The sequence below is a fragment of the Indibacter alkaliphilus LW1 genome (genome assembly GCF_000295935.2).
Taxonomy (GTDB): Bacteria; Bacteroidota; Bacteroidia; order Cytophagales; family Cyclobacteriaceae; genus Indibacter; species Indibacter alkaliphilus.
This window is the reverse complement of the sequence record NZ_ALWO02000045.1, coordinates 1-115,343: the sequence shown is the minus strand read 5'-3', so window position 1 is coordinate 115,343 and position 115,343 is coordinate 1. Positions and strand designations below refer to the sequence as shown.

The following is a 115,343-nucleotide window of genomic DNA, read 5'->3' as shown; positions in this document are numbered from 1 at the left end:
CTGTTTTAATCAGGTCGGCTTTCAGGACTCCTGCCTGTTTGCTATGCAAGGATTCAATTTCCTTTTTCAAGTCGTTCCTTTCTACCAAAAGGCTTTCCAGAGACTTCTTAAGGTCTCTTGGATTTTTGAGCATTTCCTGAATTTCACGGATCAAATTCAATTGACCCTGAATATAATTTTCAGCTCCTTTTCCAGTGATGGCTTCAATCCTACGGACTCCGGCTGATATCGACCCCTCTGAAACTATCTTAAACAAGCCTATCATCCCAGTAGCCTGCACGTGTGTACCACCACATAGTTCTACCGAAAACCCTTTATCAAATGTAATCACACGGACAAAATCCCCATATTTTTCGCCAAAAAGTGCGGTAGCTCCCTGCTTTTTGGCCTCGTCTATAGGAATATTTCTTTGCTCATCCAATGCTATGTTCTCCCTGATTTTAGCATTAACGATTGCTTCCACTTCAGCTATTTCTTCCTCAGTCATTTTGGCAAAATGAGAAAAATCAAACCTTAAAAGTTCCTCATTGACCAAAGACCCTTTCTGCTGTACGTGCTCACCCAAAACTTGTTTGAGGGCGGCATGCAATAGATGTGTTGCAGTATGGTTGTTCATGGAAGCTTTTCTTTTCCCAGCATCTACTTCCGAATAAAAAGTCGCTGAAGCATCCTTTGGAAGTTTGTCTACAAAATGAACAATCAGGTCGTTTTCTTTCTTGGTATCCAAAACCCTGATGCTTTCTTGATCCGACTTTAACCATCCCTGATCTCCTACCTGTCCACCGCTTTCTGCATAAAAAGGTGTTTTATCCAGAACGATCTGGAAGCGGTCTCCTTTTTTATCCTTGATTTTACGATACTTTGTGATATTGCTTTGGGAGGTAAGAAAATCATACCCGATAAACTCTACACCTTCTTCAGCTCTAACAGCCACCCAATCTCCTGTTTCCTGTTCTGCTGCAGCTCTTGATCTGGTTTTCTGTTTTTCCATTTCCACAGCAAACCCTTTCTCATCCACAGAAAGGCCGTTTTCGCGGGCGATCAATGAGGTAAGGTCAAGGGGAAAACCATAGGTATCGTATAGCTCAAATGCAACTTTTCCAGAAATGATCCTATCATGTTTTTGGGAAAGCTCCTCTTTGATCTGCTCAAGTTTTTTCAGTCCATTATCCAAGGTCCTGAGGAAGGAAGCTTCTTCTTCCATAATCACTTTGGTAATAAAATCCTCCTGAGATGCTACCTCAGGAAATATCTCACCAAAATTCTCAGCCAATAAAGGCATCAATTCAAATATAAATGGCTTTTGAAAACCCAAAAATGTATACCCATAGCGTACCGCTCTCCTGAGTATTCTCCGAATGACATAGCCGGCCTTGTTATTGGAAGGTAACTGCCCGTCCGCTATGGTAAATGCGATTGCCCGAATATGGTCTACAATCACACGCATGGCAATATCTATTTTTTCATTTTCCCCATAAGTTTTACCGGATTTACTCTCAAGTTGAGCGATAAAAGGGGTGAAAATATCAGTGTCGTAATTAGATGGCTTTTGCTGAATGGCTCGAACAAGACGCTCAAAGCCCATCCCTGTATCAACGTGCTTTGCCGGAAGTTCTTTGAGAGAACCATCAGATAGCCTATTGAATTGCATGAATACCAAGTTCCATATTTCAATTACCTGTGGATGATCATTGTTGACCAAGTCATAGCCTGATTGGGCCTTCCTCTCTTCATTAGATCTCAGGTCGATATGGATTTCAGAACAAGGACCGCATGGACCGGTATCGCCCATTTCCCAGAAATTGTCCTTTTTGCTCCCGAATAAGATTCTATCTTCAGAAACTATTCCCTTCCAAAGGTCAAAAGCTTCTTTGTCCTGTTCCAAACCATCTTCCACATCTCCACCAAATACTGAGACATATAATCTATCTTGGGGAAGTTTAAAAACGTCTGTCAACAACTCCCAAGCCCATTCGATGGCCTCTTTTTTGAAATAATCGCCAAAAGACCAGTTCCCCAGCATTTCAAACATGGTATGATGGTAGGTGTCTACACCCACTTCCTCCAGGTCATTGTGCTTGCCTGAAACTCTTAGACACTTTTGGCTGTTAGCTACCCTCGTGACCTTCGCCTGTTCATTGCCAAGAAAGAAATCCTTAAATTGATTCATGCCGGCATTGGTAAACATCAGCGTAGGATCATTCTTGACAACTATGGGAGATGATTTGACAAATTGGTGTTGCTTGGATTTGAAAAACTCAATAAAAGTACTTCTGATTTGTTTGGCTTCCATGTAAGCTTTTGAGTATGTTCGGATTGTACGGATAATTATCTATCTTTGCGGACTTTGGAGCTTTACCACCTCAGCCCATAGGGGCTACAAAATTAGAATAATTAGCCTGCAAATTGTAATGAGTAGAATAAAATATTACTACGACGCTAAAACCTGTAAATACGAAAGATACAAAAGAAGCAAATGGGACATCCTTCTCAATGGACTGGGATTCCTTTCTTTGGCTTCCATTCTCGCTACTGTATTTATCATAGGTTTCAACCTGTATTTTGACAGTCCCAAAGAGCTTATGCTCAAAAGAGAAAACAAGGAGATGAAGCTTTATCTTGAGCTTTTGGAAGAAGAAGTAGGGAAAATGAATGAAATGCTTGCTGACCTTCAACAGCGGGATGACAATCTCTACAGAATAATCTTTGAATCTGAACCTATTGCTCCTGAAATCAGAAAAGCAGGTATTGGGGGAACAGATAGGTATAAAGATATCAAAGAAAAAGGACTGAACCAGGAAAAATTGATCGTTTCGATTCATTCCAAAATTGATGCTGTGAAAAGGAAAATGTATGTTCAATCCAAAAGTTATGATGAAGTGACAGAACTCGCTCTTAGAAAAGAAGAGTATTGGGCATCTGTACCGGCTATTCAGCCTATCCTTAATGAAAATTTAAACTTACTGGCCTCAGGATTCGGAATGCGTGTGCACCCCATTCTAAAAGTGAGAAAACTACATACTGGAGTGGACTTCGCTGCTCCGAAAGGAACCCCGATTTATGCCACAGGTGATGGAATTGTAAAAACTGCCAAAACTGTTTTCGGAGGGTATGGTAAATACATCGAAATTGATCATGGTTTTGGATTTGTAACCAGATATGCCCACATGAATGATTTCAAAGTACGTCGCGGACAGAGAGTAAAAAGAGGAGATCAAATAGGTACAGTTGGAAATACTGGTTCTTCAACCGCTCCTCATGTGCATTATGAAGTCATCAAGGATGACAAATTCGTCAACCCTGTTCAGTATTTTTTCAAAGGTTTAACGCCAGAAGAGTATGACAAAATATTGGAATTAGCCTCTAGAGAAAATCAATCCCTATCCTAGGGATTATTTTTAGTGAATAGATTTACTAAAGTCTTCTTTCAAGGATTGCCCTAGTGCAAAAATATAAAAGTTTAAAAGCCCTGATTCAGGGCTTTTTCATTTTTGGTTGAATGCTACGCAATATTGTGAAGCTTAATTTTATTGAATAGTGTTTTTCTATCTATACCGAGCTGTTTGGCTGCTTTGGTTTTGTTATACTGATTTTCCAGTAGGGCTTTCTTGATTGCCTCTGCTTCAGCATTGGCTGCAATCACTTTCAAATCCGCCGGTTCTTCCTGTAAATGCTCTGCAACATGACTATTTTCAGGGATTCCTGGATCCTCTTCTTTAAAAGCAAACTTTTGAGCATGGACCACTTCATGCGGAATAGCAGTCAGTCCCACTTCTTCCCCATCGGTCAGCAACAATGATCTTCGGATAATATTTCTCATCTCCCTAAGGTTTCCCGGCCACTCATACTGGTTAAAAAGATCTGAAACTTCCTTTGAAAAACCTTTAACTTCTTTATTCAACTCTTGATTGGCTTTTTCCAGAAAATGAGATGCAAACAACATGATGTCCTTTCCTCTTTTGCGAAGCGGGGGAACATTGATGGTGAATTCATTGAACCTGTAAAAAAGATCTTCTCTGAATTTGCCTTTCGCTACAGCTTCTTTGAGGTTTTCGTTTGAAGCCACGATTATTCTGACATCTATATTTTTGTCTTTGACCCCTCCTATTCTTCTTAGTTTTTTCTCCTGAACCAATCGAAGTAATCCAACCTGGATGTCGTATGAAAGATTGGCTATCTCATCCAGAAAAATTGTCCCACCATCTGCTAATTCAAATTGACCCGCCTTTGAAGCCAGAGCACCTGTAAAGGCCCCCTTCTCATGCCCCCAAAGTTCACTCCCCGCGAGGTCTCTTGTCAGTGCACCACAATCAATCGCAATAAAAGGCATATCCTTTCTTTCACTCAAGTCATGAATTGTCCTGGCAATATTTTCCTTTCCGGCTCCGCTTTCTCCGTAAATTATGACCGAGAAATTTGTAGGGGCTACCAGAGAAACTTCCTTAAAGAGATTTTTTGAAGCGCTGTCTTTACCCCAAATGTACTCTGTATCTCCTTTTGGTGTTTTGGTGATTTTACTTTCAGAATGCTTTGTATCCTTACTGACAACAGCAGGTTTCTCCGTCGGTGTATTTATAGCCCGATCAATCAAGCTGAGGATTTCATCAGGTATCAAAGGTTTGACTACATAATCAAAAGCTCCCTTCTTCATAACTTCCACAGCTACCCTTACATCTGAATATCCAGTAATGATAGCCAGTTTGGTATCGGGTGAGATTTCTTTGACAGCCTGAAGAATGTCCGGTCCTTCAATATCCCGAAGTTTAAAATCACAGAGGATCAGATCAAACTTTTCCTTTTTGACCATTTCCAAGCCCGTTTCCCCACTCAGGGTTGTTTCGACATCATGACCTTTTTTGGTCAGAAATCTTTTGAGCAAATTACAAATATCAAGGTTATCGTCTATTACTAATATTTTAGCCATAAATAGGGGAATTGTTATGTCAATTTACTAATTGGTTTATTTCATCCAAAGAAAAAGGTTTACTCAAAAAAGCTTCAGCACCCAGTGATTGAGCTTGGGTTCTTATATTCTCATGATCAAAAGCACTCATCATAATGACTGATAAGGTGGGTTGAGTGTTTTTAAATTCCGGTAATGTTTGCAAACCGTTCCCGTCAGGCAGATTCACATCCAGAAATAAAAACTCAGGTTTAATGTCTTTAAGTTGGTCAATTCCTTCAGTAAGGCTGCCAGCAGTATGCACTTCAAACCCCTTTCTTTTTAGGAATCTGGACAACAAATTCAAAATACCTACCTCATCATCTATAATCAAAACTACCCTTTTTCCCATCTAGCTATTCAAACTTGTTTTTCCGAATTAATTCGTTTCGACAATTAACACATCTCTTTGCCTACAAGCAAAGATTTCTTTAGATAAAATGGAGCCAAAAGTCAAGACCAAGACTTTTGGCCTCATATTTATATATACCTCAACCGGTTAAAAGCACCGATTGTATTATTGGCACTACAATTCCTACACTCTTCTCCCTGAGATGACCCTAAAGAGAATTGAAATGATAGCCAAAACCAATAGAATGTGGATTAAGCCACCCACACTGTAAACAAAAGCTCCGAACAACCATCCGATAACTAAAATAACTGCGATTAAATACAATAAATTTCCCATCGTTTTTATATTTAAAGTTTAAATAATATTTGAATAATTATTTCCAATATTGGTGCCCAAAGTAAAAAATCAGCAATTAGGCTACTTAAAGGCTTTTCCTGACTTTTTACATTATTCCACAAGTTGTTTGTGGGGAAAGCAAACCCCACAATGCGGACAAAACCGAGTTTTAATAAAAATTCCTTTGTAAAAAAATACCAAGGTTATTTATAAGCTAAGTTGTTTTGAAGTCCAAGACTGATAAAGATACCTCTGGCCATGAATTCTAAATTATTTATAAATGGATAAAATTAAATCCTTCACCATCCTTACGCTCCTCCTGATTATACTTTGTGGAAGTATTTCCATTTATGTATTGTATAGAATTAAGAGTATTCATAAAATAAGTGCTCAAACTGAACAATTGGTAATCCAGACGAATGACATCCATACCAAAGTCCTGGAAAACGAAATTGCCATATTGAGTTTTGCAACCACCTATGATTCTTCATTCTTGGACAGTATTCATGTCAGAAAATCAGCAATTCTCAAAAAAATAGATACACTAAGGTCTATAACCCAATCAATGGATCAAAACCAGGTTTTGATAGATAGCCTGCAAGCAAGTATCAGTGAACGTCATCAGGTCTTTGAAAGCGCTTTGTCTCAAAATCCTGGACCAGAGCAGTTTTTGAATTATGTACAAAAACATAGAAAAGAGAATTTTTTGAAATTCGGACAAAAAATTAAAGCACAGAATAATTCTATTCTACTAAAGCAACAGGAATCTTTACAACAAAGAGAACAAGGTCTGATAAACAACCTCAATGTACTTTCCATCATCATCTTTGCAGTGGCATTGATTGCAGTGGCAGCAGTATTTTTAAGTTTCAATGCATTTTCGGGATACAAGCGACAACAAGAAAAGGCAAATGCACAGCTAGCAGAGTACAAAGAATTACTTGAGGAACAAGTCAATCAACTGAACCTTTCCAATAAAGAGCTGGAACAGTTTGCCTACGTGGCTTCACATGATCTACAAGAGCCCTTACGGAAAATCACTTCTTTTAATGATTTACTACAGGAGCAGTACAAAGACCAATTGGAAGGTGAAGGCAAACTTTATTTGGAACGCATAGCATTTGCTGCGAACAGGATGCGAAAGCTCATCACCGACCTCTTGGAGTATAGCCGTGCAGGAAGACATAAAGAGAAAGAAGAAATTTTGGATCTTAAAACTGTAGCAGAAGAAGTGATGGATGACTTATACATTCTGATCTTGGAAAAAAATGCCAAAATAAATATCGAAAGCTTGCCGAATATTCTGGGTACTTACTCAGATTGGAGAACTATTTTCCAAAATCTGCTAAGCAATGCAATCAAATTTGCAAAGTCTGGTATTGATCCGGTTATTAATATTCAAACAGAAATTGCATCGGAGAAACTGATCCATGAACATGTCATTGAGCCTGACCCAGAAGTCAAGTATTATCATATTCAGATAAGCGACAATGGTATAGGTTTTAACCCGGAATACGCAGAAAGGATATTTATCATTTTCCAAAGACTCTATGGGAAGGATGTCTATGAAGGTACCGGTATAGGCTTGGCTGTTTGTAAAAAAATTCTGGACAAACTTGGAGGGAGCATCTTCGCTGTATCCCAAGAAGGAGAAGGTGCTACCTTTCACTTATTGGTGCCGGATTACAAAAAATGAGCTTGATTGGGTAAAAAACTTCTTTTAAAAGAAGCCCATTCAAACATAAGCAACCAACTACCTAAAACCTGAAATAATAAGGAATTACAAGTAAAAGAAAGGATATATTACTTTAAGTTTACTTTAATTTTCTTCGAAAAGGATAACTTAAAAAGAATAAAATTAAATCTAAACACATAATCAATTGTAATTTTAAATTTCAAATATAGTTTGACATAGTATTCTTTCATATTATTGTTAACTTTGAATCTTTCCCAAACCCAACTACTGACATGAGAGCAGAAAAAATTATGAATATCCTGGTTGCAGAAGACGACATTGACGATAGACTTCTGATTACAAAAGCTTTCAAAGAATCCTTTGACAAAGCAAATTTGATCTGTGTAGAAAATGGAGAGATTCTTTTACAATATCTCAAAAGGCAAGGCAAATTTCAAGACATAGAAAAGTATCCTTTGCCTCAATTGATATTATTGGATTTGAACATGCCCAAAAAGGACGGAAGAGAAGCCTTGGTAGAAATAAAGTCCGATACGGAACTGAAGAAAATACCTGTGATTGTTTTTACTACTTCCAAACTGGAAGATGATATCAAAGCCACATACAGCAGTGGTACCAATAGCTATATCACCAAGCCAGGAACTTTTGATGGGTTACTTTCAATAGGCAAGGAATTGGAAACTTATTGGGCAAAAACCGTATTATTACCGGACTGATAACCAACCTTGTCAACGTCTATGGAGGAAAACAGGAAGAAAGTCTTATACGTGGATGATGATCCGGATGACTTTTTACTCATCGAAAAGATGCTCAAAGGTTACAAAACCATCACTTTTGAGTTGACTCATGCCAAAAGCTTCAATGAAACCCAAAATCTGTTGAATGAAAGATTTGATGCTTATTTGGTTGACTACAGGCTAGGTGCAGAATCCGGAATAGATGTTTTAGGTCTGATCAAGAAGAATCAAAAACACGCACCTGTTATCATTCTCACAGGTATGGAAAATGGCCAAGTTGACAACCAGGCCATGGAATCAGGCGCTTCTGATTATTTGGTAAAGGGGGCATTTGACTCTCAGATGCTTGGCAGGACAATAAGATATGCCATAAGGGATGCTGAATTGCATGAAAGTCTTGAAATAGCCGGTAGAAAGTTTAAAAACATCTTTGAAAAGGCAGCTGATCCAATTATCCTGGTCAACAAGGATTCATTGATCATAGACTTCAACCCTTCTTTTTCCCAGAAGTTTGATTACAATCCTAAAAACAAGGATTTTTTCCCTTTCTATTTTATTGATCTTTTGGTTGAAAATCAGGATAAGGAAAAGCTCAAAGATATTCTTAGCACTGATCTTGACATTCTGGATTTTGAAGCAAAAATCAAAATAGGAACAGATAAGGTAATCCTTGCCATCATTTCTATAGTCACCAATGAAGGAAATGACGGCCTTTTCCAGCTGATGATCAAAGACCTCACAGGGTTAAAAATCCGGGATGAAGAACTTTACAACCTGAGGAGGTTTTCATCAACAGGAAGGATTGCCAGACTGCTGGCACATGAAGTCAAAAACCCTTTGACAACAATTCTTCTATCCGCCGAACAGCTTGGCTACGAATTGCCTGATCAAGTCAAGGAAGAAAGCGGGGACTTGTTGGACACCATCAAGAAAAACTGCGGAAGAATCAATCAATTGATTACTGAATTGCTGGATTCAACTAGGTTTACGGAATTGGAAGCCCAAAGATATCCTTTGAATGACATTCTGGAAGAGGCCATAGAAACAGTTGAGGATAGAATTGAGCTAAAGAAAATAAAATTGATCAAGCAGCTCTCTCCGGAAATTGGCGATGTAAATGTAGATGTAGGGAAAGTAAAGATTGCTTTTGTCAACATTATGGTCAACGCTATTGAGGCTTTGGATTGTGAGTTTGGTATATTGAAAATCAAATCAAGTAATAAAGCTGACAAATGTGTAGTGGAAATTTCAGACAATGGGGTGGGGATTCCTCAAGAAAACCTAGACCGATTATTTGAGCCTTTCTACACCAGCAAACCTACCGGTTCCGGACTTGGATTGACCAATACCCAAAATATCATTTATAGCCATGGAGGTACAATTCGGGTTCAAAGTAAAGAAGGTATGGGCACAACATTCTTTATTTCCTTGGATTGTATCTGATCTCGATTGAAAGCCTAATGTAAATGCGAAAGCCTAGAGCAAATGATTTTTGAAGTAGGAAATCTTTTATTCAAAAAGATTTTCAATGGAATGGAAAGATCGCTATAATTTCCTTTCCCTTTTCTACATGCATAAAAAAGCCTCTGAAGTCAATAGACTCCAAAGGCTTGTAAAAAAGGCTGCCAATAAATCGGCAAGCCATTCCCCTTATGAAAAATTTCTTTTTTAATCTTCCTGCATATTGGTCTCTCCAAGCGCCATGTTCTCCAGCCTGATATTTTCCCCAACGGTAATCAATGGAGCACCGCCCCAAGTCCCATAAGCATAACCTAATCCATCTGCAAACAGAATATTATCAATGGACAAGGTTCCGCTTCTTACAAAAACAGCAGCTCTAGATGCACCTGTGGTAAGTGGGGAAGAACCGGTATCCCTGATTACAGCATGGCTGATGGAATTACCTCCCGAGGAAGTGACGTAAATACCTTGCCAAGCTCCTGCACCACTTTCCATTCCTTCAAAAATTACGGGATCGTCTTCAGTTCCCTCCACCTTCAAAGTACCATTGACAACTCTGATGAGGTCGTTACCACCTTCTACCTTGATAATTGCACCTGCCTCAATGACTAAGTCTGCATCTACTCCAAATCCTCCGCTGACATAAGGCACATTGAGTTTTTGCCAAACCAAATCACCTGAAGGAGTGGAAGTAAAACTTGATCTTGAATCGATTATATCCTGTTCGTTGCCGGTGTAATCTGATTCGCTATCGAAAAAATGATAATAATCAGCTTTGGCTAGTACAGGCCTTACATTTTCTTTATAGTCATTGGCAATATGAGTTAGATTCAAATTGGATCTGCTTGTCACAATACCCAACTCCAAGCCGGCATTGGCTGCATTGCTCAACTTACAGTTTTCCATATGCAGTCTCCCATTATTCCCAAAAGTAATCATACCCCGGTCATTGTTTCTGTTTCTTCCACCATCGCTCACATGTACATGGATCATCCGGTTTTCCGAACTTCCAGATACCCACCTGATACTTCCCCAATAACCCTTGGTATTTTCTCTTCCCTGAATGATGATAGGCTCTTCTTCAGTTCCCTCAAGATTGAAAAAGCTATTGGCCTCAACATTGATGCCTACTCCTTCGGTCATTTCGATTTCAACTCCTGGCAATACTGTAATCTGGCTTTCACGCATAGATACCACGCTTGTAATCCTATAGTCCGGCATTCCCTCTGGAGTTGTTCTTCCCCAAGTTTCAGTAACACCACTCAATACGCCACCAACCTCTACTATTTCCGCATCCACGCGAACCATCAGGTTGGCAGATTGGGATTCAAACTCAGTGGATGCTGTTAGCCTAAAAACAAATTCCCCCACTTGTAATGGAGTAAATTTTGCGATAGGCGAATTGGCATCCTCCAGAGAAGCCGGAGCAAAGTGATCACCTGGAAAGCTCACAGCTTCCCAGCTATAGGTAATCGGAGCTCCTGATGCATCTGAGGTTCTGGAACCATCAAGTTCAACGGTCACCCCAAACATAGTGTCAAAGTCATTAGCCACTGCTACATTTAAACTGTCCGGACGGACTTCATCCTCATCCTCACAGGAGAAAAACAGCATGGAAATCAATAAAATAGTCAAAAATTTAGAGTAATGAATAAAAGGTTTCATCATAGTAAGAATTTGTTGTACGATATAAATAACATACTAAGCTGTTAATTTTTATTTTGAAAGAAAAGGCTTAGTTAGGTATCCATACTGCTCAGTGAGGATTAGACCCATTCGGATGAGAGATCTGTCAGCAGATCGAGCTGCTGAAACATGGGAATTCGCAAAAACAAAGACTTCAACCTACTAAAGGAAATCCAAAACCTACTTTTAAAACCTTTTTATAAGCTGTTTCTTGAGCTAGCAAGAAGCTCAAGAAACAGCAGGTGCAACAGGAAGAAGATCCATTGTAAGTCGTGAATAGTCTAAAGGGTTGAGCTCCTCTTCCACCATAGCCATCAAGGTGTCGAAAAATATTTTAGGAGCATTTGCTTTCACTCCTGCAAGAGCATGAAACCTTTCAGTTGGATTCAGAGCTGGAATGATAAACCTAAACCAACGCAAAATTTTCTCAGGAGTAAAAGAAGAAATAATCTCATGATGTTGAAATGCTAACTCTTCATCTGAATAATTGGACCAAATCACATGCAAAACTTTGTTTTCCTCCATCAACATATGTTCCAAATACTTGGCATGAAAACTTGAGAAATCCATAAAGTACTGAATAAACTTTTTCGGATTATCTCCTACCTGAAGGTCATCCAATTGAACTTTTAGCACCTCCACTAGAGCCTCTAGCATTTCATGTTCTTCCTCATTCTCCACAGTACTGCCAGGTACTCTCTTTTCAAGGTCCGGAAGAACAATGGTATCCTCCACTTTAGCATGCTGTTCAAGAAGATAAAAGAGCTCATTGGAATACCATTTCAATTTTTTCAAATCATGCAAACTATTGCTGTCCACATTTCCCGTCAATAAAGACACCTTTCCCAACAAATTTCTCAATCCTTTATGCGGTAATAAATAGGGGTTAGTTCTCATATTCTTATAATTTTTTTCCCTAGAGATGGAATAAAAAGCAAGCGGGTTGCAGGTACCGGCGAAAACCACATATAGATGTGATTTTAGGGTGTCCTGTGAAGGCAACATACAACCTGAAGTCCACAAACCCCATCTATAAAAAAATCCAAAAATTCAGGATTTTGTCAAGCATATGGAATGGAGGAAAAGTATCATCCTTCTTTAATAACTATTTGAAGAAAAATATTGAACAGATGAAGATAAGGGCAAAACTGATCATATTCTTAAGTACCCTTTTGGCAATGATAGCATTGCTTCATATAGGAAGTCAGATCCGAAATGAAGAGGCGATTGTTTTTATGGAAGGCAGGGCCCTTGGTGTAGCCTATTCCTTACAGTACAAAGGTGATGCTGCCCTAGAAAAACCCTTAGATTCAATCATTTATAGTATTGACAAGATATTCAATATACAGAGACCTGACTCTGAGCTCTCAAGATTCAACCGCAATGGAATAGTAGAAAATATATCCGATCACCTGAAAAGGGTTTTAAAAATATCAGATCATTACCATCAAATTTCAGAAGGAATGGTCAATCACTGCATGCTTCCTTTGATAGAAGCTTGGGGAAGGGATTTTTCCCAAAAAAGCCTGATAAGCGATACCCTTGTCGATTCATTATTACAACTGACTTCCCAAAGCAATATTTTATTGGAAAAAGGGGATTTAATAGCTCTTCAAAAGGGCAGCAGAATTGACCTGAATTACATTGATAAAGGCTATTTGATCAATGAACTCAGTGAATTTCTAAGAACAAAGGGAGTCAAAGATTTTCAAATGGAATTCGGCTTGGACGGTTGTGTATTCGGCAGTATGAAAAGCTCACAAATATCCAATTTTCTGATCAATATACCTCAGAAAATTGGAAATGAAATTAAAATCAACCAGACCTATCAAATCAAAAACAGAGCATATTCTACCTCCGGAAATTTTGAAAAATTTTACCTGGATGAATTAGGAAACAAGCATTCACATTTGATTGATCCCAAAAGTGGCTATCCTATTAAGAATGGAATTCTTTCTACTCACATTCTGGCTCATTCAGCTATAGAAGCTGATGCCATCGCTACTTTGACCATGATTCAGAACCTGGAAAGTTCAAAAAACCTGATTACAACAATGCCAGGTCTGGAAGGGCTGATCATTTACCATGAAGCCGGTGAACTCAAAAGCTGGATATCCTCTGGCTTTGAATAATAAAGGAAAATTTAAACTACACACATATGAAAACAACAAAAATTATCGATTCCATGGCAAAAGGGTACGTGATATTTTCCGTACTCTCACTGACTTATGTCAGCATTCTGGGAATAATTTCACCCCAGCAAGTAATGGATATGGTCCAGGTCAAACTCACCAATACCGATGCGATAAGTTCTATCCGCGGTGTATATGGAGGTGTCGGCCTCACAATCTCCATGTTTTTAGTATTTCTGTTATTCAACAGACCTGATTGGGCCTTGTCTTTCTTGGTGATATTCTGGGGAAGTTATGCCATCAGCAGGATTATGACCATTTTTTTAGATGGAGGATTGGGGGATTTCGGATCCAATTGGCTCATCATTGAAAGCTCCCTCTTTTTGGTCGGTTCCATCATTCTTATTGTCAGGAACCTTGTCGGAAAAACAACCGAACTGCTTTACTCAGTAATGGACTAAGCAGAAATACGAGTCTGAATTTAATTCAATTTTAATAATCTAAACCAACTAATTTATGTATCGATTACCAAATTACAGTTTTGCATCCCTTTTAGGCTTAATATTAGCCTTGTTCTTTAGTTCTTGTGAACTTGTAGAAAAAGAAAACCCGCTTGTGGTCAAAGAGCCAATCTCAGGATTTACCACCTACTATGGCCCAGCTACTAAGATGGGTAATGGAAAAATCCAATCATTCGTCACTTATAACAAAGCCAGGAAACCCATAGCTTTTGGTATAAAGATGAATGAAAAATCATTGGAAAACTTACCAACTGGATCCCATGCCCATGGCTCTTTGGAATATAAACTCAAGCTGCCAAATCAGGCAGCTACACTCCCCTACAAACATATTGTAGTAGACTGGGCACCGGAAGGGCATCAACCAGAAGGAATTTATGATCTTCCGCATTTTGATATACACTTCTATACAATTTCAGAAGCTGAACGAGAGCAAATTACCGGACTTACTCCTGATCAAATGGACACAGAAATCCCTTTGGCGAAGTATCTTCCAGAAAACTATATACAGTTACCGGGAAGAGTTCCTAAAATGGGCGTTCATTGGATGAATCCTTTAGGACCTGAATTTCAAGGGGAGACTTTTACTAAAACCCTTATTTACGGGACTTCAAAAAGCAAAGTAGCATTTTTAGAACCTATGATTACTTTGGATTATATCAAAAGCAAACCCAATGCTTATACCGAAATCCCTCAACCAGAGGCAGTTGAGGAATCTGGATATTATCCTAAAAAATACTATGTAGGCTATGATACTGAAAGAAAGGAATATGTGATTTATCTATCTGATTTTGAATATTTAAGAGAAGATGAAGTAAATTGATTGTTTCGGTTTTTTGTTTCCAAAATCCCCGTGGTCGTGCTGCGGGGTTTTTTGGATTTTAGATCCTAAGTCGCTAAAAATCTCGTGAATATAAGAAAACCATTTTTTGAAAATTTATTTAAAATCCGGTCATAGTTCGGAGAAAATCAGGGATAAAGCTGGTATTAATCCAATAGACAAAATTAGAATACATTTTTTTTAGTGATGCAACCTGGGAGACAAAAGGCTCATCTTTTAGAAAAACTAAACCAAGATTATGAAAAAAGCAGTATTAATCATTGAAGGGATTTTATTTCTTATGTTCTTATTTTCCTGTTGTGAACCAAAGGAGGTACTTCCAATTGAAAAAAATTCCTCAGTCAGTTTCAGTTTACCTTTTGGGATATTGGAGGAAAATAATGCAGAAGGGATTTGGGTACGGCTCCACCTGAGTCAGGCCGCTTATGAAGTAGGGGAAGTGAAAATCAAACAAATCTCAAGAGATGATTTCAACCCTTTTACAACAATTCCGGAAATGAGACCAGAAGGAATCATAAGCCTTGATGTACCCAAAGGAAGCACTGAAATAATGTTTAAAGTGATTCCCATTGATGATGCTATTTTGACTGGCCATAAAGATTTTACATTTCAGATCCACAGTGTCAAAGGAAAATTGCTTGTAGGAAGTCTGGATTTTTTTGAATTGAAATTCAAAGATGATGAATTGGAAGGAAAGCTAAAATCTTATGAAACGCAAGGTGCAGAAACGCTCTACCAACAGCAATATGAATATGACAACAGGGGTAATATTCGCAGAGTTACTTGGAAATCGGGCATTAATCAGCCACAATTGGGGCAATATATTTATCAATACAACGAAGCAGGACAACTCAAACAAATATTCTCAGAACCGGAAAGGCTTACTCAGATTTTTACCTATTCAGATGGTTTCTTGAGTATGAATGAAAGACCCTCCTTTTCAGATGACTTGGATTTTGAAACTTATGCATTTGACGAGCATGGAAGGCCAACTGCTATTTCTTATAAAAGTAGAAAGCCTTCCGGGTATGAAGAATTATTGGGATACAGGTTATTTTCCTATTACCCTAATGGAAATCTGGAAACCATGTCCTATTTTGTTTTTATATCAGCTCATGAAGTAGAGTTGAGACAAAAAGTAACTTATTCAGAGTATAAAGTGAATGACAATCCCCTACCATTTTTCGATGGGGTGCCGGGATTGTTGATCCAACCAAAACTTCCAGGGGAAATTATATGGGAAGAAATGGAATCAAGTACTACCTATTTCCTAGACTATGAATTCCAGAGTAATGGCATGGTAAGTCATAGAACACTAAGGGGGCCAATGGGAGATGAGATTACAAAATACTATTATTATTGAAAAAAAGAGTACGGAGCAAGTAATCTGAATATTTCCTAAAGGAGCAGGGCATTTGGAGTTCTTGGACCTATGGCTTCGGGATTGGTAAGACAGGGGTCCGAGACTACTCAGAAAGTGTTACTCTTTATTCTGAATAGCTTAGCTTTTGGTGCTGGGGAGAACTTATAACCACATATTCGTGTGATTTATGGCTTTGTTGAAATACAATTTTCCTGGCTTTGTTTATATTGCTAGGACTTCATGAAGCACATTTTCACCATATTCCTTTTTTTATGGTTAGGTCAAGAAATCCTGGCCAATAAGAATCCCTTTTTCAACCGGCTTACAGTCAAAGATGGTTTGGCATCCAATCAGGTTTTATCCTTATGGCAGGATAAAAAGGGCTTTATCTGGATCGGAACCTCCAATGGACTTCAGCGCTATGACGGAAACAACTTTCTTTATTTTGGCATTCAACGCCCTGAGAAATTCCCCTCTATGCCTGCCAAACATATTTTTGAAGATCATGAAGGGAGGATGTGGATTAACTATGGCCGGCACATTGGAATTTACGATCCTGAGTCTCAAGCCTTCAAGGAAATACCTCTGGAAAATAGCGAAAACCGGTCTATGGGCGAATATATTTACCAAGATAGTAAAGGGAATATATTCTTGGTACTCGTACGAAGAAAAGCTCTACGGTATGATAAAAGTCGGGGTATTTTTACCGATAAAAACCTGCCCTTTAAAATCCCTGAAGGTTACAGAGTCAACAGGGTTTTCGAAGACAGCAAAACAGGCTTTTATTGGGTTTCCAGTGAGGAAGGAGTCTCAGTCTATGACCCTAAGTCAGACCAGGTTTATTTCAGAGCAAACAATCCGCTTTCCCTTCCCTTTTTGGAAGAAGAAAGAGTGAAAATCGTAACTGAATATTACATAGATAAGAACAGGACGCATTGGATCAGCTACTGGACACCAAAAGAACAGATTTTTGAATCATTTGATGAACACCTACAGCAATACATTACCGATGCCTCATCACTTTTGAATACCAGTAATGAGTACCGTGAAGTACAGCATACCTTGGAAAGTAAAAGAGATGAACTCTGGAAATATGGTGTTCGGAGTTTTTATAAGTTTGACAGGGTTAAGAAGAAGTTTGATCTCTACAAATTTGATTTTTTGGAGTATAAAAAAGTCTCACAAATCTATGAGGACAGAGAGGGCGCATTATGGATAGCAACTGATAGCGGCCTCTATCATTATACCCACAACTCCCCTCAAGTTGATTACTACTTCGCCGCAGAAAGCAAGTCGAATTCATTTATGAGTGTGAAGGAAATAAAGCTTACTCATTCAAAACAAAGACAATTTTGGATAGCAGATTGGGGTAAAGGCATTCAGATTCTTGACCAAAACCTGAAGCCCCAACCTTCAGAAAAGATTTACAGAGGCTCTGCCCGACATAAGGAATTATACCAAAGTTGGTGCTTACTTCAGGACAGGCTAACAAATCAAGTTTGGGTAGGAAATCAGGCAGGGTGGCTTCAATGGATAAACCCTGAAACTCTGGAAACGCAGGAATTCAATTTTCCGGTTTTTGAACGGGCTACCATTAGAAGCATTGAGCAAGACCAAAGCGGTGATGTATGGTTTTCTACTCAAAAGGGGGATTTGATCAAATACAAAGCTGGTTCTCCTTTGATAAACGACTCATTTGAAAAAATAAAAGCGTTCAAAGGATTTACTTTTGTGAATATGGTAGACAGTCAAAACAGAATCTGGGTTGGCTCAGCCCATGACGGCGTTTATTGCATGGATACCCAAACAGGAGAAAATATCATACACCTGGACAAGAGTAACTTTCGGGACAGCCCCGTCGAAAAAATGGTTCAGCTCAACGACAGCATCTATGTTTTTGGCTATGAGCTATTGTATACTTTTAATGAGAAGAGCGGGGAAATCAGAACACTTTCGTATGCTGAAGGACTAAGCGGAAATGATATCATCACCATTGTTCCTGATAGAGATGGCTTCCTGTGGATATATACCCCAAATGGTATCTGCAGGTACAATTATTTTCAAAATTCATTTACACAATATGGGGCCAGGGACGGATTTGGCTTGATAGAAACCGATGGTGATTTTGGGCTCAAAACAAATACCGGAGAGATTATTTTTCTCGGTAAAAACTCCCTCGTCCGATTTAATCCAATTCAATACAACAGCAGCTTAAAACCTGACCGGCCTTCCCTTACTTCAATCAGACTTTTTGATAAGGCTATTTTTGTGGATTCTCTTACTACTGAAAAAAGAAGGTCTTTTAGCCATGATCAAAATGCCTTCACTTTTTACTTTAGTACTTTGAGTTATATTCATCAGGACAAACTCAGGTATTACTATAAATTATCCGGAATTGATGATGACTGGAGAAGCAGTGGCGTAAACAACATGGCTGTATATTCATTACTCCCTCCAGGAAAATATATTCTTGAATTTAAAAGTGAAAATGAGGAGCGTCTCTCCTCTCCGATCGGTACTTTTTACTTTAAAATATTACCGCCTTTTTATGAAACCTGGTGGTTTAGGCTTTTGATCTTACTCATATCCATTGGTATCATTTATGTGATTTTCAAACTCAATATCAATAGAATTCTTGCCGTGGTCAAAGTCAGAAACAGAGTAGCCAGGGATCTTCATGATGATATGGGGTCAACATTGAGCACTATCAACATTCTTAGTAGCATGGCCAAAACCAAATTGCATACTGAGCCTATAAAAACCAGTGAGTACATTTCAAAAATATCTGAAAACAGTCAGAGAATGATGGAAGCGATGGATGACATTGTGTGGAGCATCAAGCCCAGCAATGACAGCATGGATAAAGTTATCGCCAGAATGAGAGAATTTACCAATTCTGTCCTGGAAGCAAAGGAAATTGATTTCAGATTTGAAGTGGAAGAAAAGGTATATCAGACCAAAATCCCAATGGATACCAGAAGAGATCTGTTTCTGATTTTCAAAGAATCTGTAAATAATCTGGCCAAATATTCGAAATGTAGCCGAGCATTCATTCATTTTTCATTAAAGAAAAAAATGCTCCATATGCGAATCAGGGATTATGGACAAGGATTTGTTATCCAAGAAGCCGATGAAGGCAATGGACTGAATAATATGCAAAAGAGAGCAGATAAAATGGGCGGAGCACTTAAAGTATTTTCAGAACCAGGAGAAGGCACCGAGGTAATTTTGGATGTTCCGATCTGAAATAATGACTTAAAGTCTATTATGTAAAATTAACCTCTTTATGCGATTGAGTCAGGCTGCCATTTATTATAGATTTGTAAAAAAAAGTTAGGTATGATCAAAGTTCTGATTTATGAGGACAATCCCCAATTGAGGGAGGGGCTTAGCATGTTAATTGATGGCAGTGAAGGCTTCAGGGTATTGGGTGCTTTCAAAAACTGTTCAAACATTGTCTATGAAGTGGGCTCTTACAAGCCTGATGTAATTCTCATGGACATAGACATGCCCGGTGTCAATGGTTTGGAAGGTCTGAAAATCGTCAGACAAAAAAATACAGAAGTCAGTATTCTGATGCTGACTGTTTTTGATGACAACAAGAATATTTTTGAGGCATTGCAAAGTGGTGCCAATGGTTATATCCTTAAAAAGACACCTCCTGCAAAGCTTTTAGAATACATCATGGAGGCAGCTACGGGAGGTGCCCCAATGACGGCTTCTGTTGCTGCCCAAGTGCTTAAGATGTTTTCTCTGATCAATATTCCGGCAGACAATAATTACAATCTTTCCGAAAGGGAAAAGCAGGTATTACAACTCTTGGTAAAGGGATATTCCTATAAAATGATTGCCGGAGAAATGTTTATAGCCATGGATACAGTCCGGAGCCATATCAAAAAAATCTACGAAAAGCTTCATGTGAACAGTAAGTCTGAAGCTGTTGCAAAGGCCTTTAGGGACAGGATTGTATAAATTTAACAATCACATAATCCATAGGGGCAAGTCCAGAATCGGGTTCTGATGAACAAAACAAGCATTTTTGATTAGGCCGATTTTCGAAATCAGAAATAATCTGATGAATGGTTGGCTTTAAAAGGAATGCTGTATTTTCTTTGAGAAAAATAAGGCCCAAATGATCAAAGCCAGCAACAAACCCGAGGAATACCCCGCACTCCTGGATATCTGGGAGGCTTCCGTGAGGGCCACTCATGATTTTTTAACTGAGGAAAAAATACTTGAGATCAAACAAATCATTAAAGAGGGCAAGGCATTTTCTCATGTAGACCTCTATTCTTTCATGGATATGGAAGGGACCAGACTTGGCTTTTTAGGACTTTCAAAAGACAAAATCGAAATGCTGTTTATCCATCCTGACTTCAGAGGGATGGGAGTTGGACAGCGGCTGACTGAGTTTGCGATTTATGAAAAGCAGATTCGCAAAGTGGACGTCAATGAGCAAAATGAACAGGCTGTGGGTTTTTACAAAAAGATGGGATTTTCAGTATTGAAAAAAAAACCCTTAGATGCCCAGGGAAATCCGTTCCCTATTTTGGAAATGGGTTTAGAGAAGGATTCTTAGAAGAATATTTAGATTTTAGACCTTGAATTTTAAATCTATTTAAAGAAGTCAAATTCTTTCATCAGTTTAAGAGCGGATCCTGAGTGCTTTATTTTTTCAAAAAAACAAGCTTACCTTTTGCTAGGCAAAACGCAATAGAAGGTCTCCCCAATTGATCAAGGCCAATATTTAAGTCCATAATATCTAATTGATTTTTCACCCAAAGATGTGATTTCAGCTGTCATCCTGCTGCGGTAAGTTTGTGTATTAATTAAAACAACAATGCACACTACAAGCAAGATTTTTGGCTTTATCTTATTTTTCTGGGCCTGCACTTTTACACAGCAGGCCTCCTATCCCAATTCAGGTCTGTTCTATTCAGATTCATCTGGTTTGGGGATTGATAAGAATATAAGCCCCTTTTTGGGGTCAAGCCAAAATCAATTCCCAATAGGTCAGAACCCTGAAAACCATAAGGATAAAAATATTTTTCACATTAATATGTGATTTTATCAGGATACAGAAACTCAGAATTTTGACCAAAGAATTAGCCATTTTTAAATCAAACAAGAACCATGACAAGTCTCAAAAAATATTCCGAAACAGAACTGTACATTGGCTGTCAAAAACAGATTCCAGCTTTTCAAAAAGAAGTTTATGAACGCTTTTCGCCAAAAATGTTTGCTCTCTGCTTGAGGTATGTCAAAGAGACTGCTGCTGCAGAAGATGTACTTATTATAGGATTTATGAAAATTTTTGACCGCATCCATCAGTTTCAGGGCAAAGGAAGTTTTGCTGGCTGGATCAGAAGAATTATGATCAATGAATGCCTGATGTACCTTGAGAAAGAAAAAACCTGTACAATGAAATCGGATTGGATGGCATTCTGCCTGCTCCTGTTTTGACTTTTCCTTCAGATAATCTGGCAGTAGATGACCTAATGAAGCTGATTAACAGTCTTCCTTTAGGATATAAGACTGTTTTCAATCTATATGCAGTGGAGGGATACTCTCATCAGGAAATAGCCCAAAAACTTCAGATCAGTGAAAACACTTCAAAATCCCAGCTCAGCAGGGCAAGAATGCATTTGCAAAAAATGATCAAATACAGACCTTTGGGGAATGAAAAAACCTTATTAAGCGCATAATTATGATTGGATTAGAACACATCGCCATCTGGGCAATGGACCTGGAATTACTCAAAAAGTACTATACCCAATACTTTGAGGCCAAAAGCAATTCTTTGTATCAAAATCCTAAGACAGGATTCAAAAGCTATTTTCTGAGTTTTAACTCCGGTGCACGGCTCGAAATCATGCAGATGAAAGGGATCCCCCAAACAAAAGATGACAGCAAAATTTCACAACACACAGGACTGATTCATTTGGCTTTCGGGGTTGAAAGCAAATCTGCCGTTGACCAAAAAGCTGAAGATCTCAAGGGCGCAGGGTTTGAAATCCTAAGGGGACCAAGAACCACCGGTGATGGATATTATGAATTCGAAACACTGGACCCAGAAGGAAACAGACTAGAGGTAACATTCAAACTATAAGAGCATAAAAAAAGATTTCAGATACCCTCAATCAATAGATAAAAAAATCACACCATTGTGTGAAAGGAGGCCTATCCTGAATGCAATTACATTTGGGATATACACTTCCTCTAAAGTGGTGAAATAAATAAAAAGCCGGATTCAGTTCCGGTTTTTTTGATTTAACTTTGGAACAAAGCGAATTTGGGCTCTTGTATTGATGATTAAGGAATCTGAAAACTTTTATAACAGGTGTAATCCTAGCCTTGTTGATCCCCTTCATTCCCTTTAAACCAGTGCATGGTCTTGGTATTTTCTGCGTTGATATCAGATCTTTTGAAAACCTTTAAAACAGTCAGAAAAATAATTTTTAGATCCAGCCAAAAGCTCTGATTTTCTACATACCACACATCCAATTCAAATTTTCTCTTCCAGGAAATGGCATTACGACCATTGACCTGAGCCCAGCCGGTTATACCCGGCTTGACCTCCATGCGCCTTTTTTGGAAGTCATTATAAAGTGGAAGATATTCCATTAACAAAGGTCTCGGCCCAACTAAAGACATATCTCCTTTGATCACATTGATTAAGCCTGGAAGTTCATCTAAACTTGTAGCCCTAAGCCTGCTCCCAAAATCCGTAAGCCTGATATCGTCTTCCAACAAATTCCCTTCTGAATCTCTGGCATCCGTCATTGATCTGAATTTCAACATTTTGAATGGTATTCCATTTTCACCTGGCCTTATTTGGGTAAAAATCACAGGTCTTCCTAGCTTGTAAGCAATCAGTGCTGCAGTAAATAAGATAATTGGAGCTAATACCGTCAAGGCAAGTAAGGCAATAGTAAAATCGAAAATCCTTTTAATCATGGGTACAGATTAGATTTTCAAAAATAGAGGCAAGATTTAGCAATACAAAATTAAGGTCTTCTAAAGTAAGTTAAGCCTATTCATCCAAATCAGCATGTGCAAGAATTTTCTCCCAAATTAATTTATCTACCGGAACCCCCATTTCCATATTCTGCTTTCTGGTTTTGAGGAGATTTTCTCCTGGAAAGCGTACCTTTTGCCCCTCTAAGACTTGAGAAGAATGGAAATCTTCAAGAATCCCTTCCAATTGGGTATCTGACATTTCCGTAATTCCTAATTTCTCCATATTCAAAGAAATAAAAACTTGAGAAACAGCAAACTCACCTCCTGCCTTTCCGATTTGATGCACTGCATTACCACCCGAAAGCAGGCTGGCCACTATATCCAAAACAAGTGAGAATGCAGCTCCTTTCCATAACCCTATTGGCAATGCCAATTCATTTTCGATTATTTCACTTGGGTCTTTGGTTAAGTTTCCCTGCTTATCGAAACCTGCTTCAAAAGGCATCTTCTTTCCACTATTTTTAAAAATATTCAATTTCCCATAAGAAAATTGGGACATGGCCATATCCAACAAAATCGGACCCTCCTTTCTGGGTATAGCAACTACCAAAGGATTATTTCCCAACTTTGGTTCTGAGCCTCCCCAAGCGGGAAGATTAGGTTTGGTGTTGGTAAAACAAATGCCTATACATCCAGCTTCGGTTGCCAACAAACCATAATTGCCAGCCCTCATCCAATGATTTGTATTTTTCAATCCGACTAGACCCATCCCAAACTCTTTTGACATTTGTATAGCCCTGTACATGGCAAACTGCGCATTCAATGGACCGGGACCAAGCTGACCATCCCACTGCTCATACATCAGGGATTTTTGAATCAGTTCAGGATCGGATTCAGGCTTGACTACCCCCTCTTTTATCATTTCCAAAAATATTGGGAACCTGTTGAGTCCATGGGAAGGAACTCCATCTAAACTGGCCTGGGCAAAAAGCATAGCACAGTTTTCAGCTTTTTCTATGGAAAAGCCTTTCTCTATCAAAATTGAGCTCAATGTTTTGAAAATTTCAGGAAAAGGAATCAGCTTTTGGTCAGTCATGGATCATCTGGATGAAGGGTAAATTTGGATGTGTCAAAATGTTTCTTTGACGGTCAATTTACCGAATAATGTTACCCGTAATAAATGGTTTAAAAAAAATTTAAATATTGCATCAAATAATTTTGGTTCTTAGACCTTAAGTGATACTTTTGCCATCCGTAATACTGGAATCGGGGTGTAGCGTAGCCCGGTATCGCGCCTCGTTTGGGACGAGGAGGTCGTAGGTTCGAATCCTGCCACCCCGACTTTAAAAGCTTCTTCTATTTGGAGAAGCTTTTTTTATTTATCCATACTTCAATCAACAAAATTCGAGGAAAGCTCCTTCTTAACTGAAGAGGCCTCTTTTATTTAAAATCGATCTTCACGGAACCACCAGAACTGGCCATATAAACGGGAACCCCTCCTCCATTCATCTTGCCTTTGATGGTATTGGAGCTGATTTCTCCCTGAAAATTCTCCAATCTCATTTTAGAGGATGTCCCCCTGAGATCGAGGTCCAACCCTTCATTTTTCGGAAGTGTGGCTGTTATCCCTCCTCCGCTGGTTTTGAGGCTGACTTCCCCTTCCAAGCTGAGGAGATTCGCCCTAATGCTTCCTCCTGAAGTATTGGCTACCATGCTTCCGGAAATATCTTCAACAGTAAGGCTGCCGCCGGAAGAATTCACCTTAAGTCCTCCTACAAGGTCAAAAACTTTAACAGATCCTCCACTGGAACTGATGTCCATATTTCCTACAAAACTTTCTACTGAAAAACTTCCTCCTGAGCTTTTGGCTTGAAAGTCACCTGCACAATCCATCAGACGGATAGTACCTCCGCTGCTGACCAAATTATGCCTGCCGTCCAAACCACTTATGGCTATACTGCCTCCTGCCGACCTCAAATCAGCGGATGTCCTTTCAGGAGCGTGGATTTCAAAAGCAAAGTTCAATTGGTTTCTACCCATGTTCCAAGTAACCTTAGATTTGGACTGCATGATTACATTGATTTTTTGTCCTTCTTGAACAACTTCAAATTCGAAAGCTTCCAGTTTTTCAGCGATTTCTGGATCAGTGGGATCCATGAGCTTTCCATTTCTTTTTACAAAGACTTCAACCAACACTTGATCATTGTCCCATGCTTCGATTTGAATACTGGCTCCTGCAGTTTTGATTTCTAAAGCTGCATCTCCCGTAATATCAAAAGCTTTTGAAATGTAGGGACTTCCTTCTTGAACAGTCTTGGACATGACCGACATGGGTAAAACAAGAAGGTAGAAAAACAAAATGAAAGCAAAATTTTTCATGGTTGTAGGATTTGGTTTCACTTCACAATACGATGATTGTGCCAAGACTAAAAAAGGCTAAAATCAGCTCCTAATGGCTTTTCTTTGAATAAGTAAGCGTACAATCTGACTAATTTTGTCCGTCAACGGACGATATCAGACAAAAAACAATCCACCTTCTTCCAACACTTCTGTATATCTTTTTTTATCAAACTTATACAGGTAAGGTGACTTGTGGGCTACCCCCTTTTTCACTTCAGGCAACCGGATAACAATACCAGTCTTAAGAATCTTCTTCTGGAAATTCCTAGGGTCGATTTTTTTATCCAAAATAGCCTCATACATGCGCAACATATCAGGCATAGTGAATTTATCAGGAAGAAGGTTCAAACCTATGGGCTGGAAACTCAATTCCAGTCGAAGTGCTTTGAGGGCTTTGGTCAGGATTTCGTTATGGTCAAAAAGCAATTCCGGCACATCATCCAAATCTACCCAATCGCAACTTTCTGTAAATCTATCTGGTGTAGGAAAGACTTTTTCATAATCCACCAAGGCATAATAACCTACCGAAACCACCCTGTCGAGCCAAATATGATCACTTACCAAATGCGCCAGTTTCTTTTTAATCAGTTCATTGTCATAGCGCTTGACTTTTCCAAAAGTATAAAATTGCCTCAGAAATATTTTATCCAATGCTGTTCTTTCTTTTAAAACACGAATTGCAGCATCATCGACTGACTCTGTTTGCTTGATATAACCTCCTGGCAAGCTCCATTCCCCGATGTCTTTCCACTTCAACAATAGTACTTTGAGGGAGCTGTCATGAAATCCAAAAATCACACAGTCCAGGCTCAGCTGTGGAATGCCTCCAATTGATTGCTCTGGACCGGTTTTTATATTTTCTGTCGACATTATATTTCTTTGAGTCCCTAAATAAAAGCGGATTATTTAAAATTACTAATCAAAACAAATATATACCATTCAAAAATTAAGCAGTAAGTCCCTTTGCTGTTTGGATATATTTGTAATATAACACCAACCAATCAGATTCTATGATCAAACATGTATTTTCAGCCCTAACCCTTAGCGCCTTGCTTGGACTACAAGTTCAGGCACAGAGCATAGACGGTTTTTTGAAAGGCAAAGAAGAAAAACAGAAATCCATCGAAAGTCAATTTAAGGAAACTGTAGATTTCAGCAGATTTAAAACCCACTTGGAAGCCATTACTTCTGATCCCCATCCAGCTGGCAGTGCTGCCAATGAAAAGGTAAAAGATTACATGGCTGAATCAATGAAAAAAGCAGGTTGGGATGTGAAGATCTATCCCTATGATGTCTACCTCACCATTGGGCAAGGCGAATCAGCTGTAGAGTTGGTTACGCCAATCAGAAAGCCTCTCAATCAACAAGAGTATGTGTTGCCAGACAATCCTTATTCTCTTCATCCTGATCTGAAAAAAGGCTGGAATGCATTTTCAGGAAGTGGCGATGTAACTGCAGAGGTGGTTTATGCCAATTATGGCACCAAGGCTGATTTTGAAAAACTGAAAAAAGAAGGCATTGATGTCAAAGGCAAAATTGTCATTGCTAGATATGGGGCTAATTTCAGAGGTTATAAGGCAAAGTTTGCTGAGGAATATGGGGCAGCTGGCCTAATTATCTATACTGATCCAGGAGATGCTGGATATATGAAAGGCTTGGTGTATCCTGAGGGTCTTTATTACAACGAAAGCTCAATACAAAGAGGATCATTGCTGACAGCTCCTTGGACTGGTGATGCCTTAACACCTTTTGAACCGGCCTTGCCATTGGATAGCAAAACCAAAGTAAAAAGAATTACAGACGAAGAGGCAGGACTACACACCATACCAGTGACCCCGATACCTTATGGATCTGCTCAGGAGATTTTTGAAAGGATGAAAGGAAAGCCTGTTTCGGCTGATTGGCAGGGAGGCTTGCCCTTTACTTATAGATATGATGGAGGAGAAGAGCTTTTGGTTAGGTTAATGGTAGAGCAAGAAAGAGGTTTTGTTAGAGCCAATAATGTAGTCGGGACCTTAAAAGGAGAAACCAATCCAGATGAATGGGTAATATTAGGCTGCCATTTTGATGCATGGTCTTTTGGTTCTACAGACCCCAACTCAGGAACAGCAATGCTATTGAGTATGGCGGAAACTATGGGAAAAATGGCAGAAAACGGCATCAAGCCTGGAAGATCAATTATGATTGCCCATTGGGACGCTGAAGAGCATGGTGTAATCGGATCTACAGAGTGGGTTGAGCAGTTAAGAGATGAGCTTGGAGCAAAAGCAGTGGCATATATCAATCTTGACGCAGCTGTAGCTGGAAGAAATTTCGGTGGTTCAGCATCTCCTTCCATGAAAAAAATCATGATGGATGCGGCGAAAGAAGTGGCTTACCCTGATTCTTCCAAAACTGTGTTCGAAGTTTGGGCCAGAGGCAGTGAGGAGCCGAACATTGGCAACCTTGGAGGAGGATCTGACCACATAGCATTTTACATGCACGTGGGTATTCCTTCTATCAATGCCGGAGCAGGTGGCCCTACGCTATACCACACCAATTATGATGACTTGTATTTTTATGAAAACTTTGCAGACCCAACCTGGAAAATGGGAGGTACTGTTGAGCAGGTAATCGGGATTATGGCGATGAGGCTGGCCAATGCTGACCTGATCCCCTATCACCTTAGCAGATATGCCACCGATTTGGAAAAACACTTTGAAAATGCAGAAAAGCAAGTCAAGAGTTTTAATGCTGGCTTCTCGGGATTTAGCAAAGCCAATGAGGCAATCAAATCTTTGAGCAGCAGTGCTGAGAACCTTGAGTCCAAAATCCAGACTGCTTTGGCTTCAGGAAGCATGGATTCCAAAAAGGCACAATCAGTAAATAAAGAATTGATGGCTTTGGAAAAAAGCTTTATTGATCCCAAAGGTATGTATTTTGGAAATTGGTACAGATCTCTGTATGCCTCCACAGACCCTTTCAGCGGGTATGCTTCTTGGGTTTTGCCAGGTATACAATATGAAATTGAACTAAAATCAAGCGAAAAACTTGAAGAATGGGATGAGCGCTACGCAGCAGCGATTCAGGATCTCACAAAGAAAATGGAGGTCCTGACTTCAAAAATATAGCAAAAAACGCCGGCTGAAAGGCCGGCGTTTTTTATTTACCTTTTCCTTTAAACAACTCATACTTCAATAGCCTACAGTCTATCGTACCGTTGTAGAACTCTGTTCTTTTGGAAGTCCTTAGCCCTATTTTCTTGGCCAAAGGAAGATTGCCTGTAAAGACATATCCGGTATAACCTGCACATTTTTGTTTCATAAAATCCCCTATTCGCTTGTAAGTTTCCGGTAGATCACCGTCCTCTCCTAGCCTCTCCCCATATTCAGGGTTGAAAAATAACACACCCTCTTTTCCTTCCGGGACTTCTGTATCAGCAAAGTCACATTGCTCAAAGGTAATCAGCTCATCAACTCCGGCTGTTTGAGCGTTTTCTTTTGAAAACATAATCGCTTGGAGACTGATATCTGTTGCAATAATTTTCAAAGAGGGGTTCACGAAGACTTTTCGTTCCATTTTGGCCCTGATCTTTTGATAAATTTCCTCATCATAGCCCAAAATATGCATGAAGGCATAATGATCTCTGTAAAGGCCAGGAAACCTATCTGTAGCCATCAAAGCTGCTTCAATGGCCAAGGTCCCCGATCCGCACATGGGATTGATAAAGGGACTTTGTCTATCCCAATCACTGGCATAGATTGTAGCCGAAGCTAATGCTTCCAACATAGGAGCCTCTCCCGGTATTTTTCTATAACCGTGCTTAGCTAATGTTTCTCCGGAAGTGTTGATATATAGTGTAGCTTGGGTGTCTTTCCAATACATCTGAAAAACTGCCCCTTCAAGTTCCGATCCAGTATCAGGTCGGACTCCATTAGCCTCCCTGAATTTATCTACGATTGCATCTTTGATCCTGACATTGACGAAAAGGGGATTGTCCACAGTAGGATTGTCTACATGTGAAATGACCGAAAAATAAGTGGTATCACTGATATATTCTTCCCATGGTAAAGCTTTGACTCTTCTATAGATGTCATCCGCTTTGTGCAGATAAAAAGACTTTATTTCATAAAGCACATGGCTTGCAGTTCTCAAGTGAAGATTCAATGAAATACAATCATTCAAAGAAGCTTCCAATTCAATATGCGTTCTGTGAACTGCGACCGGTATAAATCCCAAATCCAAAAGTTCTCGCTCTAAATAGGGTGCAAACCTGTCCTTACAGGTAATTACAACCTTTCCCTTATTGTCAAAATCAATCATGGAGCAAAACTAAACAAATGCAGGCATACCAATACCATATTTACCAAAAATCAATCCGGCTCAATCAGTACGGTGGCCGACAGGAAAGGGCTAACCATAAAATAACCTAATGCTTGCCTATTGCCTTTTATCAATTGAATATTTGATTCCGGGTTTTGGGGAGGTGGACTGAATAGTCCTCCGTCATTGAACAGCAGCCCGACCAACTGATTGAGATAATTATATGCATCCCTATTAAGTCTGAACAGCTCTAACCTCACCCTGTCATTTTCTTTGAATGGAAAGCCACCAAGTTCGAAGCCTCTATTTAGAATTGAAGTCCCAAAAGTGTCATCAAAAAGCAAATAATCATTTCTATTGTTCAATAACGTATCATTCCTTATTAGCCTGATCCTGTAATAGTTATCATCCTCAAAAGGAATATCACCATAAAGTGTAATGTAGTAGCCTTCCTCCCTGAAAACTCTGGCCTCTTTGAATTCATAAGTAATACTGTCAAGGGATGGGGGCTCTAAAAGCGTTCCTCGGGATTGATATTCATTTTCACCGATTTTGATATTCAGCTCATAATCCTCCCCGTAAATTCCTCCAAAGTTATTCAGTGGAAGATAACGTTGACTTTGAGGGGAAAAGAGGAAGCCTACAGTTTGTCCTGTATTGGTATTGGTTACCGACACTTCTGCGTCACTGATGATTTGGTTTGGTTCAGTATCATAATAATCTTTGGATTCAGATATTTTTACAAAATTTATAGCTCCATTATCTGTCCAAAATGCCTCGATCACCGGAATAGGTTCGGTATTCCTCAAATCGAGAAATACCTCTTCCTGACAGGAAAAAAGGCCTAAAATGATCAAAAGAGGGATATAAAATCGTTTTTTCATGATCAAAACTCAAAATTATAAGTAAGTGCGGGAAGAAAGGTAAATAGATAAGTCATAACAACTCCCGGTCTTCTGGTGACGATTTCCTGCCCACCACTCGGGTCAAAATTGATTTCATCATTGATAATGTCAGAAAACTGATAGGCAAATGGATTTTTCCTACCGTATAAATTGTAAATACTCAAGTTCCAGCTACCTCTCCATTTCCTACCTTTATCCGTTCCCTTCCAGGTCACAGATGCATCCATTCTGTGGTAGTCAGGAAATCTGTCTGCATTCCGTTGATTACCATAGAGTGGCAATCTTTGATTGTCAATTTCATAGGATCCAATGGGAAATGTGACCGCTTGACCAGTGGTATAAATAAAAGTCATCCCTGCTGACCAGCTTTTGTTGAATTCATGGTTGAGCACTAAGGTCAAGTCGTGTGGTCTATCAAACCTAGGATTGTACCACCGATCATCACTTATCCCCTCTATTCTCCTCCATGTGCGTGAATATGTATAACTTAGCCATCCTGTTGTTTTGCCCACATTTCTTCTCAATAGAAATTCTGCTCCATAAGCATAGCCATTTCCTGTCAGAAGTTCTGTTTCAATATTATCAGTAAAAATCACACTCGCCCCCTGCCTCAGGTCCACGAGGTTTTTGAAATCTTTGTAGTAAAGCTCCGTAGAAATCTCCCATTTATCTCTGTCGAGATTTTTGAACAAACCAATAGAAACCTGATCGGCTCTGATCGGTGGAATAAATGCATCTGCTGGCACCCACCGATCTAAAGGAAGCCCTGCGGAATTATTTGTGGCCACCTGAATATATTGGAATGTCCTGTTATAAGCAGCCTTGATTGACAAGTCATCCTTTAACAGGTAACGCATTGAAAAACGAGGTTCTAAGCCTTGATAAAACTTCATATTTTCAAATGCATTGAAATTTAAGGTATCCAAAATTGGAGCTTGTGGCTCAGGGATATCCCCTTCATAAACATAGCTCACTCCTTTTCCTACCCTATTGTAAATACCCCATCTCAGGCCAGCTTCTATTCTCAACCTGGCTGTAAAATCATGCGCAGCTGAAACAAACAAATTGTTTTGCCAGCCATTTCTTGGGTTGGTATTGATCGGTTCAATGGCCGATCCCTCAGATGGCTCTAAGCTTATTGGAGCAAAGTGAAAATACTGCGTGTGTACTCCCCAATTGAACTGGGTTTTGTCATTTGGGAGAAAAGACCACTCAGCCCGAAGTCCTGTTTCTGAAAGGACATTATCCCAAAGAAAGCCGTTATCTTCATCATTGAAGCTAAGGTTGTACCTGTAATAACTATGGTAAGCATTCAGGTCAAAGAAAGTACGCTCATTGATATTTCTGTTCCAAGTGATAGAGCTTACCCAGTTATCCCAGCCAAACCCAAACTGTTCGGATAGTCCTAGAAAATCAGATCCATAATAAGAGGAAAGTGAAAGTTTATCCTTTTCTCCCAATTTGAAAGTAAATTTCCCGCTCAGATCATAAAAATAAAGACTGTTGTTATTGATGTTTTCATCTTGGGAAAGTCTAAGAAAAACATCTGCATAAGTCCTTCTTCCGGAAATGACAAAGGAAGAATTTTCATTCAACAAGGGCCCATCTACAGTTAATCTAGAACTGATGGTACCAATACCTCCTTCACCTCTGACCTTCTGGTAATTCCCTTCTTTCAAGGAAACATCAATCACCGAAGATAATCTCCCTCCCAAAGTCGCAGGGATATTTCCTTTGTAAAACTCCACCCCTTCAAGCGCATCCGGATTGAATACTGAGAAAAACCCAAAAAAATGGGATGGATTGTAAATTGGTGCACCGTCCAATTGGATCAGGTTTTGATCTGCTGACCCACCTCTTACAAAAAGGCCGGTGGTGCCCTCCCCCGCGGTCTGAACCCCTGGAAGTAACTGCAGACTTCTTAACAAATCCACTTCCCCAAACAACGCTGGGATATTTTTGATGGTCTGAATGGGTACAACAGACTTGCCCATGTCCAGGCTTTTCACATTTTGGTCTGGTCTTCTTTCCTGAATGATTATCTCCTCCAGTGAGAGATCTTCTGCCTTTAAATAAAATTTAACATCTTTTTCGATATCCTTTTCATTGAACTGGCGTATGGACTCAGTGAAACCGATAAAACTTACTACAAGCTTGGCTGGAAGATCAGGTACAGTAATTGTAAAAGCACCATCCAAATCAGTCACCACGCCCTTTTGCGGAGCTGACTGCCAATATACATTGGCACCGGGAAGAGGCTCATTGCTATCAAAATCATAAACAATACCGGTTAATCTTATTTCCTGTTGTGCAAATGAGGACGAACTCACAATCAAACACCAGACTATTAGAGGGAAGCATAAAAATCTCATTCCAAATACTACATTTTGATTACCTAACGCATATTTACCGTTGGCTGTTGAAAATTAGTCCAATAAATTCTTAATCCTTTTCTTTTCATCTTTATTTTATAATTTCAGGCCATGATTTGGGCATATCCGGACTTCTCTTTACTTATTTGGTTGACATTGATTTTTGCATTGTTCTATGCAGGCTATCTTTTTAGATACTATAGAATCAATCAAAAACTTCAGGTCAGCAAACTTAGGCTTATTTTAAAGTTGCTTCTTAGAAGTACCTACTTTTTATTGTTTTTGATTGCATTGGCCGGTCCATCGATTGGCACTTCTATGAAAGAAATCAAAGAAGAAGGACGGGATATCTTTATTGCCATTGATCTTTCTCATTCCATGAATGCAACAGATATAGGTCCAAGTAGGTTGCAACGGATAAAGTTTGAGCTTAAAAACCTGGTCAAGAGATTTGCAGGAGACCGAATAGGGATAATTATTTTCAGTTCGGAAGCCTTCATCCAATGCCCTTTGACCTTCGATCAAAATGTCTTGCAGCTACATTTAGACGGACTGAATACTTATCTAGTACCAAGTCAGGGAACAGATATCAGTGCACCCTTAGCTATGGCTTTGAGTAAGTTTGAAGCGGAAGAAAGCAATGAAGCCAAGTCCAGATCCGTTATTCTCATATCTGATGGAGAGGATTTCGCAGATAATTTCAGAAACCTGACTTCAGAGTTGAATGACGCAGGGGTAAGAGTCTTTACCTTGGGTGTTGGCACCCGTCAGGGAAGCACAATTCCAAGAGGCAATGGACTGATTGTTGATCCCAACACCGGACAGCCAGCTATTACCCGAATAGAAGATAGCAATCTAAAGTTGATAGCCTCCCAAACTGATGGGCAATACTTTGAACTTTCTGATGAAGTTCAGGAAATCCCGGAACTCATACAGGCTATTGAACGTGTTGAGGGATCAGTAACTGGTTCAAGAATGGTGGAAGCTTCGGCAAACAAATATTTCTACTTCCTGCTTGCGGCGATATGTTTAGCCATTTTGGATATGGTATTGCCATTTAGAACTATTAAATTGTAGCGTTTAGATACGATGATAAAATACTTAGCTTTTGTTTTTCTATTAATTCCTTCTTCTCTGACAGATATTGGGAAGAAAAATGCAGCTATTAAGTCAGCAGCAAGAAGCTATGCTGAAGCCGACTATGAAGCATCAGTGGAAAAACATCTGGAACTGAAATCCGAATTCAATGTGGATTCTCCTCATGCCACTTTTAATTTGGCACTGAGCTACCATTACAATGGCAACCTAGAAGAAGCTCAAAGAACCTATTCAAGTCTAATTTCATCCCCAAATAAAGAGATCGCCTCTTTTGCTTCCAATCAGAACGGCACCATTCTGGCCAATGAGAAAAAATTTGAAGATGCCCTTGCTGCATTTAAATATGCCCTGATCAAAAATCCTGAAAATGAAATAGCAAGGTACAATTATGAACTTCTTGCCAGATGGTTGGAAGAAAACCCAGATCAGCAAGAACAAGATCAGGATGATCAGGGAGAAGACTCTGAAAATCAAGATCAGCAGGATCAGCAAGACCAAGATCAACAAAGTGATTCCCAAGAAAATAAAGATGGGGAAGGTGAAGAGCAGACTGATGAAGATGAGGACTCTGAATCTCAGAAAAAAGACGATAAAGAAGGTGAAAAATCTCAGGATGAAAGCGATTCCCAAGAACCATCAGACATGGAGTCTGACTTGAGTGAAAGGGAAAAACAAATGGAAAGAATGAGGGAGCAATTGGAAGAAATGAATCTTACTCCTGAACAGGCTGCCCAGATTCTTGAAGCCATGAACGCAGCGGAATTGAGATATATCCAACAAAACAGAAAAAAACCGACAAAAAGACCTGAAAGAGGACTGCCTGAGTGGTAGGGATAGGGACTAGTTGTTGGTTGATAGTTAATTGTTAAGGCTTAAGAGAGTTGGAGATTTAGTGAATTGGTCAATAGTCAACCATGGATCTTAGGCAGACTTGTCTCATATCTATTGTTTAGGAATTAATAAAAACCAAATATAAACCCAATGAAAGAAGTATATATCGTAGCAGCAGTAAGAACTCCACTAGGTAGCTTTGGTGGAAAACTCTCCGGGCTGACAGCTGTAGAACTTGGAAGTGCCGCTATCAAAGGCGCTTTGGAAAAAGCAGGTGTAAGTGCAGACCAGGTGGAAGAGGTATTGATGGGCAATGTGATCTCCGCCAACCTTGGACAGGCACCTGCTAGGCAGGCTGCCATTGGAGCAGGCATAGGCTATAATGTTCCATGTACAACTGTCAACAAAGTCTGTTCATCAGGGATGAAAGCAGTCATGTTTGCAGCCCAATCTATCATGACAGGCCAAAATGATCTCGTGGTAGCAGGTGGAATGGAAAGCATGTCCAATGTTCCATACTACGTCCCAAAAGCCAGGTTTGGTTACAAATATGGCAATGCGGAGATGGTAGATGGTCTGGTCAAAGACGGCCTATTTGAAGTATATTATAAATTTCCAATGGGGAACTGTGCAGACAATACAGCCAAGGAAATGAATATAAGCCGTGAAGAACAGGATGAATATGCCATTCAATCTTATACAAGATCTGCAGAAGCTTGGAAATCTGGGGCTTTCAAGGACGAAGTCGTGCCCGTAGAACTCAAGGGCCGTAAAGGTGAAACAATAGTGGTCGATGAGGATGAAGAGTTCAAAAATGTAATGTTTGAAAAAATCCCAAATCTAAGACCTGTTTTTGACAAAGAAGGAACAGTTACAGCTGCCAATGCTTCCACAATGAATGATGGAGCTTCTGCTTTGATCCTTGCTAGCAAGGAAAAGGTTCAAGAACTGGGATTAAAACCATTGGCTATCATCAGAGGCTTTGCTGATGCTGCTCAAGATCCTATATGGTTTACTACTGCTCCAGCTTTGGCTATTCCAAAAGCCATTAAAAATGCCGGAATCACGGAAAATGATGTTGATTTTTATGAAATCAACGAGGCTTTTTCAGCAGTTGCCATTGCCAATCAAAGACAATTGAATTTGGATATGGATAAGTTGAATGTATATGGAGGTGCTGTTTCCTTAGGACATCCCCTTGGTGCCTCAGGAGCGAGAATCATCGCTACACTCAATTCTGTATTGCAGCAGAAAAAAGGCAAAATTGGTGTTGCCGGAATTTGCAATGGAGGAGGAGGTGCTTCAGCCATAGTTATAGAGAAAGTGTAAAAATGTAATATATAGGTGGCGGTTTTCCCGCCGCCTTTTGGATTAAAAATCAATTCAAAATTTATTGATGAAAGTCAGATTAACCTTTCTTATTTTATTTTTTTCTTACCTCAGCTCCTATGCCCAGGAATTAGTAAGGACTTTTTATGATGAGGAAAAAAGAAAAGTCAGAGAAGTCTACACAAAAGTAAACGGAAAAGGGGAAGGCGAATACAGGCTCTATTATGAAGATGGAGGGCTGGCCGTCTTGGGGCAGCTCAAAAACGATAAGAAAGAGGGGATCTTTGTGGATTTTTTCCCTAATACCGAAGATACTTTGAGGGTTGTGTCCTACAATAATAACCTAAAACAAGGACCTTCTGTAAATTTTTATGAAAGTGGAGCAATCTCACAAGAACTCAACTACAAAGATAATGCAATTGACGGAGAAGTAATCAGCTACTTTGAATCAGGGATAGTGAGGCAAAAAGCCAATTTCAAAAACAACAGACCTGATGGTTGGACATATGATTATGATCCTGAAGGAAATTTACTTGAGAAGGGTTTTTATAAAGAAGGCTTATTGGATGATATCAGGGAGCAATACTACCCCGATGGGCAGCTCAGAGCCAGTACCAACTACAAAAACGGCGTCATTCATGGAGAGCAGTTGAATTTTTATCCTTCAGGCGAATTAAAATCGAAATTTTCTTACAAAAACGGATATCAGCACGGGGAAACCATCAGTTATTACCAAGATGGAAGCATAGCCAGAAAAGGAAAGTATAAAAACGGGGAACCCACTGGCAACTTCAAAAGCTTCTATGAGGATGGAACAATATCAGAAGAAGCCACTTACAAAAAAGGAAATCCTACCGGAGAAATCCGGTCCTACTTTGAGGATGGTAAGGTCAGAGAAATTGCCACTTATGACAGCGAGGGATACTTAGCCAAATTAATTGCGTTTTATCCCAATGGGGAAAAAGAAAGGGAAATCCACTATAGGTACGGTGAAGAAGATGGGACCGCAACAAAATACTTTGATAATGGCCAAATCAGGGAAACCATGCCATTTGTGAAAGGAAGTCCACATGGAACCCAGAAAGTGTACAACAAAAGTGGTGAACTTATCCTTGAAAGAATATTTAAGGAAGGAGAAAAAGTAGGAGAAATTATCAAAGAGAGTTCAAATAATTAAAGATTCATTCATAATGGAGAGCACAAAACACATTGCTTTTTCTATTTTTGTCCAAAGTAAATTGTAAATGAGCGCTATTAAAGAAACAAAGTTCAAATTCCCGGGACAGCAGGGCTTTTACAGAGGCAAAGTCCGTGATGTTTATATTTTTGAAAATACTCTAGCAATAGTGGCCAGTGATAGAATCTCTGCTTTTGATGTGGTTTTACCGAGAGCAATTCCACATAAAGGGCAAGTTCTCAATCAGATTGCGGCCAAGTTTCTGCAAGCTACATCAGATATTGTTCCCAATTGGGTTGCTTCTACCCCACACCCGCAGGTGACTATGGGTAAAAAGTGTGAGCCTTTTAAAGTGGAAATGGTTATCAGGGGTTATCTGGCAGGCCATGCAGCAAGGGAATATAAAGCAGGCAAGCGTACAATCTGTGGCGTTTCCTTACCGGACGGCTTGAAAGAAAATGACCGCCTTCCCACACCGATCATCACACCGACCACAAAAGCCTCAGAAGGACATGATGAAGATATTTCCAAAGAAGAAATTCTGGATCAAGGGATTGTAAGCGCCGAGGATTACGCTATTCTTGAAAAATATACCCAAGCCTTATTTGAAAGAGGAACGCAGATTGCCAAACAAATGGGTTTGATTTTGGTAGATACTAAGTATGAGTTTGGAAAGTACGGCAAAGAAATCCTTTTGATAGATGAAATCCATACACCCGATTCTTCCCGCTATTTCTACGCAGGGGGTTATGAGGGCTTACAGGAAGCCGGATTGCCACAGAAACAGCTTTCGAAAGAATTTGTGAGGCAATGGCTCATCAAACACGGATTCCAAGGCAAGGATGGCCAGGAAGTTCCTGAGATGCCTGATGACTTTGTCTTAGAAGTTTCTGAGCGATACATAGAATTATTTGAGAAGATCACAGGTGAAAAATTTCAAAAAGCACCTACAGAATCTCTGGAAAAGGATATTGAAAAAGCTATATTGGCACATATTTAATCAGAAAGCACAGAACAATGAAATACACAGTAGATAAAAAAGAACAATACGTAGTTTTCACTCCCATGGAAGAAAAGCTTGATTCAGCACTTTCTCCCATCTTAAAATCAGAACTTCTTACCGTACAGGCTGAAGGATACAATAACTTGGTGCTAGATATGAGTCAGGTAAAGTATGCAGACAGTAGTGGACTAAGTGCACTATTGGTAGGCAATAGGGAGTTTAACAGAGCTGGAGGGATTTTTGTGATTGCAAGCCCTCAGGATCACGTGATGAAATTGATCAAAATCTCAATGTTGGATAAGGTGTTCAATATTGTAGATTCACTTGAAGAAGCTGCCGAAGCCATTTTTATTCATGAGATAGAGAATAAGGAAGAGGAGGAAGATTAAAATTGGAATTTGAAGTCACAGTTTTGGGAAACAATTCTGCGATTCCTGCCCACGGCAGGAATCAGACTTCCCAATTGGTAAAAATCGGTAATTCTTATTTACTATTAGATTGTGGAGAAGGGACACAAATTCAGTTGAGAAAATTCAAACTTAGATTTTCCAAAATTGATTTTATCTTTATTTCCCACCTCCATGGAGATCATTACCTAGGCCTAATGGGCTTGATATCCAGTTTTCAGCTACACAAAAGAACCAGACTGCTCACAATCTTTGGGCCTGTAGGACTCGATGAGATCCTTACTGTTCAGCTGAAGTACTCAAATACCAAACTCAACTTCCCACTGCGCTTTGTCAGCACCGATCCAGATCATGACCAATTGATTCTGGAAGAGCAAAATTTCAAAGTCACCTCTTTTCCCCTCAAGCATAGACTGCCCTGTACAGGATTCAGAATTGATGAAAAAATCCGATTTAGAAACCTCATAAAAGAAAAACTTCAGGAAAGAAAAATTCCCGTTGAAGCCATTAATTGTCTGAGAAACGGAAAAGATTTTTTGGACGAAAAAGGACAAATAATTTACTCCTTGAGGGAATACACCCATCCTCCTCGAAAGCCAAGATCCTATGCGTTTTGTTCTGATACTTGTTATGATCCAGAAATAGTGCCTTTCATCTCAGGGGCAAGTTTGCTCTATCACGAGGCGACTTTCGCCAATGAAGAAAAGCTAAGAGCTAAAGAAACTTTCCACAGCACAGCCTCAGATGCCGGAAAAATTGCCCAAAAGGCATCAGCCAAAAAACTTTTAATTGGCCACTATTCCACACGCTACATAGACCTTCAGCCCCTTCTTCATGAAGCACGAGTAGAGTTTACCGAAACATATTTGAGTGAAGAAGGTATTACCTATTCCATTGATTAATCAAAAATTGTTAGAGATCAACTTGTATGGAGCAGCCTTTAGATAAAAGGGAGTTTGAGTCTAAAAAAACAAACCTATTTATTATCCTCAGCGGAATTTTCTTAACCAACGCTATCTTGGCAGAAATTATAGGTGTCAAGATTTTTTCCGGCGAAAAAACCATTGGACTAGATCCTGCTGGCTGGACAATTTTTGGAGAATATGTTTTGGATTTTAATTTGACTGCGGGAGCAGTTATTTGGCCTATTGTGTTTATTACTACCGATATTATCAATGAATACTATGGAAAAAAGGGAGTTAGGAAAATTAGCTTCATAACGGCCTTTTTCATTGCCTATATCTTCTTTGTCATTGCAGGTGTCACCAAGCTTCCCCCTGCCCCATTTTGGCTTGAAGTCAATACTCCTGATGTAGATGGTAATGTGTTCAATATTGATTATGCTTTCAACGTGATATTCAGGCAAGGGCTGGGAATAATCATTGGTTCTCTTGTAGCTTTTCTCTTGGGCCAATTGATAGATGTTTTCGTATTTCAGAAACTCAGGAAAATAACAGGTCCAAAAATGATCTGGTTAAGAGCGACAGGTTCTACATTAGTCTCCCAATTTATTGACTCTTTTGTAGTTCTTGGAATAGCTTTTTACATCTTTGGTAACTGGTCTTGGGCTCAAGTAGTATCCGTGGGCATCATCAACTACATTTACAAATTCGGTGTAGCAGTACTTCTTACCCCTCTGTTGTATCTTGGACATTACCTGATAGATAGATACTTGGGACAGGAAATTGCTGATCAAATGACAAAAGAAGCTTCCGAGGATACTTCGTTTCTATGATTACATTTAAGGTCTGGATTTGCCTAATTCCCACCTGCTGATTACCTTTCCATGATTAGCTCACTTAAGCATGCTGGAAGACCTTGACAAAAGCACCCTGAACTTCAATCAGGACTCCCTCTTATTACTCAATGTATCTTTAGCCATCATCATGTTCGGTGTTGCTTTAGATCTAAAAACCAAGGATTTCAAGTACATCGGAAACAACCCAAAACCTTTTATACTTGGCATCATATCTCAATTTTTCTTTTTGCCTTTGCTAACTTTGTTATTGGTCACCACCATTCAGCCTCCTCCATCAGTGGCTTTGGGAATGTTTTTAGTGGCAGCATGCCCAGGAGGTAATGTATCCAACTTTATGACCTACCTTGCAAAAGGAAATACTGCACTCTCTGTATCTCTGACGGCATTTTCCACAGCCTTTTCCATCTTTCTGACTCCTTTAAATTTTGCATTATGGTCAAGACTTTACGAACCATCAGCCAATTTACTCAGGGAAATTTCTTTGAGTTACTACGAAGTTTTTCAGACAGTTGCATTGATATTAGGGATCCCATTGCTTTTGGGCATGTATATCAACCACAAATTTCCTGCTTGGTCGGGCAAGGCAACTAAAATTCTCAAACCCATGAGCATATTGATTTTTGCCGCCTTTGTGGTTATTGCCTTTGCAGGCAATTACAACCTGTTCTTAAAGTTTATCAGCTTGATTTTCCTTTGGGTCTTGGGCCACAACTTTGTCGCTTTACTTTCAGGTTTTACTTTGGCCAGGGCCGGCAAGCTATCTTTAGAAGACACAAAAACACTTACCATAGAGACCGGTATCCAAAATTCCGGTCTTGCATTGGTCCTTATATTCACCTATTTTGAAGGGCTGGGAGGCATGGCCATTATCGCCGCCTGGTGGGGAATTTGGCATATAATCTCCGGGATGACAATAGCTTTTTCGTGGAAAAGTTTCGCTGGAAAAAAATTAAAACCAATATTTGAAAAATAACCATTAGTCAGGCAGATGAAAAACCTTTTTAATGCATTCCTACGCATTACTGTAAGAATATCCCTCCACCTTTACTTTCACAAAATAAGAGTTTACGGTGAGAAAAATATTCCGAAAGGAAAGCCTACTTTGATCGTTTGTAATCATCAGAATGCACTGATTGACCCACTGCTAATTGCTACGCATACCCGATTAAACCCACACTTTCTTACTAGGGCATCAGTCTTTAAAAATCCAATCATTGCCAAAATATTGGATTATATCAGAATGATTCCTGTCTACCGTATTCGGGATGGAGTAGACAATATGGAAAAGAATAAAGATACCTTTAGCAAAAGTGTACAAATTCTGATGGATAATGGTACCATTCTGATTTTCGGAGAAGGTGGCCATAGCATGAAAAGGACGCTCAGACCCTTGAAAAAAGGCTTTGCAAGAATTGCTTTTCAGGCGCTTGAAGTCAAGCCTGATATGGATTTGACCGTATTGCCCGTAGGCATCAATTACTCCTCCCATAAATTCTCTGGTTCCGAAGTCAGCATTTGCTTTGGCAAGCCATTCAAAGCAGGTGAATTTTACCCAAAATACGACAGTTTGATGAGGGAAACTTTGGATAGGATGGATCCATTGGTATCACAGATCCCAGATGATGCTTACGAAGCAAATCTTTTAAAACTGCTGGAAAACAGAATTGCCCTCACTGCTCCAGACTTGGTGAAAATGGCACTAGCCGGGAATTTTAAAAAAGCCAGTGAAAAACAAAAAGTACCCAAAGCTCAGCCTCTTGCTAATTTTTTGATGAAAATATTTATCGCTCCTTTGTATCTGGCCTGGAAATATGCCCAGCCAAAAGTCAAAGATCCAACTTTCTATGCCACCTTCAAATTCGTGATTTGCTACGGAGGAATACCACTCCTATTCATAGCCTCGACGGTTTTAATACAATTAAATTATGATTTTTCCATTATTTTATTGATTTACTGGATTTTGGTATTTTTACTCATTTTATCCAATAAAAACAATCAATCATAAACACTATATTGTACAATAGATTATTTCTTAATTTTTATTCAATTAAGCATTTAATTACTTATTAATTAATTTTTTAATTAAATTATTTTAAAAAATTTAGGGTCAATAATTTTACATTTTTATTTAAATGTCTGTAAATTAAGGCTTTCATTCTTATCGGATTTTTGGATAAGCTATACTTCTAACTTTTAAATTTATAATTATGCCTAGTAATAATTTTAAATTTCCGATAGAGGAATTCCTCTCTGAATCCGGGATTCAACATATTCTGGATAAAATAGAGGGGAATACCGGAACGGCTCAAGAAACCTATCATCTGGTCATAGATAAATTTAACCAGGTCGCAGATGCAATCCCTTTCGAAATCCCGATCAGTGTAGAAGAAGTTAGCGAAGGTGGTGTAGATAAGATCAGAATCATAATTATCGAGGTACAAGATAAGTTGAGGTTCAAAATGGCGGAAGTTCTTGCTGTTCTTGAAAATGTAGAAATCAAAGTTCGAAAAGCGGAACGGGTAGTAGAAGATTTTCTAATTGAGGCCGAAGCCTTGCTTACAGGCCTAAGAAATACAGTAGAAGAAGAGGCAAGAAAAATTCCTTTCCGACTTGAAAAAACAGCTGAAGGTGAGTTCAATATTCGGCAAACAGCAACCATCAACGAATCTCTTTTAGGGATGGATTTTACTTTTGAAAATGCTAACCTTACTTTCTCCGGATCGGGAGTGAGTGCTTTTAGGTTAGATGCACATGCAGAAATCCCTCAATTGAGCGAGGAAATCCACGCGTCTTTGGAAAAAGCAGGCGACACCTACACAATTTCTTCAAATGCACTTCCAACGGCCAAGTTATTGATTTTTGATGCAGAAGTAAAAAACTTTCATTTGATCATACAGAATGCCCAGGTTATGCCAGGAACCGATTTCAGCGGGGAACTGAGATTTCCTTTTCTGATGAGTACGGGAGGAGATGCTTTGGATTGGTCCGTGACTTTCAATGAAGATGAAAGCTTACTGTACTCGGCAAATAATCAAGAGGGCAAGGCTTTTAACACTGGTCCTGTAATTTTCAGCTTTGAAAAATTCGAGCTATTGGTTCCAAAAATAATGGGCTCAGGACAGAATCTTTTGGATACTCAAGCCTGGATGGAATTACCCGGATTGGGGGAGGGAAACAGAACAGCTGTAGAGCTCACGTATAATGGAAGTATATACACCTTCAGGCAAATTGGAAGTCCTGCTCCCCTACCCAGTCCAATTGGCGAAATATCAGTACAAGAAGTGTTTTTGGAAATTGACTCAGAAGGAAGCATCAACCAAACTGAAATCAAAGGACGCCTTATGCTCCGTGGAAACACAGGAGGTAATGGGATATTTTGGGAGTTCAAACAAGATGGCAATGATTATGACCTTGCAGTTCCAAACAATCCTGATCAGGAATCCAACCAAACCTTTGATGAAATCCAACTAAGGGTTCCAACCTTTAAAATGGAGATTCGGAACAATTTACTAACAGGCATTGGTGGAATAGGACACGCATTGATACCTGGAATTGATACAGAGTTGCAGATGGGTTTCCTATATCAAAATACAGCAAGCCCGGAAGATGGAGGCAAATACCTTAGTATAGGCTTGCAGGCAGAGATTGACAAGAGAAGGTTTTTCGACTTTCATATTTCCCTGGAAAAACTACTTATCAAGATTTATGAAACAAAGCCATTCGAAGGGGAAATAAAAGGAAAATTATGGCTACCCATCTTTGACCAGGGCAATGGGGTTGATTTTGAAGGAGCAATTGAAGCTGACAACTTTTCAATGTCCATTTCATCTGGAGGTGCTTGGTTATTCGGGGATTTTGAGTTGAGGCCAACCGCCCTTTCCTTGGTCATAGCATCTCAAAAAATCCAGAATTTTTCAGGTACCGTACAGTTCAAGCTGCCTGATACTTTAGAACTTTCCACTCTTACTGTAAGCTATTTGCTCCATCCATCAGGACCTGATGAGGGCAAATACCAAATCAGGGCTTTGGGCAGCAGTATACCTGCTTTGGATAATTCAGGGATTCTAATTCATTTTGACAAAATAGAGATTGAGATAAATGAAGGAATCGAAACCCCCAATTTAGATATCATAGGAAGTATTGAGCTTTCTGCACTTGAAATGCAGGGAACAATCAAATATAGATTTGAGCTGGAGGATGATGGCAAACAATATCGCTTAGAAAAAACATCAGATCCTCCAATTTTGGAATATGGTCCTTTCGCATTGAGCCTGGGCAGCTTTGTTTACGAGGTAAGGGATGCTGAATTCTACCAATCCAGTGGAGATGGAATGTTGACCATACCTGGATTCAACAATCCATTTGCATTTGGATTCAGCGTTGATGATTCAGGACCAGCCCGTCAATTTACCATTGCAGCATCCAACCTTAGTGTACAGGAATTTGAAGGCTTCCAAATCACCTTCAATCAAATTCGCTTTTACAGAAATATGGGAACGGACGCCACTGAATTCAATTCAAATGGTACAATAGCTCTCCCCGTATTTGAAAATGAACTGAACTTTGATTTCAAAATCCAAGATGCAGAGTCCACTGCATATCAAATCGAAGTTGATAGCGGTGATGATGACCTCCTTCAGATGGAAGGTTTTGAGCTTTCGAAGTTTCAATTTGATATTAGTGTACTTGATGGAGAAGTACAATCTTCAAGTGGCACTGCCCGGTTAAAATGGCCGCAATTAGGAGATGGGGCAAACAGTATTCAGGTCAATTTTGAATATACCAAAACAGGTACAGACAAGAGATTTGAGTTCACACTTAATCAATCTGTCAGTCAAGGCAAGTTTGATTTCACGATTTTTGAGTTGATGTTAGAGGAATTATCTCTGGAACTTTTAAATGAAGATTTTGAGAAGGGAGAGCTTAAAGGAAAAACAGAATTACCTGTTTTCTCCGGAAATGAGGTCAACTTTGAGGCCCAAATCGACCAGGCAAATAAAGATTACAGTGTTAGCATTCACTCCCTGTCTGGGCAGGAATATACTTTTGAGCCGATTGTCCTCAAAGATATTTTACTTTCCTGTCAGGTGGTCAAAGGCTCCGGGGACAGCTATATAATCACGGCCTCGGGAGCGGCAAAATTCAAAATTCTTGGAGCCTCATCTGAATCCTTTTCTGATTTGGCGATTTCCTATAATGGGGCCGAGGAGAAGTTTGAATTTTCTTACATAGGAGAGCAATCCGTAGATTTCAATTTTTTAAAATTAAAGCTTCAGGAAGTTGGCTTCACATTAAAAAAAGACCAATTAGAAGCACTCAACATTAAAGGAGGGCTTGTTTTCGATCAACTTGATGCTCCTCACAATGAATTGACTGTTGATTTTGCTTTCTCAGATACTGGAGAATCAGGAAGTAGTTATAGCATATCATTGAATAATGGGGCTGATACAGAAACAGAGTTGAAGCTTGATGATTTAAGCTTATTCTTTCAAAGCTTTTCAATGACTGTGCAAGGCGGCAACGTCCAAAATGCCTCAGGTCAGATCGCTTTCTCACATCCTGCCATCAAAGAACATGATACAGATAATACTGCAAAAATTTCGTTAGGAGTAGCTTTTCATCACAGTCCGGAACGCTACACTTTTTCCCTGGCTACAGGAGTCGATGGAAGTGGCTTTAAAATTGGTGAGTTTAGTCTGAGATTCAACAAACTTGAATTCAGCATTCAAGAAGGTGATTTCCAGTTTCCATTTGAATTTGAGGGCGCTTTGGGTTTGCCAGGTTTCGAAAACCAATCAGGCGAACAGCAGCCTTTAGAGGTTTTGATCAAAATTGAAGATGAAGGCAAATTTGAGCTTCAATTGAAAAATCCTGGCAATGCCGGAGAAATAAATCTTGGGAACATCAAAATTGTCATCAAAGAACTAACTGTAAAAAACCAATCTAATTTTGAAATTGAACTAAAAGGAGATCTATCCATCGAGGGACTTGAAGGAATTCAGGGTGAAGCACCCAAGATAGGCGTTACTTTGGGAGTCAGTGATTCCGGGGATTTTTTGGTCAAGGCAGAGGCTGCATCGGGTAATGCCGTCAAGCTCCTGGATATTCCTTCAGTAGTAGCGATTTACCTAAGGATGATTCAATTGAAAAGAAAAGATGAAAACTGGGATTTTGCAATAGGTGGAATCATCAAAAACCACATTGTCATTCCAGGCTTGGATTCGGTGATACCCAATGAGCTGGATATTAGAAATTTGGAAATCGGCTCTGAATTTGACCTCAATATGGAGGTCAGATGGCCTACGGGTCTCAGTGTAAGCATAGGAGGAGAGCAAACAGAACTCCGCATCCCTATCAATGGTAAATTGGGTGAAGGCGTATCTATTGATGCTATCAATCTTTCCTTAACTACCGGTGACAATGCCAAGATGTCTTTGAGTTTTTCTGGAGCCACGGTAATGTTGGGACCACTGTCGGCTACTGTAGAAGGTCTTGGGCTTGAGGTAGATTTTCACGACAAAGACCCAAACCTCAGCCCTTATTCTCCTAAAGGAATAGATTTTGGGGTAGTTGACATTGAAATAAGCTTCAAGCCTCCCACAGGCTTGGGAGTATCTTTGGATACTCCTGTATTTACCGGAGGAGGCTATTTATTTTTCGACAGACCTAAAGGACAATATGCGGGTGCTCTAGAGCTTTCTTTCAAGGGAATGTTTACCCTCACTGCTATAGGTGTAATAGACAGTAAAATGCCGGATGGCAAGCCTGGTACTTCTGTAATTGTTATTATTTCAGTTCAATTCTCCCCAGGAATAGCTTTAGGCTTTGGGTTTTTCCTCAGTGGTTTAGGCGGGATACTTGGGATACACCGTACCATGCAGGAAAACAAACTCAGGGACGGTGTAAGAGATGGAAGCGTGAACAACATTCTTTTCCCCACCAATATTATCCCAAATATTGTCAAGATCATCAATGATGTCAGTGCATTCTTCCCGATAAAAAGGGATCAATTCCTCATTGGTCCAATGGCAAGGATCTCATGGGGTGTGCCTACTTTGTTGAAAATAGACCTTGGCCTTATCATAGAATTTGCAAACCCGGTTCGCTTTGCCATTTTAGGAGCAATAAGGCTCAATTTACCAGATGAAAAGCTGGCCCTTGTAAGGATTCAGGTTTTGTTTTTGGGAATCATCGACTTTGAGAAAAAAATGCTCTCCTTCGATGCAAGCCTGTTTGACAGCAAAATCCTGACTTTTGGGCTGGAAGGCGATATGGCCCTCCGCTTGAGCTGGGGTGCACAAAAAGATTTCGTGCTTTCTGTTGGGGGATTCCATCCCGCCTACACTGTGCCTGCTTACTTGAATATCCCAAATATGAAGCGACTTACGCTGAATATTCTAACGGGCAATCCAAGATTAACCTTGATGGCATACATGGCCGTGACTACCAATACGGTTCAATTCGGGGCTCAAATTGACTTCTTGTTTAAAGTATCCAAATTCAAAGTAGTAGGTGAATTGGGGATAGATGCTTTGTTCCAGTTCTCTCCCTTCAGATTTATCGCCTCTGCCAGAGCCAAATTGGCTGTGATGGCTGGAAATACAACTATCCTCAGCATCAACCTGAGCTTTGAACTGGAAGGTCCAAGTCCTTGGAAAGCAAAAGGTACAGCCAGCTTTACCATTCTCTTTATCACCATTAAAGTCAAGTTCAATGTTGAATGGGGCGAGGATAAAAATGCTGTACTTCCTGATATTGAGGTGCTTCCGGAACTACGAAAAGCCCTCAATGAAAAACAAAACTGGAGAGCCATACCCATGACTGTCAAAGGAGGCGGAGTAAGGTTGAAAGATCCACATGAATTGGAAAACCTTATACTTACCCCAAGCGGAATCATTGAAGTCAATCAAAAGATAGTCCCACTGGATGTCAAAATTGATAAATTCGGACATTTCAATCCTGCTGATTTCGATCAATTCAAAATAGTTGGGGCAAAAATCGGAGACTCGGCTACAGAAGCCAATACAAGTCCTTTAATGGATGATTTTGCTCCTTCCAACTTCATCAAGGCATCAGATGCGGACAAGTTGCTGATGCCTTCATTTGAACAACAACAGTCAGGATTGATTATTTCCTCCCAAACCAGCACTCAGGCAGGAGCCCACAGAAACAAACTTGTGGAATATGAGGAAATTGTCGATGAAGTCCTTACCAAAAACAGAAGAACATTCGGCCAGTCCGAATCCAAATTCCTGGCCATGCACGGAGCAGTAGCACAGTCGGCTCTTTCCCTCAAATCCAAAGGGATTTACAATCCTGCCAAAGTCACTTTAGAAAAGACAGGCTTCTCGGTAGTCAACAAAGCCGATCTCAGCGAGACTGTATCCAATGTGGGCTATATGCAAGCAGCACAACTGACCAAAGGCCAGGGTAAGAAACTTCAGATTGTTAAAAAAGACCTTTTAAACGTTTAAGCTATGCCAATTGACACCACACCGGCAGAATTTTCCTTTTTACCTTGGCTAAGGTATGGCCTGGGCAATGAAATAACGGAAGAGGACAGTTTAGGAGCTGAACTCGGCTCAAATCCAGTCATGGACAGACCAGAGGTGATAGTTTCCTTTGAAATTGAAGCATCAAAATCAGGACAAAAGGGAGCCACTAATCCTGAGAATAAAATTTCAAAAACCGTAAAAATTCAAGGGCCTGGGGATGTTTTGGGAATTGATCCTAAAATGGTGATCAGAACACATCCCAAAAAGGGAGTTGACAATTTTGAAATCGAAAATCTGGCCTATGTAGAGTTTTACGAAGAAGATCTTCCTTGGAGATTTACCCCAGCCAAGCCAAATAGCAACAAGATTCGCCCATGGATGTCATTGATTGTACTCAAGGAATCCGAGTTTGAAATCATTGCTCATGGAAATGAAAGCCTACCCTATCTAAGGATCAACTCGGATGTAGACTTATCTGCTGTATTTTGCCATGAAAAAGATACTTGGGCTTTTGCTCATGTACATGTCTTTGATAAGCTCACACAAACCAATCCTTCCGCAACGCAGCTACAAGCTCAGATCCAAAAAAGTCCAGACTCTGCCATTGCAAGGATTATTTGTCCCAGAAGACTCGATGAAGATAAAGAATACCAGGCTTTCATAATCCCCACTTTTGAAACAGGAAGACTGGCAGGACTGAAACAATCCACTGCTGACATACCCGCCCAGAAAAGCTCTTGGAACAGTTCCTTATTTTCAGGCTCGCACCCCAGAGAATACCCCTTTTATTTCCAGTGGAAATTCAGTACTGGCCCAGAGGGAGCCTTTGAAACTCTTGCAGGAAAACTTGAAGTCTTGGGATCCGAAGGAATTGCACCTGTCAGGGAGGCAGACATCAGAGAATTAGGATATGATATTGATGCAAGTGAATTCCCGACCATTCAGATCGAAGGAGCTTTAAAAACCCCTGGTTTCCAGATTCCCTCTTGGCCAAATGGTGGAAGCATCAGCAGCAGAAATGATCTTTTGGACAAAGTAGAAAGAATCATCAATCTAAATGAAGCACTTCAGGATGAATCCAATGAACAATTGTTAGGAGAAGTTGAAAAATCATTTTTTTACACCCAGGATTTTGTGGAAGACCCTATCATTACTCCTCCCCTATATGGAAAATGGCATTCCTTAAAAAACAAAGCAAATAAAGCTTTGAAGGACTGGGTCGATGAAGTGAACCTTCATCCAAGCTACCGGTCTGCAGCAGGCTTAGGCACCAGAGTAGTTATGAAGTATCAGGAATATTTTATGGAACTGGCATGGGAGCAAATCGGTCAGATCAATGAAGCAAATCAGAAGATCATGGAAAATGAGTTGATGCGGACAACAGCGCTTGCAACCTATAACAAATCTTACAGGAAAATGTCAGAGATGTCTCTACTCTCGATGTCTGCCAATGCCATGAAACAGATTAAAGTAGAAAAAACTGCTACGTTTTCAGCAGCTCAGAATCTGATCAATTCAAAAATTCCCGATAGCCTCAGCAGTGGTAACTTTATCAAAGTGGCAAATAATTTTACTCCAACAGCTGTAATGTCCTCAGACGGAACTGATGGAGCCCATAAGGTATTAAGTAATCAGACTTTGATAAGGGCAAACCTGGTGGGATCTTCAGAGACTTTCACCCCAATCACTCCTGCCCCCCTTAAAAAGGAACCAAACATTGCCGTCTCACCTAAGCTGGTAATGAGTTCCTTGAGCTTTATTCTAGAAAACCCTCCAAAATCAGAAATTGAACAAATCGCAGATGAAATAGCGGAGCACTTCAATCAGAGTGGTTCAAACCAAAGCTTAGCCGGTGTCAAATCAATGCTTTTTGGAAAGTTTGGCAATGAAGCCGATGCTCGGACTACTAAAATCATCAATGGAATAACCAAAGTAAACAAACTAGAGACTTCAAAACAGACTTCGCTGCTTTTCAACTTCGTTACTTGGGACACTGGCAATGCCCCTGCTCCTCCTCCTATAATTGCAGAAATTCATATTAAAAAAGATGCCTTTCAAGATTATGTAAGTAAAACCTACAATGAAGCGGAGTTTTCAAATATCAGGTTTATTTCCGAGGCTGTAAGCAGTGGGAATGAGATCAAATTTTTCAGTAGATTTTTGGTCATCCAAGAGCAAAAATCCTTTGTCAAGACCTTTGAGAATTTCTTAGGCAAAGTTGGCGGTATTGACGGTGTTTCCTTTACTCCTTTAGTCTTGGCTCCTTTGCAGATTGATGACTTTTCCAAAAATTTAAAAGCCAGGATGCTGCCAAGGTCCAATTTCCTTAGAAAGCTCCAGACAGGTATCAAAGGGAAAAATGTCAACTTAGAAAAGCCAATTATGGCCTATCCAAGATTCCCTATTCCCACATACAACTATCTGGAAGAAATTTCCCAAGATTTCATTATACCCAATATAAGTGAAGTGCCCAAAGACTCCATCCTTTTAATGGAAGTGAATCATAAGTTTATAGAGTCCTTCTTGTTGGGAATGAATCATGAGATGTCAAGGGAATTGCTTTGGAGGGAGTTTCCCACAGACCTCAGGGGAAGCTATTTCAGGCACTTCTGGGAATATGACAACAATCCCTTTGCAATTATCGATGAAAACTTGCCTCCAGAAGAATTTATGGAGCAATTGAAAGATTTTCAGGATTCAAATGCAGATATTCAAGAGCTTCATAGGTGGAAAAGTGGAAGCAGTCTCAAAAAACTTGGTCAAAACGGGAGAAACGGACTCGGGCTAGTACTGCTTGTCAAAGGAGACCTCTTCAAAAAATACCCTAACACTTTAGTGTATGCACAAAGGGGAGTCAATCAGGGCAATCAAACCATTCTAAGTGATTACAATTCCTCCAATGCTAGCTGGCCTGTCATCAAGGGACATTTAGAACCGGATATATACTTCTTCGGTTTCGAGTTGACTGTAAGTCAAGTCAGTCAGGGTGCTGGACATTTCTTTGTATTCAGAGAGATTCCTGGCCAGATAAGTTTTGGGCTTGATGCTTATGAAGCAGGAACTTCACTCAATACCTGGAATGATTTGAACTGGGCGCATATGGGAACGAACCCCAAGCAAGTCAAGATTTTTAACAATCCAAAATCTCTTACTCCAAGCACTCCTGCAGGAGAACCAAAATGGAATAAAGATTCCAATGCTGCTGATATAGCATCCATCCTATATCAGTCTCCCATTCTTTTTGCAAAACATGCCAGCAACCTTTTAACCTAATGAATCATGAGCACTAAAAAACAAATCCTTTCCAACAAAGTGGACCCCGGTTTTCATGAAATCAAAGATTCTTTGGCTAAAAGAAGTGATGCCTTTCCGGTTATTCTCTTACCCATAAGGTTGGAAACCAGGTTTGTAAAAAACACTAAAGTTACTGCTGTCAGATCTGACAAGATTCACGAATCCATGATGGGTTTTATTCATCAAGGCAGGCAGCTAATTTACTTAGCTGAACTTTTAAAATTAAACCAAGAAAAACTCAATCAGGCACAGCTGAATTCCCAAATCAAGAAGCTCATTAGTGAAATCCAATTAATGAATGGATACCTTAGGGGAATTGATGTATTAGAAAAGTCCGAAAGAGCACTTTTGATTAAAGTCACCAAAGAAATATCTAATGCATTTTCTGAATTGAAGCTGCCGAACAATTTCCAAAAGCAATTGGAAAAAGAGTTAGCAGCACTTGATAAGTCATTGGCTTCCCTTAAACTTGAGAAAACCAAAAACAAAAGCTCCTCAGGTTTATATAACTCCATACACAGACTCTCGGAACTGATGACTGCGATTTATCAGGACAGAAGTATCAATAGTCTGGAACTGGACAAAACTCTTTCGGAAGTTGACCGGATTTTGAAAGAAATTCCAACAATGATCAATCAAGGAAAGATTGAGTCTGACCCCGATTTGATCAAAAAAATAGGGTCTGAAATCAGTCATATCAAAAGGCTGCACAAGCATAGCCCAATTACATTAAATACCTACAAGACTGGCTACCCTGGAAGAATCAATCTGACAGAAAAGGAGAAAGAGCTCAGAGATTCAATTCATGTTCTCAAATCAAAAATTGACGCTGAGTATATCCCCTACATGAATCTAATCTCCTCATTACGAACCCAAAAAGTACTTTTCATAATCGATAAAATAGAGCACGGTTATTTTAAACTGAAATTAGAAAATCAAAATAAGCCTGCCAATACAAGTGCTTGGAACAAAATCCAGACTTCTCTCAACAATCAATTGAAGAAAATTCTGGACGAACTCAATCAGCCTTTAGAAGGCAGTACTCAGGAAATGGAGAGATTCAAAACTCTCCACCAGAAGTACTCCAGTGAGATTGAAAAGTTTAAAGAAACAGGAGAGGCACTGCTACGAAAAGAAAATACACCTGCTACTCAACCTCCAAAAGAAGAGCCCAAAGATCCAAGAGTTCCTGATATTAGAATTCCAGGAGGGAGAATTCCGCCAATCCCAAATCCAACCCCAGCCCCTACTCCAAGGCCAACTGTAACTATCCCAACTGCGAACCCCTCAGTTATCAGGGCAGTAAATCCAAGACTTCCATCCGTTACTTTAGCTCCTCAGTCCAGTGCAGTTTCCACAGAAAGAGTTGCTACAGCTATCCCGGCAAAGGCAGAAGTTAACCCCAAAATAATCCTTCCGGATCTTTCAGTCACCAAAAAGGCAAGCCTTGGTACCAATAACCAGTTTATCGAAGAGTTTCTTGCCCTTAAAGGTCAACTTAATATCCTCAATTCACTTGGCGTTAGCAGCAAATCCCTGAGAGATGGAGCAAAGAATGCCTATACCAATGAATTGGAATTGCGACAGCTTACCTCCAGTTTCAAAACCCGGGCAAGTCAAAATAAGGAATTGATAGAGTGGACACTTGAAAAGGTAAGAAGCCTTGAAAACAAAATCCGAATCCGAAGTGCCAATACCGGAATACTTACCCAACAAACTTTAGATGCAATATTAGGTGCCTACCAATCTTTGCAAAACCATTACAATCAATCCGTAGCTAGGCTTCCGGAAAACCGGGAAAATGTGGCAGTAGAAGAAACTTTGACCTTGTTCCAGTCAATTCACCTCAGTATTCAGAACCAATATACCGATCAGAAAAACAACAGAACGGCTTTTGCCAAAGACTATATCAATCAAATCAGATATTTGGTAGAGTCCAGTGTGAAGTATGAGCTTTGGATCAGGTTTTTTCCTGATGATATTGCTGTGGACGACCATGATGAGCGACTTACAGAAGATGAAATAGAATTGGGGAAAAACTATTTTAGAAATGCCTATCTAAACAGTGAGGACATTGAGAAAACGAGGTTAGCTGCCTGGAGAGGCCTGGCAGCCAGTGTAGGCATTAGAAGAGCGGCGTATATTGTTCAGGCACTTTATCCGTCAAGTTTTAACATACCGACTGCCATCAAAAACCCTTTGGAAGAATTGAATCTCATATTTATGCGTCAGTTCAAGCCATTTCTCGAAGATCAACGCTACTTCTTATCTGTTCAAGTATCTGTTCTACAAGAGTTATCAGCACTGATCAACAGGTATGGTGCATCATTGGGAGCTTTTACCCCAGCCTTAGAGACGAAGTCATCCCTTTTGCAATCAATCAGCATCCTCCAGAAATTAAATGCAAACCTGAAAATTGAACCGCAGCTATTGAGAGAGGCAGATGCCGGAATAGTCTCTAGGATAAGAATGCTTCAGGCTACTGTCAATTCCAGACTGAATGCGTTCATCAGTTTCAAGACTGAAAATGCAGGGAGTTTGGAAAAGCCATTTGATCAAGATTATAAGTACAAAGAAGTAGAAAGAAAGGATAAGTCCTGGGATAGAGCAGGCGTTTGCAATACCCTCCCTGACCGAATGATAGTGGGTTTAAAAAATGGGAATATTTATGAGTATCTAAAGATAGGAAACAGGATCCCTGATATTCTTCAGCTAAGCCTAGATCCAAATGACGACAGCGAATCCAATTTTTCTCATGATTCAAAAGGAGATTTGAGAGTTCCGGAGTCTTTGAAATGGATGTTTGATTTTGAAGAAGCTGTCAAAGTGGGGATGGGAATGAAGATTGAAATAGAGGAGAATGATTACAATAATGGTTTTGATAGAGTAATCGTCACAGGTATCAAGGACGAATCTGCAGAAAAAGGTCAGCAAAGAATCAACGAACTTTTTGAAAATCATCATTACACGGATGGAGGTCTTGAATTGCTGGAAGTAGATAGTCCTACCAATAATTCTGAGGAAGCAAAATCAATTTATTCAGAATTGGACGATGATGTTGATTTCGCTTATGAAGCACTGATCAAAGAAATAGATAAAGCCCAAATTGATAAGCCCTACTCCACCTTAAATGCGATAGAAATCAAGGATGGACAATATTTCAAAGATGCTTTGGGTCTGGAGAATGATTTTGCTATAAGAATTCCCAAGATACTTAAATCGGACATTGCAGAGGGAAAAGCCATGAACAGGGCTTTGTATAATGCAACCATCAAGTATTTCATGAAAACCATGGCTAAAAACCTTTTCAACACCATGGATGAAATCCGCACGCTTGAGTTTATGCAAAATCACCTTTCAGCAGTAGGAAGTATTCCAAGCTTTAGGATTGGGCCTCAGCCTTATGGAATTCTGCCTATTACTGTCTATGACAATTTTATTACAGGCAGTGGTGCAAGTGAAAAAGGTAGCCTGATGAGCTATATTAGAAACTTATCCAAACTTGGAAATATTATCAGAAAAGATTTTGAAGATGTGATGGAAAATGACACCAGTAAAGTCAGAGATATCAATCATCCACTTTATTCAAATGATCCCCAAAAATACTTTTTAGAAATCCTAGGTTTGGAACCCAATGGCAAAGAATACCTTTATAGACACGGCACCAACATCATGGGAAGGGTTAAAGAGCCCGAAGAATTGCCATTTAACCCTGAATTGAATTCTTATTTGATCAGTGTCAATTGGGACACCAATATCCAGAAGTTTTCACCTATTCAAGTCAATAACCTTGTTTATCCGCTTTTGGAAGCCTTGGGCCACACTACCCAGCACGCACAGCTTTCTAATATCCGCGGAACGCGGGCATACAAAGCTAGATACAACTTCGCCAATCAAGTACTTGGACCAACAGTACAGGACAACGATTTACCCCAGGAGAGACTGGCTACCCTTCAAGGACATGAAGAAGGATATAATTACATCTCATGGCTGAGAGATAATAGAAGTTCAATCACCGATATTAAAATCGAAAACTTACCCAAGGTACTTGTTGATGGTGATGAAAAAACACAAACTACATTGTTGTTGGCTATGCTTAGAGGAGGCCTTGTCTATGACAGAAGCCATCAAGTGGTCAACTCTCTCAATATTCTGGAAGGCTTACCAGTACCAAAACTGGAGCGGCTTTTGGCAGATCATATTGACCTGTGCAGCCATAGAGTAGATGCCTGGCTTGAAGGCTTGAGTGCTTGGAGACTTAGACAAATGAGAAGTACTCAAAAAAAGGGAAGTTATATAGGTGCCTACGGAATTTTAGAGAATCTCAGACCACAACATGGAACCATTAAGTCAGAAAATGTTCCTGATGGTCTTAGACCAGAAGCGGGCTACCCCGTCTACAAATTTGACGATAATCAAGGCTTTATTCACGGTCCAAGCATCCAACATGCCACCACAGCAGCTGTATTGCGAGCCGGGTTCAATGCCATGAAAGAACGGGAAGGCAATGATAAAAATATTCTTTCCATCAACCTGAGCAGCTCAAGGGTAAGAAAGGCACTTACTCTTCTGCAGGGAGTCAGCCAAGGACAGTCTACTGGGGCTCTATTGGGCTATCAGTTTGAAAGAGCATTGCATGAAAAGTACAAATTCAGGGCTGAGGACGGTACTCCCGGGAATCATTTGGAGATGGACGTTTTCATCTACAGGTTAAGAAGAAAGTTCCCAACCTATGGAGATAGACCAATCGGGTCTGAATCCGAAACAGCTTCAAATGAAAGCATTCGTCCAAATAATGTAGTAGACGGTTTGGCTTTGATGCAACATTTCGAAAGTCATCTGACAAGTCTTGGTGTTTGGGATCCCGATATGACCTTAGCTGAAATCATGGTCGACGGAAATTGGGGCAACTTAGAGATTAATCACATCCCTACGGACCTGATCAATGTATTACCAAATATATCCGATTCTAACCCCAACAAAAGAGAACGAAACAAACAAAAAATGCTCGCAATCATCAAAGAAATTGATGAAATGATAGACGCATTTGATGCGCTTAGCGACCTGATCACTTCTGAAAGTGTATACCAATTGGTAAGAGGGAACCATCAACGCGCAGCAGGAGTCATGAATAACTTTGCAGAGGGGCAGATTCCAAGAGACCCAGAGATTATTAAAAGTCTAAGAAATGGTCATATGGTCATCAATAGAGGTTTATTTTTAATCCCTGACCTGGGAAATGAGGCGGTATGGGGGATGAGTTCAAGCCCCAAATCCAGTGCTGAGCCAAGATTAAACCTGTATTTTGCTAACCAAATCGGCAATCCTGAATTCATTCAGTTTTCTGTAGTTCACCAAGGAAACACCCATTACCTGAGTCTTTTGGATATTGGACTTCAACCCATCGATTTAGTGTTTTTACTTGGAAGAGATACAGAAAATAAATGGGAGGAATTGGAATTTAGAGTAATTCAAACCTTGCAAAATGAAGGGTTTGAAACAGAAGGAGATTATCATTTCTCATTCACTGATCATATTGATGAGGGTGCACAAGACCTCTTTTCATCAATTCCATTTTTTGAAGCTTTATTTAATATCATCAATTCGGGAAGGGCTTTAGATTCCAGAGATTTTAGAAGAGCTGAACATCCTGATAATTTTCAGGTAGATGGAGCCGGTCTGGATATCAACCAATATTTGGGAAGACTTGAAGCTATTATCAATAGGTTCGAAGCTTTATATTCAGATTTGGCTGGATTTGATGTCCAGCAAACCAGTTATACAGCTTCAGAAGTTGATTTGGGATATACTCTCTTCAAAAAACTGGCGCAATTTGGTTTTACGGATTATTTTCCAAACCCACTCCTAGACAAAACCACTTTCTTCAGCGAACAATTTGGGAAGCTCATGGAGGCCAAAGACAGAATCAGCCTCAGGGTTCACGAAATCAGAGGGCTGCAGGAGGATTTGGCTCTGGAAACTGAGTATTCTAAAATACTCAATATCGCCGATAAGATTATAGAGGAAGTTTTTGGCAAAGGAATGAGAATTTTGCCAAGAGTTAAAATTCCCGATAAATCATTTTGGCAAGCTAGGATACAGGAAAATCCCGAAACCGGACTTTTACAACATATAGGTCTAGATGGCCTTGAAAAATGGCAGCATGACACTGCATTGGTCAGGAAGAATTTTGCCCAACTGGAAAATTTCAGAATGCTTCAGGAGGTCTTGAACAAACCTGAAACCAGTGTAATACCTGCCCAAATTCCTTTGTCAGATCAGGTGCCAGTTGCTCCTTATTGGGTTGCAGCAGAATATCCTGAGAGTTTTGATCCAGAGGGGGATTATTTAAGCTTTATGTTATATGGGGCTGAAAATATCAGCGTTGGTGATCATGCTGTAGGATTGGTTATTGACGAATGGGTTGAATTGATCCCTCAGAAAAATCAAACCACAGGAATAGCAGTTCATTACAATCAACCCGATGCCAGAGCGCCACAGAGTATTCTTATGGCGGTACCTCCGGAGATGAAGGGAAGTCTCGATTTAGACCAGATTTTACTCACTGTGGAAGAGGCATTGAACTTGGCCAAATTAAGGACATTTGAACCAGATGACATAGACAACAGTTCCTTTGCACAACTTTTACCTGCTACTTCAGCCCTAGCCTATGGCTATTTTGAATTCTTAAGGGCATCTGAAGAGGACCAGGATCCCGACCAGCAATCCTTGGGCTGGTATATCGATTACTCCATCACCAATCACGACCAAAACCCTTCAGAATCATGAGCGGCACTTTATACAATCCATGTGAACCGTTTCAGGCCTATAATAGGCTTGAGACAAGAACCCGGGAGGAATCTTTGAACTCAGCGCTAAGTGCAAAAATCCACGATCCCCTTTGGATGTTGGCTAGGCAGTGGCAATTCGGAGAATTTAAGGGAGAAGATACGGGTAGCGCCATAGAGTCAAAAGTCGCCATCAAAACTCAAAGGCTGAATTATTTCAAACCAAACTATGGAAATTGGAAAAATATTGACGATACAGTTCCGATGGAAATAACGGTAGAAAAACTGCATCAACAATTGGGGATCAGATCAGCATACTATCTTGGAAAAAAACTACTTAGGCAAATAGACCAATCTTTACACGGACATGCAGGCTATGCTCCTGGAATGTATAGTAAAAATCTAATATCACGGTTCGGATTTCAAGCTCCTATGCTCAATGATGGTGATGAAATTCAGGACTTGGCGAGGTATGCACAAGTTATGGCCAGGTCACAGGCATATAATTACCTCAAAACACTGGAAGGTAAAGCTCTTGACGCAGCTAGGATTTTAAAAGCCCAAAATGCAAACCCTAATTTTATAAATGGACTATCTATATCCAACCCTTCAGGTTTTATACAGCCTGCTCATTTGACCCATATCAACACCACCCTACAGTTGTGGAAAGTGCAATTAATTGAAGAATTTAATCTTCCGGAATTACAGGAAGAACAATCATGGATTCCTGAGAAAATGGAATATGCATTTGATACAGCTTCAGTAAAATTGACCGAAGAGGATCTTAGAACATTGCATGCCGAGTCATATTTTCAAGGCCATCTGGATTGGTTCTCTTTTGATCAGATACACTCCTCAGATGCCTTAGAACTTCCAGATATTCCTACAAATCCAATTGAAAGACATGTATTGAGCCTGATTCCTTCAGAAGCAAGTATTGCGGGCATGCCTGTCTCAAGATGGTGGGAAATGGAAGATGGAAAAGTGGATTTGGGCAATATGTCAGCTTCCGATACTGATCTTGCAAAAATATCCATTACTCAATACGCCATGAACTACAGCAACGACTGGTTAGTGATTCCTTTCGATGTGAAAAGCGGCTCTCTCTGTGAAGTTGAAGGAATTGTAATCAAAGATGTTTTCGGATTCCGCACCCATGTAGAGGCCGCACATAAGCAGGATGGAAACAGCGGCTTGGGCTGGGGCATGTACGGGCAATCCATTTTGAATGAAAACAAAGAATATTTGGGAATGGATAAGAAAATATTTATTCCTGATTCACTGGCCAAAACCCTAGAAAGTGAACCCATAGAAAAAATCAAAATGATCCGGGATGAAATGGCCAATACAGTATGGGGAATTGAGACGATCATACCTGATTTGATGGGTTCCGGAATAAGTGGCTCGGACACAGCCAACAGGCTAGAACAGCTTATTGAGAGCTTCATGGACCAAGAAAAAGCTATTGAGGAGATTGAAGCCAATGATCCAAAATATCTCGCCGAGGCCGAAAGCAATGGCCAAGTCAGACAATGGAAACCTCCATTGAAATATATCCTCTCCAATAAAATATCAGAAAATTGGATTCCTTTTATACCAATCCACAAGCCCGGACAGGCAATCAACCGGGAAATAATTTTCCAAAGAGCCTCTATGCCAAGAACCATCTCAGGCATTGAACCTCATGCTGTAAGACCGCAGACAGGTTTCTTAAGAGTGGGAATCGCAGATAATAACCAGCAAAACAAACCTTACTTTATTCATGAGGAAGAGGTTCCTAGAGCAGGAGTAACACTTATTGGCCAATACCAACTTACCAGATGGTATTCCGGGAAAAGACTAGTTTGGTATGGAGCAAGAAAAATAACTGGAAAAGGTGAAGGAAGTAGCGGACTCAGATTTGATTTATTGACTGATAATAAGTAATTTAAAACATGATTTGAAATCAAAAACATTTAAGAAGCTAAGCGTGAAGAACGATAGTGAATCTGCGAGATGAAGAAGAACTTTCAACAGGAGTTTGTACCGTAGGTAGCTGATAAGGTATCAGATAGAAAGAAGTTCAATCAGGCAGTATGCGGGCACGAACGGACGTCCCGCTATTTTTTTTTATAATGAATTCAATCTAATGATCTCGGACGCAGCTTTTTCAGGATGTAATCCTGAGACAACTGCATTTGCTTCACTCTTCGCTTTCCGATAGACCTCCGAATTATCGTAATATTGTAGCAAACCTTCAATGAAACCCTTATAATTCTTCTTTTCTAGCAAGGCAGAAAGCTCAATAACTCTTTCTTTCCCAATCCTTTCTTTAAGAAGCATTAGCTGTTTATGTAAAAAATCATCGTCCCTACCACAATATTCATGGACCAAATTGGATACTCTTGTTTCTTTTGGCGTGTCCAAAAACACCTTTGGTGATTCAATTATTTGTTCAAATAAATGGATTGGAATATACAGCTCACCCAAATATCTCCCTTTCATTTCCGTGAAAATCAGTTGATCTTTTAATAAAGAAGCATGAATGTTATTTTCAAATTGTTCTTGGCTAGTTTCTTCGCTTACTTCCAATTTCCCGAAAACAGAACCTTTATGGGAAGCACATTCCTCAAAATTCAGTACGGAGTGCCCACGCTGCGCGAGAATATCCAAGACTTTTGTTTTACCAGAACCGGTGAAACCGGTCAATACTGTCAATGCATGCTTCTTTTCAAAATTACTGAGCACTGACTTTCTATATCCTTTATAGCCTCCTTTGATGATTTTTGCTTCAGGAAAATCCGCTCCAAACCAATTTTGGAAATAACGGCTTTCCAGTTCTCCTTTTTGACAGTAAAATTCAAAAGCTTGGTAACCTACCAGCTCAATCAGCTTAGATTCAAGGAATTCAAATTTGGCAAGGTAAAAATCCCTTTTCTTATCTGAATCAAGTTTTTTTAAATGCGCATATTCACTCTCAGAAAAAATAGGAAAACTTATTGCTCCCGGTAAATGCCCTTTTTCAAAGGATTCCTTTTTTCTGAGGTCTAAAATAATCTGTTTTTGCATGCTAAAAGTCCAAAATCGGTTCTACTCTGTTTCTAATATCCTCCTTAATTTAGATATAAATTTTATCTTTGCCGGTAGAGAAATCTATAAGAATACTAAACCCAAAATTAATTTTGCCATGGAAAATGATTTTCTCCCCATTAATGGGACAGATTATGTTGAATTATACGTTGGTAATGCCAAACAGTCCGCTCTTTACTACCAATATGCCTTTGGTTATGAGCTAATAGCCTATGCGGGACCAGAGACAGGAATCAAAGACAGAGCTTCTTATGTACTCAAGCAGGATAAGATCCGTCTTGTACTTACGACTCCACTTTTCGAAAACCATCCCATTGCTGACCATATCAAAAAGCATGGAGATGGCGTGAAAGTATTAGCACTTTGGGTAGATGATGCTGAGCAATCCTGGAAAGAAACTACTTCCAGAGGTGCCATATCCTATGAAGAGCCTAAAACTCTAAAAGATGAGCATGGTGAAATCAAAACTGCATCCATCAGGACTTATGGGGAGACCATCCACACTTTCGTGGAGCGAAAAAATTACAAGGGTGTTTTCATGCCTGGTTTCAAACCAAGAAAAAGTGACTATCAATCTACTCCGATAGGTTTAAAATACATTGACCATTGTGTAGGCAATGTAGGTTGGGGAGAGATGAACAAATGGGTGGAATTTTACGAAAAAGTCATGGGTTTTAACCTTTTGATCACTTTTGACGACAAAGATATTTCTACTGATTATACAGCTTTGATGTCAAAAGTGGTTTCCAACGGCAACGGCTATATCAAGTTTCCTATCAATGAACCTGCTGAGGGCAAGAAGAAATCACAAATAGAAGAATATATTGATTTCTATAACGGAGCTGGAGTACAACACATGGCCATTGCTACTGATGACATCATTCATACCGTATCAGAATTGAGAAAAAGGGGCGTGGAGTTTTTGAATGTGCCCAATACCTACTATGATGATTTGCTAGACAGAGTGGGGAAGATAGATGAGGACTTACAGCCGCTCAAAGATCTGAATATCCTTGTAGATAGAGATGATGAGGGCTATCTTTTGCAAATCTTCACCAAACCTGTTCAAGATAGGCCTACACTATTCTACGAAATCATCCAAAGAAAAGGCGCAAAGTCATTTGGAAAAGGGAATTTCAAAGCTTTATTTGAGGCCATCGAAAGAGAACAAGAACTTCGCGGAAATCTTTAATTTTGCGAATTATTATCCTAAAAGCACAGATCTTCCCACATGGTCTGTGCTTTATTTTTTTATTCTTCCAAGAGAATCATATTCTTCTGGGTTTTTGGTGGCATTATTTATCGAAATCTTTAAATTAGACCTTCATTCCTAATTTTTAATTTATGACAACAATAGATCCTATTATTAAAGCAAAAGCAGAAAGCTGGCTAAACAGCAAAATCGACCCGCAAAGTAAACTTGAAATCCAAGCGCTTTTAGCGGCTGATGATAAGACTGAATTGATCGATGCATTCTACAAAGACCTGGAGTTTGGGACAGGTGGTTTGAGAGGCGTAATGGGTGTAGGTTCCAACAGAATGAACGTCTACACTGTAGCTATGGCTACTCAAGGCCTGGCCAATTATCTCCTGAAATCTTTTCCAGGTGAAGATATTAAAGTGGCAATCACCCATGATTGCCGTATCAATAACACGCTTTTTGCAGATACTACGGCTAATGTCTTTACAGCCAACGGCATCAAAGTGAAATACTTCAGAGAGCTCAGGCCAACTCCCATGCTTTCTTTTGCCATCAGGCATTACGGATGCAAAAGTGGTGTTATGGTCACAGCCTCCCATAATCCCAAAGAATACAATGGATACAAAGCTTATTGGGACGATGGTGGTCAAGTAGTCGCTCCTCATGACAAAAACATCATAGACGAAGTTCAAAAAATTAAATCTGTAGATGATGTCAACTGGGCTAAAAACGATTCTTTGATAGAGTATATTGAGGAGGATTTTGATCTGGTATATCTCAATTTGGTCAAAAAGTTGAGCCTTTCTCCAAATGAGGTTATGGTTCAAAAGGACTTGCCAATTGTCTTCTCCCCTATTCATGGAGCATCCGGAAAAATGGTTCCTGCGGCCTTAAAGGTTTTTGGTTTTGAAAATATCCATGTAGTCAAAGAGCAGGCTGAACCTGATGGAAATTTTCCAACAGTAATTTATCCAAACCCTGAAGAGGCGGAGGCATTGAATATGTCTCTTGAGTTGGGTAGAAAAATAAATGCTGAACTTATCCTGGCTTGTGACCCTGATGGTGATCGGTATGCTGCCTGCGTACCGGATGGCAAAGGTGACTTTGAACTACTCAACGGGAATCAAACAGGATCTCTATTGACTTATTACCTACTGAACAAGTGGCGAGAATACGGGAAATTGACCGGAGAAGAATTTATGGTCAATACCATAGTCACCACTGAACTGATCGACGAAATTTGTAAAGGGTTTGGCGTTCCTTGCTATTCAGTACTCACAGGGTTTAAGAACATCGCCGAAGTGATTCTTAAGTTGGAAGGTAAAAAACAGTTTATTGGCGGCGGTGAAGAAAGCTACGGTTATCTGATTGGAGACTTTGTAAGAGACAAGGACGGAGTTTCTGCTTGTGCTATGGTTTCCGAAATTGTAGCATACTACAAGACCAAAGGCAAAAGCATCAAGGATGTTCTTGCCGAAATTTATATGCAATATGGATTTTATAAAGAATCCTTGATTTCGGTAACAAAAAAAGGCAAAGATGGCGCTGAACAGATTCAAGCCCTGATGGCAGGTTTCAGGACAAACCGACCTACTGAAATGAACGGCATCAAAGTAGTCAAAGTCATAGATGTCAAAGAAAGCAAAATTTATGACCTCGAAAACAGGACAGAAACTGATCTTGAAATGGACAAATCCAATGTGATTCAGTTCTATTTAGCTGATGGAAGTAAAATTTCAGCTAGACCATCAGGAACAGAACCCAAGATCAAATATTATTTCTCTGTCAATGACCCCCTTCCAAACAGAGAAGCTTATGACACGGTTTCCGCAAAACTGGAAGAAAAAATCAATGGTTTAAAGGCATATTTTGCATAATTAAATACTTAGAAATCTCTTAAAAAGGCAGAACCCCATCATTTGGGTTCTGCTTTTTTATTATGACAAGATTCTTAACAATAATTTAATTTTTCCTTTAATTTTGTTCGCGCCCATGAAACAATAGGCAATCGTCACAACGTCTTAAATACGTCACAAAATAATTCCTACCATGAGATTCCTGAGAAATTTATTGCTGTTAATAACATTTGTTGCTGTTTTTTCTTCCTGCGACAGGGAGCCCGACAGGCCGGATTATTATTACAGGTTCAAAGTAAATGGAGTCCAAAAAGAGTTTAGAGCCAATACTGATTCGGGGATTCTTTTCTTAGACGACCCCAATGAAGTCAACAGGTATATGCTTTTCAATATGACTACCGGAAGAGACAATGAGAAAAATTCCCTTTTCATCAGTTTAAGGACTCTAGAAACGATTACAATTGGTACCCGATATGAAATGCAACTCGGTATCAATGTTAACAATCAGGTAGTACCGAGAATAACAGTTCTTTATTTTGATGAAAATGGTGATCAGTTTATTGCCGACTTACTTCAGAGAGATAATCCAGGTGCACGTGATGATGCATGGATTGTATTTGATGAGTTGATCCAAGAAGGTAGTTATGGAAGGTTTGAAGCTACCATATTCTCGGTAGACGACGATGGTGAGTTGTCGGAAAGGCAGGACATTCTGATTACTGACGGAGAGTTTTTTATTCCTAATTTTATTTCACTGAGATAAAAAATCCATTTGATCAAACGGAGAATTTCAATGCATTCTCTGTTTGATCTATAGGTGATTTTTTTCAATTTCCTCACCCTCTTATCTTTATTGACTATTTGCTCATCCACTTAAAGTGGATGAAAATTCTGCATGTTAATGCCTTCCAATATGGACCAGCGCATCACCGGCATTGACTACAGGGTTATTATTTAGCCCTACCACATGTCCATTATAAGTAGCTTTGACAGGCACCTTTACCTGGCCATATGGATCCGATATTTTGGCAAGCATCTGTCCTTTTTTTATTTCATCGCCCAGCTTCACGGAAGAAGTAAATATACCTGAGACTTTAGCGCGCGCCCAGGAACTGTCTGTTAGCATGATGGTATCTTTGGGTGCAACTTCCCCCTCCAACATCCCCAAATGGATCAACATTCTTTTGGTTCCAGCAATGGCCTCCTCTACAGCATAATCATCCAACCTCATAGACTCCCCTCCCTCATAAACCATAATGTGTTTTTTCCTCTTATAGGCTTCCTTCCTAAATGATTTGTCAATATGCGGCGAATTCAGTAAAAAGTGTGTTCCAAATGCCTTTGCCAATTCTACACCTTTTTTATCCTTATAATCTACCCTGATTTGAGGGTAATTGGACAGCATTCTGCCCCCAGTATGAAAGTCCACTCCATAATCAATCAAAGGAATGATTTCATTGCTCAGGATAAAAGCAATCTGTGAAGCTAAAGAACCCTTTCTACTTCCAGGAAAACTTCTGTTTAAATCTCTGCCATCCGGAAAAGTCCTGCTGCTGCTCAAAAAACCATATACATTTACCAAGGGCATAAAAATCACGGTTCCTTTAATGGGAGTAATCTCCTCTTCATCCATCATTTTCCTGACTGCGACGATTCCATTGATTTCATCTCCATGCACTCCACCCGAAATCAAAACCACCGGTCCTTCATCTTTAGCTCTTTTGATAAAAACAGGCAAATCAATCAATGTATGGGTCGGCAATCTGGCGATGGCAATATCAATATTCAGCGTTTGACCAGGGCGTACTCTGATGCCATTGATTATTATTTCCTTCATATTTATTTGTTTTGATGGGGCTTGATTAAGAATTGCCAATTGATAAATCAAATATACAAAGGTTAGTGATATGAAATCTTTGCAAGCTACTATCAAGCCATTCTTTTCCCTTCATTTTATTAAAACCTAAACTATCCTTGCTTCATAACCTAAATTTTGAAAATTATCCATATCCGAAATTAGGGTCTGAAAAAACCATACAAAATTAATAAGAGGCTATACCTACACTTTTGAATCCAGTAGGTACAACTTGACAAATTAAGGTTATGCAGATCTTAAGTAGGCCGGCCTTTCAATTTGGTCAAATTCTTGTTTAATTCGCAATACATTTTCAGACTATGCAATTACAAGAAAACATCTCCCTGCTTCCTTACAATACTTTTGGCATTGACAAAAAAGCAAAATACTTTGTTCAGGTGACTGACGAGTCAGAAGTAAAAGAAGCTATTAAGGTCGCTCAGGACTTAAGCATTCCTTTAATCGTGTTGGGTGGAGGCAGTAATATTTTACTTACCCAAGACCTCAAAGCATTATTGGTCAAAATCGAAATCAAGGGCGTCAAGTTGCTCAAAGAAGATGAAGATCATGTATGGGTAGAAGTGGGTGCCGGAGAAAACTGGCATAGTTTCGTGATGCATTGTATTGAGAAAAATTGGTCAGGTGTGGAGAATCTTTCCTTAATTCCAGGCACTGTAGGAGCCTCTCCTATGCAAAATATTGGAGCTTATGGGATTGAGATCAAAGAAGTATTTGAAAGCCTCAGTGCTGTCAATAGACATACTTTAGAAACTGAAATATTTGATTGGGAAAGCTGTGAGTTTGGTTACCGGGAAAGTGTATTCAAAGGAAAATTAAAAGACAAGTATATCATCACCAAAGTTTGCTTTAAACTTAGCAAAAACCCCATTTTCCATACTGACTATGGAGCAATCAAACAGACTTTGAATGAAAATGGAATTCAGGAATTGAGTATCAAAGCCATCAGTGATGCGGTGATTCAAATCAGACAATCCAAGCTACCAGACCCCAAGCAGATTGGCAATGCCGGAAGTTTTTTTAAAAATCCAACAATAAGTCTCTCGGATTATGAAATTTTAAAAAAGGAATTCCCGGAAATACCCGGCTATCCAAATGACGAAGGAATAAAGATCCCTGCTGCATGGCTGATCGAACAAACGGGTTGGAAGGGCAAAACATTTGAAAATATTGGCGTACATAAAAACCAACCTTTGGTCTTGGTCAATTATGGCGGCGGTGATGGCAATGCCCTTAAAAAACTGAGTGAAGAGATTCAGGAATCTGTAAAGAAAAAATTTGGAATCCTGCTTTTCCCTGAGGTAAACTTCCTTTAAATCAAAGGGTCCTCATATACAATCTCTTTGGAATATTGCACTACTGCTACGCCGAATTTTTTCAAAAACTCCAAACCTTCATCGTGTGGTAGCCCCTTGTAAGCTGCATAGGAATACATGAATACCACCTTTTTGATCCCCATAGAGAAAATGATCCGTGCACAGGCCAAACAAGGAGCTAAGGTCACGTAAAGGGTGGAACCTTCTACAGAAGTATTATTTTTTACAGCATACAAAATTGCGTTTTGCTCGGCATGAAGAGCCAAAGTGCAGCTCCCTTTACTATCTCTGGCACAGCCATGCTCAGGAAATTCCTCATCACAGTTATGCGTACCTGCAGGTGGTCCATTATATCCAATCGAAATAATCCTGGTCTCTTTGGTCAACACAGCTCCTACATGTTTTTTGATGCAATGAGACCTTTTGGCCAAATTCACTGCCAATTCCATAAAAATATCGTCAAAATTAGGTCTACTCATAGTGTTGTCGGTAAGTTTTATTTATAGTTGAGGATTTCAAGCCTCCAAAAGTAAAGAAACTCAAAAAATTATAGCAGATTTATCGCAAAATTTACTGTTTCCTTTTTGAAATCCATATGCCTAAATTGCAGACCTAAGTCAAGTATGAAAACAATATTAAGACATGGAAAATGAAAATATCCAGGAAAATGAGCTTATCGTTAGAGATTATCTTGCTAGGCAGAGAACTAACCTAGCCAACGACAGGACATTACTTTCCTACATCCGTACTTCTTTGTATTTTTTGGTCAGTGGAACTGCTTTGATGGAAGTCAATGCCCTTGACCATATCAGTGATTTGGGTTACCTAGCCTTCGCACTTTCAATTGGCATGTTATTTTTGGGGTTCATCAATTATTTCAGAGTCAAAAGAAAATTGAGAAAACATTATTACCAAAAAATGTAAGACTTTAAAACCAAAGTCGAATTTCTGCTTTTACTTTGCACGCTTATTAATTTAATTCCCAAAAACCTTGGAACCTCTTCAGCAGGACTTGTACATTATTTTAATTTTCGCCTTTATAATTCTTGGCCTTTTGGCTTTGGACTTATTTGTCTTTAATAAAGAAGCTCACAAGGTAAGCACCAAGGAAGCCATGAATTGGTCTATCATTTGGATTGGAGTTGGATTGCTATTTGGAGTTTATATTTATTTTGATTTCGGTCTTGAAAAGGCTTCGCAATATTATTCTGCATTTTTGATAGAAAAGGCTCTCAGTGTTGACAATCTCTTTGTTTTCATTTTGGTCTTCCGATATTTCAAAGTTCCTGACAAGTATCAACACAAGGTCCTCTTTTATGGCATTTTGGGTGCCATTATCCTTAGGGGAATATTTATATTTTCCGGTGTAGCCATTATCAACATCACCTACATTCCTGAATTTGAATTACTTGGACGTTTATTTCACATCAATATCATTTTGACACTGTTTGGATTGTTTTTAATCATCGCAGGTATCAAGTCCTGGAAAAGCAAAGGTGAAGAGGATGAACAAAAAGACTTCTCCAAGTCTCTAGGGACGAGACTCATTCATAAGTTATTCAGGGTAGACCCGAGATACCATGCCGATAATTTTTTTGTCAGGATTGATGGTAAAAAATATGCTACCCAGCTGCTTGTAGTAGTGGCTGTAGTGGAGTTTACCGACCTGCTTTTTGCAGTAGACTCTATCCCTGCGATTTTTGCTATATCCCAAGACCCTATCATTCTGTACACCTCCAATATTTTTGCAATATTAGGTCTAAGAGCCTTGTATTTTCTTTTGGCCAATAGCTTTGAGGTTTTCCATTATTTGCAACATGGCCTTTCATTTATCCTTGCCTTTATAGGTTTCAAAATGATCCTTGCTGCGACCTATCACCTCCCCTCTCCAGTTTCTTTGGGAATCGTATTTTTGATTTTGACAATCAGCATTTTAGCTTCAATCAGAAGATACAATCAGGACAAAAATGTTGTTTGATTTTATTTTGCCAATAATTTAGAGAAGGTCTCCATCATTAACTTTTAATTAAAAGTACTATACGTTATTTTAGCGTAAGACTAAATACTTAGCATTTTGAGATTAGCGGCAGTAGACATTGGCTCCAATGCCATCAGATTACAGATTACCCATATTACCCAATATGAAGGAACCACCAACTTCAAAAAGCTGGAATATCTCCGATTCCCTTTGAGATTGGGAATGGATGTATTCCATTCTCAAAGAATTTCAGAAAAAAACCGAAGAAAATTCATCAAACTGATGAAGGCCTTCAAGCTGTTGATCGACCTTTACGAAGTAGATGATTACATGGTGTGTGCAACCTCTGCTATGCGGGAATCGATCAACGGAAAAGAAATCGTAGAAGAGGTAAAAGAAGATATTGGACTGAAAATCAATATTATTGATGGAAACCATGAAGCTGAGTTGATCAATATGGCCCTAGGCGCTTACATTGACCAAAAATCCTATCTGCATATTGATGTAGGCGGGGGAAGTACTGAATTGAATATTTATAGAAAAAAAGAAAAAGTAGCATCTAAATCTTTCAAAATTGGATCAGTGAGGGCCTTGGATGATAACATTCCTCTTTCTGTCTGGAAAAGCATGAGCCGGTTTATCAGTGATCATGTTAGCGAAAAAGACAAAATCACCTGTATTGGAACAGGTGGAAATATTAACAAAATTTTTGAACTCACTACTCCTAGGAAAGGTAAAACATCCATCAGCATAGATAAGATAAAAGAAATACAGGATTATCTGGCTTCCTTTACTTACGAGGAAAGGGTCAACAAAATAAACCTTAACCCTGACAGGGCAGATGTAATCATACCTGCAGCCAAAATTTACCTTGCCGCTATGACCGCAGCTTCTTCAAAGAAAATGATTATTCCGGATGTAGGTCTCAAAGACGGATTGATGCAGGTGCTCTATAAAAAGAACAAACACAAAAAGAACATGGCATAAAAAAGCCCCTGGTTTCCTAAAAATGAAGTAATCAGGGGCTTTTATTTTTCAATGGCTATGATCAGATCAGCTTTACCTTCATGACATCTTCGATTTTTACATCAAAAAACTCCTTGTGCACATTGAACTCATCTTCATCTGCCTGAGGAAACTTCCGGACGTAAGAACCATCTTCCAACATCCTGTAAGCGTTCACATTGTCTCTTAGGTTAAAGGATAGGATATTCATCAGTTGTTTTTCCAAAACAGGGTCCTGCACTCTAAATAAGGATTCCAGTCTTTTATCAAAGCTTCTGACCATCATATCAGCAGAACCTGCATAGGTCCTGGTTTCTCCGTTATTGTGAAAATGATATATCCGAGAGTGCTCCAAAAAGTCCCCTACTATGGACAATACTTCAATATTTTCACTTAAACCAACCCTTCCCGGCCTCAGACAACAGATACCCCTAATGATCAATTTCACAGGAACGCCTGACTGAGAAGCCCTGTAAAGCGCGTAAATAATCTCAGAATCTTCCAAAGAATTTACTTTGATAAAAATCCCGGAAGGAAGACCGTTTCTGGAATTTTCTGCTTCCTGTTCAATAAACTCTATCAATTGATTCCTCATATCCCTAGGGGCAGTGATCAGATTTTGATAGGTTGTGGGCATAGAATGACCTGTAATAACATTGAAAAACTCCGAAACATCATTTGCCAAAGTTTCATTGGTAGTCAACAGGCCAATATCTGTGTACAGTCTAGCAGTATCTTCATTGTAATTTCCTGTCCCCAAATGGACAAATCTAGTTACTCTATTGTCATCCTTTTTGACAATGAGAAGCAGTTTGGTATGTGTCTTCAAGTTACTGATGCCATAAATGACAAAGCACCCGGCCTTCTGAAGTTTTTTAGCCTCTCTGATATTGTTTTCTTCATCAAATCTGGCTTTCACCTCGAAAAGAACTGAGACGTGCTTCCCATATTCTGCCGCCCGCAGCAGGGCTTTGGTTATCCTAGAATCCTTTGCTAACCTGTAAATAGTCATCTTAATAGCCATGACATTAGGATCATCAGCTGCTTTTTCTATCAGGTCCAGGATAGGATCTATATTGTTGTAAGGATGGTGAAGCAGTATATCTCTGCCTTTCAAAACCTGAAATACGTCATCAGTCCCTTCCTGAGGGTAAGATATGGGAGGTACAGGATGAGGTACCTGAGGCAATTTATCCTTGAACCTCCTGTTTCCGACGACTTGCCAAAGGCCCGTGAAGTCATGCATGCTGGATTTCTCAACTTTGAAAATACTGTCATCCTGAATATTCCAACGCTCCTTTAAAAGACTGACCATCCACTTGCTATACCCTTCTTCAATCTCAATCCTAACTACCCGGCCAGTCTTCCTTTCATTTAGTTTCCTCTTTACCTCTTCAAGGAAGTTTGCATCCATATCCTCACTCTCTTCCAAGGTGAAGTCTCCGTTTCTGGTGATCCTGAAAAGATTTACAGATTCTATATTCACGTTCCTAAAAAGTGAAACCAAGTTTTCCCTGATCACTTCTTCAATAGGAACGTAAATGACTAAGTCTTCCCTTTCTATTTCGAAAAACCTGGGGATATTAGCGGGAATCTGAACAAATGACAGCTTTCTGTTCTCTTTTTTATCACCAGGAGCTAATGTTACTACTCCAAAAATCAGGAGCTTATTCATCAAAATAGGAAAAGTTCTGTATCCATCAAACACCATAGGTGTCAGCATCGGATAGACTGCTTTGATAAAATATGACTTGATATATTCCCGCTCCTCAGGCTCTAGTTTTTTGACATTACTCAACATAAACCCACTGTCTTTCATCTCAGGAAGCAGATTATTAACAAAATGGGTTTGTTGCTTTTTGTGAAAGTCTTGGCACTCAAGTAGCAGTTTCATCTTAAATGGTTCTTCCCTGAGCCCTGAGTAATCTACCCGCTCTTTGTCATAATCAAGGTAATTGTACAAAGAACCTACCCGAATCATAAAAAACTCATCCAGATTAGAGGCTGTAATTGCCAGAAATTTCAGCTTCTCCAAAATAGATCTTCCCTCCTTTTTAGATTGGTCAAAGACCCTATCGTTAAATTTAATCCAGCTCAGATCCCTACTGACCAGGTCCGAACTTTCTATAATGTTTTCAAATTTATCTTTGGTTGCTACTTTCATGGCGTAAATATGGGGGTTATACAAAGCTAACAATCTATAAATACGATTGGAATGCAGGAAGTTTAAAAATTTATTAAATAAAGAAAAAAAGGGGCGATTGCCCCTTTTGTATTCATTTGTACCTTAGATTAGGTGTCTATTTTTGCATATTTTGCATTTTTCTCGATAAAGTCTCTCCTCGGCGGAACTTCATCTCCCATCAACATGCTGAAGAGGTGATCAGCCTCAGCAGCCGAATCAATAGTTACTTGTTTCAAAGTCCTTGTATTGGGATCCATTGTGGTGGTCCAAAGTTGCTCCGGGTTCATTTCTCCAAGACCTTTGTAACGCTGAAGGTTGATACTGTCTTCCTTGCCTTCTCCTACCATTTCTATTGCAAGCCGCTTTCTTTCATCTTCATCATATGCATAACGCTCATCTTTTCCTTTCTTCAAAAGATACAGAGGTGGCTGGGCAATATATACATAACCGTTTTCTATCAAGGATCTCAGGTATCTAAAGAATAAGGTCAAAATCAAGGTCCTGATATGAGACCCATCAATATCCGCATCCGTCATAATGATGATTTTGTGGTATCTCAAAGAGCTCAGGTCAAGCTCTCTATCACCATTGACAGTACCAAACTTGACACCAAGTGCAGTTAGGATATTCTTGATTTCGTCATTGTCATAAATCTTATGTTCATGCGCTTTTTCAACATTCAGAATCTTTCCTTTCAAGGGAAGGATAGCTTGAAAATCCCTATCTCTTCCTTGCTTGGCCGAACCTCCCGCAGAGTCGCCCTCCACGAGGTATAGTTCACAAACAGTTGGATCGGAATTGGCGCAATCTGCAAGTTTCCCAGGCAATCCACCGCCCCCTAAGACGTTTTTTCTCTGTACCATCTCACGGGCCTTTCTTGCGGCATGGCGTGCCTGTGCTGCTAGAATTACTTTACCCACAATGATTTTTGCTTCTTTTGGATGCTCTTCCAACCAAGTCTGTAGTGTTTCCGAAACAGCCGCATTCACTGCACCCGATACATCAGAGTTTCCTAATTTGGTCTTGGTTTGACCCTCAAACTGTGGCTCAGCGACTTTTACTGAAATTACTGCTGTTAGACCTTCCCTAAAATCATCACCTGCAATGTCAAACTTGACTTTATCCAGCATTCCAGACTTATCAGCATAACTTTTAAGGGTTCTGGTAAGCGCCATTCTAAAGCCCGACACATGGGTACCACCTTCATAAGTATTGATGGTATTGACATAGGAAACTACATTTTCTGAATAAGAGGAGTTATAACTCATAGCAACCTGTACAGGTACATTGTTCCGCTCGCCTTCAATGTATATAGGGTAATCAATTATTTTTTCTTTGGTTTCATCCAAGTATTGTACAAATTCTACCAAGCCACCTTCTGAGAAAAACTCATCAGAGCGTGGCTGACCATCTTCAACCTCCCTGTGATCAATCAAGAAAATCCTGATTCCGGCATTCAAAAATGCCATTTCTCTCAAGCGGTTGGCAATGGTTTCATACTTAAATTCAGTAATCTGGAAAATACTATTATCGGGCTTGAAATGAATAGTCGTACCTCTTTTATCCGTAGTGCCTATTTCTCTTACAGGATATTGAGGAACACCAATCTTGTATTCCTGCTCATACATTTTCCCGTTTTTGTGGACAACTGCTTTCAGGTCCGTAGAAAGTGCATTTACACAGGAAACCCCCACGCCATGAAGCCCTCCTGATACTTTGTATGTATCTTTATCAAACTTACCTCCAGCATGGAGTACGGTCATTACTACTTCTAAAGCTGATTTTTTCTCCTTTTCGTGCATATCAATGGGAATACCTCTCCCATTGTCCTCTACAGATACTGAATTGTCTTCGTGGACAGACACCTTGATTGTATCACAGTGACCTGCCAAAGCCTCATCAATTGAATTATCAACTACCTCCCAAATTAAGTGATGCAAGCCTTTTATCCCTACATCCCCTATGTACATGGCCGGTCTTTTTCTTACAGCCTCCAGTCCTTCGAGGACCTGAATATTCCCTGCTGAATAATCCTTTTGATTTCCTTCTTTCTTTTCGCTCATAGTGTATTCAAACGCCTTTTTTATCTTTTAAAAAAGAGATTATATGTTGCTATAATTAACCCGTAATAATACGCAAAAAAAACGAGAGCACCCACCTATTTCTATCCTAATCAGGAATTCTAAAAAGCTGCCCTCTTCAACCGATTAACAATTTCAATTTTATAAAATTTTATTCCAATTTTTAATTAAAACTCCAAATCAGGGGGATTTTTAAATGTACCTATTTTATGTTGTTGGAATCTGATTATTATCAGGTTAAATACATTTGTTTAACATTTGATAATTTTTGTTAAACAAATATTTTTCTGATTAATTACTATAGGCAATGAATCACCAAATTAAATTTCTTAAATCCTCTATCACTTAAAACGATTAACTATGAACACCCTCATTGCCGCAGATTTAGTGGGTCTTGACCGTATTGTCAACAGCGACCCTGTAGCCATTACCTTTTTCATAGGGTACATGGCTATGTTTGCTTCCGCAGTTTTCTTCTTTGTGGAAAGAAGTTCTGTGGATGGGAAATGGAAAACCTCTCTTTTAGTATCCGGATTGATAACAGGTATCGCTGCAGTCCATTATTATTACATGAGAGATTTCTACATGATTACGGGCACTAGCCCAACAGCCTTCAGGTATGTAGACTGGACTTTAACAGTTCCATTGATGTGTGTGGAATTTTATTTATTGACCAAGCCTTTTGGAGCCAAAACGGGTACTTTAACCAAATTGATCCTAGCTTCCCTTTTGATGTTGATTACAGGTTATATCGGTGAGACATCCGGTATAGATAATAACATTTTCTGGGGTGTAGCATCCACTATTGGTTACTTGTATATTGTTTATGAAGTATTTGCTGGCGATGTTGCTAGACTTTCTAAGGAATCAAATAGCCCTGAGTTGAAAAGAGCCATGTTTCTATTGAAAATCTTCATCACATTAGGATGGTCAATCTATCCAATAGGATATATGGTATTGCCAGGTAACCTATTGTCAGGTGTTTTTGAAGTATCAAGCATTGACTTGTTCTACAACCTCGCAGATGCGATTAACAAAATTGGATTCGGATTGGTTATTTACTCAGTTGCAATAGCTGAAACCAATAAGATGAGAAAAGTGAAAGCTGCTTAGAACATCAAGCTACCCATTGCGACGCAATGGGTAGCTTTACTTTTATCAACCCAAAACATGAAGAGCTACGATTATATCATTTGCGGATTTGGATGTGCAGGCATCTCCCTTATCAGGCAGATTATCAATAGTCCCTTGAAAGATAAAAATATCCTCATCGTAGACTCTGATCCTAAAAAAAAGAATGACCGTACTTGGTGCTACTGGGCTGAATCCCCACTGGATCTTCATCCCAGAAATGCTCCATTGGTTTTTTGGAATAAAATAAAAATCATATCAGATCATCAGGTTACCGAGAAAAACCTGGAACATTTAAAGTATTTCCACATTAAGGCTTCGGACTTTTACAGAGAAGCATTTGATGCTATTGCCGAGTATCCAAACATTGAGTTTTTACAGGACAGCGTGGATCAGATAGCAGAAGGAAATCTTGATGATATGACAGTTTACCTGAAAGAAAATGGTCCTTTCAAGTGTCAAAAAGTTTTTAATTCCATCCCTCCGGTTGTTGATTTCAATTCCAAGATGATCAAACAAATTTTTATGGGCTGGGAAATATCTTTTGAGAGTCCCATACTTGATCCTAAAGTTGCAACATTTATGCAATTTGACCAAGAATCAATCAGTCCCAATGATTTTTTCTATGTACTTCCTTTTTCTTCCAAAAGTGCCTTAGTGGAATTTACCACCTATAGAACCGAGATGATAGGTGAAAATGAAATGGAAACATACATTACCAAATACTTGGATAAAAATTATCCCGGATGTACTTATAACATTCAATTCAAAGAAAAAGGATGTATTCCTTTGACTACTTTCCCAATGGAATCCTCTTCACCCCAGCGGGTGATACAGCTTGGAACACTTGCGGGTTGCACTAAACCTTCCTCCGGATTTACATTTTACAACATTCAAAAACACTGTGGAGAAATTGTCCAAAAACTTCAAGAAGAAAACTACCCTGGTAGTCAAAAATGGAAAAGAAAGAGCAGGTTTACTTTTTATGATAACATCCTCCTGAATATCGCCAAGAAATGGCCTTCTGAATTACCAGAGATTTTCTTTACTATGTTTGAAAAAAATCCAGCCTCTCAAATCCTAAAATTTCTGAATGAAGAAACAACCCTCTCGGAAGAGATATCCATTCTTTGGAAACTGAGGTTCAATATTTTCATCAAATCCCTACTCAATTATGAAAGGCATTGAAAATTTAGGTAAAATATTAGGGCTAGTCATTGCATTGTTTTACTTCCTTTTTTTCCAAGGAAATGAAACTTACGAATATGTTTTTTTTGTGCTTGTACTAGTGACCGTAGGAATCCCTCATGGTGCAGTTGACCATCTATTGGTCAGCCCACATCTCACCAAATCAAAATTGATTTCATTCCTTTTAAAGTATATTGGGATAATTGCTATATACCTGATCGCCTGGTTTTTCCTTCCTCAAATCTCGTTGATTGCTTTCCTAATTATGTCCGCTTATCATTTTGGACAGAGTCATTTTATCCAATCTGAAATTCAGAAACTGAAGAAAACTACTTACATGTTGGTGGGTGGTTTTTATCTCAGTATCATTCTCTGGAGTGATTTCTCCTATACCCAAAAACTCCTGTCTTCCTTAATCAATATCGAAAATCTGGAAAGTTATGGCCCTGGCCTCATTTTTTTTACTTTCATCCTGTCCAATATTCTGACAGCATATAATCAACCCTCAAGAGCTTCTTTTCATATTTTGGAATCGGTAGTTTTAGGATTTGTTCTTTACCACCTTCCCTTGCTATTAGGTTTTATTATTTATTTTGGGTTTTGGCATGCACTACCAAGTATGAATGAAGAATATAGAAGTCTGAAAAAATTTCTGGGAGAAAACAAACGTTCAAATTTTCTCAAAAAACTAATGCCGTTTACAGCTTTAAGCCTGGCAGGAATGTGGATACTTTTAATGCTTTTTTACCCATCCATGACGGAAAATGAATTGATCCTGCTCTTTTTCATTCTGATATCGCTGATATCAGCTCCACATATTTGGTTTATGAATAGATTTTTGGAGAGTAAAAAAGCCTAAAACTGTCCTGTACTCAAGAGGACCAGGTTACAGGATATGGATACTTCTACACCTGCTTCCCGAAGCAATTCGAAGAATTCAGAGTTTTCCGTCCCAGGATTAAAGATGATTCTTTTTGGCTTGAGCGAAAGAATATAATCATACCATTCAGGTTGATTTTGTGGCCCCAAGTACATCGTAACGGTATGTACATCAGATATCTCAGGTTTTTCCTTAAGGTCTAAAATAGCCTCACCGAAGAGCTCACCTTTTTTTATACCTACAGGAACAAAAGGAACTTGCCTCTGGGAGAGCATTTCGGCGACCACATAAGCATAGCGGGATGGATTAGGGGAAGCTCCGATGATTACTGTTTTCTTCATAACCTGCTTTATCTGCTTCCAAAAACTCTATCTCTTTCAAAAGTTTCCAAATGTCTGTGTTTTTTACTTTCATAAATATCATCCAGAGTTATCAGTATTCCTGTCTCCTCTACCCTTCCGAATTCGTCATTGAGAGCCGTTCCGAAGGTTTTCATGGTAGGCGAAAGGTTCATATAAGTATTGATCAGAGGAGGAATATTTTCACCATAGCTCCGGATTTTTGAATTGAGCATCTTATACCCCTCTTTGTAGTCCAGCCCCTTGAACAATGATTCAAGGTTGGAAGTATCTGCATAGTAGGTCAGTGTAAGATTTGGGTGCGGTCTTGCCAACTTTTTATGGTCTGGGAAATAATGGTGCATAAAATACAATAACAAATCCCTTGCTTCCTTATTGTAATGCGGGTACATCGTCACCTTTCCAAAAAGGTACTTCACATCTCTGTTCAGCATCACTACTGCACCCAAACCGTCCCATAAATTATCCAAAGAAAAGAGTCCTTTCCTGTTGTCAATACTCGGTTGATATTTGGGTTGAACAAAAGATCTCCCCAGTTCTATGGTAGTAGGCAGATAATTTTTTACAAATTCTTCTGAAAACTTAAAGAGATGGGCAGTAGATAATTTCAGTTCACCGTTTTCACTTCTACCAGCGTGCTTACAGTGAATAAGTCTATATCCTGCTACAATTTCCTCATCATCAGGATGCCAGGTTATCAGTTGTTGATAGCAATTTTCATCTGTATCATTCTCGTCAAGGTCAAGCGAGAGCCCTGTCCCCCCACCTGCAGACCTGAAAGTCAACTCTCTTAATCTACCGATTTCCCTGACAGTATTGGGAGCCTGATGGTAATCAACCAAATAAATATGATTGTTTCCATTGTTGGTATAGCGCAAAAACCTGTCCGGCGTAAGCTCCTTTTTCAACAACTCTCTATCTATCTCGGGTATAATTGCTTGCATATAATCAGATTTAGGCCATTTGGTAAACAATTCTTTTCACTTCCTCAGCCCATTCGGTTTCAGTTTTCAATTTATCAAAATACTCGTAAGAAATTGGTTTTCCTATATGTATGACAACTTTTTTGCCTCTCTGAGCGAACATTTCGTCAGCGAGATAAAACATTTCCAAGTTAGCTTTGATACCCAATTGTTTACGGAATCTGGCCAGATTGTAAAAAAAGTCTGAATTTTTCCCTTCAATATAAACAGGTACTACATCTTTTTTATATCTCTTGGCTTTGGAGATAAAACTCTTCTTCCACTCTAGGTCTTTGACCCCTTCTGCCTGTTTCCTAGACACCAATCCGGCCGGAAAGACCAGAACCGCATGTTCTCCTGCATAAGTTTCTTCAATCAGTTTACTGACTTCCCTGCTGTTTGCCCCGTGTTTATTGACAGGCACAAACATCGGCTCAAAGTTTTTGATATTGGTCAGGATATCATTGACCAAAAAGCGGATATCAGTCCTGTATTTTCCAAGTGCATACATGAAAGCAATGCCATCCATTCCTCCCAAAGGGTGATTGGATGCAAAAATCACAGGTCTGTCCAAAGGAATATTTTCAGCCCCAGCGAGACTTACTTCAACACCAAATTCGTCTACCAAGGCATTCACAAAATCCATTCCCTGCAAATGACCAATATTTGCCATCACCTGATTGATATCCTTTTCATGAACAATCCGCTTGATGTAGCTGAGCACAAAACCAGGCATCCACTTGTGGAGGCCAGGGTTTTTATCCTTCAAAACTTCCGCTATATCGATAAAAGGCTTTTGGGGTAATTTGGATTCTGTCACTACTGAATAGTTTAACGCCTTGAGTTTCTCTCAACCTATTGATTCCCAACAAAAAGGAATGCTTTTCCTTATAAAGGGTTTCTATTTTTTTTGATTTTTTAAAATTTTATAGCCTCGAAAATACAAAAAATTACTCAAACCCTAAGAGAAAATATAATTAGCGAAATTTACTATCTATAGTATTTTTCGTTTCCTATTTAAAGGTATCCAATGTTTCCCTTTTCCAAACTATCCACCAAGAAAGCGAGTTAGCAATACAAACAGCAAAAATTATGATACTAGCAATCACAGGCCCGACCTCAGGCATTGGAACCATAACATTTCAAAAACTTGTACCCCATTTTGAAAAAGTGATTTTCCTGGCAAGAAATCCAAAAAAGTCTGAAAAAATCATAAATGCTCTGCCTTTAGAGCAGCAGCCAAAGGTAATATTTGTGGAATGTGATCTGGCTTCCATGGAATCAGTAAGCAATGCTGTAGCCACAGTTCAAAAAAACGTACCACATATTGACGTCCTGATCAATAATGCAGGTGGTATTTTTCAGGAAAAAGAAACCACAAAAGATGGTTTTGAGCTTTCTTTATCCGCCAATCATCTGGGACATTTTCTATTGACCAATAAATTGATGCCTTGGTTGCTCAAGTCCGGCAAAGCAAAAGTGATCAATGTGAGTTCTGAAGCTCATAGAGCTGCCAAGGTAAACTTCGACGACTTGAATTTTGAAAAAAAACCATACAGCGCTTTTACCGCTTATGCCAATGTGAAGCTTTTCAATATTCTCTTTACAAAGTCACTTTCTGAAAGATTTGGAGAAGATGGGCTGCAGGCATTTGCACTACATCCCGGAGTGGTCAAAACCAATTTTGCATCAGAAGCCGGTGGAATATTTAAAGTATTCTGGGTCCTGGCCAGGCCTTTTATGATCACGGCAGAGCAAGGTGCAGAAACAAGCATTTATTTGGCGAGAAACGAAATTTCCAGTACGTATAGTGGAGCATACTTTAAAAAATCAAAACCTGTAAGTGCATCCAAGTCTGCCAATTCCAAAAGCATGCGGGAAAAGCTTTGGTATCAAAGTGAAAAGCTTCTTAAAGATTGGCTCTAGTCCTGCTTAAGGAAAGTAAGCACCTTCTTCATTCCTATGGCTGAATCTGTATTGATTTTGTTTGATTTGACATAAGAGCGCAGCTCTCCGTACTTTGATCCGGCAAGTTCCTTTAAGCCCTTGTTGTTTCCTTTGAATTCCTCACTGGAAAGTCCGTTGATTTTGTAAAAGCGCGTATCCGGTCTGTAAACTTCATATTGAGGGCCAGTATACCCATCTTTCAAATTGGTAGGCTTGACAAGGTTCTTTTTGTGAAGGGCTACATACTTATCCCTACCCTCCTCATGCAAGATTTCAACAATTCTTTCTTTCCCTTCCAAAAATTCCATTCTAAATAGCTTAGGGTTTTCTTCAAAAGTCTCCAGCCAATCCCAGTTTTTCAACAGCAATGGTTCATCCTCTTCGCTGCCAGTCTGTATATAGACCTCATCTTTTTCCAAAAATATATTGACAGGAATTTCATCGTAAACCTTACCACTTTTCAAAGCAATTTTTGCTTTGGGAGCCTCTTCATACATAAATGGCGTACCCTTTACGCCATCACTTTTGGGGTTAAATCTAAAGGCCCTTCCCATATCTACATCATTCTGTCTCAATGTAGATATAGATTGTGCGTATACCCCAATATTGAATACAATCATCAACATTATCACCCCTGCCCATTTCATTACCTCAACTGATTTCATATCGATTTTCTTTAACTCTCTCCAAGTTGTAAATAATTTTGCTAAAAATAAATGAAAAGCCCCTTCGATTATATTTTTTACTTTTGTGATATGAAGGAAACGATTTTGTCATTGACTCCCGAGCATTGGGAAGATTATGAATTGATAGATACCGGTGGATTTGAAAAGCTGGAAAGATTCGGTCAGTATATTTTGAGCAGACCCGAGCCTCAGGCTATCTGGGATAAAAGCATAGATGAAGATTCTTGGAGAGAAATGTCCCATGCCCATTTTCATAAGGAAAAAAACAATCCGGATAAAGGGCAATGGAAAACTTTTAAAAAAATCCCTCATAACTGGCAAATCCAATACAAAGGAAACAATAAGCTTGACTTGAAGCTCAACCTTGCCATGACATCTTTCAAGCATATTGGCCTTTTCCCAGAGCAAGCAGTCAACTGGGATTACATTGCCGATACTATTGAGAAACTTCCTGTCAAAAACCCAAAAGTCCTCAATCTTTTCGCTTATACAGGTGCTGCATCAGTTGCTGCCAAAGCCTGCGGAGCAGAAGTAACCCACCTTGACTCTGTCAAACAAGTGGTAACTTGGTCCAAACACAATATGGAATCTTCAGGGCAGGAAGGAATCAGATGGATTGTGGATGATGCCATGAAATTTATCAAAAGAGAAGTTCGGAGAGGAAATAAATATCACGGAATCATATTGGACCCTCCTGCCTACGGAAGAGGACCTGATGGTGAAAAATGGATCCTTGAAGAGCAGATCAATGAAATGCTAAAACTTTGTGCGGAACTTTTAGAACCTGATCATCATTTCTTAATCCTGAACATGTATTCCCTGAGTTTCAGCTCCATCATTGCAGCCAACCTGATTTATTCCAATTTTAAAGAAGTCCAAAATGCAGAGCATGGAGAGCTTTTTCTAGTAGATAGATCAGAGAAAAAACTTCCTCTTGGAATATTTTTCAGATTCCGAAAATTATAAAGCAAACCAAATCAATTGCACCCTGATTTTATGAACAATAGGCAACTCTTCCTAAATCACCTTGCTCAGACAACAGATTTTCCTCTTCTCATTGAGATCGAGAAGGCAGAAGGCGTCTACATGTATGGCCCAGACGGAGAAAGTTACCTGGATCTGATCTCTGGAATCGGAGTCAGCAATATAGGCCACAGGCATCCCAAGGTAATTCAGGCTATAAAGGAGCAATTGGACAAATACCTTCACCTAATGGTCTATGGAGAATATGTTCAAAGCCCACAAACCCAATTGGCAAAAGCCCTCTGCGACACCTTGCCTGAATCCTTGGACAATGTATACTTGGTCAATTCAGGAAGTGAAGCAGTAGAAGGGGCATTAAAGTTGGCCAAAAGGTTCACCAATAGAAGAGAAATAATTTCCTGTGTAGATGCTTATCACGGTTCCTCACAGGGCGCTCTTTCAGTCGGAGGAAATGAAGTTTTTAAAAGAGCATACAGGCCATTATTACCGGGTATTAAAAATGTGGTCTATGGAAGTTTTCACCAGCTCAATGAAATCACAGAACAGACTGCCGCGGTAATAGTAGAAACCATACAAGGAGAGGCTGGTATAAAAGTCGCCTGTAGGGAATATTTTCAAGCATTGCGGAAAAAATGTAATGAAACAGGTACACTACTTATTCTGGACGAGATTCAGGCAGGTTTTGGAAGAACGGGTAAATTTTGGGCATTCGAGCATTTCGGAATTGAACCGGACATTCTTGTTTGTGCCAAAGGTATGGGTGGTGGTATGCCTATTGGTGCCTTTATTGCCAATAAAGATGTGATGGGAGCTTTCAAAAACAATCCTCTTCTGGGCCATATCACGACATTTGGGGGGCACCCGGTTTCAGCTGTGGCTTCACTGGCAACTATACAGGTGATTCAAGAAGAAGGGCTTATGGAGCAGGTGGAGGAAAAAGCCAATCTGTTCAAGCAACTTCTTATTCATCCAAAAATCAAAGGAATCAGGAATAAAGGTTTGATGATGGCGGTGGAGTTTGAGTCATTTGATGTGCTAAAACCCATTATCGACAGAGCTATAACCAATGGGGTGATTACCGATTGGTTCTTATTCTGTGATGATGCCATGCGCATAGCCCCACCGCTGGTAATCACAGCCGAAGAAATCAAAAGAGCTTGCCAAATCATATTGGACGCCATTGGAGACTAATCAATCGTAGCTGGGGCTTTGATGAAAATTGATATCTCCAAATCCTCCTAATTTAGCAGCTGTTTCAGCCATTTGATCTTCAATAAATCCGGATCTGGGTGCATTGGCAACTGGATTCTCAAACTGAAAAAGCTGACTACTATCAGCTGTACTGTAATAATTCTGACTTAGATTATCCGAAGTATTGGCAATTGAGCCCATTAATTCCCTACCCAATATCACCACAAGGACATTGACTACCGTAAAAATGAGCGTGGAATTGTGTGGAAAATCCGAAAAGCTGATTTTTTTGGATACATTCAACTTCATCAATTGGGCGTGTATAATGTATGCCCTGTCCGTCTGGGATAAAATACCCCCATAGGTGCGGGGAATCAACGCATTTTTCTTTTTCAGATAATTGGTAATGGCAATCAACGTTTTTCGCAATTCAGTATCCGCTCCAGGGACTTTGGCAAGTTCCTCTAACCTGATCAAGTTGGAATAGTCTAAATTTTAAAAATCTAAATTCAATATTGCTTCCTAATCCTCAAAATCTTCTAAATTGGAAAGCAGAACCCGAATTCAATGCTTTTATGAAAAAACTGATTTTTGCCCTGATCATACTCTTCTTTGTATTTACAACCGGCTATCAAATTATTAAATACCGCTTTTCTCCCAAATACAGCGGGGAACTGGTGTTGGCTGGACTCGATGAAGAAACGGAGGTTTTTTACGATGACTTCGGCATTCCTCATATTTATGCGGGAAGTGCTGAAGATGCTTACAGGGCAATGGGATACGTACATGCCCAGGATAGGCTTTTTCAAATGGAAATGATGCGAAGAGTAGGCACAGGCACATTGGCTGAGCTATTAGGAGAAGATCTAGTGGAAGTTGACCAATTTTTCAGAACCTTGGGTATACCCAAGCATTCCAAATGGAGCGCTGAAGAATGGGAAAAAAACGGTTCTTTGGAAATCAAATCTGCTGTCAATGCCTACATAAATGGCGTAAATGATTTTATAGAAAAGGGCAAACTCCCTTTGGAGTATACGCTTTTGGGCCATACTCCCAGACCCTACAATATAGAAGACATGCATGGAATTGTAGGTTACATGTCATTTACTTTCGCCATGGCCATGAAAACCGATCCCTTAATCACCAAAATGGCTAGAGAGTTGGGTTCTGAATACTTGGAGGTTTTGTCTGTTCATACCTTGCCTGAACACCATGTGATCCCTACACATTACCCAGAAAGAGACGGCAAAGTACTTACTGACATGCATACAGAAAGTCTACAAGCTTTATTAGAAAAGCTACCTGTTCCTTTATTGGAAGGTAGCAATTCATGGATTATCGGCCCGGATAAAACAGAGTCGGGAGAGGTGCTTTTCCTCAATGACACCCATATTGGATTTGCACAACCCTCAGTTTGGTATGAAGCCCATTTGGAGTATCCTGGGTTCAGTTTTTATGGAAACCACCTGGCAGGTATTCCATTCGGGTTAGTTGGCCATACCCGCAAACACAGCTTTGGTCTTACCATGTTTGAAAATGACGATCAGGATTTTTTTGAGGAAAAGCTTAACCCTGCAAACCCGTTAGAAACAATTTATGGAGAAGAATTCAGGCCTATTCAAATAAGGGAAGAACAGATTCCCGTCAAAGGACAAGACCCTATAAAATTTGAAATTAGGGAATCCGTGCATGGTCCAATAATGAATAATGTGCTCCCTGAAATAGCTAAAATCACCTCCAATCCAGTAGCTTCCTGGTGGGTATATATTTTAGAGCCAAGCCGGGCTTTAGAAGCTACTTGGAAAATGGCTAGATCCAAGGATATCCATGAATTCGAAAATGGAATAAGGTTGATCCATGCTCCCGGACTTAACGTGATGTATGGAGATAAGGCAGGAAATATTGCTTGGTGGGCAACGGCGAAGCTACCCATCAGACCTGATCATGTGAACTCCAAGTTGTTTCTGGATGGAAGTGATCCTGCTGATGAAATTCAGGGATGGATGCCTTTTGAAGAAAATCCTATGAGCATCAATCCGCCTTCGGGTTTTGTTGCCAGTGCCAACAACCAACCTGACACTCTAAGTAACGGCACCTTCTTTCCCGGCTATTATTATCCGGGAGAACGATGGAACAGGATTGCAAAAACCATTTCAGCACGGGATGATTGGAATCAGCAAAATATCAAAGACTTGCAGCTGGAAGCCATCAACGAAACTCACCCATTGAATGCTTTGAGCATGCTGGAGGCTGTGAACCCTGAAGCTTATGAAGGTTTTGAATCCGCGCTAGAACAATTGAAAAACTGGGATGGTGACCATGGACTTGAAAGTATAGCCCCCACCTTATACTACAAATGGCTTTATCATACCTTGCATGCAATGATGGTTGATGAATTAGGGGAAGATTGGTTCAGTAATTTCCTAGAAACCTTCCTTTACATCAGAAGTGTTTCCAACCTCGTTCAGACTGAGTCTTCACCTTGGTGGAATAATATAAATACCAACAATCAGGAAAGCAGAAGCGATATTTTATCAGCGGCTTTGAAAAAAAGCCTGGAAGAATTAAAAGGACAGTTTGGAAATAATCCGGAAGATTGGCAATGGAAAAAAGCAGTTGTTCTGGAACATCCACACCCACTTGGTGCCCAAAAACCACTGGACAAACTATTCAATGTAAGTGCTCCTCCTGTCATGGCCAATGAAGAATCTGTAAATAAGCTGGCATTCAAACTGAATCCTGATGGTATCTATTCTGTACGTTCAGGACCTGCTATGCGGATAATTCTTGATTTTGCTAATGTTGAACTATCAGAATCTGTTTTGCCTACCGGCCAAAGTGGCAATTTATTTTCACCTTGGTATCGCGATCAGGCCGAAATGTTTGCCAATGGTGAATATAGGCCCCAATTAATGAATGAGTCTTTGATAAGAAATAGCTCGAAAAAGAAAGTAACGTTTAAACCTGAATGATTTAGTTAAGTTGCAAAATCTAATACCCTCCTGATAAAAGGATTTATGATTGTCCGCTTTCTTACCAATAGAATCTTCGCAATAGAATAAATCTACGATTTCAAACCAATCCCGATAAACAGGGACAAGTTATCAAAGAATAACTTGTTCGCTGTGGCGGATCTAGTATTCATTAATATCAGGGTTCAAGACCCATTACAAATTGGTTACTGGTCTATTTGCGGATATACACATTAAAATATAACCTTATCCAAACCTATTGCCTCCAATTCGGATTATATTATTAGAAAAAAGAAATTATGAGTAAGAAGAAATATCCAATTGAAAAAGATGATGAAACATGGAGAAAAGAACTGGATCCGGACAGTTTCCATGTATTGAGAGAAAAAGGTACAGAGCGTCCTTTTACAGGCCAATATTACCTCAATAAGGATACAGGAATATATGAATGCAAAGCCTGTGGAAATGAGATTTTTCATTCCTCTGAAAAGTACGATAGCGGATGTGGCTGGCCTTCCTTCACCAAACCAATCAGACCTGAAGCTGTAGAGGTAGAGATGGATTATTCACATTTTATGATCAGGGAGGAAATCCTTTGTGCCAACTGTGGTGGACATCTTGGTCACCGCTTTCCGGACGGTCCAAAGGACAAAGGAGGCATACGTTACTGTATCAACTCAGTGAGTTTGGATTTTAAGGAGAAATAGGTTTTGATAAAGAATTGGGTAACTGTGTATTTGATTGAAGTTGTTAATAGTTAATGGTTAAAACTGAGTTCAAGATTCAGAGACCCATTTAAGTGATAAATGTCATCCTTTTCTTATGCCTTAGTGGGGAACTTAAAAAGTCTTTAAACTTAAATATAATGGTCCATGCCTGAAGACTTGAAGCAAAAGAGTTTCATCTCTCTGCTTTCTTTCTTATTTTTCGTCTATTCAATTAACAAAGAACCAATAAAGACAAATGTCATACCTAGAAAGCATCACCTCTCCTACCCTCTTACTCAATGAGCAAATCTGCAGAAATAACTTAGAATCTATGGCTACAAAAGCGCAGAAACAGGGTAAAGAGCTAGTTCCTCATTTCAAAACAGCACAATCCCTTCAGGTTGGTGAATGGGCCAAAGAATATGGCATCAAAGAGCTTACTGTTTCTTCAATCAAGATGGCAGCTTATTTTTGTGATAAAGGTTGGGACAATATCCATATTGCATTTCCATTTAACCCACTTGAGGTTCATACTTTAAATCAACTGGCTTCTAAACAAAGTATTTCTGTTCAGTTGATCAATAAAGCAGTTACCGATCATCTTGTGAAGCATCTGAGTAATACAGTAGGGTTTTTCATTGAAATAGATGCAGGCTACGGTCGTACGGGAGTAGAAGTGTCAGATTTTGGTCTGATAGAAGAGATCCTAAGAACTGCCAAGACTACAGATAAGCTTCAATTTAAAGGCTTCTATATACACCCTGGCCACACTTATTATACAGCCGACAAACACAAAATCTATGAGGAAAGTATTGCAGCCCTGAGCATGCTTAAAAACAAATACAGCACAGAATATCCTGAATTAAAAACCCGGGTAGGTGATACGCCTGGCTGTGCTGTTGTGGATGATTTTGGTGATGTGGACCAGATTGGGCCGGGCAATTTTGTGTTTTTCGATTTGATGCAGGTCAACCTAGGTTCTTGCAAAAGAGAAGATGTAGCCGTAGCCTTGGCTGTTCCGGTAGTGGACATCAAGAAGACCAAGAAAGAAATTCTGATCCATGGAGGAGGTGTTCATTTGGCCAAGGATGTACTTTTGGAAGCAGATGGAAGTAAAAATTTCGGAGAGGTAGTACTGCTAAATGATAAGGGCTGGACCATTCCTTCAGAGCGTTCATTTCTGAAAAGCATTTCTCAAGAGCATGGTTTGGTACAAGCTTCTGATGAACTACTTGCCAATGTCAAAGTCGGTGACCTGATCGGCATACTTCCTGTCCACAGCTGTATGACGGCTGACTGCATGAAAAGCTATATGACTTTGGATGGCAAATGGGTGGATCATACCGAAGGGGCCTGAAAAACTACAGTTTGGATAAATCTACAATAGAGCTTTTCAGCACCTTAAGCATTTCGTCTCTGAGCTGCCCGAATATTTTCCTTATCCGGCATGTTTCCTCATCTTTGCATTCATTGCAGGATTCGTAAAAATTCTCCGAAACGCATGGAATTAAGGCTATAGGGCCATCAATCACTCTCATGAGTTCTGCCACGGAAATAATGGCGGGATCTTTCCCTAAAGAATATCCCCCTTCAGCTCCACGAAGGCTTTTGACTATCTGATGTGACTTCAGGTCTCTTAAGATGTTTTCCAGAAACTTATAAGGAATATTTTCAGCCTTGGAAATTGTCCTGGCTGAAATTGGAACTTGATTTTGGTTTTCGTATAGAAAAAGAATTGTTTTTATGGCGTATTTGGCTCTTTTGGAAAGCATATCAATATTTTAGAATGTCCAAAATACAAAATATGTATTCATCGATATGGATTTTTATTCCAAATATTGAATTTTTTAAAGCAAAGAAAAGGCTTTGATAGCAGGTCAACCTGTAAACTAGTTTTTATGATTACCTTCCAAAACAAATTTCATGGTAATTCCAAATGTCCTTGGATCTCCTAGCACTCCAGCATAATGTCCAGCATTTCCTGCACCTGGCAGGAGCAATTCAAAATAATCCGTATCTGTCAAGTTTCTCGACCATAAAAAGAATGAGAATCCGTTTGGCGCCCTGAATCCAGTTCTCGCATTCAATAAGGCATAGCCATCAATATTCAGATATTGGGATGGGGATGGGCTGCTCGAAAATTCAGACCTAAAGAAAAGTTCGGATCCAACAAAGAACTTGCCTTCAATTCCAGATAACTTGGCATCTGTAGACCATTCAACTCCAAAAGAACCTGCCCACTTGGATACCCCTGGCAGTCTTCCTCCGGAAATATCTTTAAAGCTTTCCCCTCCTACCTCCTCCAAAGGCACAGGAGCATTGGTGAATTTTATGTATTTCGCGTCGGTCAATGCTATGGAACCGAAAGTATTGAAGTTCTTATTGTTCCGATAGGTCCAGTCCAACTCCGCTCCTCTTACCCTTACTTGCTCTGCATTTGCCAAATATCCCCGGTTGACCGAAAGATCCGGAGTCTGTACCAAAGCCTGGAAATTGGTAATGTCAGAATTATGAAAGACCAAGTTCAAAGTAGATCTGCTCGAAGGGTTAGTTTTTACCCCAACTTCATAATGGATTACGTATTCTGGTTCTATCCTTGCCAATTCCAACATGTTTCTTCCATCTTCCCGTGGCAATCCACCCAAATTGATTCCTACCGGCTTGAAGCTAGTGGAAAATGTGGCAAAGGTATTTATTCTTTGGCTAGGCCTGTAAGCTAAAGTAATTTGTCCCGAAAAATTGGATTCATCTACAACAGCCTCAAATTCCTGGTCATTGTAAACAGCTCTTTGTAAAGCCAATAGCTCTGGGTCATCTGTCTGGAGACCTCCATAAGTTTGCCTATTAAAATATACCTGCTTCTCATCATAGTTCCACCTTAAACCAGGTAGCAGGTTAAACTTATCATTGATTTTCCAATCCAATTGGCCAAATACAGCACCACTAAAAGACAACAAACTATTGGTGGTCCTTATCCCATAACCTTCCAACAAACCAGGTGTTCCCCATAGTGGACTTTGATTGCTTTGGATAAATCTCCACTGATGGATACCTGATTCTTCTGTATGGTAAGGCGTAGAACGCAAGTCTTGCCAAAGGGCATAGACACCTACCACTCCAGTAAGATTATTGGAAATATCACCTGCATAGCGAATTTCCTGAGACCATTGATCGTGCCTAGATGGTGCCTGAGAAAGACTTAAAGCCTCTAGTCCGGTAAAATCCCGGTCATTGGAAGGATCCCAGTTCCAATACCTCCAAGCAGAAGTCGATGTTAAGGTACCTCCCCAGATATCTGCATCCACATTGACCGATACGCCTCCCAAATCATTTCCTGATCTCCATGGGGTATCATGGTCAATAATTCGATCAAAAGGATTGGTACTTGGAAGGGAATAATTCAGATCGCTGATGATTTGGTTGAATTGCCTGAATGATGCTCTTCTGGTCTCCACCACACCGGCTATTACCTGGGCATAACCATCAGGCCTTTGTCTGGTAAAATCCCCTGCCACTAAAACCTCCACCTTTTCGGATGGCACATAGAGTAATTGTCCCCTTAAACCAAGGTTATTTAAATCATTGGTGTGCTTCTGAGTAGTTACATTATAGAGCAATCCATCCCTTTTGGTACCGGAAAAAGACAATCTTGCTGCCAGCTTTTGAGATAGTGGACCTGTGACCGAGCCTCGGGTCTGTACAAAGCCAAAATTGCCAAAACTTGATTCTATAGTGGCGTCCAGTTGAAATCTAGGTCTACGTGTGGTAATGTTAAATGCCCCAGATGTGGTATTTTTCCCAAACAGAGTTCCTAGTGGACCGCGCAATACTTCAATTTGATCTACATCTATAAAGTCAAGTGCTGTCACAGCTGGTCTAGCATAGTAAACACCATCTACATAAAACCCTACACCTGGATCAATCCCATCATTGGTAAGTCCGAAGGTGGAACCCAATCCCCTGATATTCAAAGTTGTATTTCTTGGGTTGGAAGAATAGAGTTGTATGGTGGGTACCAACTCCTTTAATCTATTGACATTAAAAGCCTGGGTTTCTTCCAATAAGGCTCCACTGACTACAGAAACCGGAATGGGTACAGCTTGGATTTCTTCTTGTCTCCTTCTTGAAGTGACAATTACTTCCCCCAACATGTTATCTTCCTCCAAAATAATTTTCAAGTCCAAAGAGGGAGCATCCAACAAGAAAGATTGTGGTTGGAATCCCACATAACTGACCTCCAATTTCAAAGGAAAACCATCAAGGGACTTCATAACAAATTTTCCTTCCTTATCTGAAAGAACAAACTGATTTTGCTTCCGAGCAATAATAGTTGCTCCTTCTAGTGCTAAGCCATTTGAATCCAGTACATGTCCGGCAACATCTTGCTGACCGTAAGTAAAACCTGACCACAAAAAAATGACCATCACTGCAACAAATCTGTATTTATATATCATATATATCCTATTGTTAAGGTATGAATTATATTTCTCAAAATTAAATCAAAATTTTTATTATCCTACATACCCTATCTTTTTTATAGGTTTTAAATTGTAAAAAAATCGAAAGGTCCAATTATTCATCATTGAAGTGAATTAAAAGTGTAGATATATTCCATCATGTGTAGAAACATTCTACATATAAAATCTTATCAAACCATATTTTAATCCTTATAATCACACTTATACCATATTATTTATTAAGGGCATAGACTTGGTTAAAATAAATTTCCATAACCAAAGGTTGTCTCCATGAAAACCCTAGAAATCCTTAAGTTTATCCTTATATCCCTTTTTTTGGTGGCAATTATGTCATTGCCATCCTACGGTCAAGGAACCACCACATCAGGCCTCACCGGGCTTATCACAGATGATTTAGGAGATCCCCTACCGGGTGCCACCATCCAAGCTGTGCATACGCCTTCTGGTACAAATTATACAACTGTTTCCCAAACAAATGGAAGGTACACCATTCCTAATATGCGTACAGGAGGCCCTTACAGGGTGGAGGTTTCTTTCATTGGATTTGAAACCAAAATCATCAACAACATCAACCTGAGATTGGGCCAAAGGTTTGTTTTGGATCTTGAAATCAACGATGATGATTTCGACCTGGAAACTGTAGAGGTTTCAGGATTTAGGGACAATTTGCTGAATGATGAAAGAACAGGTGCTGCTACTACCATCAATAGAGAAGCATTGATGACAATGCCTACTTTGAGCAGAAGCGTACAGGACTTCACCCGACTTACTCCGCAATCCAATGGTGAATCCTTCGCTGGACAAGACCCAAAATCCATTAACTTTTCCTTGGATGGAAGTATTTTCAACAATGCCTTTGGTCTGACAGGGTCTATTCCAGGAGCGCCTACCAACTCCACCCCCATTTCACTGGATGCCATTGAAGAAATTCAGGTGAATATTGCCCCCTATGATGTCACCCAAGGTGGGTTTACAGGTGCAGGAATAAATGCCATTACCCGATCCGGAGACAATGAATTCCGCGGATCAGCTTTTATCAATAATAGGAATGACCGAATGGTAGGAACAAATGCCAGAGGAACTGAAGTGGTTACCGAAAATTTCAATGTTCAGCAATATGGTTTTAGACTGGGAGGACCAATCATCAAAGACAAGTTGTTCTTTTTTGTCTCAGGCGAGTCCGAAAGAAGGTCTGATCCCAACTCACCTTTTATCGCAGATGCACCGGGAAGATCAGGAGCCAATGTAACCCGTGTGTTGCAATCAGACATGGAGGATGTGCGAAATCTCCTGATCAGCAATTACGGCTATGATCCCGGCCTTTACGAAGATTACAACCTTCCTACAGTATCAGATAAATTCCTTATCAAACTTGATTATAACATCAATGAACACCATCATTTGAGTGCTAGGTTCAATACACTGATTTCTTCAAGAGAAAGGCCTGTGGCAAGAACTTCCCTTGGATTTGGTGGAAGAAACCAAAACCTGTTTTCCCTAAATTTCCAAAATTCAAACTACCTATTGAATGATAACATTTACTCCGGAATAATTGAATTGAACTCATCCTTCGGCAATAGATTTTCCAATGAACTCAGGTTTGGCCTGACCTCTAACAGGAATTTCAGATCATGGGAAGGCGGAGATTTCCCTATGGTGGATATTTTGGAAGGCGGCAGAAACTATATCTCTTTCGGGACAGACTTACTTTCACCCAACAGAGCGCTGGATTCGGATGTATGGCAATTTCAAAACAATTTTTCCGCTTATCTGAACAACCATACCCTGACCGCAGGAGTCAACTTCGAATATTTCAATTTCAACTATACCTTTACCCCTACCTTTTTTGGCCATTATGTCTACAATTCATTGGATGATTTTTACCGTGATGTAGCAGGTGAAGAGGTCGAATTAAGAAGGTTCCAAAGACAGTTTTCCGCCTTACCTGACGGCAGTGTTCCTACAGCAAATACACAGGCTTACATTGCCAGTGCATACATCCAAGATGAAATCAATGTCACCAACAGACTTAAAGTAACCTTAGGTGTCAGACTTGATGTTCCCTTCTATGGGCAAACGGCCAGGTTCAATCCCGAAGCAGCTGAGCTGGACTTTAGGCGACCAGATGGGGAGCAGATCAGTATCAGAACCGATCGCTTGCCGTCTCCACAATACATGTGGAGCCCTAGAATGGGCTTCAATTGGGATGTAAAAGGAGATAGGACTTTTCAGGTAAGAGGGGGTACAGGTTTGTTTTCCGGTAGGCCTATTTACATCAATATTTCCAATATGGTCAACACCAACGGAGTACTTCAGGGGCAGATCAGAGAAGACAATACGAGTAATTTTCCCTTCAGTCCTGACCCTAATGCCTACATTCCACAAAATGGCGGCACTCCCGATACCTACGACTTGGCCTATATTGACCAAAACTTTAGAAATCCACAAGTATGGAGAAGCAATATCGGTATAGACAAAGAGCTTTTTGGCGGTATTGTAGGTACATTTGAAGGTATCTACACGGCCCAGGTTTCTGACTTATTGTTTTATGATTCCAATCTAATGCCCGCTACAAGAAATCTTGCAGGACCGGACAACAGGCCGCTTTATGGGTTTTCGGATGAGGCCAACAGAAGGAATCCTAACATTACCAATGCGGTGGTCCTTGACAATACCTCACAAGGATATGCTTACAGCCTGACTTTCCAGCTTCAGAAAAACTTCGACAACGGCCTACATGCCATGGCTGCATACAACTATGGGGTTTCCAAAAACATGGTAGACGGTAATACACAACATTACTTATCCTATGAAAACATCCATGCTGTAAGAGGAAGTAATTTCCCGGAATTGGGCTTTTCTTTGGATGACCAAAGGCATAGAATTATCAGTTCGGTAGGGTACCGTAAAGAGTACGCTAAAAATATGGCGACTTCAGTTTCTCTTTTTTATGAACTAAGAAATCAAGGTGTAGAATCCTATGTATACAATACAGATGTTAACGGAGACCTAATTGTCGGTAACGACCTACTTTTTGTGCCTACAGAAGCCCAGCTTCAGGAGATGGCCTTTGCTCCATTGACTGTCAATGGAACTACTTTTTCGGCAAGTCAGCAAAGAGAAATATTCAATGACTTCATCAATCAGGATCCCCATTTGAGTACCCGAAGAGGTAATTACGCCATTAGGAACGGAGTTCAATTTCCGGTAGTGGGAAGGCTTGATTTTTCAGTGGTACAGGATTTCTTTATCCAAGTAGGCGGAAAGAGAAACAGTCTTCAACTACGTGCTGATATCTTTAATTTCACCAATATGCTCAACAATAACTGGGGGGTGGGCCAGATCATCACCAATGAATCCCCAATTGGTATAGTGGATATAGATCCGGTATCCAATGTACCTACTTATCAACTCAATCCAGCCCGTGGTGAATTGCCGACAAGAAGTTTTGTAAGAACCGCTAATATCGGAGATGTCTGGCAAATGCAGCTTGGAGTCAGGTATACGTTTAATTGACAGACATATAAAAAGTTACAGAGCGATCAATCTTTCAATGCACCACTTCTGAAACTCCCCTCAATATCAATGGTTTTGACTTCTGATTTATCGGTAACAGTCCTCAGATATCCGGTTTACGAAGGGAAAATGACGGAGCTATTTTGAATAGCAGGCCATGTCATCTCTTTTCTCGTCTCTCGCTTCTCTTACCTTTGACAGATATAGAGGGATCGTCACTCTGACGAAGGAAGAGTCTCTGAAAAAAAAGGTAGGAGATTCTTCCTTGGTATCATTGACAAATAGCTATTTCTCACGGCGATCGCTGCGACCTCGTTGCGCCAACTGCGTGAAACCTTTTGTCATTTGATTTTCTGTAAATGTCAAAGTTTAAAATCTCAGGATGACGTACACCAACTGTTATTTCCTTTCTGAACATTCCCCTAAATGGTATATACTCATAATGACATCAGAGGTTTGCCTGCCTTGATTCTCACTTCTAAAAACTATAATTATACCTTCTCTTATTCCTGCTCAGGACATCCATAAACAGATAAAACATAGGCCCTTGGGAAAGGTCAACCTGCCTGTTGTTTCCTCTGGTATTGAGCTGAACTATATAGCCCAATTCCAGTCTGGTCCATTCCCAAAACCTGTAACCCACTCCAATATAATTTCTGTTTTGGGAAAAAAAGTTAGTTCCGTAATCCCTTCCAAATTCGACGTGCATTTCAGAATATTGGGAGATATACCATGTATTGTTGGTATAAAAGTAGTCTGTGTTTAAGGGAATTCTGGTTCTCAACCTATACCTGACCCTCCAATTATGGTTGGGCCTTCCTTCCCCATCAATGTCTCTCCATCTGGACTCAAACCTCAACCTGTGGGTAAAGTTGTATCTGCCATAATACACATAATTGTTGATCTGAAGGGTAGTCCTCATTTCTCTCTCAAAGGGCCTGTCCAGATCAGATTCCTGTGGATACCTTGGAGCAGAGTAGAAAATACCCATTGGGTTCAAACTTACTCTGGTCAGTTTAGTAAACTGATAGGCGATCCAAGGCCTGATACTAAGTCTCAATGGTGCATCCCAGATGTCCCCTGCTCCCAGTTGACTCTGTCTTCTATAGACCACATCTGCTTCCCATGCCCACTTGGTGGTATCATTGAAAAAATCAGAAATGTAGTACTTGGTATACATGATTCTGTTGTCCAAAAACTCCAGATCATCCTCTTGTGCAAATGTATGTGCAACACCTATAAAGAAGGATAAAAAGGTCAAAATTAAAATTTTCTTCATATAGGTTTGAAATCTATAGGTTCAATAATCTTTCAATTCGGTTTGGAATATTTTCCCTTCTTAAGGCACGGTCCAATCTTACCACCTCTTCAGTATCACTTCTTTTCACCAGTTCCTTAAGTCTATTTTCAAGCTTCCTGAATTTTTCCAGGTTGCTTTGTAAATCTTTACAGTTCCTGGATTCAAATAAGTTTTCTGCATAATATTTGAACAGCGGGCCAGTTCCTTTGCCATAGATAGCAGGTAATATTTTGGTCTCTATATCTCTTTCAAAGAATGGATTGGGTGAAAATCTGGTAAACTCTTTATCCAATCTGTCTGGCATTTCTTCTATGAAAAGAATTTCTTCATGCTGGTCGATTAGGTAATCCAACATACAGGTAAGTTCTTCCCCTACTTTTACCTTTTCATCATAATTTTCTGCATCCAAGTATTCATTTTGAAGTCTTTGAAGGGAATTGTTGTGAATTACTCTGTAGACTCTGTAATCCAAGGGCATTTCCTCAAATGTTCTGTCTTCCGGAATCACCTGTAAAAATGAATATAAAGCATCTGCTTTGCTTTTCAATTGAACAATCTGATTATCAAGGCTATCAATCGTTGCCTGTTCATCAAAAATCCTGATCTCCATAAAGGCATAGTCCAAGTATTCGTCCGTTTGTTGCTTTAGGGTATCTGTGAAAACTTCTATTTGCTCCATAATCCTGTATGGAGAATCAACATAAATCCCCAAATCAAATTCCGCTTCTTTTTCTTCCCCGGCTTCTTCATAGTTAAAGCTATCAGCTTGATTCAGGTTGGGAAGTCCATTTGGGTAATAATTAGGTCTATAGAGAAAATCAAAGAACCCATCCTCAGTCAATGCTATAACATCCAACATATCTTGTGCCTTTCGGCGGGCATGGTCAATAAATCCAAAAATATATGGAAGACTATCCATCCTTTCTCTATTCAGAATAAATTTGGCATTACTTAAAAAGTCATTGTACTCCTCAAGCATGATATTTAGCCGAGGACGTACATTCCTAATCAATTTCCCCTCTTCTTCCGGATAAATAAATTTAAATCGGCGGGTAAGGTTGAATTTAGGCTCTTCTCTTTCTTGGTCATGACCTCTAGAAAATTTCCTATATCGTTCAATAACCTCTTCTAAAATAAGATTTCCTTCTTCCTGTTCTGTAAGTTTGTTATCATTTAAATTATACCCGTTTTGAAACAATACTCCAAAACCTTCTTGACTTATGGTAAAGTTGATTTCTTCAATTTTACCATCTGCATCTTCAAGTTGTTTTTGAACATCGTTGAATATGATTTCTGCTTCAAGTTCTCCTTTAGATTCATTAAATCTTGACAATTTTAACAAAAACCCATTCTGGTAAAACCTGGTTTCTTTAATTTCTTCTCTGTTACGCTTAAACCTTAATATCAAATCTCCATCAAAAAAACCCTCTTCATTTAAAACCCCACGAACAAAATAATGATTTTGAGGATCGTCAAAAGTAAAATCATTGATTGCCACCCCATGATCAAAAATAAATTGACCACCTGTGATTTCAGGTGTTCTTCTATTTTCATTAATTTTAACAATTCCAATTTTCCACAAGCCATTTGGTAAACCTTCGTTATAATCGAGTGAAGCATTTTTTTCAGTACCATTCAGTATGTACTCCAAAGACATATTCCTTGCTTCTCTAATCCCAATAATATCTACCTCCAGTTCTGTCAATTTATATTGCCAAGTACCTTGATAATAGTTACCCTTGTATTTTCCATTCACCTCCAATTTTGAAATCTTATTGACTAATAATTCATTAAACAATTCCGAGGAAAAGGAATAATTCCCATGTTTGATTATTAAGGTATCTTGTATCAAGTGTTCAAATTTTTCAACACCAAAGAATTCATCCAAATAAATAGTATCCCTTTCCATAATGCTCGCTCTCTGAGCATGTATGGACATTGATACAAAAACCAGAAAGAATATATTTATCAATTTTTTGAACATAACTTATTGTCTTAATCCTCTAAATAGAAAATATCCACCTTCTATAAAAAAAGCACTCATCGAACCTTGATCCATTCTATCTATTTTACTAATACCTACAAACGACCTCAACCTAAAAAAGAAATTTCCCTTTTCGCCACTCAATCCAAAAGTCATCCCCGAATCAAACCTATTAAATCTAGTTGGATCATATTGAAAGCTATCATTACTTAATAGCGGATATATTTCACTTTGTTCGGAAGAAAGCCTATAGCTGAACTGTGTTCCCAAAAAAAATCTCAAATCAATAGATCTAAGTTCAGGAAGCATAAAAGATGCATAAATAGGAAAGTCTAGAAAATGGTTTTTGAATAAAATTTCTTGCTTTCCATGTTTGAAATTCCTTTGAGCATATTGAATCCCATAGTCAAGAAAAGTAATTTGACCTAATGGTATAAATCCTTCAAAACCGATTTGAAACCCACCCGAACTTCTTAGCTCTCTAAAATGATTACTCCAATAAACATTTCCCGAGTTAAATCCTGCAAGCAGCATAACATCATCTAAAAAGTACGGTAAGTTTGAAATGCTAAATGGTTCTTCTTCAGAATCCAATTCTTCATGCAACTCTTCTCCAATTATTTGGGCTGATAAAGTCTCTGGAATAACAAAACAAATAGAATAAAATAAAAGGATTTTCAGTGATAGAGGTATTGTCATTTAATACATTGAAATAAGGCAAAGAAATAAACTGGACAAATCGATTGATTTGCCATACCTCGAAAAATAAACAAGTATTATGCCTATTCTTAAATCAAAAATGTAAATTCAAAAATGTAATTTTCTGAATAATTAATTTACAAAATACACTATACTAACTTTAAAAAGAAGATCATTTCTTCCCAATTGGTACCTAATCTCAGGGTTGATACCTATTTCATCAATAAATTTTATCATTCCACCTCCACCGAGATTGAGTGAATTGAAGGACTCCCTTCCTATGGGATTAAACTCAAAGGCCCTTGTATAATGCCCATAACCAGAAGTCACATACCACTGACTCTCCTTTTCTGTCAAATAGTACCTAGCATTTAAATCAAACGCCCTAGCATTTCCCGTGGCCGGAGTGAAAAATGTGAATGAAGGAGCTATTGAAAAATAATTTAAGGGGAAATACTCTCCAGTGAAATTTATTCCAAAAAAACCCTTATCCACACCCATTTCATATCCATGCATGGCTCTGAACTGTTCCTTATATTGCCCATAAGAGGAAAATGATAGCAGGAGAAAAGCAAAAACAATTAATATTTTATTCATTTCAATTTTCAAAATGGTTGTTTAAAAGGCAAAATCTCTGGTCAAAGGTCTTCTTCTTTCTCTGAAGTCAATGGTATACATGACATTGAGTCTTATGATATGCCTGTCTCTATAGGTTCCGGGTGTACTTGTAGGTCCGTAAGTCCACATGTGACCACCAAAAAACATATAATTATTGTAAGTGTATCCCACAGCAGTATACACCCTATTCTCTTCAAATATATTCCATGACTGTCTGCTGGATTGAAAGAAAAACTCATTGGATGGTGCAATAAAAAAGGTCTTATTTTCCATCCTCGGCTTGTTAATTGGAATATAACCGGTGATTTTATATCTCCATCTATCCTTATACTCATATTCAGACCCTACCCTGTTGTCTCTTTGAAATCTATGCTCAAACCTAAACTGATGTAAAACCTTAACTGGGCCTATACTTTGAGTCATGAGCCACTGATGCCAAAAACGGGTATCAAAAACTGAATCAACAAATTCCGGGTTTCCTCTGTCCGGTGAAAACTGCCATACAAGCGTAGGACCGAAAGTAACCTCAAAATTATCTGTGAATAGATAAGTAAACCCAAATCTATTGTACAATTGGCTCATTCTCCCTACAAAATCCCAATTATTGTTGACACTATTTCTTCGTCTGTAATGGTTTTCCTGGTACCACCACCACTTATCCGTCATCCTTAGTTTCAAGTAAAGTCCATTCCAGTTTTCAGTTGTGGTAGGAACGGTTGTTTTCCCGTCAGGAACGACGATCGGGGTTTGACCTTGAGATTGGGCGTTTTCAGAAAAGCAAACGATACAAACAAAGACCGCAAGCCCTAATTTTAATTTTTTAAAACTCATCTATTTCCTAAACTTATAGCTCTAACAATGATTCTATCCTGCTTACAGACTGTCTTCTATTTATTCTTCTTTCTTCCCGTCTGGTATCAGCCTCCCTTAATTCACCCATTCTTTCAAAAAGTCTATCGAGTTTTGCAACCCAACTTTTGATTTGGGTATAATCACTTTCTGATTTGAGCTCATCAATGTAATACTCCATTACTTTTTCAGCACTCTCATAAAGTCTAGGCTTTGCCCTTTGATCATATCTGGTGTAAGTAAATGGATTGAATATTTCTTCCATGTAGAGCTGATCCAGTCTTTCAGCTCTCTGACTTATCTCACTTAAAGGCTCATAAAGACTTTCCATTTCATCCAAAAGATCCAACATGACTCTTGCTGTTTCTTTCTTCTCATCAAAGTTTTCCTCTTTCGCATAGCGCTCATTCAACTGATCAAAACCAGTTTCCAGAATATTGTCATGAATGGCCTGAAGAATCTCTTTGGTCATTTGATCCTGTTCTTCATCCTCAAGGAATTTTTCTTCCAGCTCGTCTTTTCTTTCCCGGATCTGGGCTTCTATGCTTCTTAGATCATCATCTCTTTCAATTCTGGTCAGGGAATTGTCTACATATGCCTTTACCTTAGAGGTAACATCACTCATCTGAGAAATATAGTCCGAAAGGGCAGAATAAAAACTCTCCTCTATATCACCTATTTTGTATTCAATCTCTTTCGTGAGTGTACTGTCTTCAAATGTATATTCTATCAAGTCCAATTCTTTCAAAAATGGTAACCCTTCACTCGCAAGGTATTGTAAATCATAAAACTGGATTTGCTTGGTTCTAAAAAGCCCCATTATTTCGTTGAACTCAGCCAAGCGTTCCACCTGATGCTGAAAAAAATCATAGGCAAAAGAAAGTGAATCTGATTTTTGCCTGTTCAAACGCAGGGCATTCCTCTCTGCATAATCTCTTACTGTGGTTTGAAGTTCATCAAATTTCCCTGGAAGGTCTTCTACTATTCTTTGCTCATTTCTACTTAATTCAAAAACAAACTTTTTCGTGTGAAGCGGATATTCTACAAGCTCACCTCTCTCATTGACAAATTTGGCATCGTAGCGAAGTATATTTGTCAAAAATTCGTTGATGAAATCATTCCCCTCTTCCTGAACTGCAAATTGCTCAGAACCGGATAAAAAGCCATCGTTAAATTGAATTCCAAACTTTTCCTCTGAAACTCTAAAGCCTTTATTTTCTCCTGCATTGACCGCATTTAGTTTTCTGATTGTCTGATAAAAAACCACTTCTTCTATGAGACTGTTTGTCTCGAGATCCCTTTTGACTACCCCTAGCAGAAAACCATTTTCATATTTCCTTACTTCTGACACTAGAATATCCCCTTCTCTGTACACAAAGGTCCATTCTCCGTTCATGTAGCCTTGCCTATTGACTTCTCCCCTGATAAAATGGGTCTTTCCTTCTACAAAGGCTCTATATTGAAAGCGACCTTGAATGTCTCCATTATTGAAATTAAAATCATCTGCCTGGGATTTTGGTGATAGCTTACCATCCCTAAACTCGTTCTCCAAAAAAATCCACTTCCCGTGTGGAACACCTTCCTTGTATTCTGCAGTTAAAATTATCTGTTCACTGTTAAGGTCATATTCAAGCTTAAATTCAATAACATCTTCTAACTCTGCCCGGTGAACTTCATCCTGATATTCCCATTTTCCTGTTTTTAAGTCCTGATCATAAAATCCATAAACTTCGGTTTTATAAAAAACAGTTCTGTCTTCTACATCTATCTCTTTTCGGAGAAACTTGAATTCCCCTTGCTTGATAATTGCATCTCCTTCACCTTCTACAAACTCGAAAACACCTTCTCCTCTTAAACCATTGAATGTGTACTCTCCAGAATATGTTTGCTGCGCTTCAGCATAAAAAGCAATGACAAGAAGAAATAATAAAGAAAGCGTTTTTTTCATTTGTTTATAATTGTTTTTCAATGGTCAAATCTTGTCCCGGTTCATCGGGGTGGAATCCCTTCCAGGCAGGATTGAATCCACATTTACACTACTTTACAAAAGCCAGGAGTTTATACCTACTTTGATTAAATTCTTAATAATTTTTCTAGACAGAGGTCGAGCTAAATCAGAATTTATTGATAGTTTTTAGATTAAGATTTCGCAAAATACGAAATAAATTACTGCAAATCTTGAAACGAGACTCAAGATGAGAAATTTGCCTGTTAAGTTTTCTTAAACAATACCAACAAAGTCACGTGCCCTACTTCGCCTTTTTGGGACTCTGTAGGAATTTGACCATGCACTTGTTCGGTAACATAAACCTCTATCAGGTCCATATTTTTGGAAACTGCATATTGGCATAGTTCTTCTTCAGCATCTTTGATGATTTTTTCTGCCCGCTCATAGATGTCTTTGCCTTTTTTTTGATAAACAACCCTACCTGATAGATCATCCGGTTTACATTCCAGATAAACAACTTTTACGCCATCCTGAATGGAAAAAGCAAGAAGCCAAATGGAAATGAATGAATATAAAACCGAAACCATTGTAATTCTTTATATGGTAAAAGTCGTAGATATTATACCAAAAGAAACCCTCAATAGTTCAAAAAAGGCCTCAATTTTTGAAATTAAGGCCTTTTTTGATCAATATCCTAAAGTTTTCAACATACTCTCTGAGTTTTGCTCAGGGGCAAACAACCAATGCTTGATACTTCCATCTGTGTCTCTATCGATGATCACATGCTTGGGCGCCGGAATCAGGCAATGCTGAATTCCACCATACCCGCCTAGAGATTCCTGATAAGCGCCGGTATGGAAAAAGCCTATGTACTGTTTTTTCTTCTCTACCTTAGGCAAGTAGATATTGAACTGATGGGCTTCCGAGTTGTAATAATCCATACTGTCACATGTCAAGCCTCCCAGGTTGATATTGTGGTACTCTTCTTCCCAGTTATTCACGGCAAGCATGATGTATTTTTGATTGAGACCCCAGCTATCCGGCAATTGGGTAATAAAACTACCATCAATCATGTACCAAAGCTCTTTGTCATTCTGCAGTTTTTCATCCAATATGGAATAAAGTACTGCTCCACTCTCCCCTACTGTATAGCTTCCAAATTCAGTGAAAATATGAGGTTCTTGGGTATGGTTTTTGGCACACATCCATTTGATATTCTTGACAATCTGTTCAGCCATGTATTGGTAATCATAGTCAAAAAACACATTGGTCTTGATCGGCCATCCTCCCCCAATATCCATGGTATCCAAAGAAGGAGCTACTTTTTTGAGATCCACATACTTTTGGATAAACCTCGTCAACTCGGACCAATAATAGGCTGTATCCCTGATTCCTGAATTGAGAAAGAAATGGAGCATCTTCAGGCTTACATTGGGATTATCCTTGATTTTTTCCTCATACAGCTTGATGATGTCATTGTAACGCACTCCCAATCTAGATGTATAAAAACCGAATTTCGGTTCCTCATCAGCAGCAATCCGGATACCCACTTGGAAAGGAACCTTCACATGTTCCAGGTAATAATCAATTTCACTCAGATTATCCAGGACAGGAACGCAATTCACGAAACCATCATTGAGCAATTCGGTGATATATTGCTTGTACAGGTCACGTTTGAAGCCGTTGCAGACGATATAAGTCTCCTTGGTGATTTTACCGTTTTCGTATAGGTTACGCACCAAAGGAATATCAAAAGTAGAAGAGGTTTCTATATGGATATCATTTTTCAAAGCTTCATCGAGTACAAAACTAAAATGTGACGACTTGGTGCAATAGCAGTAGGTGTACTTGCCCTTGTAATCATGCTTCTGAATGGCATTGCCAAAATAGGTCTTGGCATTCTGTATGTTTTCGGAAATCTTTGGAAGGTAGGTCAGCTTCAGCGGAGTACCGTATTCTTTGATGATTTCCATCAAATTGACTCCATTGAAGTGCAATTCATTGTTATCTACATGAAATTCTTTGGTAGGAAAGTCAAAAGTTTGCTGTATAAGATCAATATATTTGTTCATTTCAACTGTTAGGGTTATCGCATAAAAAACCAACTACAAAATTTGCTTATAATATCGGGAATTCAAATCAAAAAAGGGAAAATCCTAAAAATCATGTTGGGCTTTTTGTTTGCCTTGTTTCAATTATATTATTTCTCGCAAGGAGGCAAAGAGATCATTTAACTTCAATAAAACATGATATTAACATTTAGGGGAATGTTCAGAAAGGGTAATGAAAAAATAACGCGTCGTGCTGAGATTTTAAAATTTGGCATTTACAGGTAATCAAATGACAAAAGGTTTCACGCAGCGTGCGCAGCGAGGTCGCAGCGATCGCCGCGAGAAATAGCTATTTGTCATTGGTAGTTTTTAAGATTAGAAAAAATATCCTGGAAAAATCAGGGGAGTCTGTGGACTTTTTCCACTTTCATACATTTGCTAATAACATAGCTATTACGGTGATATTCCTACAGGAATTCCACACAGTGTAGAAAAATACCCCAACCCTTTTCGAACCAATGGACATTTCGCTTCATAGAAAGGATGATTTTAGGCATGAATTTTTCTTATTATCCGATATCAATATCATTTACAATATCAATTCATACACTCGTCCTGGATGGAGAGACAGCTATAACCATTCCCTAGTTTGAGAGTTGAGTAATAGGAATATGATTAGATAAAAATTCTATTGTTGGGTATAGAAATCAGGCATTTTGTAAGCTTTCAAAAGCAAAACGTTTATCTCTAAACATCCAACAATAACCAAATAAAGGTTACCGCATTTTGGCAGCTAACCTGAAATACAAATTATTAAAAAGAGATTCCCTTTTTTAAGTTATGATACAATTGATTTTAGTGCTCCTTGGCGCATTTGTGGTATTTATACTCAGTACGCTAACAGGAGGGGGGGCAAGTTTGCTCCTGATGCCCTTAGTGGCAGTAGTGGTTGGGGTAAAAGCAGTAGCACCTGTGATGGCCATCAGTATAGGGATGAGCAGTACCTCCAAAGTTTTCTTTTTTTGGAGGCATATAGATTGGAAATTGTTCGTATGGCTGTTTCCTTCCACTATTGTTGGCTCTATTATCGGAGCGAGGATGTTTGCTTCATTATCAGCCGATTTTCTCCAGATACTGATCGGGCTTTTGCTTTTATCTACTGTTTTCCAGTGGAACAAAAAGGAATCTAAAACGGGCTTTAAGGTCAAGGCTTGGCATTTTGCACCTATGGGCCTTGTAGTTTCTTTCCTTTCCGGTTTGATCGGAGGTGTGGGACCATTGATGAATTCCGCCTATCTCAATTATGGTATCAGCAAGGAATCCTTGCTTGGCACAAGATCAGCCAATGCCATAATTCTCCATATCACTAAAATCATAAGCTACGCCTATTTTGGTTATGTTACAGGGGAAGTGCTGAAGTTTGGTATATTGATTGGTCTATCTTCCATGATTGCGGTTTATTTTGGCAAGTTGATTCTCTCCAAAATTTCAGAGCTATTCTTTAGAAAAATAGTGGTCGCCAGTATGGTACTCAGCGGGATATTGATGCTTTGGAAAAACAAAGAATACATCGGTGAAATAGTAGCATCAATAAATTGAAATATAGGTGAGGGCTACTCAAGCTTAAGAAAAATAAATGAAATTCTAGAAAATAAATAAAACTATGATATGCCCATTAGAACAGATTCACATTAAATAGTGATGATTGCTCGGGGCACTTCATGTGACCATCGAAAAGCTAATTATAAACAGATGAAATTATCCATTTCAAAAAATGTACATTTGGTAGAACCAGGGGATTTTGAACCAACGGATCATTGGTACCCAAGGGTTTTGAATTCAAATATCCATCCATTGGTATCCTACTTTTTGAACCTTACACATGAACAAATGACCGAAAGGTATCACAGGCTCAATCCTATGGCAGACAAAGAAGCCATACTGGAAATCCTCAAATACCAACCGGTTTATTTTAGATGGGCGGGTACCGACTTGATGCACGTCACCAATCATGAGGGTAACAGGAAATTAACTGTGATCGAAACCAATTCCTGTCCCTCGGGACAAAAATCCATGCCCCTTTTAGATTTAAATGTTGAGCAGGGAGGGTATAAAAGGCTCATAGAAAAGACTTTTAAACCTATGGTAGACGCCCATCAAGAGGAGGGTGCTTTAGCAGTCATCTATGACAAAAACCCAATGGAAAATATAGGTTATGCGGCAACCATTGCAGATGCATTTGGAGAGAATGTCTATTTGGCAAAATTTGAGAAGAGTGACAATACGCCACCTGTAAAGTTCGTGGACGGCAAAATGTATGTCAAAAATGAAATGGAAAATTGGGAAGAAATCAGAGCTGCGTTCAGATATGTAACACAGGAACCATGGAACCGACTTCCTAAAAATCCCAAAACCCTTATACTTAACCCTATAGAAGCTTGTCTTGCCGGTGGAAGAAACAAGGAAGTTGCAAGTAGTGCTTATGATATTTTCAATGAAAAATTCAAAGACAAAGGCATCAGTATTTTCACCCCTAAAACTTTCACCAAAGTTCCCTATGAAGAATTAAGGAAATACTTTGGAATTCTTGGTGGAAGCATGGTCATCAAAGTCCCTGATTCCAATGCAGGTCAGGGCGTATACACGGTTGTAAATGAAGAGGAATTGGAATTCGCATTATCAGAAATTTCCAAATCAGACCTTTACCTTGTCCAACAGTTGATTCATAGCAACTATTCCGATGGTTTGGATCCAAGTAAAGCATGGTATCATGTAGGAACTATCCCTGATTTTAAAGGCAGAAGTTATGCATTTGACCTAAGGTTGATGATGCATGCTACGGATGAAGGAATACGTCCTCTAGCCGTTTATTCAAGAAGATCTGGATTCCCCCTAAATGAAGAGCTTCCAAAGGGCAAAAACTCTTGGGAAGTCTATGGTACCAATCTTTCAATTAAAGGGGAAGATGGTTGGACTTATGCCGATGAAAGACTGATGTTGTTTGACATTCGTAACTTTGGACAGCTGGGCTTGGGTATAGATGAATTGATCAAAGGATTTGTACAGAGTGCAATGGCCGTGTATGCCATTGATCAAAATGCCATTCTAACTTTTGGCGAGAAAAATGCTAATGTTTAATTTTCCAAATTAAGAATACATCATGAATAAAAATAAAATATTGATCGTAGAGGACGATATAGTTTTTTGCAAACTATTGACCAGGTTTCTGACAAAGAATGATTTTCAGGTACTCGATGCCCAAGCAGGCAAAGAAGCCCTCAACTTATTGGAATCAAATTCTTTTGATCTGGCTATTTTGGACTATAGACTTCCTGATATGAATGGAATTGATATCCTTAAAAAAATAAAAGGAAAAGAAAACAATACCAAAATCATATTGATGACCCGTTATGGAGATGAGGGCATAGCAAATAAGGCTGTGTCAGAAGGGGCTGATGCATTTGTTTCCAAACCCATCAATCCAACTGAATTGTTGGAAGTAATTAAAGGGCTGTAAGAAAGTGTTGTAAGTATTAAAGTTGTGGAATTTTTCTACAGATGTAGCATTTTTGGACAAGCTCAAGAGGTTAAATCCTCTTTTTCCTTGTTCTGAGCAATATTATTCTTTTGGCATAATACCTGCCTTTTCTTTGGTATGAAGCGATTGGGAATTATACTACTACTTTCGATTAACATGGTAATAATATGCTATCAGCTTTACAAAATCAATGTTGTAAAACCACTTGAACACAATGATCAGAGAGAAGAAAAACATCTTACAGATCAGCTAGAAAAGAGTTTTTACCTTCCTTGAAAAACAAAGCCAGAAACAATTATAAAAAGTTAATGACAATTAAATAGGTTTCATATAGATAAGGTACCGGAGATGTCTTCGGTACTTTATTTTTTTATTAGCTTAGAGAAAAAACTATTTCAATGCCTAACATACTTTTAGTAGAAGATGATATCACTTATGCCAGAATCATTCAAAAGTTTTTGGTAAAAAATGGATTTGAAGTAAAGACAACAGAAAAAGTAAAAACTTCTCTCCCTTTGATCAAATCCGGCTGGCCTGAATTGATCATCACAGATTATAGGCTTCCTGATGGAAATGGAATGCAAATTCTCGAATTTACAAAAAAGCAGTATCCTCAGATTGGGGTGATTTTGATCACCAATTACTCTGATATCAGGATAGCAGTCAGGGCAATCAAAATTGGTGCTCATGAATACATTACCAAGCCTATCAATCCCGACGAACTACTGGCTACAGTCAAAGAGGTATTTGCCATCCAAAACAACCCATTGATTGAGATCTCTTTAGAGCAAAATCCGATACCCGATTATATAGAAGGAAGTAGCCCAGACTCAAAGCAACTTGAGGAGCATATAGATTTGGTTGCTCCTACAGATCTATCAGTTATGATTTTGGGTGAAACAGGAACAGGAAAAGAATATTTGGCCAAAAGAATCCATCAAAAGTCAAATAGAAAAGAAAAGGCCTTCGTAGCAATCGACTGTGGGGCTCTGAGTAGTGAACTTGCCACAAGTGAGCTTTTCGGGCATGTGAAAGGTTCATTTACCGGGGCCTTGGAAGACAAAACCGGGCATTTTGAGTTTGCAAATGGCGGAACACTTTTTTTAGATGAGGTAGGTAATCTGGATTATGAAATTCAGCTTAAACTCCTTAGGGCAATACAAGAAAAAACTATAAGGAAAATAGGAAGCAATCAGGAAATACCCCTAGATATTAGAATAATTTCAGCAACAAATCCACTTTCATACATTTGCTAATAACATAGCTATTACGGTGATATTCCTACAGGAATTCCACACAGTGTAGAAAAATACCCCAACCCTTTTCGAACCAATGGACATTTCGCTTCATAGAAAGGATGATTTTAGGCATGAATTTTTCTTATTATCCGATATCAATATCATTTACAATATCAATTCATACACTCGTCCTGGATGGAGAGACAGCTATAACCATTCCCTAGTTTGAGAGTTGAGTAATAGGAATATGATTAGATAAAAATTCTATTGTTGGGTATAGAAATCAGGCATTTTGTAAGCTTTCAAAAGCAAAACGTTTATCTCTAAACATCCAACAATAACCAAATAAAGGTTACCGCATTTTGGCAGCTAACCTGAAATACAAATTATTAAAAAGAGATTCCCTTTTTTAAGTTATGATACAATTGATTTTAGTGCTCCTTGGCGCATTTGTGGTATTTATACTCAGTACGCTAACAGGAGGGGGGGCAAGTTTGCTCCTGATGCCCTTAGTGGCAGTAGTGGTTGGGGTAAAAGCAGTAGCACCTGTGATGGCCATCAGTATAGGGATGAGCAGTACCTCCAAAGTTTTCTTTTTTTGGAGGCATATAGATTGGAAATTGTTCGTATGGCTGTTTCCTTCCACTATTGTTGGCTCTATTATCGGAGCGAGGATGTTTGCTTCATTATCAGCCGATTTTCTCCAGATACTGATCGGGCTTTTGCTTTTATCTACTGTTTTCCAGTGGAACAAAAAGGAATCTAAAACGGGCTTTAAGGTCAAGGCTTGGCATTTTGCACCTATGGGCCTTGTAGTTTCTTTCCTTTCCGGTTTGATCGGAGGTGTGGGACCATTGATGAATTCCGCCTATCTCAATTATGGTATCAGCAAGGAATCCTTGCTTGGCACAAGATCAGCCAATGCCATAATTCTCCATATCACTAAAATCATAAGCTACGCCTATTTTGGTTATGTTACAGGGGAAGTGCTGAAGTTTGGTATATTGATTGGTCTATCTTCCATGATTGCGGTTTATTTTGGCAAGTTGATTCTCTCCAAAATTTCAGAGCTATTCTTTAGAAAAATAGTGGTCGCCAGTATGGTACTCAGCGGGATATTGATGCTTTGGAAAAACAAAGAATACATCGGTGAAATAGTAGCATCAATAAATTGAAATATAGGTGAGGGCTACTCAAGCTTAAGAAAAATAAATGAAATTCTAGAAAATAAATAAAACTATGATATGCCCATTAGAACAGATTCACATTAAATAGTGATGATTGCTCGGGGCACTTCATGTGACCATCGAAAAGCTAATTATAAACAGATGAAATTATCCATTTCAAAAAATGTACATTTGGTAGAACCAGGGGATTTTGAACCAACGGATCATTGGTACCCAAGGGTTTTGAATTCAAATATCCATCCATTGGTATCCTACTTTTTGAACCTTACACATGAACAAATGACCGAAAGGTATCACAGGCTCAATCCTATGGCAGACAAAGAAGCCATACTGGAAATCCTCAAATACCAACCGGTTTATTTTAGATGGGCGGGTACCGACTTGATGCACGTCACCAATCATGAGGGTAACAGGAAATTAACTGTGATCGAAACCAATTCCTGTCCCTCGGGACAAAAATCCATGCCCCTTTTAGATTTAAATGTTGAGCAGGGAGGGTATAAAAGGCTCATAGAAAAGACTTTTAAACCTATGGTAGACGCCCATCAAGAGGAGGGTGCTTTAGCAGTCATCTATGACAAAAACCCAATGGAAAATATAGGTTATGCGGCAACCATTGCAGATGCATTTGGAGAGAATGTCTATTTGGCAAAATTTGAGAAGAGTGACAATACGCCACCTGTAAAGTTCGTGGACGGCAAAATGTATGTCAAAAATGAAATGGAAAATTGGGAAGAAATCAGAGCTGCGTTCAGATATGTAACACAGGAACCATGGAACCGACTTCCTAAAAATCCCAAAACCCTTATACTTAACCCTATAGAAGCTTGTCTTGCCGGTGGAAGAAACAAGGAAGTTGCAAGTAGTGCTTATGATATTTTCAATGAAAAATTCAAAGACAAAGGCATCAGTATTTTCACCCCTAAAACTTTCACCAAAGTTCCCTATGAAGAATTAAGGAAATACTTTGGAATTCTTGGTGGAAGCATGGTCATCAAAGTCCCTGATTCCAATGCAGGTCAGGGCGTATACACGGTTGTAAATGAAGAGGAATTGGAATTCGCATTATCAGAAATTTCCAAATCAGACCTTTACCTTGTCCAACAGTTGATTCATAGCAACTATTCCGATGGTTTGGATCCAAGTAAAGCATGGTATCATGTAGGAACTATCCCTGATTTTAAAGGCAGAAGTTATGCATTTGACCTAAGGTTGATGATGCATGCTACGGATGAAGGAATACGTCCTCTAGCCGTTTATTCAAGAAGATCTGGATTCCCCCTAAATGAAGAGCTTCCAAAGGGCAAAAACTCTTGGGAAGTCTATGGTACCAATCTTTCAATTAAAGGGGAAGATGGTTGGACTTATGCCGATGAAAGACTGATGTTGTTTGACATTCGTAACTTTGGACAGCTGGGCTTGGGTATAGATGAATTGATCAAAGGATTTGTACAGAGTGCAATGGCCGTGTATGCCATTGATCAAAATGCCATTCTAACTTTTGGCGAGAAAAATGCTAATGTTTAATTTTCCAAATTAAGAATACATCATGAATAAAAATAAAATATTGATCGTAGAGGACGATATAGTTTTTTGCAAACTATTGACCAGGTTTCTGACAAAGAATGATTTTCAGGTACTCGATGCCCAAGCAGGCAAAGAAGCCCTCAACTTATTGGAATCAAATTCTTTTGATCTGGCTATTTTGGACTATAGACTTCCTGATATGAATGGAATTGATATCCTTAAAAAAATAAAAGGAAAAGAAAACAATACCAAAATCATATTGATGACCCGTTATGGAGATGAGGGCATAGCAAATAAGGCTGTGTCAGAAGGGGCTGATGCATTTGTTTCCAAACCCATCAATCCAACTGAATTGTTGGAAGTAATTAAAGGGCTGTAAGAAAGTGTTGTAAGTATTAAAGTTGTGGAATTTTTCTACAGATGTAGCATTTTTGGACAAGCTCAAGAGGTTAAATCCTCTTTTTCCTTGTTCTGAGCAATATTATTCTTTTGGCATAATACCTGCCTTTTCTTTGGTATGAAGCGATTGGGAATTATACTACTACTTTCGATTAACATGGTAATAATATGCTATCAGCTTTACAAAATCAATGTTGTAAAACCACTTGAACACAATGATCAGAGAGAAGAAAAACATCTTACAGATCAGCTAGAAAAGAGTTTTTACCTTCCTTGAAAAACAAAGCCAGAAACAATTATAAAAAGTTAATGACAATTAAATAGGTTTCATATAGATAAGGTACCGGAGATGTCTTCGGTACTTTATTTTTTTATTAGCTTAGAGAAAAAACTATTTCAATGCCTAACATACTTTTAGTAGAAGATGATATCACTTATGCCAGAATCATTCAAAAGTTTTTGGTAAAAAATGGATTTGAAGTAAAGACAACAGAAAAAGTAAAAACTTCTCTCCCTTTGATCAAATCCGGCTGGCCTGAATTGATCATCACAGATTATAGGCTTCCTGATGGAAATGGAATGCAAATTCTCGAATTTACAAAAAAGCAGTATCCTCAGATTGGGGTGATTTTGATCACCAATTACTCTGATATCAGGATAGCAGTCAGGGCAATCAAAATTGGTGCTCATGAATACATTACCAAGCCTATCAATCCCGACGAACTACTGGCTACAGTCAAAGAGGTATTTGCCATCCAAAACAACCCATTGATTGAGATCTCTTTAGAGCAAAATCCGATACCCGATTATATAGAAGGAAGTAGCCCAGACTCAAAGCAACTTGAGGAGCATATAGATTTGGTTGCTCCTACAGATCTATCAGTTATGATTTTGGGTGAAACAGGAACAGGAAAAGAATATTTGGCCAAAAGAATCCATCAAAAGTCAAATAGAAAAGAAAAGGCCTTCGTAGCAATCGACTGTGGGGCTCTGAGTAGTGAACTTGCCACAAGTGAGCTTTTCGGGCATGTGAAAGGTTCATTTACCGGGGCCTTGGAAGACAAAACCGGGCATTTTGAGTTTGCAAATGGCGGAACACTTTTTTTAGATGAGGTAGGTAATCTGGATTATGAAATTCAGCTTAAACTCCTTAGGGCAATACAAGAAAAAACTATAAGGAAAATAGGAAGCAATCAGGAAATACCCCTAGATATTAGAATAATTTCAGCAACAAATGGATAATACGGTTCGATTTG

At 39.3% G+C, this 115,343-nt stretch carries 88 protein-coding genes and 1 tRNA gene (1 of these 89 running past the window's edge); 56 read left to right on the top strand and 33 right to left on the bottom strand.

Annotated elements, in window-relative coordinates:
* A protein-coding gene (alaS, locus tag A33Q_RS16300) for an alanine--tRNA ligase (protein WP_009033757.1) crosses the window boundary here: on the bottom strand, positions 1 to 2,293 show its 5' portion. 335 nt of this gene lie to the left of the window's left edge; only the first 2,293 of its 2,628 coding nucleotides appear in the window; its start codon is at positions 2,291 to 2,293; the stop codon falls past the left edge of the window.
* Between the two features lie 118 nt (positions 2,294 to 2,411).
* Here alaS and A33Q_RS16295 point away from each other — a divergent pair, with 118 nt between their 5' ends.
* Complete coding sequence (locus A33Q_RS16295) at positions 2,412 to 3,389, top strand: M23 family metallopeptidase (protein ID WP_009033758.1); 978 nt, start codon at positions 2,412 to 2,414, stop codon at positions 3,387 to 3,389.
* Between the two features lie 113 nt (positions 3,390 to 3,502).
* On the opposite strand, the gene A33Q_RS16290 is transcribed toward A33Q_RS16295, so the two are convergent.
* From A33Q_RS16290 to A33Q_RS22010, 3 genes are all read right to left on the bottom strand, one after another.
* The gene (locus A33Q_RS16290) at positions 3,503 to 4,924 is read right to left on the bottom strand and encodes a sigma-54-dependent transcriptional regulator (protein WP_009033759.1); all 1,422 of its coding nucleotides are present in this window, start codon (positions 4,922 to 4,924) and stop codon (positions 3,503 to 3,505) included.
* A 19-nt stretch (positions 4,925 to 4,943) separates the two neighbouring features.
* Positions 4,944 to 5,294: a response regulator gene (locus A33Q_RS16285; RefSeq protein ID WP_009033760.1), complete on the bottom strand. Its 351-nt coding sequence runs from the start codon at positions 5,292 to 5,294 to the stop codon at positions 4,944 to 4,946.
* 183 nt (positions 5,295 to 5,477) lie between these two features.
* On the bottom strand, positions 5,478 to 5,630 hold the full coding sequence (locus tag A33Q_RS22010; protein ID WP_009033761.1) for a lmo0937 family membrane protein: 153 nt from the start codon (positions 5,628 to 5,630) through the stop codon (positions 5,478 to 5,480).
* A gap of 280 nt (positions 5,631 to 5,910) precedes the next feature.
* Between A33Q_RS22010 and A33Q_RS16280 the strand changes: the two genes are divergently transcribed.
* The 4 genes from A33Q_RS16280 to A33Q_RS22220 all read left to right on the top strand — a co-directional run bounded on the left by A33Q_RS16280 (position 5,911) and on the right by A33Q_RS22220 (position 9,735).
* Positions 5,911 to 7,326, top strand: coding sequence for a sensor histidine kinase (locus A33Q_RS16280; protein WP_009033762.1), 1,416 nt, complete (start codon positions 5,911 to 5,913; stop codon positions 7,324 to 7,326).
* A 272-nt stretch (positions 7,327 to 7,598) separates the two neighbouring features.
* Positions 7,599 to 8,042, top strand: coding sequence for a response regulator (locus A33Q_RS16275; protein WP_009033763.1), 444 nt, complete (start codon positions 7,599 to 7,601; stop codon positions 8,040 to 8,042).
* 9 nt (positions 8,043 to 8,051) lie between these two features.
* Entirely contained in the window at positions 8,052 to 9,506 is a 1,455-nt protein-coding gene (locus A33Q_RS16270) for a hybrid sensor histidine kinase/response regulator (RefSeq protein ID WP_235062812.1), read from the top strand.
* An 85-nt stretch (positions 9,507 to 9,591) separates the two neighbouring features.
* Positions 9,592 to 9,735 carry a hypothetical protein gene (locus tag A33Q_RS22220; protein ID WP_016255423.1) on the top strand — a complete coding sequence of 48 codons (144 nt, stop codon included), beginning with the start codon at positions 9,592 to 9,594 and terminating at the stop codon, positions 9,733 to 9,735.
* Here A33Q_RS22220 and A33Q_RS16265 read toward each other — a convergent pair.
* A complete protein-coding gene (locus tag A33Q_RS16265; RefSeq protein ID WP_016255422.1) occupies positions 9,732 to 11,192 on the bottom strand; it encodes a PKD domain-containing protein in 1,461 nt (486 codons plus the stop codon). The two genes, A33Q_RS22220 and A33Q_RS16265, sit on opposite strands and share 4 nt — an antisense overlap.
* A 246-nt stretch (positions 11,193 to 11,438) precedes the next feature.
* On the bottom strand, positions 11,439 to 12,107 hold the full coding sequence (locus A33Q_RS16260; protein ID WP_040490578.1) for a hemerythrin domain-containing protein: 669 nt from the start codon (positions 12,105 to 12,107) through the stop codon (positions 11,439 to 11,441).
* Positions 12,108 to 12,340: 233 nt separating this feature from the next.
* Between A33Q_RS16260 and A33Q_RS16255 the strand changes: the two genes are divergently transcribed.
* From A33Q_RS16255 to A33Q_RS16210, 10 genes are all read left to right on the top strand, one after another.
* Positions 12,341 to 13,342 carry an FAD:protein FMN transferase gene (locus A33Q_RS16255; RefSeq protein WP_084328498.1) on the top strand — a complete coding sequence of 334 codons (1,002 nt, stop codon included), beginning with the start codon at positions 12,341 to 12,343 and terminating at the stop codon, positions 13,340 to 13,342.
* 26 nt (positions 13,343 to 13,368) lie between these two features.
* Positions 13,369 to 13,803 (top strand): DUF4345 domain-containing protein, encoded by a 435-nt coding sequence (locus A33Q_RS16250; protein WP_009033768.1) that lies wholly within the window; start codon positions 13,369 to 13,371, stop codon positions 13,801 to 13,803.
* A gap of 55 nt (positions 13,804 to 13,858) precedes the next feature.
* The gene (locus A33Q_RS16245) at positions 13,859 to 14,683 is read left to right on the top strand and encodes a DUF5602 domain-containing protein (protein WP_009033769.1); all 825 of its coding nucleotides are present in this window, start codon (positions 13,859 to 13,861) and stop codon (positions 14,681 to 14,683) included.
* 256 nt (positions 14,684 to 14,939) lie between these two features.
* Positions 14,940 to 16,064, top strand: a complete 1,125-nt coding sequence (locus A33Q_RS16240) for a hypothetical protein (protein ID WP_009033770.1) — start codon at positions 14,940 to 14,942, stop codon at positions 16,062 to 16,064.
* 240 nt (positions 16,065 to 16,304) lie between these two features.
* Positions 16,305 to 19,310 (top strand): sensor histidine kinase, encoded by a 3,006-nt coding sequence (locus A33Q_RS16235; protein WP_009033771.1) that lies wholly within the window; start codon positions 16,305 to 16,307, stop codon positions 19,308 to 19,310.
* A gap of 93 nt (positions 19,311 to 19,403) precedes the next feature.
* Complete coding sequence (locus A33Q_RS16230) at positions 19,404 to 20,036, top strand: response regulator (RefSeq protein WP_009033772.1); 633 nt, start codon at positions 19,404 to 19,406, stop codon at positions 20,034 to 20,036.
* A gap of 160 nt (positions 20,037 to 20,196) precedes the next feature.
* Positions 20,197 to 20,643: a GNAT family N-acetyltransferase gene (locus A33Q_RS16225; protein WP_009033773.1), complete on the top strand. Its 447-nt coding sequence runs from the start codon at positions 20,197 to 20,199 to the stop codon at positions 20,641 to 20,643.
* Between the two features lie 554 nt (positions 20,644 to 21,197).
* Positions 21,198 to 21,527 carry an RNA polymerase sigma factor gene (locus tag A33Q_RS22550; RefSeq protein ID WP_016255417.1) on the top strand — a complete coding sequence of 110 codons (330 nt, stop codon included), beginning with the start codon at positions 21,198 to 21,200 and terminating at the stop codon, positions 21,525 to 21,527.
* A complete protein-coding gene (locus A33Q_RS22545) occupies positions 21,497 to 21,769 on the top strand; it encodes an RNA polymerase sigma factor (protein ID WP_016255416.1) in 273 nt (90 codons plus the stop codon). Before A33Q_RS22550 ends, A33Q_RS22545 begins: the two co-directional genes overlap by 31 nt.
* Before the next feature lie 2 nt (positions 21,770 to 21,771).
* Positions 21,772 to 22,173, top strand: a complete 402-nt coding sequence (locus A33Q_RS16210; RefSeq protein ID WP_009033775.1) for a VOC family protein — start codon at positions 21,772 to 21,774, stop codon at positions 22,171 to 22,173.
* Positions 22,174 to 22,412: 239 nt separating this feature from the next.
* On the opposite strand, the gene A33Q_RS16205 is transcribed toward A33Q_RS16210, so the two are convergent.
* Positions 22,413 to 23,021 (bottom strand): sugar transferase, encoded by a 609-nt coding sequence (locus A33Q_RS16205; protein ID WP_009033776.1) that lies wholly within the window; start codon positions 23,019 to 23,021, stop codon positions 22,413 to 22,415.
* A 76-nt stretch (positions 23,022 to 23,097) separates the two neighbouring features.
* Complete coding sequence (gene yiaK / locus A33Q_RS16200; protein WP_009033777.1) at positions 23,098 to 24,120, bottom strand: 3-dehydro-L-gulonate 2-dehydrogenase; 1,023 nt, start codon at positions 24,118 to 24,120, stop codon at positions 23,098 to 23,100.
* A 171-nt stretch (positions 24,121 to 24,291) separates the two neighbouring features.
* On the opposite strand from yiaK, the gene A33Q_RS16195 reads away from it, so the two are divergent.
* A tRNA-Pro gene (locus A33Q_RS16195) sits at positions 24,292 to 24,365 on the top strand.
* Between the two features lie 99 nt (positions 24,366 to 24,464).
* On the opposite strand, the gene A33Q_RS21645 is transcribed toward A33Q_RS16195, so the two are convergent.
* Positions 24,465 to 25,403, bottom strand: a complete 939-nt coding sequence (locus A33Q_RS21645; protein WP_009033778.1) for a DUF4097 family beta strand repeat-containing protein — start codon at positions 25,401 to 25,403, stop codon at positions 24,465 to 24,467.
* A 135-nt stretch (positions 25,404 to 25,538) separates the two neighbouring features.
* Positions 25,539 to 26,294: an NUDIX hydrolase gene (locus tag A33Q_RS16185; RefSeq protein ID WP_009033779.1), complete on the bottom strand. Its 756-nt coding sequence runs from the start codon at positions 26,292 to 26,294 to the stop codon at positions 25,539 to 25,541.
* 140 nt (positions 26,295 to 26,434) lie between these two features.
* On the opposite strand from A33Q_RS16185, the gene A33Q_RS16180 reads away from it, so the two are divergent.
* Positions 26,435 to 28,534, top strand: a complete 2,100-nt coding sequence (locus A33Q_RS16180) for a M28 family peptidase (RefSeq protein ID WP_009033780.1) — start codon at positions 26,435 to 26,437, stop codon at positions 28,532 to 28,534.
* 31 nt (positions 28,535 to 28,565) lie between these two features.
* Here the strand turns inward: A33Q_RS16180 and A33Q_RS16175 are convergent, their stop codons facing one another.
* Genes A33Q_RS16175 through A33Q_RS16165 form a run of 3 tightly spaced genes read right to left on the bottom strand, consistent with a single transcriptional unit; the run spans position 28,566 to position 33,003 of the window.
* Complete coding sequence (locus A33Q_RS16175) at positions 28,566 to 29,726, bottom strand: THUMP domain-containing class I SAM-dependent RNA methyltransferase (RefSeq protein WP_009033781.1); 1,161 nt, start codon at positions 29,724 to 29,726, stop codon at positions 28,566 to 28,568.
* Positions 29,727 to 29,776: 50 nt separating this feature from the next.
* Positions 29,777 to 30,610: a DUF4249 family protein gene (locus A33Q_RS16170; RefSeq protein ID WP_009033782.1), complete on the bottom strand. Its 834-nt coding sequence runs from the start codon at positions 30,608 to 30,610 to the stop codon at positions 29,777 to 29,779.
* A gap of 2 nt (positions 30,611 to 30,612) precedes the next feature.
* Positions 30,613 to 33,003, bottom strand: a complete 2,391-nt coding sequence (locus A33Q_RS16165) for a TonB-dependent receptor (RefSeq protein WP_009033783.1) — start codon at positions 33,001 to 33,003, stop codon at positions 30,613 to 30,615.
* A 111-nt stretch (positions 33,004 to 33,114) separates the two neighbouring features.
* Here A33Q_RS16165 and A33Q_RS16160 point away from each other — a divergent pair, with 111 nt between their 5' ends.
* The 14 genes from A33Q_RS16160 to A33Q_RS16095 all read left to right on the top strand — a co-directional run bounded on the left by A33Q_RS16160 (position 33,115) and on the right by A33Q_RS16095 (position 61,110).
* Positions 33,115 to 34,080: a vWA domain-containing protein gene (locus A33Q_RS16160; protein ID WP_009033784.1), complete on the top strand. Its 966-nt coding sequence runs from the start codon at positions 33,115 to 33,117 to the stop codon at positions 34,078 to 34,080.
* 12 nt (positions 34,081 to 34,092) lie between these two features.
* A complete protein-coding gene (locus A33Q_RS16155; protein ID WP_009033785.1) occupies positions 34,093 to 34,932 on the top strand; it encodes a hypothetical protein in 840 nt (279 codons plus the stop codon).
* Positions 34,933 to 35,082: 150 nt separating this feature from the next.
* Positions 35,083 to 36,261: an acetyl-CoA C-acyltransferase gene (locus tag A33Q_RS16150; protein ID WP_009033786.1), complete on the top strand. Its 1,179-nt coding sequence runs from the start codon at positions 35,083 to 35,085 to the stop codon at positions 36,259 to 36,261.
* 67 nt (positions 36,262 to 36,328) lie between these two features.
* Entirely contained in the window at positions 36,329 to 37,438 is a 1,110-nt protein-coding gene (locus A33Q_RS16145) for a toxin-antitoxin system YwqK family antitoxin (protein ID WP_009033787.1), read from the top strand.
* A 67-nt stretch (positions 37,439 to 37,505) separates the two neighbouring features.
* Entirely contained in the window at positions 37,506 to 38,438 is a 933-nt protein-coding gene (locus A33Q_RS16140; RefSeq protein ID WP_009033788.1) for a phosphoribosylaminoimidazolesuccinocarboxamide synthase, read from the top strand.
* A 17-nt stretch (positions 38,439 to 38,455) separates the two neighbouring features.
* A complete protein-coding gene (locus A33Q_RS16135; protein ID WP_009033789.1) occupies positions 38,456 to 38,830 on the top strand; it encodes an STAS domain-containing protein in 375 nt (124 codons plus the stop codon).
* 2 nt (positions 38,831 to 38,832) lie between these two features.
* A complete protein-coding gene (locus A33Q_RS16130) occupies positions 38,833 to 39,750 on the top strand; it encodes a ribonuclease Z (protein WP_009033790.1) in 918 nt (305 codons plus the stop codon).
* A gap of 26 nt (positions 39,751 to 39,776) precedes the next feature.
* Positions 39,777 to 40,583 carry a queuosine precursor transporter gene (locus A33Q_RS16125; protein WP_009033791.1) on the top strand — a complete coding sequence of 269 codons (807 nt, stop codon included), beginning with the start codon at positions 39,777 to 39,779 and terminating at the stop codon, positions 40,581 to 40,583.
* Between the two features lie 70 nt (positions 40,584 to 40,653).
* A complete protein-coding gene (locus A33Q_RS16120) occupies positions 40,654 to 41,580 on the top strand; it encodes a bile acid:sodium symporter family protein (protein ID WP_009033792.1) in 927 nt (308 codons plus the stop codon).
* A 15-nt stretch (positions 41,581 to 41,595) separates the two neighbouring features.
* Complete coding sequence (locus tag A33Q_RS16115; RefSeq protein ID WP_009033793.1) at positions 41,596 to 42,612, top strand: lysophospholipid acyltransferase family protein; 1,017 nt, start codon at positions 41,596 to 41,598, stop codon at positions 42,610 to 42,612.
* A 202-nt stretch (positions 42,613 to 42,814) separates the two neighbouring features.
* Entirely contained in the window at positions 42,815 to 49,081 is a 6,267-nt protein-coding gene (locus tag A33Q_RS21640) for a DUF6603 domain-containing protein (RefSeq protein ID WP_009033794.1), read from the top strand.
* A 3-nt stretch (positions 49,082 to 49,084) separates the two neighbouring features.
* The gene (locus tag A33Q_RS16105; protein WP_009033795.1) at positions 49,085 to 52,375 is read left to right on the top strand and encodes a hypothetical protein; all 3,291 of its coding nucleotides are present in this window, start codon (positions 49,085 to 49,087) and stop codon (positions 52,373 to 52,375) included.
* Between the two features lie 6 nt (positions 52,376 to 52,381).
* Positions 52,382 to 59,185 (top strand): hypothetical protein, encoded by a 6,804-nt coding sequence (locus A33Q_RS16100; RefSeq protein WP_009033796.1) that lies wholly within the window; start codon positions 52,382 to 52,384, stop codon positions 59,183 to 59,185.
* The gene (locus A33Q_RS16095) at positions 59,182 to 61,110 is read left to right on the top strand and encodes a hypothetical protein (RefSeq protein WP_009033797.1); all 1,929 of its coding nucleotides are present in this window, start codon (positions 59,182 to 59,184) and stop codon (positions 61,108 to 61,110) included. Before A33Q_RS16100 ends, A33Q_RS16095 begins: the two co-directional genes overlap by 4 nt.
* A gap of 183 nt (positions 61,111 to 61,293) precedes the next feature.
* On the opposite strand, the gene A33Q_RS16090 is transcribed toward A33Q_RS16095, so the two are convergent.
* Positions 61,294 to 62,232 (bottom strand): rhodanese-like domain-containing protein, encoded by a 939-nt coding sequence (locus A33Q_RS16090; protein ID WP_009033798.1) that lies wholly within the window; start codon positions 62,230 to 62,232, stop codon positions 61,294 to 61,296.
* A gap of 118 nt (positions 62,233 to 62,350) precedes the next feature.
* On the opposite strand from A33Q_RS16090, the gene hppD reads away from it, so the two are divergent.
* From hppD to A33Q_RS16075, 3 genes are all read left to right on the top strand, one after another.
* The gene (gene hppD, locus A33Q_RS16085) at positions 62,351 to 63,445 is read left to right on the top strand and encodes a 4-hydroxyphenylpyruvate dioxygenase (RefSeq protein ID WP_016255415.1); all 1,095 of its coding nucleotides are present in this window, start codon (positions 62,351 to 62,353) and stop codon (positions 63,443 to 63,445) included.
* A 152-nt stretch (positions 63,446 to 63,597) separates the two neighbouring features.
* Positions 63,598 to 65,331: a phospho-sugar mutase gene (locus tag A33Q_RS16080; protein WP_009033800.1), complete on the top strand. Its 1,734-nt coding sequence runs from the start codon at positions 63,598 to 63,600 to the stop codon at positions 65,329 to 65,331.
* Between the two features lie 172 nt (positions 65,332 to 65,503).
* On the top strand, positions 65,504 to 66,073 hold the full coding sequence (locus A33Q_RS16075) for a hypothetical protein (RefSeq protein WP_009033801.1): 570 nt from the start codon (positions 65,504 to 65,506) through the stop codon (positions 66,071 to 66,073).
* A 135-nt stretch (positions 66,074 to 66,208) separates the two neighbouring features.
* Here the strand turns inward: A33Q_RS16075 and A33Q_RS16070 are convergent, their stop codons facing one another.
* Entirely contained in the window at positions 66,209 to 67,147 is a 939-nt protein-coding gene (locus tag A33Q_RS16070; RefSeq protein WP_009033802.1) for a succinylglutamate desuccinylase/aspartoacylase family protein, read from the bottom strand.
* Between the two features lie 338 nt (positions 67,148 to 67,485).
* Between A33Q_RS16070 and murB the strand changes: the two genes are divergently transcribed.
* Complete coding sequence (gene murB, locus A33Q_RS16065) at positions 67,486 to 68,499, top strand: UDP-N-acetylmuramate dehydrogenase (protein WP_009033803.1); 1,014 nt, start codon at positions 67,486 to 67,488, stop codon at positions 68,497 to 68,499.
* Here the strand turns inward: murB and A33Q_RS16060 are convergent.
* Positions 68,496 to 68,978 (bottom strand): deoxycytidylate deaminase, encoded by a 483-nt coding sequence (locus tag A33Q_RS16060; RefSeq protein WP_009033804.1) that lies wholly within the window; start codon positions 68,976 to 68,978, stop codon positions 68,496 to 68,498. The genes murB and A33Q_RS16060 overlap by 4 nt on opposite strands.
* 163 nt (positions 68,979 to 69,141) lie before the next feature.
* On the opposite strand from A33Q_RS16060, the gene A33Q_RS16055 reads away from it, so the two are divergent.
* From A33Q_RS16055 to A33Q_RS16045, 3 genes are all read left to right on the top strand, one after another.
* A complete protein-coding gene (locus A33Q_RS16055; RefSeq protein ID WP_009033805.1) occupies positions 69,142 to 69,423 on the top strand; it encodes a YidH family protein in 282 nt (93 codons plus the stop codon).
* A gap of 67 nt (positions 69,424 to 69,490) precedes the next feature.
* Positions 69,491 to 70,477 carry a TerC family protein gene (locus A33Q_RS16050; protein ID WP_009033806.1) on the top strand — a complete coding sequence of 329 codons (987 nt, stop codon included), beginning with the start codon at positions 69,491 to 69,493 and terminating at the stop codon, positions 70,475 to 70,477.
* Positions 70,478 to 70,573: 96 nt separating this feature from the next.
* Complete coding sequence (locus tag A33Q_RS16045) at positions 70,574 to 71,464, top strand: Ppx/GppA phosphatase family protein (RefSeq protein WP_009033807.1); 891 nt, start codon at positions 70,574 to 70,576, stop codon at positions 71,462 to 71,464.
* A gap of 61 nt (positions 71,465 to 71,525) precedes the next feature.
* On the opposite strand, the gene ppk1 is transcribed toward A33Q_RS16045, so the two are convergent.
* Both ppk1 and gyrB read right to left on the bottom strand, forming a co-directional pair.
* Positions 71,526 to 73,646 (bottom strand): polyphosphate kinase 1, encoded by a 2,121-nt coding sequence (gene ppk1 / locus A33Q_RS16040; protein ID WP_009033808.1) that lies wholly within the window; start codon positions 73,644 to 73,646, stop codon positions 71,526 to 71,528.
* A 128-nt stretch (positions 73,647 to 73,774) separates the two neighbouring features.
* The gene (gene gyrB, locus A33Q_RS16035) at positions 73,775 to 75,730 is read right to left on the bottom strand and encodes a DNA topoisomerase (ATP-hydrolyzing) subunit B (RefSeq protein ID WP_009033809.1); all 1,956 of its coding nucleotides are present in this window, start codon (positions 75,728 to 75,730) and stop codon (positions 73,775 to 73,777) included.
* 378 nt (positions 75,731 to 76,108) lie between these two features.
* Here gyrB and A33Q_RS16030 point away from each other — a divergent pair, with 378 nt between their 5' ends.
* Genes A33Q_RS16030 through A33Q_RS16020 form a run of 3 tightly spaced genes read left to right on the top strand, consistent with a single transcriptional unit; the run spans position 76,109 to position 78,926 of the window.
* Entirely contained in the window at positions 76,109 to 76,861 is a 753-nt protein-coding gene (locus A33Q_RS16030; protein WP_009033810.1) for a bacteriorhodopsin, read from the top strand.
* A gap of 57 nt (positions 76,862 to 76,918) precedes the next feature.
* Complete coding sequence (locus A33Q_RS16025; protein WP_009033811.1) at positions 76,919 to 78,067, top strand: lycopene cyclase family protein; 1,149 nt, start codon at positions 76,919 to 76,921, stop codon at positions 78,065 to 78,067.
* Positions 78,054 to 78,926: a Brp/Blh family beta-carotene 15,15'-dioxygenase gene (locus tag A33Q_RS16020; protein ID WP_009033812.1), complete on the top strand. Its 873-nt coding sequence runs from the start codon at positions 78,054 to 78,056 to the stop codon at positions 78,924 to 78,926. Before A33Q_RS16025 ends, A33Q_RS16020 begins: the two co-directional genes overlap by 14 nt.
* Here A33Q_RS16020 and A33Q_RS16015 read toward each other — a convergent pair.
* From A33Q_RS16015 to A33Q_RS16005, 3 genes are read right to left on the bottom strand one after another with little or no spacing between them, the layout of a single operon-like run.
* Positions 78,923 to 79,288, bottom strand: coding sequence for a CoA-binding protein (locus A33Q_RS16015; protein WP_009033813.1), 366 nt, complete (start codon positions 79,286 to 79,288; stop codon positions 78,923 to 78,925). The genes A33Q_RS16020 and A33Q_RS16015 overlap by 4 nt on opposite strands.
* 8 nt (positions 79,289 to 79,296) lie before the next feature.
* Positions 79,297 to 80,250: a GNAT family N-acetyltransferase gene (locus tag A33Q_RS16010; protein WP_009033814.1), complete on the bottom strand. Its 954-nt coding sequence runs from the start codon at positions 80,248 to 80,250 to the stop codon at positions 79,297 to 79,299.
* A gap of 10 nt (positions 80,251 to 80,260) precedes the next feature.
* Positions 80,261 to 81,004, bottom strand: a complete 744-nt coding sequence (locus tag A33Q_RS16005) for a 1-acyl-sn-glycerol-3-phosphate acyltransferase (protein WP_235062814.1) — start codon at positions 81,002 to 81,004, stop codon at positions 80,261 to 80,263.
* Positions 81,005 to 81,360: 356 nt separating this feature from the next.
* On the opposite strand from A33Q_RS16005, the gene A33Q_RS16000 reads away from it, so the two are divergent.
* Positions 81,361 to 82,194, top strand: a complete 834-nt coding sequence (locus tag A33Q_RS16000; protein ID WP_009033816.1) for an SDR family NAD(P)-dependent oxidoreductase — start codon at positions 81,361 to 81,363, stop codon at positions 82,192 to 82,194.
* On the opposite strand, the gene A33Q_RS15995 is transcribed toward A33Q_RS16000, so the two are convergent.
* Complete coding sequence (locus A33Q_RS15995) at positions 82,191 to 82,880, bottom strand: hypothetical protein (protein WP_009033817.1); 690 nt, start codon at positions 82,878 to 82,880, stop codon at positions 82,191 to 82,193. The genes A33Q_RS16000 and A33Q_RS15995 overlap by 4 nt on opposite strands.
* A gap of 90 nt (positions 82,881 to 82,970) precedes the next feature.
* Here A33Q_RS15995 and A33Q_RS15990 point away from each other — a divergent pair, with 90 nt between their 5' ends.
* Both A33Q_RS15990 and A33Q_RS15985 read left to right on the top strand, forming a co-directional pair.
* Positions 82,971 to 83,867, top strand: a complete 897-nt coding sequence (locus A33Q_RS15990; RefSeq protein ID WP_040490587.1) for a class I SAM-dependent methyltransferase — start codon at positions 82,971 to 82,973, stop codon at positions 83,865 to 83,867.
* 30 nt (positions 83,868 to 83,897) lie between these two features.
* Complete coding sequence (locus A33Q_RS15985) at positions 83,898 to 85,076, top strand: aspartate aminotransferase family protein (protein ID WP_009033819.1); 1,179 nt, start codon at positions 83,898 to 83,900, stop codon at positions 85,074 to 85,076.
* Here A33Q_RS15985 and A33Q_RS15980 read toward each other — a convergent pair whose 3' ends face one another.
* Entirely contained in the window at positions 85,077 to 85,553 is a 477-nt protein-coding gene (locus A33Q_RS15980) for a hypothetical protein (protein WP_009033820.1), read from the bottom strand.
* Between the two features lie 98 nt (positions 85,554 to 85,651).
* Between A33Q_RS15980 and A33Q_RS15975 the strand changes: the two genes are divergently transcribed.
* From A33Q_RS15975 to A33Q_RS15965, 3 genes are all read left to right on the top strand, one after another.
* Positions 85,652 to 88,048 carry a penicillin acylase family protein gene (locus A33Q_RS15975; RefSeq protein WP_040490586.1) on the top strand — a complete coding sequence of 799 codons (2,397 nt, stop codon included), beginning with the start codon at positions 85,652 to 85,654 and terminating at the stop codon, positions 88,046 to 88,048.
* 299 nt (positions 88,049 to 88,347) lie between these two features.
* A complete protein-coding gene (gene msrB, locus A33Q_RS15970; RefSeq protein ID WP_009033822.1) occupies positions 88,348 to 88,755 on the top strand; it encodes a peptide-methionine (R)-S-oxide reductase MsrB in 408 nt (135 codons plus the stop codon).
* Positions 88,756 to 89,011: 256 nt separating this feature from the next.
* On the top strand, positions 89,012 to 90,112 hold the full coding sequence (locus A33Q_RS15965; protein WP_009033823.1) for an alanine racemase: 1,101 nt from the start codon (positions 89,012 to 89,014) through the stop codon (positions 90,110 to 90,112).
* A gap of 4 nt (positions 90,113 to 90,116) precedes the next feature.
* Here the strand turns inward: A33Q_RS15965 and A33Q_RS15960 are convergent, their stop codons facing one another.
* Both A33Q_RS15960 and A33Q_RS15955 read right to left on the bottom strand, forming a co-directional pair.
* Entirely contained in the window at positions 90,117 to 90,527 is a 411-nt protein-coding gene (locus tag A33Q_RS15960) for an RrF2 family transcriptional regulator (protein ID WP_009033824.1), read from the bottom strand.
* A gap of 117 nt (positions 90,528 to 90,644) precedes the next feature.
* Entirely contained in the window at positions 90,645 to 93,209 is a 2,565-nt protein-coding gene (locus tag A33Q_RS15955) for a TonB-dependent receptor (protein WP_009033825.1), read from the bottom strand.
* A 294-nt stretch (positions 93,210 to 93,503) separates the two neighbouring features.
* Here A33Q_RS15955 and A33Q_RS15950 point away from each other — a divergent pair, with 294 nt between their 5' ends.
* Positions 93,504 to 96,749, top strand: coding sequence for a TonB-dependent receptor (locus tag A33Q_RS15950; RefSeq protein WP_009033826.1), 3,246 nt, complete (start codon positions 93,504 to 93,506; stop codon positions 96,747 to 96,749).
* 478 nt (positions 96,750 to 97,227) lie between these two features.
* On the opposite strand, the gene A33Q_RS15945 is transcribed toward A33Q_RS15950, so the two are convergent.
* The 8 genes from A33Q_RS15945 to A33Q_RS15905 all read right to left on the bottom strand — a co-directional run bounded on the left by A33Q_RS15945 (position 97,228) and on the right by A33Q_RS15905 (position 106,219).
* Positions 97,228 to 98,028, bottom strand: coding sequence for a DUF2490 domain-containing protein (locus A33Q_RS15945; protein WP_009033827.1), 801 nt, complete (start codon positions 98,026 to 98,028; stop codon positions 97,228 to 97,230).
* A 13-nt stretch (positions 98,029 to 98,041) separates the two neighbouring features.
* Complete coding sequence (locus A33Q_RS15940; protein ID WP_009033828.1) at positions 98,042 to 100,033, bottom strand: hypothetical protein; 1,992 nt, start codon at positions 100,031 to 100,033, stop codon at positions 98,042 to 98,044.
* A 3-nt stretch (positions 100,034 to 100,036) separates the two neighbouring features.
* Positions 100,037 to 100,732, bottom strand: a complete 696-nt coding sequence (locus A33Q_RS15935) for a porin family protein (RefSeq protein ID WP_009033829.1) — start codon at positions 100,730 to 100,732, stop codon at positions 100,037 to 100,039.
* Between the two features lie 132 nt (positions 100,733 to 100,864).
* Positions 100,865 to 101,329: a hypothetical protein gene (locus A33Q_RS15930; RefSeq protein WP_009033830.1), complete on the bottom strand. Its 465-nt coding sequence runs from the start codon at positions 101,327 to 101,329 to the stop codon at positions 100,865 to 100,867.
* Positions 101,330 to 101,350: 21 nt separating this feature from the next.
* Positions 101,351 to 102,181 carry a DUF2490 domain-containing protein gene (locus tag A33Q_RS15925; RefSeq protein WP_009033831.1) on the bottom strand — a complete coding sequence of 277 codons (831 nt, stop codon included), beginning with the start codon at positions 102,179 to 102,181 and terminating at the stop codon, positions 101,351 to 101,353.
* 13 nt (positions 102,182 to 102,194) lie between these two features.
* Positions 102,195 to 104,147, bottom strand: coding sequence for a hypothetical protein (locus A33Q_RS15920; RefSeq protein ID WP_009033832.1), 1,953 nt, complete (start codon positions 104,145 to 104,147; stop codon positions 102,195 to 102,197).
* A 263-nt stretch (positions 104,148 to 104,410) separates the two neighbouring features.
* Positions 104,411 to 104,734, bottom strand: coding sequence for a hypothetical protein (locus A33Q_RS15910; RefSeq protein WP_009033833.1), 324 nt, complete (start codon positions 104,732 to 104,734; stop codon positions 104,411 to 104,413).
* Positions 104,735 to 104,833: 99 nt separating this feature from the next.
* Positions 104,834 to 106,219 carry an arginine decarboxylase gene (locus A33Q_RS15905; RefSeq protein ID WP_009033834.1) on the bottom strand — a complete coding sequence of 462 codons (1,386 nt, stop codon included), beginning with the start codon at positions 106,217 to 106,219 and terminating at the stop codon, positions 104,834 to 104,836.
* Between the two features lie 819 nt (positions 106,220 to 107,038).
* On the opposite strand from A33Q_RS15905, the gene A33Q_RS15900 reads away from it, so the two are divergent.
* From A33Q_RS15900 to A33Q_RS15865, 8 genes are all read left to right on the top strand, one after another.
* Entirely contained in the window at positions 107,039 to 107,797 is a 759-nt protein-coding gene (locus tag A33Q_RS15900) for a sulfite exporter TauE/SafE family protein (RefSeq protein ID WP_009033835.1), read from the top strand.
* Between the two features lie 153 nt (positions 107,798 to 107,950).
* On the top strand, positions 107,951 to 109,336 hold the full coding sequence (locus A33Q_RS15895) for an ATP-grasp domain-containing protein (protein ID WP_009033836.1): 1,386 nt from the start codon (positions 107,951 to 107,953) through the stop codon (positions 109,334 to 109,336).
* Between the two features lie 22 nt (positions 109,337 to 109,358).
* A complete protein-coding gene (locus tag A33Q_RS15890; RefSeq protein ID WP_009033837.1) occupies positions 109,359 to 109,715 on the top strand; it encodes a response regulator in 357 nt (118 codons plus the stop codon).
* 419 nt (positions 109,716 to 110,134) lie between these two features.
* Entirely contained in the window at positions 110,135 to 110,992 is an 858-nt protein-coding gene (locus A33Q_RS15885; protein WP_016255406.1) for a sigma-54-dependent transcriptional regulator, read from the top strand.
* 398 nt (positions 110,993 to 111,390) lie between these two features.
* Entirely contained in the window at positions 111,391 to 112,149 is a 759-nt protein-coding gene (locus A33Q_RS15880; protein WP_009033835.1) for a sulfite exporter TauE/SafE family protein, read from the top strand.
* Positions 112,150 to 112,302: 153 nt separating this feature from the next.
* Positions 112,303 to 113,688 (top strand): ATP-grasp domain-containing protein, encoded by a 1,386-nt coding sequence (locus tag A33Q_RS15875; RefSeq protein ID WP_009033836.1) that lies wholly within the window; start codon positions 112,303 to 112,305, stop codon positions 113,686 to 113,688.
* Between the two features lie 22 nt (positions 113,689 to 113,710).
* Positions 113,711 to 114,067 carry a response regulator gene (locus A33Q_RS15870; protein ID WP_009033837.1) on the top strand — a complete coding sequence of 119 codons (357 nt, stop codon included), beginning with the start codon at positions 113,711 to 113,713 and terminating at the stop codon, positions 114,065 to 114,067.
* A 419-nt stretch (positions 114,068 to 114,486) separates the two neighbouring features.
* Complete coding sequence (locus tag A33Q_RS15865; RefSeq protein WP_016255403.1) at positions 114,487 to 115,329, top strand: sigma-54-dependent transcriptional regulator; 843 nt, start codon at positions 114,487 to 114,489, stop codon at positions 115,327 to 115,329.
* The last annotated feature ends 14 nt before the right edge of the window (positions 115,330 to 115,343 follow it).

Coding starts and splice junctions, on each gene's coding strand:
- A33Q_RS16295 (WP_009033758.1), top strand. CDS start 2,412: ATGAGTAGAATAAAATATTACTACGACGCTAAAACCTGTAAATACGAA.
- A33Q_RS16290 (WP_009033759.1), bottom strand. CDS start 4,924: ATGGCTAAAATATTAGTAATAGACGATAACCTTGATATTTGTAATTTG.
- A33Q_RS16285 (WP_009033760.1), bottom strand. CDS start 5,294: ATGGGAAAAAGGGTAGTTTTGATTATAGATGATGAGGTAGGTATTTTG.
- A33Q_RS22010 (WP_009033761.1), bottom strand. CDS start 5,630: ATGGGAAATTTATTGTATTTAATCGCAGTTATTTTAGTTATCGGATGG.
- A33Q_RS16280 (WP_009033762.1), top strand. CDS start 5,911: ATGGATAAAATTAAATCCTTCACCATCCTTACGCTCCTCCTGATTATA.
- A33Q_RS16275 (WP_009033763.1), top strand. CDS start 7,599: ATGAGAGCAGAAAAAATTATGAATATCCTGGTTGCAGAAGACGACATT.
- A33Q_RS22220 (WP_016255423.1), top strand. CDS start 9,592: ATGGAATGGAAAGATCGCTATAATTTCCTTTCCCTTTTCTACATGCAT.
- A33Q_RS16265 (WP_016255422.1), bottom strand. CDS start 11,192: ATGATGAAACCTTTTATTCATTACTCTAAATTTTTGACTATTTTATTG.
- A33Q_RS16260 (WP_040490578.1), bottom strand. CDS start 12,107: ATGAGAACTAACCCCTATTTATTACCGCATAAAGGATTGAGAAATTTG.
- A33Q_RS16255 (WP_084328498.1), top strand. CDS start 12,341: ATGAAGATAAGGGCAAAACTGATCATATTCTTAAGTACCCTTTTGGCA.
- A33Q_RS16250 (WP_009033768.1), top strand. CDS start 13,369: ATGAAAACAACAAAAATTATCGATTCCATGGCAAAAGGGTACGTGATA.
- A33Q_RS16245 (WP_009033769.1), top strand. CDS start 13,859: ATGTATCGATTACCAAATTACAGTTTTGCATCCCTTTTAGGCTTAATA.
- A33Q_RS16240 (WP_009033770.1), top strand. CDS start 14,940: ATGAAAAAAGCAGTATTAATCATTGAAGGGATTTTATTTCTTATGTTC.
- A33Q_RS16235 (WP_009033771.1), top strand. CDS start 16,305: ATGAAGCACATTTTCACCATATTCCTTTTTTTATGGTTAGGTCAAGAA.
- A33Q_RS16230 (WP_009033772.1), top strand. CDS start 19,404: ATGATCAAAGTTCTGATTTATGAGGACAATCCCCAATTGAGGGAGGGG.
- A33Q_RS16225 (WP_009033773.1), top strand. CDS start 20,197: ATGATCAAAGCCAGCAACAAACCCGAGGAATACCCCGCACTCCTGGAT.
- A33Q_RS22550 (WP_016255417.1), top strand. CDS start 21,198: ATGACAAGTCTCAAAAAATATTCCGAAACAGAACTGTACATTGGCTGT.
- A33Q_RS16210 (WP_009033775.1), top strand. CDS start 21,772: ATGATTGGATTAGAACACATCGCCATCTGGGCAATGGACCTGGAATTA.
- A33Q_RS16205 (WP_009033776.1), bottom strand. CDS start 23,021: ATGATTAAAAGGATTTTCGATTTTACTATTGCCTTACTTGCCTTGACG.
- yiaK (WP_009033777.1), bottom strand. CDS start 24,120: ATGACTGACCAAAAGCTGATTCCTTTTCCTGAAATTTTCAAAACATTG.
- A33Q_RS21645 (WP_009033778.1), bottom strand. CDS start 25,403: ATGAAAAATTTTGCTTTCATTTTGTTTTTCTACCTTCTTGTTTTACCC.
- A33Q_RS16185 (WP_009033779.1), bottom strand. CDS start 26,294: ATGTCGACAGAAAATATAAAAACCGGTCCAGAGCAATCAATTGGAGGC.
- A33Q_RS16180 (WP_009033780.1), top strand. CDS start 26,435: ATGATCAAACATGTATTTTCAGCCCTAACCCTTAGCGCCTTGCTTGGA.
- A33Q_RS16175 (WP_009033781.1), bottom strand. CDS start 29,726: ATGATTGATTTTGACAATAAGGGAAAGGTTGTAATTACCTGTAAGGAC.
- A33Q_RS16170 (WP_009033782.1), bottom strand. CDS start 30,610: ATGAAAAAACGATTTTATATCCCTCTTTTGATCATTTTAGGCCTTTTT.
- A33Q_RS16165 (WP_009033783.1), bottom strand. CDS start 33,003: ATGAGATTTTTATGCTTCCCTCTAATAGTCTGGTGTTTGATTGTGAGT.
- A33Q_RS16160 (WP_009033784.1), top strand. CDS start 33,115: ATGATTTGGGCATATCCGGACTTCTCTTTACTTATTTGGTTGACATTG.
- A33Q_RS16155 (WP_009033785.1), top strand. CDS start 34,093: ATGATAAAATACTTAGCTTTTGTTTTTCTATTAATTCCTTCTTCTCTG.
- A33Q_RS16150 (WP_009033786.1), top strand. CDS start 35,083: ATGAAAGAAGTATATATCGTAGCAGCAGTAAGAACTCCACTAGGTAGC.
- A33Q_RS16145 (WP_009033787.1), top strand. CDS start 36,329: ATGAAAGTCAGATTAACCTTTCTTATTTTATTTTTTTCTTACCTCAGC.
- A33Q_RS16140 (WP_009033788.1), top strand. CDS start 37,506: ATGAGCGCTATTAAAGAAACAAAGTTCAAATTCCCGGGACAGCAGGGC.
- A33Q_RS16135 (WP_009033789.1), top strand. CDS start 38,456: ATGAAATACACAGTAGATAAAAAAGAACAATACGTAGTTTTCACTCCC.
- A33Q_RS16125 (WP_009033791.1), top strand. CDS start 39,777: ATGGAGCAGCCTTTAGATAAAAGGGAGTTTGAGTCTAAAAAAACAAAC.
- A33Q_RS16120 (WP_009033792.1), top strand. CDS start 40,654: ATGCTGGAAGACCTTGACAAAAGCACCCTGAACTTCAATCAGGACTCC.
- A33Q_RS16115 (WP_009033793.1), top strand. CDS start 41,596: ATGAAAAACCTTTTTAATGCATTCCTACGCATTACTGTAAGAATATCC.
- A33Q_RS21640 (WP_009033794.1), top strand. CDS start 42,815: ATGCCTAGTAATAATTTTAAATTTCCGATAGAGGAATTCCTCTCTGAA.
- A33Q_RS16105 (WP_009033795.1), top strand. CDS start 49,085: ATGCCAATTGACACCACACCGGCAGAATTTTCCTTTTTACCTTGGCTA.
- A33Q_RS16100 (WP_009033796.1), top strand. CDS start 52,382: ATGAGCACTAAAAAACAAATCCTTTCCAACAAAGTGGACCCCGGTTTT.
- A33Q_RS16095 (WP_009033797.1), top strand. CDS start 59,182: ATGAGCGGCACTTTATACAATCCATGTGAACCGTTTCAGGCCTATAAT.
- A33Q_RS16090 (WP_009033798.1), bottom strand. CDS start 62,232: ATGCAAAAACAGATTATTTTAGACCTCAGAAAAAAGGAATCCTTTGAA.
- hppD (WP_016255415.1), top strand. CDS start 62,351: ATGGAAAATGATTTTCTCCCCATTAATGGGACAGATTATGTTGAATTA.
- A33Q_RS16080 (WP_009033800.1), top strand. CDS start 63,598: ATGACAACAATAGATCCTATTATTAAAGCAAAAGCAGAAAGCTGGCTA.
- A33Q_RS16075 (WP_009033801.1), top strand. CDS start 65,504: ATGAGATTCCTGAGAAATTTATTGCTGTTAATAACATTTGTTGCTGTT.
- A33Q_RS16070 (WP_009033802.1), bottom strand. CDS start 67,147: ATGAAGGAAATAATAATCAATGGCATCAGAGTACGCCCTGGTCAAACG.
- murB (WP_009033803.1), top strand. CDS start 67,486: ATGCAATTACAAGAAAACATCTCCCTGCTTCCTTACAATACTTTTGGC.
- A33Q_RS16060 (WP_009033804.1), bottom strand. CDS start 68,978: ATGAGTAGACCTAATTTTGACGATATTTTTATGGAATTGGCAGTGAAT.
- A33Q_RS16055 (WP_009033805.1), top strand. CDS start 69,142: ATGGAAAATGAAAATATCCAGGAAAATGAGCTTATCGTTAGAGATTAT.
- ppk1 (WP_009033808.1), bottom strand. CDS start 73,646: ATGAAAGTAGCAACCAAAGATAAATTTGAAAACATTATAGAAAGTTCG.
- gyrB (WP_009033809.1), bottom strand. CDS start 75,730: ATGAGCGAAAAGAAAGAAGGAAATCAAAAGGATTATTCAGCAGGGAAT.
- A33Q_RS16030 (WP_009033810.1), top strand. CDS start 76,109: ATGAACACCCTCATTGCCGCAGATTTAGTGGGTCTTGACCGTATTGTC.
- A33Q_RS16025 (WP_009033811.1), top strand. CDS start 76,919: ATGAAGAGCTACGATTATATCATTTGCGGATTTGGATGTGCAGGCATC.
- A33Q_RS16020 (WP_009033812.1), top strand. CDS start 78,054: ATGAAAGGCATTGAAAATTTAGGTAAAATATTAGGGCTAGTCATTGCA.
- A33Q_RS16015 (WP_009033813.1), bottom strand. CDS start 79,288: ATGAAGAAAACAGTAATCATCGGAGCTTCCCCTAATCCATCCCGCTAT.
- A33Q_RS16010 (WP_009033814.1), bottom strand. CDS start 80,250: ATGCAAGCAATTATACCCGAGATAGATAGAGAGTTGTTGAAAAAGGAG.
- A33Q_RS16005 (WP_235062814.1), bottom strand. CDS start 81,004: ATGCCTGGTTTTGTGCTCAGCTACATCAAGCGGATTGTTCATGAAAAG.
- A33Q_RS16000 (WP_009033816.1), top strand. CDS start 81,361: ATGATACTAGCAATCACAGGCCCGACCTCAGGCATTGGAACCATAACA.
- A33Q_RS15995 (WP_009033817.1), bottom strand. CDS start 82,880: ATGAAATCAGTTGAGGTAATGAAATGGGCAGGGGTGATAATGTTGATG.
- A33Q_RS15990 (WP_040490587.1), top strand. CDS start 82,971: ATGAAGGAAACGATTTTGTCATTGACTCCCGAGCATTGGGAAGATTAT.
- A33Q_RS15985 (WP_009033819.1), top strand. CDS start 83,898: ATGAACAATAGGCAACTCTTCCTAAATCACCTTGCTCAGACAACAGAT.
- A33Q_RS15975 (WP_040490586.1), top strand. CDS start 85,652: ATGAAAAAACTGATTTTTGCCCTGATCATACTCTTCTTTGTATTTACA.
- msrB (WP_009033822.1), top strand. CDS start 88,348: ATGAGTAAGAAGAAATATCCAATTGAAAAAGATGATGAAACATGGAGA.
- A33Q_RS15965 (WP_009033823.1), top strand. CDS start 89,012: ATGTCATACCTAGAAAGCATCACCTCTCCTACCCTCTTACTCAATGAG.
- A33Q_RS15960 (WP_009033824.1), bottom strand. CDS start 90,527: ATGCTTTCCAAAAGAGCCAAATACGCCATAAAAACAATTCTTTTTCTA.
- A33Q_RS15955 (WP_009033825.1), bottom strand. CDS start 93,209: ATGATATATAAATACAGATTTGTTGCAGTGATGGTCATTTTTTTGTGG.
- A33Q_RS15950 (WP_009033826.1), top strand. CDS start 93,504: ATGAAAACCCTAGAAATCCTTAAGTTTATCCTTATATCCCTTTTTTTG.
- A33Q_RS15945 (WP_009033827.1), bottom strand. CDS start 98,028: ATGAAGAAAATTTTAATTTTGACCTTTTTATCCTTCTTTATAGGTGTT.
- A33Q_RS15940 (WP_009033828.1), bottom strand. CDS start 100,033: ATGTTCAAAAAATTGATAAATATATTCTTTCTGGTTTTTGTATCAATG.
- A33Q_RS15935 (WP_009033829.1), bottom strand. CDS start 100,732: ATGACAATACCTCTATCACTGAAAATCCTTTTATTTTATTCTATTTGT.
- A33Q_RS15930 (WP_009033830.1), bottom strand. CDS start 101,329: ATGAATAAAATATTAATTGTTTTTGCTTTTCTCCTGCTATCATTTTCC.
- A33Q_RS15925 (WP_009033831.1), bottom strand. CDS start 102,181: ATGAGTTTTAAAAAATTAAAATTAGGGCTTGCGGTCTTTGTTTGTATC.
- A33Q_RS15920 (WP_009033832.1), bottom strand. CDS start 104,147: ATGAAAAAAACGCTTTCTTTATTATTTCTTCTTGTCATTGCTTTTTAT.
- A33Q_RS15910 (WP_009033833.1), bottom strand. CDS start 104,734: ATGGTTTCGGTTTTATATTCATTCATTTCCATTTGGCTTCTTGCTTTT.
- A33Q_RS15905 (WP_009033834.1), bottom strand. CDS start 106,219: ATGAACAAATATATTGATCTTATACAGCAAACTTTTGACTTTCCTACC.
- A33Q_RS15900 (WP_009033835.1), top strand. CDS start 107,039: ATGATACAATTGATTTTAGTGCTCCTTGGCGCATTTGTGGTATTTATA.
- A33Q_RS15895 (WP_009033836.1), top strand. CDS start 107,951: ATGAAATTATCCATTTCAAAAAATGTACATTTGGTAGAACCAGGGGAT.
- A33Q_RS15890 (WP_009033837.1), top strand. CDS start 109,359: ATGAATAAAAATAAAATATTGATCGTAGAGGACGATATAGTTTTTTGC.
- A33Q_RS15885 (WP_016255406.1), top strand. CDS start 110,135: ATGCCTAACATACTTTTAGTAGAAGATGATATCACTTATGCCAGAATC.
- A33Q_RS15880 (WP_009033835.1), top strand. CDS start 111,391: ATGATACAATTGATTTTAGTGCTCCTTGGCGCATTTGTGGTATTTATA.
- A33Q_RS15875 (WP_009033836.1), top strand. CDS start 112,303: ATGAAATTATCCATTTCAAAAAATGTACATTTGGTAGAACCAGGGGAT.
- A33Q_RS15870 (WP_009033837.1), top strand. CDS start 113,711: ATGAATAAAAATAAAATATTGATCGTAGAGGACGATATAGTTTTTTGC.
- A33Q_RS15865 (WP_016255403.1), top strand. CDS start 114,487: ATGCCTAACATACTTTTAGTAGAAGATGATATCACTTATGCCAGAATC.